The sequence below is a fragment of the Paenibacillus sp. P4_E11 genome, assembly GCF_056401635.1.
This window is the reverse complement of sequence record NZ_JBFUIX010000009.1, coordinates 1-115,343: the sequence shown is the minus strand read 5'-3', so window position 1 is coordinate 115,343 and position 115,343 is coordinate 1. Positions and strand designations below refer to the sequence as shown.

Here is a 115,343-nt window from a genome sequence, read left to right as displayed (position 1 = left end):
CGGCTTGAAGGAATTCATGCTGGGAAGCGTCAGCCACGCGGTAGTACAAAAAGCGAAAATTCCGGTTTTGATCGTCAAAACGTGTTAGGGCCAGTCGTCCAAAACGGAGGGGTGCCGGTATGAACGAAACTAGGAACGGCAAGAAGAACGAAGCCGCGGCGAATCGCGAACGCAAGGAAAACGAGTTGGAGACATACAGTGCCGCTGTCTGCCAGAAATGCGGAGCGGAGCTCCCGCTGTTGGCGGAATGCTATCCGACAGAATGCGAAGCGTGCAGCGGGCATACTTATTATCCGATCGGGCCGAAACCGAGAAAGCCCGATAAGGCAGCGTCCCTGCCGGATGTGGGCCTCATCGACGAGTACATGCTGTAGGACTATTTATTCTTGACATGAGGGGATGACCCATATGCATTTTCTATTCCATGGGAAACAAATGGAAGTTACGGATACGATGAAGCAATATGCGGAACAAAAGATCAGGCGCACAGAATCGATTGCGGAAATCGAAGAAGCGGTGGTGACGTTTATCGTAAGCGGCCACAAACAAGATACGCACAAGGTTGAGGTTATGCTCCGACTGGAGGGAGGCGTCGTCCGGGCGGAAGAACGTACGGACGATATGTACGCGTCGGTAGACGCGGTAGCCGACAAGCTGGAGCGGAAGCTGCGCAAGCTGAAGGAGAAGCTGCGCAGAAGACTGCGCCGCGGAGGCTTGCCGGAGCTTGCTTCGACTACACAAGCGGAAGAGGAAGAGAACCCTTTTGAGATCGCGCGTGTCAAGCAGGTTAGCTTAAAACCGGTCGATGTGGAGGAAGCGATTCTGGAGATGAATTTGTTGGATCACAACTTCCATGTATTCATCAATAGCGCGACGCGTTCGACGGATGTCGTGTACAAGCGGATCGACGGAACGTATGGATTGATTACCTCTTTTGTACGATAGGTGCAGGACGAGTACTGAAAATGATCCCGAACATCATCTTCATAAACTCTAGGGTCAAATCTCCATGCTGCCCGAGCAAGATGTCCAAATCCTACTGCTGGATGACTCCGACGACGCTGTTCTCTGCCGCTTCCGCATTAAACCCTTGCGTTAGGTTGTGGAAAGGGTCGACCTGACCGAACAGATCGCCTTCCTTGTACACGTAAAGGRCGAAATGCCGGCCGTCATCGGATGTTTTGGTGATACGAAAGCTGCCTTTTTGGATGTAGTACAGTTTATCGGCCTTATCGTACTGCCAGAAAAGGTGGGTCCCATGGGGGACGTTTATTTCATACATCATGCTCGTCAGCATGGCGAGGTTCGCTTCCGAGAAGCAGCTTGTGTTCGTGATGGAATTGTGTCGATCCGCAGTTGCTTCCTTCCAGTGTAGCTGTATAGGCGGGGCGTGAAGATGATGTTTATCACACCGCTCTACAGGATCGACGTGACATAGGTCACAGCGGCAGGAGCGAGATGGGTGTTTAATGGAGACAGGAACGAAACTGTTGCTTCGTTCGGCTTTAACTCGTGAAAAGGAGGCGATTGATCGTGATGACCGGCGTCATTTTGGCCGGCGGCTTCGATCGCAGAATGCATGGGCAGCCCAAAGCGCTGCTGCCGTTCGGCGACGAGAAGCTCATCGTACGTCAGCTTCGGCTGATGAAGCCGGTTTGTAGCGAGTTGATTGTCGTGACCAACGACCCCAACCCGTACTTGCGTTTCTTGGATAGGGAAGTTCGCATCATCACGGATTTCGTACCGAATCGAGGACAGCTGAGCGGCATGTATGCGGGGCTTAGCTTGGCCCGCAACCGGGACGTATGGATCGTCGGGTGCCATATGCCGTTCCTGTCTGCCAAAGCGGCGGAACTGCTTCAGGCCAAGAAGCATGAAAGCTTTAACGCGTCACTTCCTTGGGTCCAAGGAGGCTTATATCCGTTACACGGCGTGTATGACCGGTCCTGCGCAGAGGCGGTATGGCCTCTCTTGCACAGCGGGGACCCATCGGTATCCCATTTATTGAAGAAAATCAGTTGGGCGGAGTTTCGCGATACCGAATTCCAAGCGGAAGGAATCGATACGTCGTTCGTTGACTGCTTCAACACGCCGGAGGAGTACGAACGGCTGTTGCTGAGGCTCTCGAACTCGGCACCGCTTAAGGCCGTATTCGGTTCGTGACCAATTAGATTCGAATGGAGGAAGAGACGATGGCTGTAGAGGAAAGCAAATTGCCTGAACGGATTGTGCCGCGGGACGAGATCAACCAGCTGGCGGCAAAAGCGAGGAAAGCGCAGGAGGCTTATCTGAAGCTGGATCAGGAGCAGGTGAATCGGATCGTTCAAGCGATGGCGCTCGCCGGCCTCGACAAGCACATGCTGCTGGCCAAAATGGCGGTCGAAGAAACCGGGCGCGGCGTGTACGAGGACAAAATCACTAAGAATATTTTCGCCACGGAATATATTTACCATAGCATCAAGCACGACAAGACGGTCGGGGTCATCGAGGACAATCCTTACGACAATGTGGTAAAGGTAGCCGAACCCATCGGAATCATTGCCGGAGTCACGCCGGTGACGAACCCGACTTCGACCACGATGTTCAAATCGCTTATTGCCGCCAAGACGCGGAATTCGATCATCTTCGCGTTCCACCCTTCCGCGCAGCGGTCCAGCGCCGCGGCGGCACAGACGCTTCTCGAGGCGGCCGTCAAGGCGGGCGCGCCGGCCCACTGCATCCAATGGATCGAGCATCCGTCCGTCGAGGCGACGCAGCTGCTGATGAACCATCCGGACGTCGCTCTTGTTCTGGCGACAGGCGGCTCCTCAATGGTCAAGGCGGCTTACAGCACCGGCAAGCCGGCGCTCGGCGTCGGTCCCGGCAACGTGCCTTGCTTCATTGAGAAAACCGCCGATTTGCCGCAGGCGGTCACGGACCTCATCCTGTCCAAAACGTTCGACAACGGCATGATCTGCGCATCCGAGCAGTCCGTCATTCTCGAGGAGCCGATCTACGACCAAGCCAAGAAGCTCATGACTGAGCTTGGCTGTTATTTCTTGAACGTCGAAGAGACGGCAGCCGTATCCAAGCTGGTGATCAATTCCGAGAAATGCGCCGTCAACGCCGTCATCGTCGGCCAGCCAGCCGTGAAAATCGCCGAAATGGCCGGCATCTCGGTGCCGCCGTCAACGAAGGTGCTTGTCGCCGAGCTGAAAGGGGTCGGGGACCAGTATCCGTTATCCGCGGAGAAGCTGAGTCCAGTACTCGCCTGCTACAAGGTCAAGACACCGGAGCAGGGCATCGAGCGCGCGGCGGAAATCGTCCAGTTCGGCGGAATGGGGCACTCGTCCGTCATCCATTCGAAGGACTCCAAGGTAATCGATGCGTTCGCGGCCCATCTGAAAACAGGCCGCATCCTTGTCAATTCGCCTTCGACGCACGGAGCCATCGGTGACATCTATAATACGAATCTACCTTCGCTTACGCTCGGCTGCGGGTCATACGGCCACAATTCGACGACCGCGAACGTGACGGCCGTCAACCTGATCAATGTGAAGCGCGTCGCAAAACGAACCGTAAACATGCAGTGGTTCAAGGTGCCGCCGAAGGTGTATTTCGAACGGGGCGCCACGCAGTATCTGGAGAAAATGCCGGATATCTCGCGAATCCTCGTCGTCACCGACCCGATGATGGTCAAGCTCGGTTATGTCGAGAAGCTGGAATATTACCTCCGGAAACGGCAGCAGCCAGTTGCCGTCGAAGTATTCTCCGAGGTGGAGCCCGATCCGTCGGTCGATACGGTGCGCCGGGGAACGGCGCTTATGGAGTCGTTCCAGCCAGACTGCATTATCGCCCTGGGCGGCGGATCACCGATGGATGCGGCCAAAGCCATGTGGCTGTTCTACGAATATCCGGATACCAGCTTCGATTCGCTCAAGATGAAGTTCCTGGATATCCGTAAACGCGTCTACAAGTATCCGCGGCTCGGACGGAAATCGAAATTCGTCGCGATCCCGACGACATCGGGCACGGGCTCGGAAGTTACGTCGTTCGCCGTCATTACGGACAAAGAAAAGGGCAATACGAAGTACCCGTTGGCCGATTACGAGCTGACGCCGGATGTGGCGATCATCGATCCCGAATTCGTGTACAGCTTGCCGAAGACCGCCGTGGCCGACACAGGGATGGACGTGCTCACGCATGCGATTGAAGCGTACGTCTCCGTCATGGCCAACGACTATACGGATGGGCTCGCGCTGCAGGCGATCCGGCTGGTATTCCAGTATCTCGAGAAGTCGTATCACGAGGCCGACCCGCTGGCCAGAGAGAAGATGCACAACGCCTCGACAATAGCCGGAATGGCGTTCGCGAACGCGTTCCTGGGCATCAATCACAGCCTCGCGCATAAGTGGGGAGGCCAATATCACACCGCTCACGGGCGTACGAACGCGATCCTGTTGCCTCACGTCATTCGATATAACGCGCAGAAGCCGACGAAGTTCGCGTCGTTCCCGAAATACGATCATTTCATTGCGGACCTTCGGTATGCGGAGATTGCCCGCATGCTTGGCCTGCCGGCGAATACGACGGAGGAAGGGGTCGCCAGCCTGATCACGGCCGTACGTAAATTGAACCAGTCGCTGGGCATTCCTGAGAAGTTTGCGGATCTCGGCTTCGACCCGAAAGACTTCGAATCGAAGGTTGATGCATTGGCAGACCGCGCTTTCGAGGATCAGTGTACGACAGCGAATCCGCGCATGCCGCTCGTAACGGAGCTGGCCGATCTTTACCGCAATGCATTCTATGGAAGCTTTGAATAGATGAGAGATTAGGATAGGAGGAACCTACTATGTCTATAAATGAAATGGAAGTTCGTCAAGGCGTATCGGCGGCGCAGGCGGGGGCCGAGTCGGCGGTTCCGGCCGGCTGGAGCGGCTATCAGGGCGGCAAGTGGCAGCAGCGGATCGACGTCAAGGATTTTCTGGATCGAAACCTGATTCCGTATGAAGGCGACGATTCCTTCCTGGCGGGTCCGACGGCGGCTACATCCGAATTGTGGCGGCAAGTCAGTGAGCTGCAGAAGCGTGAGCGGGAGAATGGCGGCGTGCTCGATGTGGACGTGAACACGGTGTCGACCATCACGTCCTATGGGCCAGGCTACCTGAATCGCGATCTGGAGCGTATCGTAGGTCTGCAGACAGACGCTCCGTTAAAGCGGTCTGTGCAGCCGTTCGGCGGGATCAAAATGGCGGAGGACGCGTGTAAGGCTTACGGCTTCCAGCTGCCGGACGAAATGCTCCGTTTGTTTACGGACATTCGCAAGACGCATAATCAAGGCGTGTTCGACGCCTATACGAGCGAGATGCGCAAGGCCCGTAAAGCCGGCATCATAACGGGATTGCCGGACGCTTACGGCCGCGGCCGAATCATTGGCGACTATCGCAGGCTGGCGTTGTACGGTGCCGACCGACTGATCGAGGACAAGAAGCGGGACTTGCTGCAGCTCGAAGTCGATGAGATGACGGAGGACGCGATCCGCGCCCGCGAGGAATTGTCCGAGCAGTTGCGCGCGCTTGAGGAGCTCAAGCAGATGGCGGCTTCGTACGGCTACGACGTATCGGAGCCGGCGCGGGATGCGCGCGAGGCGGTACAATGGGTGTATTTCGCATATTTGGCGGCGATCAAGGAGCAGAATGGCGCCGCGATGAGCCTGGGCCGCGTCTCTTCGTTCCTGGACATTTATATCGAACGGGATCTTGAGGAAGGAAAGCTAAGCGAAGAGGCGGCGCAGGAGCTGATCGACCAATTCGTCATGAAGCTGCGCCTTGTCAAGTTTTTGCGGACTCCGGATTATAACGAGCTTTTCAGCGGCGACCCGACCTGGGTGACGGAATCGATCGGCGGCATGGCGCTGAACGGTTCGACCCGTGTGACCCGGACGTCGTTCCGTTTCCTCCACACCCTGTACAATCTGGGTCCCGGTCCTGAGCCGAACTTGACCGTGCTGTGGTCCGATAAGCTGCCGGAAGCGTTCAAGAAGTTCTGTGCCCAAGTATCGATCGAAACGAGCTCGATTCAGTACGAGAATGACGATCTGATGCGGCCGTTTTTCGGAGACGACTACGGGATCGCCTGCTGCGTGTCGGCGATGCGGATCGGCAAGCAAATGCAGTTTTTCGGGGCTCGGGCGAATTTGGCGAAGGCGCTGCTTTATGCCATCAACGGCGGCCTCGACGAGAAGCTATGTACGCAGATCGGGCCGGCGACGAAACCGATAACCACCGAGACCCTGGACTATGACGAGGTCATGAAGCGGTACGACGTCATGCTGGAATGGCTCGCCAAGCTGTACATGAACACGCTGAACGTGATTCACTACATGCACGATAAATATTGCTACGAGCGGATCGAAATGGCGCTGCACGACCGCGAGATTTTGCGTACGATGGCTTGCGGCATCGCCGGCTTGTCGGTCGTCGCCGACAGTTTGAGCGCCATCAAGCATGCGAAAGTAAGGCCGATTCGGGACGAGAGAGGAATCGCCGTCGATTTCGCCATTGAAGGCGAGTATCCGCAATACGGTAACAACGACGACCGTGTCGATCTAATCGCCGTGGAGCTCGTCGAGACGTTCATGAACAAGCTTCGCAAGCATAAGGCGTACCGCAACGCGCTACCTACGATGTCGGTGCTGACCATTACGTCGAACGTCGTGTACGGCAAGAAAACCGGCTCGACGCCGGATGGGCGAAAAGCCGGAGAGCCGTTCGCCCCGGGCGCCAATCCGATGCATGGCCGTGACCGCTTGGGGGCTCTCGCCTCGCTCGAGTCCGTGGCGAAGCTGCCTTATGAGCATAGCATCGACGGCATTTCGAACACCTTCTCGATTGTGCCGAAGGCACTCGGGAGGGAGCAGGAAATGCGCATCGTCAATCTGGTCGCGCTGATGGACGTGTATTTTTCCAAAGGAGCTCACCATTTGAACGTCAACGTGTTCGACCGCGAGCAGTTGCTGGATGCGATGGAGCACCCGGAGAACTATCCTCAGTTGACGATTCGCGTATCCGGCTATGCGGTCCACTTCATCAAACTGACCCGTGAGCAGCAGCTCGACGTCATTAACCGGACGTTCCACGGCCAAATATAGGGGATACCGCGCTTTCGTGGAAAGGGAAGGGGGAACAACATGTTCGGACGCATACATTCTATAGAGACATTCGGCACCGTTGACGGCCCGGGCATCCGTTTCGTCCTCTTCATGCAAGGTTGCGCGCTGCAATGCAAGTATTGCCATAATCCGGATACATGGAGCACGAATATAGGCAAGCTCATGTCCGTCGACGAAGTAGCGGACGCAATCGAGCCTTACGTCGATTACTATCGGCGCTCCGGTGGAGGCCTAACGGTTACTGGAGGCGAACCGACGCTGCAGGCTCCTTTCGTCGAAGCGCTGTTCCGGGAAGTGAAGCGGCGCTTCGGCCTCCACACCGCCCTGGATACATCGGGCTTCTGCGATCCGGACCACGCCATGGGGTTGCTTGATACGACGGATCTGGTCTTGCTCGATCTGAAGCAGATGAATGTCGCAAGGCATACTTGGCTGACGAGCCAGCCTAATGGACGCATTCTGCGCTTCGCGGAACGGTTGTCATCGTTAGGTAAGCCGATGTGGATCCGGCACGTGCTCGTCCCCGGTGTCACCGACGGGTACGAGGATCTGCTCGCGCTTGGCGAATTCGTCGGCGGGTTGCGGGGCGTCGAGAAACTGGAGTTGCTGGCTTATCACCGGATGGGGGTGTACAAATGGCTGGAGCTCGGCAAGGCGTACCCGCTGGACGGGGTACCGGAGCCCAGCCAGCGGCAGATGGATTATGCCCGTTCGATCGTCGATAAAGCCGCTACCGGCAGCGACAAAAGAGCCCCCCATACGGAAAGTTGAGGAAAAATACCGAACATTTCAAACAAGGCGGCCATAAAAACAAGCGTTGCCCCGGTCATTCCCAAGATTGGTATAAACCTGGGTACAAGCTTAGATTTTATGGCTAAGGCGTGAAGAAGAGATATCCAATCAAGCACCTGTTGAATAATTTTAACCAATGAAACCACTGATCATTATCAAGATCAGTGGTTTTTGTGGTACACCCAGCATGGGTGTCATCTCTTGGGTGAATGCATACCTATCACAGCTTCAGCGGGGAGGCGGGGGTGGTTTGATCCGCAGGCAAAGAATACAGTGATGAATACAGGAATACAAAATTTGTACAGTACCGAATATATTGCGTTTTGTGCAATGATGTAGTCCATAACGCTGCGAACGAGGCGATGACGTGATTATGCGAATTCGGCAGGAACTCCTCGTAAGTAACGGTCGATTACAAGCCATGGAGGACATGCAATGAATCATGTACAGGATCATGCACACAAACGTGAACAGCTTGCGAAAGTACTTGCCATCTGTATGGAAAAGACAGCGCGGCTTACTTGAAATGGATGAATACGCTTTATCCGCTATACGAACGCAAAGTTTTCGTTATTTGATCCGGAAACGGGGAAACCGGTAAGGGGCTGATCTCAGTTGGACGATAGCATAATTCTCGTCTGGGACTTTCAATACAGCCGGCCTATATAGCAAAAGGAAATATGTACAGTACAGGAATGGCAAAGGCTGTATCATAATGGAGTCAACTTTCATTCCAAGGATGAACAACGCTGCAGGAGAAAAGAGAGGAGGGAACAGCGTTTCATTCTCGCTGCATTAATATATAACATCAATCCGACTTATTAACGGGAGGTCACTATGATCAAAATGAACATGTACCGAACTGCGCTTTTATTTGGACTTTGCAGCGCGATTGCGGCAGGCTGCAGCTCGAATGGAACGAAGGAAAATGGACAATCGAACGATTCGCCTTCGTCTTCGCCGGCACCAACCCAGGCGCAGCTGAAGCAGGTCGAGCTTTCCTGGTACTATCCGGTGCCGGCGATGCAAGCGGATCAACAAAAAATCGAGGGTGAAGTGAATAAATATATTAAAGAAAAGATCAATGCGACCGTCAAGCTGATGCCGGTTCCGATCGGCGATTACAAGCAAAAGCTGAACACGGTGACGGCCGCCTCTGAAGCAGTCGACATTATTTGGACAGGTTATTTGTTCCCAGTGGAGGAGAATGCCCGCAAAGGGTCGCTTCTGCCCATCGACGATTTGATCGAGAAGTATGCGCCTAACCTGAAGAAGGATGTTCCGAAGGTTATGTGGGACGGACTTACGATCGATGGCAAAAAGTACGCCATCCCGAATCAGCAGACGAATACGTTCCAGTGGGGAGTCAGCGTGCAGAAGCGCTTTGCCGACAAATACAAACTGGATGTGAACAGCATCAAGAAGATGGGGGATCTCGAACCGTTCCTGGAAAAAATCAAGCAAAACGAGCCCGACATCATTCCGTATGGCAATTTCGGATCCCAATATTATCCCGTTAACACAACATTGTGGGGCCTTCCGGGGGTAGACGGATACTTCTTCGTCAAAAAAGGCGATCCCAATTACGAGCTTCTGCGATATCCGGAAGCAGCATTGATGAATTTCAAGCTGGCGAGCAAATGGTATAAAGCAGGGTACATTTACAAGGATGCGGCAACGGCGAAGGAAGCGGATTTCTATAGCAAAGGCAAGGTTGCCGCTCGCGGCATGAATACGCTGAATCCTGGCGTAGAAGCCGAAATTAAAGCCGCTAATGGCGGGTTCGATGTCATCGCCATTCCATTGTCTGACGCATTCACGAACGGATACAGCGCCACCACGAACCAATCGATCAGCCGAACGTCCAAAAATCCGGAGCGGGCAATGATGTTCCTCGATATGGTCAACTCAGATCACTATTTGTATAACTTGCTTAGCTACGGCATCTTGGGCGAGCATTACGAGAAGGTATCCGACAACGTCGTGAAGACGAAAGCGGAGTCGAAATACGCGCCGAACGTAAATTGGGTATTCGGAAGCGTGTTCAATTCCTATCTCAAAGAAGGGCAATCCGCCAATGTATGGGAAGAAACGAAGAAGCGCAACGCAACAGCGGAGCTGAATCCGATCGGGGGCTTCAAGTTCAATTCCGAGCCGGTCAATACGGAGAAAGCGAATATGAGCGCCGTGTGGGCGGAATATTCGAAAGGGATGGCGACGGGTACGATGGACTTCGACGCGACGTGGCCTACCGTTCTGGAGCGATTGAAGAAGGCGGGAGAAGACAAGTATGCAGCGGAAGTGAAGAAGCAATTTGAAGCGTATCTGAAAGAGATGGGACTCAAAAAATAGGCTTGCCGCACGGCAAGAGAAAACACCGCTGCAAACCGGGATTTACCGCGCAAATCCCGGTTTTGCCGGTTTGCAGAAAGTGATCGAAGGCGAGGCATGTATCCAATGACGAAGCATTATTACGTCGATGTAAACGAACAAACAACGTGGACATTGCCGGCTTTTGCAATCGACGGCCAAGAAGAACGCATATACGGTATCCGCTTTGAGGCCAAAGGCGCTGTCGGATTAACCGTTTACCCTGATTTTTACCGCACTTATACAGCGGAGGGAAGCGAACGGCAAACGGTCCGGGTAGAAGACAGAATGAACACGATGCGCACGGAATTGACGGAAGATTGGCAGACGGTCTATTTTGAAGCTTTTACGAAAAAGGATGCCGTCCTGCTTGAGACGGGAATCCGCATAGCAGGGAGCGGGAGGGTGGAATTCCGCAACCTTCGCATCGTCGAGGGAGGATTTGGCGAGCATGCGCCGTTATACGGTCCTCCCTATTTAACATGGATCAACTCGCTAAGCGGCAATGTGGAATGGGAACGACAGGTGTTCGAGCCTCTTGCTTCGGACGCCGATATTTTGCCGGAAGATGTCGTTCCATACATGAATATCCAAGTATCCAGGCTGATCGAATTGGTGCCGGAACGACGGCCCTTTCCGTTCGAAAGCGGGTTGTCCGGCGCGTACATGTACAAGTGGGATGTGCGTCAACCGGATGTTTTGTCGGACTTGGAGGGCAACGTTTTTGAGTATAGCGCCGTTTACCCGGTATCCGGCTGCGATGAAATTGCGGCACCGAGCGGCAAGGTCGTCTCCTATGCCTATCACAAGACGCCGGCGGGCAAGAAGATTTATCTCGACAAGCTGATGACAACGGCCAGAATTTATCATTTGTGGGACGCAGCAGATCGGTTGGCGACGTATTTTCGCGCCACGAGGGATGAGCAGGGGGGCGTACGGGCGGCAGCCATCCTGCATACGCTTGCCAAAGCGGTTCCGGATTGGCCGATCTATGGGCTGCCCGAATGGAACATCCCCGATGAGCAGTTTATGCCGGCTGACGGTTACGAGTATTGGTTCGCATGGATCGGGTTCAAATATTGGTACACGGTCGGAACCCGTTCTTTGATCGGGCGGCTGGTCCGTACGTACGACGATTTGCGTGAACCCCGAATATGGGAAGAAACGAGCCGGATTACCGGCAAGGATGCCCGGGCGGACGTAGTCGAAGCTATTCTTCACACGGCGCGTATGACTTTGAAATACGATGCCTATTATCGCAACGATCCATGGAAGTTTTACCATAATACGATCGGTTTGCAGGTAGAAGCGCTTGTGAAAGCCGGTCTTGCAGTCGGCTGTCCCGATCTGATTCACTATGCCGCCAACAAAGCAAGAGGGGCGTTCCGGTATAACTTCATGGCGGACGGAATGTTCCCCGAAAGCGTGTCGTATTTGCGCGATATGGCGCTTGGTTTAAGCGATGGGCTTAAAGCGATAGAAGGATATTCCGATCCGGCGGGATACAGTTATCAGCTGGACGGCTCGCGATTTGACCGGTATGCCCTCCGGGAACAAATCGGAAATTGCGGTCAAGCTTTCGAGCTGCTCGATCGTCTCCGGTTCCCGGACGGCAATTTGGTCACGTTCCATGATACCTGGGCAGGATCCGTCTATCCGAGCGGGGAATGGAGCGAAGCGGACGATTACATGAATACGCATCGACGCAATTGGACGAATGCGCTGCTGCTGCCCGAATTTGGGCATGCCGTACACGGCTTGGGGCAACATCCCTATACGATGGAGGCGCACTTGCACTATTCGGGCAAATACAATCACGGTCACTCGGATATGTTGAATTTTACGCTGTGGGCGAACGGCGACGAATTGGTTGCGGATCTCGGCTACACGCATCTCGGCGGATACGTGGTAACCGCAGCCGCACATAATCTGGTGCTGGTGAACGGCGAGGATCAGCATGCTACGGATGCCGGGAACTTGCTGGCATGGCATGCGAAGCAAGGCCGAACGCAAGTGAGTCAGGCTTGCGATAACGGGCAAGCGTATCCGGTCACCGATCTGTACCGCAGGACAGTCATTAGCGTTCCGGTTTCCGGGCGAACGAATGTAATTCTGGACATATTCGAGGTTAGCGGCGGCCAGCGTCATGAATGGATGGCGAACGGATGCGCCGATTACTCGCAAAATCTGGCGAGTTCGCTTGCTCCTTACCGGACGATCGACAATCTGGGTGAGAAGGGGAAAGCGTTTATTCCCGCACCGGCCAAAAAAATTCATCAATCGTCCATCGATCCGAAGCTTCCTTATGATCAACCGGGTTTGCAATCGAACTATTACGGAGCGTTCAGGAATGTGAAAGCTTGCCGTAACGATCGGCCGTGGACAGCTGCGATGTCGGCCGCATTTCCTGATGGCGAAACCGGGGCAGGGCTCGGGCAGCGGGCGAAATCGGCGGAAATCAAGCCGGGCTTGCGGCTTCATTGGCTTGCGCCGCATGACGGAGAGGTGTATTTGTCCGAGGCGCCGAGAAACCGATACTACCATGAGCTGCAGGAAATTGAGGAGGCCATGGCCGCATGGCCGCATCATGTGATGCCGAAAATCATCGTTCGGCGAGAAGGGCCGAACTTGCAGAGCACCTTTGCATCCTTATGGGAGCCTATGATCGATGCATCCGAGGTAACGTCGTGCCACCGGCTGGAAGAGATTGGCGAGCAGGATGGAATTGGGGCAGCGATCAACGTCGACGAAATAAGGGCGATTATTTTGTACCGCAAACCGGAGAGCGAAAACATGCTGGCTGCAGGGGGCGTCATGTCGAACGGAAGCTTCACGGTTGTCAAGCAGCGGGAGAACGGGCTGGAGCTGGATCTAATGGAAGGGAGCGCAATTGGCTGCTGCGGGATTCAGGCTGAGTTGGATGTATGGCCTTCCCTTCGCGTAAGCGAGGTCGTCGCGGAAGAAGACAGCCCCTGCTTGTTGGCAACCGGCGAATCGGGCCACGCCGCTTACCCTTCGACAATAGACAAACAGCCGCATGCGGGAACGTACATCCCTGTTTTGCAGCACGGGAACAGCAGCAGATGGCTCCCGCTGACCGGAATCAAGCGGTGGGAGGGCGATCTGTACAAGCTTTATCTCAACCGGGATCCCGGCTTCGTTTATGACGCTCATCGCGGGCAGCTGCAGGAAACGTTCAATCCGTATCGTTCGTTGCTTGGGGAATTGACCGTTCGTTTACCTGCATGGCTTCATGTCCAAATCGACAAATCGGCGGGTGCCGTTTCGGCTATTCGCGTGGAGTGCAGCGGAACGGTCCGACTGACTTTAGACAAAGAAATGTGGCCCATAGCGGGTCCATTTGAGCTCTTTGTGAATGGGGAACCTCGCAATTGCGAGGCTAAGGAAATCGAAAACAATCGGCGGGTGATCGTAATACCGATCGGGTAAGCGTTATATTTGGAAAGACGATTCGATACGTTCCCCGTTCATCTGCAGCTCGATACCTTACGTTCGTATAGTCGTAACATGCATACACAGCGGGGGATCGAAATCGATTTGTCGCTGGAAGGGGATGCCTACTATGTCGTAGGCAATAGAGTTTACAGGCAAATGCCCGGTCAGTTGATGCTTGTTCCCGGGCACTTGTCTCATCAAATATATGTCGATCCGAGCTGCAGCTATCGAAGGGCAGCTCTTTGTATCAATGAGGCGGGATTGAGCAGGAGTTCTCCTAGAATCCATTGTTTCACCGTTTTGTTGCAACTCAATTTGAGTGTACATCCGGAGTCTAGCAGAATCTTGCAGGGGACGTCTTGCCGATTATTGACGTAAATATCGAGCGCGTCAATAATGATCAAGACATCTTCCTACATGACGGTTATGCTGGAATCAGTTATTGTTGGATTTAACCATTACTCGAGATGAGGTAGCCTGAATGATGATGCAATGGTTGCGGTCCCGCATCTATTTATTGAGAATTTTGCTAAGCTTTATGCTTGTCGTCCTGATGCTTGTCGGTTCCTCCATCCTGTTCTACTACAATTCGCAATCCAAAGTATTGGCCATGCAAGCTGATTCCGACCGCAAGCTCCTCACCCAAATCAATTACAACATCGAGAATATGAACAACATTATCCAAACGTTGGCGATGTCGATCTATTACGACAATGACCTGGTTGCCTTGAAATCGGGGGGCGACTTTCTGCAAAGCTTGACCAAGCTGGAAAAGCTGAATCAATTGGTCACCTTTTCTCCGTTCCTGCATTCCATCGTGATCTACAACGGGAAACTGGACCGTTTCTTCTCGTCGATCAATCACAATTTGGACAACGAACAGATGATTCAGCAAGTGGGGCAGATGCTGAACGAAGGGGGGACGCTTCCCAAACTGCAGTTGTTTCCGGTCCGATACGGCTCGAAGCAGGAGGAACAATTATTAACCTTTGTCATGTATGACGGGGCGACAGCGAACGGTTTGCTACTCCTGAACATCAAGCCGGAATGGCTGTTGAATAATTTGAACACGCTTAACCGATTGGCGGAACGGCAAAATAACGCCATCTTTCTCATTAATCAAGAAGGAAATCTGCTCATCCGAAATCAACAGCTGCCGGATCAAGAAACGATAAAGAACGAACTTTTGCAGCACATATCGGATTCCGAACGTTCGCTCGATTATTTTACCTATACGCACGCGGGCAAAACCTATATGACCACCTATTTGTCCGGAGGAGTCAACGATTGGAAAATGTTCAGCTTGCAAGCTTACGAAGAAGTATTGAATAACGTCCGGGAGCTTCGCATGACGGCTTCGCTCTTGACGATCGCGGTAACACTCGTTACCGTCCTGCTTGTATGGTATAGTTCCCACCGGCTGTATCGCCCGATTAACAATTTGGTCAAACAGGTGAACCGGGATCATATGCACCCGTCCTCGGTAATAGGGGATGAGCTTTCCTTCCTGTCCAATATTTACGCGCAGCTGAACGAACGGGTGAAGGATGCCGAGAACGGGCAGGTGTCGCAGCAATATATGGCCAAAAGCCATCGGCTGCGGAGTTTGGTCGCGGATAGCCAAGAGCTGAAGCAAGACGAATATGCCGCGATGATTGAGCAGTATCAGCTTGATCTGGAACGTGACGGCTTCTTCGTAGCGGCTGTGGTAAAAATAGATAACGGCCATCAAATCGCCGCGCTCAAAGAGGGGGCCGCCATTTCTTTGTTCTATTCCGCCATTGCGAATATAGCCGAGGAATTGCTAAGAGCCGATTATGCATGCCAAGCGGTAGACATGAGAAGCGATCATATCGTGTTATTGATCAGCCGTCGCGAACCATTCCATTTCGCTGAGCTGCAAGCTTCTTTTCAGAAGATTCAGGGAACAGTGCAAAGCTATTATAAAATTACGTTCACCGCAACGCTCAGTGAGATGTTCGATCGTTATACGGAGATTACGGAATATTACGATCAAGCGCAGCGATTTTCGAATTATCGTCTCACCCTGGGCAAACAATCGGTCATTGTACCCGAAATTGTCAGAGAGAACGAACGCAACGAATCGTTTACCATTCCTCCGGAACTGGAGAAGCGAATTACGGAAGGCATCAAAAGCGGCGATTTGGCGCAAACCGATGAATCGCTTCAAAAATGGATGCAGCACATTTCGCAGTTTACGTTTGAAAATATGTTTTCAGCCCTGCTTCACATGGTCGTCATCTTGAATAATACGTTAAGTGAAATCAATCATCACAGCTTAAACCCGATTACGATTAATCTTCATAGCATAAGCCGGAGAATTTTCGAAAAGGAAACGTTGGAAGAGATCCGCACCGTGTTGATGGACGTCATTCGGGAATTAACGGACAAACGTCAGCACAAAAAAGAAGACCGAAACCGGTTAATTGTAGCTGCGATTAAAGAGATCATAGATGCCCAATTTCACGATCCGGATTTGAATGTCCAGAAAATCGCCGAATTGCTCAAGATGAGGCACGTCTACTTGGGGCAGCTATTCAAAGAATATGAGGCGATGTCGATCGTCGATTCCATCAACGATCGTAGACTTGAGCGAGCCAAACAATATTTGGAGCAGCATGACTGGAACGTGAACGAAATTATGTTGAGAGTCGGTTTCGGCAACGAAAGCTACTTCTACCGTCTGTTCAAACGAAAATACGGAACGACTCCCAAAGAATACCGGATTAAAAAAGGGATGGAACAATAGAATGGAACGGCGAAAGCTTTAGAATACAGGATATTAAAAATTGTACAGTACCCAAATGGGCAGGTTTGCGGCATGATAAGACCACGCAGCGGATAAGAAGATGTTGAATTGGAAAGGAGTCGTAGCATGCTGAAACGAGAGTGGACGTATTTCAAAAAGAACGGCGAATTATTTGCATTGTCCGTGCCGGGTCTGATCTACAAGCTGATTTTCGCCTATTTGCCCATGATAGGGATTGTAATCGCGTTCAAAAATTTCCGAAACGATAAAGGGATTTTTGGCAGCGAATGGGTAGGATTCAAAAATTTTGAGTATTTATTTACGAGCGATGTCGCATGGCGCATTACCCGCAATACGGTACTGTACAATCTGGCGTATATGACGTTGACTACGCTTGCTGCACTAGTCTTTGCCATTCTGCTGAACGAAGTCCGAAAAAAATGGCTGAAGGTGTTTCAAACGTCTATGTTTTTGCCCTATTTTCTTTCCTGGGTACTGGTTGGATATATTGTATATGCTTTCCTCAACCATTCGGACGGTTTCATGAATCGAACGCTCTCTTCGCTAGGCTGGGACGGCGTCCGTTGGTACCAGGATCCGGTTCCTTGGCCGTATATTCTGATCCTGGTTCATTTGTGGAAGGCCATCGGATTTTCAACGCTCGTTTATTTTGCTGGTATTCTAGGCATCGATACCGAATATTACGAGGCAGCCCGGATGGACGGAGCCTCAAAGCTGCAGATGACATTTTCCATTACGCTGCCCTTGTTGATGCCGCTTGTCATTATTCTGTTCATTCTTTCCATCGGTAGTATGTTCAGGGGGGACTTTGGTCTGCATTATTTTATACCGAACAACTCCGGGTTTATTTTCTCGACGACGGACATTATTGATACGTACGCGTACCGGGCGCTGCGGGAAATCGGCAATATCAGTATGTCGGCGGCAGTCGGGTTGTACCAATCGGTTGTGGGCTTTCTGCTGGTGCTGGTGGCGAACGGAATTGTGAGAAAAGTGAACTCGGAAAATTCATTATGGTGAGGGAAGGATCGTATGAAAAAGAAGTTTGCTTTTCACCGTGTGGCGATCAACGTGTTTTTTATATTAGTATCTGTAGCCATGATTCTCCCGTTTCTGTTGGTCGTGGCGGTGTCCGTCACTGACGAACCAACTCTGATCCAGAACGGATACCGCTTTATTCCGGAACGATTCAGTTTGGATGCGTACAATTATATTTTTCAAGCTCCTGGTATCTTGTTGAAGGCGTACGGGATCACGATGCTGATCACGGTCGTTGGAACCTTGGGTAGTTTGCTGATCACCTCCATGACCGCTTACACGATTGCAAGGCGCGATTACCGGTATAACCGCATTACGACATTCTATGTGTTTTTTACGATGCTGTTCAGCGGGGGGCTTGTTCCCTTCTACATTCTGATTACGCAATATTTGCATTTGAAAGATACGTTATGGGCGCTTATTTTGCCCGGGTTATTATCGCCGTTCAATATTATGATCATGAAAGGCTTTTTGGGGAAAATCCCCCACGAAATTATTGAATCCGCCAAAATCGATGGAGCCCGGGAGATTCGCATCTTCTTCACTATGGTGCTGCCGTTATCGACTCCGGCATTGGCGACGCTGGGCTTGTTTATTTCGTTTATGTATTGGAACGAATGGTTTAATGCGCTTCTGTTCATCGATAACCAGAATCTAATTCCGCTGCAGCTGCTGTTGATTCGAATTTTGAACACGATTGAATTTTTGACGAGCAATTCGGAATTCACGCAAGGGCAGCAGATCTCATTGACCCAATTCCCAAGCAACGCGGCGCGGATGGCTATGGCGGTATTGGCCGGTGGCCCGATGCTGTTCATTTTTCCATTCTTTCAGCGATATTTCGTAAGGGGTTTGACGGTGGGATCGCTGAAAGGGTAAACGTGCGTTTAAAAGAGTTTGAATACATCGCTTTGAGGGCAATTTGCTTCGGCGGTGTATTTTTTTATGCTTCGGGCATGAAGAAGGTAGTATACCAATCAACGGCTGTGTTTATGGTAAATCCGCGTAACTCGATTAGGGCGCGATAGGCGCGCCAGCCTATGGGGACAGGTGGAGAGTTTTTGTATGTAGGACACAGGGCAACTAAATGGGATTGTTGTCCTTCATAAAAAGGTTTTATACAAGCTTTCAGCATGCCGATCCCTTGTATGAGAATCCTCGTAATCTTCCAGAACATCGATAAGATACTCTTCTCCGGGTTTAAACGCTTTGAAAACGAACTGCTCTTTATTAATTTTAAAATGGACGATATGCTCTTGTTTCATTACTCTTTCCTCCTTTAAGCAGTCGACATACTTTTCTTCATTCCATTGTATAATAACAAGTGATTTGAAGTCAGTGACATTTGATACAGACTGAGTTCGGAACGGACGACCGGATTACGCGTGAGCAGATGGCTCTGATAATGAAGTGCGCAGTAGGCATTCGGCCGAGCTCCTCCGGAAGTACAACTGTTGTCGGACGACAAGAACATAGCCCTCTTCAAACCCGCATAACTTGCGGGTTTTTGTTTTCATTCGGACAAGTTCTTGTCGCGAACGAACGACCCCTTTTGTGGACGCGCGACAAGAACTTGATTTTACCGAAGTAAAGTGGTGGTAGCTAAGCTAGGCTAACTTATTTTGTTGGAGTGGTATGTTGATACAGGCTCACAAAATATTTTTTTAGTTCGGTATGGAAATCCATTGACTCTTTTCAGAGGTGATAATAATATGGTAATATGATATATCACTATGACATAAAAAATGAGTTGAGAGGAAATGGAGGGAATCAAGACATCTATGTACGAATTGATCGTTCTGGGCTTCTTTATGCGTTACCCCATGCATGGTTACCGGATATCAAAGATTGTTAACGATATTGTTGGACCTTATGCCAAGTTCAGTAGCGGCCGTCTTTATCCTTTGCTTGAAAAGCTGGAAAAGCAAGCTTTTATTGCGCATGCTGACACACCAATTGAAAGTCGTCAGCGAATGTATCAAATTACAGATTCCGGTCAGAAACACTTTTATGGTTTGATCATGGATATCACTTCCAATCTGGGTGAATACCAAAAAATATTCTGGTACAAAATGATTTTTTTGGATTTGCTGACGCAAGCGCAGCGTGCTTTTTTGCTGGACCACTATATCAACTACTGCCAAACTCATGTTTTCTATATACAAAGTGAGCTAGAAGATCTACAACAAAGACTTCAGGAAAGTGAAGGTCAGCTGCACTCGGTCATTTCTGTGATGAACCGTAATATTAACTTGTGGAAATCCGATCTTGAATATGTTCAAAGTATGCGAAATCAGTAAGGAGAATAGGATTATGACAAACGTGACCACCTTCAACTCACAAGGACAACCTAAGTTAAACTCCACGACCAACAAAGAAAATTCCGACTCAGCCGTACCGCTTCATGTCCTGATCATCGGCGGCGGGATCGGCGGACTCTGTCTGGCCCATGGGCTGAAGCAAGCCGGCATCAGCATAGCGGTGTACGAGAGGGACCTTACTCCCACCGCCCGTGAACAGGGCTATCGGATCCATATTGACCCGACCGGTAGCCGGGCTCTGCACAGCTGTCTTCCGACCGCACTATGGGATACATTCGTCGCCACTGCAGGCGATCCCGGTGCAGGTTTCGGGTTCCTCGACGAGAAGCTGAGGACGCTGGTGCTTGTCGAAGACGATATAGTCACCGGAGGAGCCACTGATCCAGCAAAGGGCCACCACGCTGTTAGTCGGCTTACCCTCCGCCAAATTCTTCTCGCCGGACTGGACGATGTGGTACATTTCGATAAGGAGTTTGTTCGTTACGAGCATTTACCCAACGGACGCGTCACCGCCGTCTTCGCAGACGGTACCACGGCGACCGGCGATCTGCTTATCGGTGTTGACGGCGCCAACTCCCGGGTACGTCGCCAGTATCTGCCAAAGGCCGAGCGGGTCGACACGGGTGCGGTCGGTATAGGCGGCAAGCTCGAACTGACCGAGAGTACTCGGGTCTGGCTGCCGAACCGGGTTACGAACGGGATGAACGTAATCCTGGGCCCACAGCACTTCCTGTTCACCGCCATCTTTAACCGGCGGCGCAAGCCCGAGGAAGCACTGAAGCTGTTCGGCGACAAGGTCCGAGCCGCAGGTCTGGACCCTGATCAGCTATTCCGCAGCCTTGAAAACAAAGACTATATTCTTTGGGCGTTCATCACCCGCCGCGATGACCGCACCATTAAAGCCACTAACGGGCAGGGTGAAGCCTTGAAAAAGCTAGTCAGTCAGATGATCGAAGGCTGGCACCCGGACCTACGCCGGATGGTTGTTGAGACGAGCGCCGACACGATCCAGGCATTCGAGTTTAGAACTTCCGTTCCGGTTACGCCATGGGAGAGTACGAATGTTACTCTGCTTGGAGACGCAATTCACAGCATGACCCCAGCGGGGGGCATTGGTGCCAATACCGCGCTGCGCGACGCAAGTTTGCTCTGCCGCATGTTGATAGATGTCAAGCAAGGAAAGCAATCCCTTATTCCGGCCATCCACAGTTATGAAGCACTGATGTTGGAGTATGGCTTCGCTGCCGTTAAGGATTCGATGCGTAACACAAAGCAGGCTTTGGCTGGCCGCATTGCCCGGATTACGGGAAAGGGCTTCTTGAGGCTCTGCGGAGCGGTGCCCCCGCTGCGGCGCGCGGTGTTCAGCGACAGATGGTCCGATCACACTCAGCAGCAAGCTGGGCAGTAGCATAGCAGAGTCCTAACCGGGACACGATTATTCAATAAGAAACCAGGACGAGGCTGCCGGCATGAATCGGCAGCCTCGTTGACGTAAAGGGCAGATTTGCTCAACAATCGATAATTTAAAGAAATTATCGATTGTAATTTTATTGCAACAAAAACCCAAATTTTTACGTTTGTTTCTTTGAGGTGCTTAAACATGAGGTTACTAATAATTGCTTTCGCTTTGCTTGGCTTAGTTGCATGTGGACAGCCTTCACAATCTGAAGAACAAATTGCAGTAAATCACCCTATTCCCAATAATCGAGCAGATAATACAACGACTGTCCCTACTCCTGAAAAAGTCCCTTTTACAGCAACAATATCAGTCCCTAATCAAATAAAATCAAATGAAGAGTTCGTGGTTGAGGCAACTTTAAAGAACTTATCTGATAATAATTTAACCATTCTACATGCGTCAGGTGTTTTTTACTTCTCTATTAAAGACAGTAATGGCAAGGGAGTTAATACATTTGCTATGGGTGACGTAGGAATATATCGTCCTTTTCAAGGGAAAGGGATGATAATTGAGCAATATATATATAAACTTGAAAAGCCAGGTTATTATGAAGTGTCCGCACTTGCAAAATTCTCGGTTCGCGAAGGGGACAATAAAAAAGATTTAATAGTTGAAACAGACAAGGCAAGTTTTGAGGTTTTACCTCTGAACTAACTAGCAGGATAGTTCAATCACTTCGTGAATTAATAAAACTAAAGAGCTTAAAATACATATTACGATTATAAGGAGTAATAAAATGAGTACACCGAAACATATCGTTTCTGCAGCGGCTATTGTTGTGAATGAAAAGAATGAATTATTACTTATTAAGGGACCAAGAAGAGGCTGGGAGATGCCTGGTGGTCAAGTAGAAGAAGGAGAATCCTTAAGTCAAGCTGCAATAAGAGAAACAAAAGAAGAATCYGGRATAGACATTGAAATTATCAAATTYTGCGGAATATTTCAAAACGTAGGAAATTCAATATGTAACACYCTWTTTTTAGCGAAGCCAATAGGTGGAGAATTAATACAATCATCAGAAAGTTTGGAGACGGGATACTTCCCGATAGATGAAGCACTAAAAAAGGTTGAATGGAAAGATTTCAGAAAAAGAATAGAGCACTGTTTAAGACCTGAAATCCAACCTTTTTGTATTGAGTTTACTGATGAGAAGAATATATGATGGTATTTCAAGAAGTCGCAGGCACCATCTAACAACGTATTTACGCTTCGGGGAATTAAGCGGGAACGTTAGTTCAATAATTAACTGGAACAAGGCTGCCGACATGGAGCGGCAGCCTCGCTGTGCTAGTGGGCAGGATAACGTGGAGTTATCATGAATAAGTAATGTACAAATATTCTCAGGTATTGGAGGAAATTCATGAAACTTAGAAGGTTCTTGTCCTCGGCTCACGACAAGAACATATATTCATATCCGCATTGGCTATAAACTCTGGCTCTAAGAAATACAACATAATTGAGGGGCAGCAAGCGGTCGCCGTCAACCTGCACATTTGCGGCTTTTTTGTCGTTGGCCTCTAAACTGCTATGGCTAAATTAGGTTTGAAGACATGCTTTAGTTCTATCCGAAAGTGTTTCGACCAGTAGATCTTATTGCGCTTATGATAATCGATATCTCATGTCACAAATCGTTCGCACCCGCGAATATCGATGTACGTAACGGCTGCCTGCTCCGCCGATTGGTCTCGGTCTTGCTCAGGTATCCTATCGTTATTTATTCTTGAACGCGGCGATCGCTTTGACCGCTTCTTCCTCGGCGGCGCGCAACGCGCTGTTCAGATCGGTCTGTCCGAGGGAGGCCGCTATGAAATGCTTCTGGTAAATCGCATTGAGCTGCGAGTAGTAAGCCGGTCTAAGGGCAAGCGGGGCAAACTTGTATTGGACGAGCGCACTCCAGTTGCGGTCCTTGTATACGGAATCTTTGCCCAGCTCCTTTTTGACCGCACCGGACGTGACGATCGGCGTGATGCCTTTGCGTGCCAACTCCTTCTGGTGTTCGTCGGACAGCAAATACTGGATGGCAATCATCGCTGCGTCCTTATCCTTGGCCATGGACGTAATCCCGAACAGCTTCGGCGTCGCCATACTGCCGACGCCCGGCTGTCCGGGCAATGGTGGAAGCGCGACTATATCCCAATTCAACGCTTTCAGCTGCTCCTCCCAAACGTTGATCAGCCCGGATTGGTAGGCGAACATCGCTACGGCCTGGTCTTTGACGAACATATCGAGTGTAGGGAAGCCTTTGATCGCCTGAATCGCATCCTGATAGCCCGGTATATTGTTCGGCTGCTCGTAGAAATAGTCATAGAACCGTTTCCACCGCTCATCCTTGTTGATCGTCGGCGTGTCCGTCTTCGGATCGGCGAGCGGGATGGAGAGCGGGTTCATGCCCTGTATCGTGCTGGAGTTGGTACCGAAGCCGAAATATTGCACCCCGCCCTCCGTACGCGTCAGCAGCTTCGCCTTGTCCCACATCTGCTCCCACGTCATCCCGTCGGAAGGGTAGGGGACGCCGAATTTGTCAAACAATGACTTATTGTAATAGAGCACCATGCCTTCCAACTGTATGGGCAAAAAATAAGCTTTGCCCTCCGAGCTTTGCTTGACGTACTCTACGGACGCTTGGTCCAGTCTGCTCAAATCGAGCTGATGCGTCTCGATCAGAGCCGACATATCGTACTGGATGCTGGCCGGATAAGCTTGCGATTCGAAGAAACCTGGACCTTGCATGAAGACGTCGAACCGGGTTTGGGTAGCGAGCAGCGTGTCCAATGACTGGCCCTTGGCGCCGCTCATAATGTATTTGATCGAGTATTTCGGAAACTTCTTGCGCAGCGCGTCGCCGTACAGGCGGTTGAAGTTTTCTTCGGTGTCACCGTTGGACGTGTAAAAGACGATCTCTGCGGGACCTTCTGCCGCTTTTTTTGCCGCTTCCCGTGCGGCGTAATCGGTTCCGGCGCTTGGTTGTGGGGCGATTTCACGGCCGCAGGCGGCCATTACCACGGCGAGCGCAAGGGATAAAGCAATTCCGGTCATTTTTTTGGCAAGCATCGTAATTCCTCCTTGATTGAATATGATCCTTATTCCGTCATCCACGCAAATCAGGCAAATCGCAATGCTGCAGCATGCCGGGCAACACATATTCGCCGATGCCGGTGTTGTCGTAATACTCCGAGCGCACCCATGAGGCGATGGATTCCCATTCCTGCGCGATCTCCAGCGTGACGGAATCGCCCTCGAGCAGCGCATGGGCCCATTCCGCGTATACGCCGAAGCGCCCCTCGGCATACAGGCGGACTCTCGTAACGTCTACGCCTTGCAGACTGCGGGCAAACTCGACGGCACGCAGCACGTCGTAGGCGCGCAAGGCGGCCAGACTGTCGCCAAGCCACAGCAAATCCATGTTCAGCTTGTGCAAGGTGCCGAATACGCCGCGAAGCGGCTTGCCGTTGATTGCATTCGGCGCGAGCGCCCCGCTGCCGACGACGTCCAATACGAGGACGACCTCCCCGGCGGCGCAGCGGCCGCTAAGCCAATCTGCGTGCGCTTGCAGCTGTGCCGTGCCATCCTCCCATAGCGCGATCGTCAGCGGACGTTTCGACAGGCCCGGGTTCGCCTCGGCGAACAGGAAGCCATGGCCGAACAAGCTGGACTGCGACCACCAGATACTGCTCTGCACGGTCAGCCCCTGCCACGAGCCGATCCGCTGATGACGGGGGTTCAGGTCGCAGACGGGGCGCGGATCGCGTATACGACCGCCAAGCCAGGATATCGCCTTCGCCTGCCGCTCCGCTTCGGGCAATGCTTCGCGGGCCCGCTCCAGTTGGGTCAGCCGGCAGCCGTTCTCGTGGAATACTTTCCGCGCATCCGGATAATCGTCAACAATTTGCCCGCTCGCCGTGCACCATACGTCGCTTCCTTCCTCCGTGACGAGTCCGTCGGTATTCACCTCGATCGGTTTGCCGAGCAGATGGAGAGAGAAGAACGAGGCCGCCGCCCGGGCCAGCGGTAGCGTGTACATGTGCGGCGATTCGTCCTCCACGAGCCGGAGCCGGTCGCCGCAGCCGTACATGTCCCAGAACCGTCTGCTTCGCTCTACCGTCCTGCGAGTGCCTTCGATCGGGAAGATGTCTCCGGTGACGGCGAGCACCATGACCGGGCGCGGGGCCATGGCCAGCAAAATATCTTCATGGTCGAAGCCGCAGGCCGACATGTTTGGCCATATTTGCTCCGCGTCCTGCGCCTGGCCGGCGAATAAATACGATTCCCGATTCATGATGAACGTCCCGGGAGCCGCGGCGGCGATTCGCGGCTCGCAGATCATCGCGAGCGCCGTTTGAGTCCCTCCCCCAGAGCTCCCTGTCATGCCGATTTTGGCAGGATCGACCTCAGGACGGGAGCTCAAATAATCGACGGCCCGCACGATATCGTGGATAAAATAGCGCGCCAGACCGTCTCCGAGCGGCCAGCACTGCACGCCCGCATGCTCGTGCTCCGCTACCCGCCGGGCGAACGGCTTGTCGGATCCGTGATCGAGATAGCCGAGCCGCTCGCCCTGTCCCATCGGGTCGATAGCCAGCACGACAAGCCCGGCGCGCACGAGGCATTGGCAGACCCGCTGGTAGCTCGGATACAGCTTGCCTTCCGGACCGTGACCGGAAACGAACAGTACCGCTCCGCCTGGCGATACGCGGTCGTCCGGGATATACAGGTGCGCGGTCACATACATGCCGGGCATGGATTGAAAAACAACTTTCTCGATGCGATAGCCGTCTCGTTTCACAATTCCGGTCGTGACCGGGAGCAGCGGTGTGTCCCGAGGCGGAAGGCCGCCGATTCCGGCCAGTAGCATCTCTCGCATATGCAGGCGGCGGGCTTCCAACTGCTCCGTATTTGCCACCGCATCGCGAGCTTGATCGCCGACAGAAAACGCTTTCAAAGAGTGGCCGTACACGTAGTCCCTCAACTGATCTTTTACATCATGAATGCCGATTCGAAATTGCTCCCAGTCCTGCAGCATTGCGTTCGCTCCCTTTTGCTTCCTTCTTTCATGACACGCTATGGTAATCGATATCTTTCTTCCGTGGTAAGCCAAGTATAGAAGATGCGGTGATGTCTCGTATATGGTATTTCATAACGTGATGATGTGAATCGATAACTGATTTGGCAGCGCTTTTTCGTGTGATCTGATAACATTTTTGGGGCAGAAATGTTATGATGGAAGCAATGGAAAGGGCCAAGGGGGGCGTGGAGATGGATACAGTGAAGGATGCCCGGATTTCGTTGGGGAACGGGGGATGGATCGTGGCGGAGGCGATAGCAAACGCCACCTTCCGGATTCGGATGAATGAAACGGGGCATTTCCCGGAATCGCCTTTGATACGGTACCGGATTGTAAACGCTAACATCGAAGCGGCGGTTGAAAGCCGCACTGTGGAGTACGGCGACGTCACGGTCGTCCGGGCCGGTAGCGCCACGCTGCGAATCGACGGAAATGATGGGCAGCTGCGTCTGTACGGTCCTGACGGAAAGGAGCGGCTGCACACCTGCTGTTCGCCCTGGTCCGACTCGGCGTCGGGTTTCGGTGCACGCTTCTCGCTGAATGCCGACGAATCCTTGTACGGGCTCGGCAATGTCGTTCCCGAACAGCTGGATCGACGCGGCCTGTGCGTATCGATGTGGGCAGAGCAGGACCTGTGGGCGAGCGCACCCATTCCTTTTCTAATGAGCTCCAGAGGATGGGCCGTCATGGTGAATACGACGTGGCGGCATACGTTCGACATCGGTGCAGCGACCGATGACATTCTGAGCATAGAAGGGCCGTCGGGCGAACTGGATCTGTTTCTTTTCGTCGGAACCGGATACGCCGAGCTGCTCGATGCGTATACGGACGTCTCGGGAAAGCCGCAGCTGCTGCCGATCTGGATGTATGGTCTGAATTTCTGCCCGCGGGTAAAGTCGAGCGCCAGGGATGTGCTCGACGACGCCATCAAATTTCGCCGGTCTGGTACGCCCTGCGACCTGATCGGACTGAGTGCGGATTGGATGGAGACGGTCAACGACTATTCAACCGCCAAGCGCTGGCATCCGGAACGGTTCCCGACTAGCACGAACGATCTTCTCCGTCAAGTCTCGTTTATCGGCATCCTGCAAAAGCAGGGCTTCAAGCTCAGCCTGACTCTGGGCTGCGATTACGATTTGACCCTGCTTGAGGAACGGTTGGCCGAGGGGAATGCGGACGGGGAGCGCAACGATTCGGAGGAGGTATGGTATGATCATTTGCGCAAGTTTGTCGATGACGGCATCTCCGGCTTCGTGCTGAGCTTGAAGAACCCGATGTTTAGCCATCCCATCAGGATATGGGGCAACGGCATGACGAGCGCGGAGCTTCACCATTTGTATCCGGTTCTGCTTGGCAAACAGATGCATGTCGGCTTCCGCCAGCAGACGAACACCCGACCGGTCATTCATATGGAGAAAGGCTATTTGGGCATGCAGCAGTTTGTGGCCAGTACGACGGGTACGTTTTATGACGCCAGGCATGCGATCGCGGCTGTATTGAATTACGGGCTATCCGGTCACGTCAATACGTCGACGAATATGCACCTGATTACCCGCGAAGGCATTCATGCCGATTTTTTGCTCGCATGGTCGCGGATCCACAGCCAAGATCATTTCCATCATCCGGATTTTCTGGAGCGGCCACTACAGGAGCTATTCCAGAGGTATGCCCGGCTGCGCTATCGCCTCCTTCCATACTTGTATGCCACTGCGCATGTCGCCGCCCGAACCGGCATGCCTATTACACGTGCCATGCCTCTGCTGTACCCCGATGACCGGAATTGCCGGGAGTTGAGCAGGCAATACATGCTGGGGGATTTCCTGCTCGTTGCCGTGTATACCGATCAAGTATACTTGCCTGAAGGGAACTGGTTCGATTACTGGACAGGGGAGCGTTACAGCGGTTCGCAGTGGATCAGCTATACCGTTCCTACGGGGGCGGGCGGCCCTCTATTCGTGCGCTCCGGGGCGATCGTTCCGATGTGGCCGTCGTTAGAATATATCGGCCAATTGCGGATAGAGACGCTAACACTAGATATTTACCCCGGCTCTCTCAGCGAGTTTATGTTATATGAGGACGACGGAACCACCTTCGACTATTTGGACGGATGTTTCGCCCGAACGAAAATGTTGTGTAAAGCCAATCGTGAGATGACGACCTTGTACATTACGCGGCGCGAGGGGGATTATTCCAGCATGGTCCGCAACCGCAGCTACGAGCTGATCGTCCATACGGACGGCAAGCCTGCGGCTGTCCGGGTGGACGGTCAGCGTCGTGAGGATCGGACGAGGAGAATCAAGACGGATCCGTTCCGCAGCTGGCGATACGACCGAGTGACGGGTACGGTGAGACTGCATGTGGAAGAGGCCGGGCCAGGGGAGCCGGATGTGTGCGTCGAAATCGTGCATCCGCCGAAGCGCATTCCCACCGCCGTAAATCGCTCCGGGACAGAGGCGGTCGACGACGGCCTCGGAGGAGGAGGGGAAGACGGAACAGATGAAGCGTTCGTCTCCGCCTTGGATACGGGCGAAGTACACACGGCGGAATCGGCGCTATCGGCATGGTGGAAGGCGAAAATGAAGGTCGTATCGTCGGGCGCGGTCTGGCAGCTGCACGTCATGAATGCCTGCCACCTGATCGTACGGCATACAGAGCGGCGCGGATGGACCGTCGAGAACGTATTCGGCGGAGCGGCGGATACGACAACTATGCTATCGCAGCTTCAATCGTCCGAGCAAGGCTATGAACTGTTGCAGCGGCTCGTTGGACGGCTCGTTCGGCTCACCAAGGAGCGCCGCCCCGCGGCAAAGCATCCGGTTGTCCGCGAGCTGATCGCTATCGTCGAGAGCGAGCCTGACAAAGACTTGTCGTTGAATACGATGGCCGAGCGATTCGCCCTGCACCCGTTTCACTTGAGCCGCCTGTTCAAGAAAGAAACAGGAGCCGCCTATTCCGACTACGTCATGGCGATTCGGATGACGCAGGCCAAGAAGCTGCTGAGCGTCGGTCATAAAGTATACGAGACCGCTTCCCGCTGCGGCTTCAAGGATGCCGGAAATTTCTCCAAGGCATTCAGCAAATATTGGGGCGTCCCTCCGGTCGGTTTCAAAGCGAAGCGCGAGTAAGGGACGGCGACCGTTTTCGTGTCGGGAAGGGCGTCGCGCGCGATCACTCGACGTGGCGCTGCTGTGCGATACGCTGCAGGAACACAGAGCTTTTTGGGCGAGTAAACGGCACATCACGATTGCCGTACACGGCACGGCCAGACATCGGAGAAAAAAACGGCATCGTGAAGAACAGCCTTTGGAATAATTCCGAAGGCTCGTTTGCATGCTCGAAAGTTCGACCGGCCCTACAACAGTAAATACAACCGGAGGCACAAAAGGTTAACTTCCCGCCTTGTTTGTCCATTGTGCGCTTTTGCACGGGAGGCTATTATTCGATTTGAAAGCGATCACAAGGGAAGAGGGGATTTACTCATGTTAAAAAAAACGACGAGAAGTTTGGTTGCGGTCACAATGTTATGTTTGTCTTTGGCTGCTTGCGGCGGCACTGCCGAGGAAGGGGCGTCACCCGCCCCGAATAACGAGGCGACGCCGCCCCCCAAGCAAGCGGAGCCGGTCAAGCTGGTCATGCTGCAGGACGGCGCAACGATTACGGACGACGAGTTCAAAAACTTGATCGCCGCGCCGATTCACGCCAAATATCCGAACATTACAGTCGAGATGAGGAGAAACACGACGGGCGATAAAGGAGTCCAGGACTTGATCGCGGGGGGAGATTTTCCGGATTTCATTTTTACGACCTACCCGAGAATTACGCTTCACCGGGATTTGGGAACGTCCTACGATTTGACAGAGCTGGTCAAGACGCACAAAATGGATCTCGGCAAATTCGATCCGGCGGCGATGGAAACGTCGAGGGTGTACGGCGGCGGCAAAGACAAGCTGTACGCAATTCCGTTCTCGCTCAATTTCTTTGCTTTGTTCTACAACAAAGATTTATTCGATACGTTCGGCGTCACTTACCCGACGGATGGGATGACCTGGGACGATGTGTACGAAATGGCCCGGAAATTTTCGCGCGTGGTGGACGGCGTCCAGTACAGGGGCGTGGTTCTTCCGGGGCTGCTGGACCTGAGCACGCAGCTTACGCTTCCCTACGTGAGCCAGACGACCGGCAAAGCGAACGTGGAAACGGACGGCTGGAAAAGACTGTTCGCCATGGTCAAAAAGTTCAACGACATTCCCGGCAGCAAGGGCGGCACGGTCAACAATTTCCTCAAGGACCAAACGGCGGCGATGTCTCCCGGCTACGACGTGCGGATCGCCTCGCTGGAGGCGTTAAACAATACGCCGCAGCAGTTCAATTGGGACCTCGTCCAGTTTCCAAGCTACCCGGATTTGCCGAATGTGGCGGGTGCCTCATCCGGCCATTTCCTGATGGTTTCGGCTTTGAGCAAGCATAAGGAAGAAGCATTTCAGGCGATCGAGCTGCTGACCGGCGCGGAAACGCAAAAATTAATTACGAACAACGGCAGGTTCACCTCGCTGAACGATCAGGCGCTGAAAGAGCTGTACGGCAACAACATCAAATCGCTGCAGGGGAAAAACACGAAAGGCGTATTCAAAAGCAAATTCGCTCCGCCGTATACGCCTTCGAAATACGACCCGCTGGTTCAGCCTTATTTGAATAGCGTGATGACCAAAGTGATCAACGACGAGACCGACATCAACAGCGCGCTTCGCGAAGTGGGAGAAGCGGCCAATCGGGATATCGCGGCCAAAAGCCAATAGGCAAAAACGCAAGACAGACCCGCTGCCGATTGGCGGGCCTGTCTGGTTCACTCTTGAACCATGCGTTGCGCCGGTCCGACGACGGTCGCGCCGGATGCGGCAAACCGGTCGATGAGATCGAGCGGCAAATGGTCGGTCGCCAGCCGGTCGTAGTGGGCGACTTGGATGACGCCCTGCGGATCGATCAAAAATTCGGCCGGGATGCGGTGGAAGTTGGTGCCATCCTCACGGGTCAAGGCAAATCCTTCGGACGCCGCTTCGGCCACAACCGTTTCCGTATGCGCGTCGCGCATCGTCTCCTGCACTTTTCCTCGGACACTTCGTTCACCGTATGCGAACAGGGAGGAACTATGCTTCATTCATCGTATCCCGCTATGCTGCAAACCAAAACGAATCCGCCCGCTTCATCGGAAAACGAAGTGCTGCGCGCTCATATTCTGGATGAACTCCCACACGTCCGCGACCGCATCCGGCTTCTGTCCGCCTGCGCACCGGCCGGCTTCGGCAAAACGGCGCTACTGCATCAATGGGCTAGCTTCCGTTAAAAACAAAAAAGCCGCGATCTGCGGCTTTTTGTACTAGGACGAGCTTTTAATTTATTTTTATAGTGCCGTGACCTTGATGTCTGTTCCCGTAGCTGCGGTCGGACGATTGCCGGCGGCCGTAATGCTGAGCCGGTCCAATTTCATACCTCCTTTGACTTCAGCTTGAAATACAGAGCGGCGGTCAAAAGGTTTCAAACCAAGGGAGACGTGGTATGCTTGGGCCGGAAGCGGCTCGGCGGCATCCCGGTCCAACGGTGAAATTGCCGCGAGAAATGATGGACCGAGCTGAACCCGAGCCGTCTGGCGATTTCTTCGACCGTCACATCGGTCTGCAAGAGCAGCTCCTTGGCCTGCTTCAGCTTCAGCTCGCTTACGTATTGGCGGGGAGAAATGCCGTACACCTGGGTGAAAATTTTCGTGCACCGGTTGCGGCTCATATGGAGATCCCTGGAAATTTCGCTGATGCATGTATCGGAATAGACGGTTGCGGACAGTTTCTGCTCGATTTTATGGGCAATATTCGTTTGGAACAAAGAAAGGGACCGGACATCCGTTTCCTGCCCGCAGGCGGCCTGCTGCTCGTCCAGGCGTAATTCGGCGATTTCTCGGATCAGCAAAAGGCTGTGTGCCTGAAGCGCAAGTTTGCCGGTAAGCTGGCGGATTTTTTGATGCGCGTCGGCTGCGGCTGCTGCCTGCTCCTGATTGTCGCGAACGGCTTGTTCAATTTCGCGATAGCGTTCCGTCAGCCGGGTGCCGTCTGCTTTTTCTTTGGCAATGTGATGGAAGGGGGTGGAATTGAGCATTTTGCGCAAATCCGGATCATCGATGTCGAAATGCATATTGAAAAAAGAAAAGTTTGTCTCGGAATCGTTTTCAAAACGGTGCCGCACGCCCGCCTTCAGAAACAGCCAGTCGCCGGAGCCGAACGCCAGCTTCCGGTTGCCAATCCATACGTGGACGCGCCCGTCCCGACAGTACATCAGCTCGCACAAATGATGATGGTGCTCCCGGAACGTCCATCCCGGCGGTTTGACGCCGAATTGAAAGCCCAACATCTGGAACGTATAGATCATCCTTTCCCAAAACATTTCCATGGCCGATCACCTCCGCCTAAAGTCCGAAACCATCCGCACATTTGTCCCCAGTATATCACGCCTGCTCCGATGTGGGGCACAAATGGTTAACTTCTCGTTTTGTTTGTCCCTTATATTCCCGGCTCCGGAAAGCTATCATCGGAACTGTAAGCGATTACGAATCATTGGAGGAGGGAATGGAATGAACGATTTAACGATCAGCAGAAGAAAACTGTTGGCTTCGATTGGAGCAGCTGGAGCGGTATTGGCGGCAAGTGGAATAGTAAACGCGGGTGCGTCGGTTGGTTTTGGGAACGTGACGGAAAGCGTATACGGTAATGGCAAAGATGACAAGGGTGACGGCAAGTTTCACTGGAAAGACTTGGAGCCGATCGATCTTTGCGTCAAGGTTACGCTTGCAGAGCTTAGGGGCGGGGCCGATTCCCGTCCGGAGGACGCTTACTTTGTGGTTGATGCGGGCCAAGAAGGCATTTTCCTATACGACGAGACAGACGTCTCTAGTTCGGACAATACCGGTACGATAGTCGTGACTACCGGCGGCAAACGGTTTAAACGGGTGCACGACGCCGGAACGGTCAACGTAAAATGGTTCGGGGCGAAGGGCGACGGGGTGACCGATGATACGCAGGCGATCAACGACGCGATCGGCGGCGGGAACGTCACGGCCTACATTCCGCAAGGCGTCTACCTGATCGATGCGGACGCATCGGGCCTCGGGGATTTGTCCGCCGGCATCGAGGCGAAGGATAATACGACGATCGTTATAAGCCCGCAAGCGGTGTTGAAAGCAAAACCGACGTCCGCCGGACGGTATTATGTCATCAACATTTTCGGCAAGCAAAATGTAACCGTCGAGGGCGGCGGAAAAATTATCGGCGAGCGGGACGAGCATACAGGGACGACCGGCGAGCATGGGTTCGCCATCGGCATCGGCGGCTCCACGCACGTGCGGATTCGCAACCTGTACCTGGCAAATTGCTGGGGCGACGGGGCGGTCGTCGGGCAGGACAAAGTAAAAACGGCCAGCAGGGATGTCGCTTTCTTCAATGTACGCTGCGACAACAACCGAAGGCAGGGCGTCAGCGTGACGTACTGCGAGAACGTGCTCTTCGACGGCTGCACATTCGAGAATACGAGAGGCACGCTGCCCCAATGCGGGATGGACATTGAGCCCGACACAGGCGGGATTTGCCGAAATGTGACGATCGTGAACTGCTTGTTCCAAAACAACGCCAATTACGGCTTGAGCTTGAACGGGAGAGTCGGTACGGTCGAAAACATCGTCGTCGATTCGAACCGGTTTGTCGGCACGGAAATGGGCGCGTTTAACTCGGTTTGGAACGTCAATAACGTTACCTTCAAGAACAACGTCGTTGACGTGCTGTATACGTATCAGGGGGCCGTTTACATGTCGATTATTAAAAATCATTTGGTGGAAGGGAATTTGATACACAACCCGAACGGGGTCGCCATGGACGTGAAAATGTCCTCGGGCGTGCAGGTGGCCAATAACCTGTTCACGAACGTGAAATCGACCAGCGTGCGTATGGCGACGGTTACCCATTGTCAGGTCTTTGGCAACTGCATTGACGAAAGCGGCAATACCGGCGGGACGGATATATCACTCGCGACGGCGTCGAGTTTCAACAGCATTCAGGGCAACATCATTCGCAATCGGCTGAAAAATGCGGGCACTGCCACGGCGGGCGGCGTCAATTCGATCACGCTGGCGGCGACGGCGTCCGCGGTATCGGGCGAATATAACGGGATGCTGCTCTTTGTTGTCGCGGGGACGGGGATCGGGCAGAAACGAAATGTTGCCTCGTATAACGGCACCACGAAAGTCGCTGTCGTGACTACGGCCTGGACGACCGTTCCGGACGCGACCTCGAAGTATGAAGTCCGCTACGGGTCGGACAATGCGATCAAAGTAAACGCGGCCGTAGACAGCTACAATCGGATTCACGGCAACCAACTGATCTTCGGGACGAGGTTGCAAAGCTCGACCGGCATCGTCGATTCGGGCACCGGCACGGTCGTAAACGACAATACGTATTTCGATCCCGTTTAAGCCTTAGATAACCGACTGTCGAGGCTTTGAAAACCTGAATCATTGGAAGGGGTTTGTTGGAGAATGGCTGACGGAGTTGGCACCAAATAAATTAGCAATGGAACATTCTTCTGACAGTCAACAAAATGAGCACGTAAAGTCTGCACGTGGTGAAGAAGAGATGCTTATGAAATTGATTTACGATGGCAGAAGACCCTTACATACTAAAAATAGCTACACATTTACTGTATATCGGAAGAAGGATATAATTTTCAGGTCGTCAAATTTCATTCAACGGGCAGAATTCTTTAAGAGCAATCGAAGTGAACCTTATCACAAGTAATGGCAAGTTTTTTTGGGTGAAACGTGCAGGAGCCTGTTAAAGCGTGTTGAGCAGCATGGGTTTGGGGTAGGTCACTCGTCCCCGAAACGTCGGCTCAAGAGTGTTTTAACGGGCTTTTTTGGATCAGATGACGATTGTGTACTTAGTCAATCGACTTCGACATAAGGGACATCTACGGCTTCGAACACTTCGAGTTCAGTGTTACGTTCCACGAAAACTACGAATTGGTGACAGTGACAGCCTAGCGTTCGTGCTGCAAAAGGGGTCTTGGTACTAGGTCACGAATATGATATATGTTCGAAAGTGTGCTTGAAACGATATTGATTGAGCCATAGAGGTGAAAATTATGAGTTTTGAAGAAAAAGATACAGTACCCCTTGAATTATTAAAGTTAGTTGGAGATGACCAAACTTCATTATGTTGGGAAAATACAGCGAAGACTTATTATATTCAGGGTAAAAGTGGAGTAAATAAATATTTGAAAATACAAGAACTAGGTAATGTTGAATCGTTGGAACGACAAGCCCAAAAGTTGTTGTGGTTATACAATAAGTTACCTGTTGCGAAGGTTATTGATTACGGTGTGATGGGGAATTATGAGTATTTATTAACACTTGAATTGCCAGGCATAGAAGCTTCCAATAAGCAGTTTTCTACAAATACTGAAAAGATGATCTCTTTATTGGCACAAGGTCTTCGGAGAATTCATGAAGTTTCAATTGAAGATTGTCCATTTGATAATTCATTTGAGCGGTTGATGAGTATTATTCAATACAAGTTTAAAAGAGGGATTGAATTTGATTCAACGGAGTTGCATAGGAAGTTTGGTGAGGACAATGTTGAAAAGTTGCTACTTGAAGTCGAAAATTACCCTCGGGAACTGAAAGAAGATTTAGTATTTACGCATGGTGACTACAGCCTGCCTAACATCATTATTGCTGATGATTCTATAAGTGGATTTATTGATCTAGGGAATTGTGGAATCGCGGACCGTTATTACGATTTGGCAGTAGCTGAGAAGAGCATTATCAGAAACTTCGGTAAGCAATGGGTCGAATTATTCTTTACACACTATGGAATTTCAGAAATTGATTATACAAAAATAAGATTCTATCAAATCGTAGAGCATTTAGTTTGGGCTTGATCAACAACGAAACTCATGTCATGTCCTATCTATAAAGGCTTTCCCCGTTAGGGATGGTTGTATAAAAATTGCCGTTACAGACAGCGCGGAGAACCGTATCACAAATAGAGCGGAATTTTGTGTATTTGGGCCAATAACCATTACGCTAACGGGCAGAAGAGTGTGGTGGAACGGCTATTTATTATCGCTCAATATTTTGCCAGAGTAACACATCCGACTCACCTACAATATGATGTGTATAGAAATCTAAAGAGGTGAGCCAATGGCAGTCGTAAAAGCTAGGAAACAGGATATTGATATGTTGGCAAGGTTGCTTCGAGCTGAAGCTGAGACCGAAGGCGAAATGGRCATGCTCCTTGTTGGAAATGTTGGCATTAACCGAATAAGAGCGAATTGCTCCGATTTTAAAGGAATCCGGACAATTCCCCAAATGATCAACCAGCCGCATGCGTTCGAAGCATTGCAACATGGTATGTACTATCAAAACGCAAGAGAGAGGGAACGCCGTCTGGCGCAACGGGCTGTGAATGGGGAGCGGAATTGGCCAGGAAAATTCTCCCTATGGTATTTCCGTCCAGGAACGTTCGAAAATCCCGGACCATGTCCGCCAACTTGGTATAATCAGCCGTTCGTAGGACGATGGAAGAAGCACTGTTTTTATGAACCGACCGCGAAAGAATGTGAAAATGTATATAATACTTTTTAATTTTATAAATATAAAGAGCTCAGGATCTCTTAACCTCAGCCATGTGTCGGTTGACAAGAACTTTATCTCATTAGAGTGCCGCGTAAATCGCGGCTTCTTTGGGTTTAGTGGAATAAAGTTGTTGTCACGGTCATTATTCGGAAACTATACCCACGTGACAGGCCGTCCGATGTCGGATGACAAGAACATTAGCCGAATGAAGTCTGCTTGAATTGCGGGCTTTATTTATTATCTGTTTAACGAACGGGAAAGAAAGTTAAAAAAAGGAAAGTCACGATGGGGGGAGAATAAGTAGAAACCCAAAGGACATTTGCGAATGGGTCGAAAAGGGAGCCGATTATAACGCATGGARTCTGACTCCCGGGACACGATTATTCAATAAGAAACCAGGACGAGGCTGCCGGCATAAATCGGCAGCCTTATTGAACGGGAGGGAACATGATATGACCAAAAAAATATTTATCGTGAGGACCTTTATTATTTCGCCTGTACTTGACTCTTCCGTGGCGGAAGACTTTATACTGCTGATAGGTCAAAACAAAGAAGGGAGGACGAGGGCGTTGTGGTTGTGGAGGGCTTGATCAGCATCGGGCAGCTGTCTTTGGATATGGGGATTTCTATTCGCACCATCAGGTACTATGAGGAAGTCGGCATTTTGAAGCCCGCCAAAACTTCGGACTCGAACTATCGGTATTATGGGCCGCCTGAGATCGAAAAGCTCGGCATCATAATGTTTTTGAAAAAGATCGGTTTTTCTCTTCAGGACATCAAGACCGTTCTGGCCGAAAATCGGAGATTGCCTGTATTGCATATGATCGGTGAGCTTCAAAAGAAAATGGATCAGGAAATCACACAAATTACGGAAAAAATAGAGATTCTTCACTCGTTAGCGGCAGCAATCAGTGACAACACTCAGGTTGACCGTTAGAAGTGGTAAGTGAAGTGATCCTTAACAAGAAGGAGCATATCCGTATGGTACTAAAGGACGATTTGCCGGTCAAAATCATCGGTGTAGGTAGCGGTAGTATGACCGCATTGAACAAGCTGACCGAAAACGGCGCGAAAATGGACATTATCCACGTGGATCAAGATAAAGGCATCTTAATGCAATCCAAAGCCTACTGCAAAATCCTGCTTTCTGATTCAGCGGCTGAAGAAGAATGGACTCAAATTTTGAGTGCGATGAAAGGCAGCGATATCTTATTACTGCTGGCCAGCCTGGATGGCGGATTTGTCTCTTCGACAGTACCGCTTATTGCGCGGGAAGCCCGGAAGATGGGCATCCTTACGGTCGGCGTAATCGCGGAAGCGGCTAGTGGGAACGCCGAAGCAGCGCTCGAAAATTTGAGGGAATACGTGGACATGCTGCTTGATCTGCCACTTGAAACAGCTGATGAATTTATGCAAAATGCCGTTAATTGTGTGTTGTCCCTCATCCGAGCAACAATTACCGTGGATATCGAAGACATTAAATTTTTGATTAGGGAAAAGGGGTATGCCCAGTTCGGCATAAGCAGGGCCGCCGGAGAAAACCGGGCACAGGCTGTTGTGGATCAACTCTTGAACAACCGCCAGTTAGTTGACGACATCAACAAAGCGGATAGCATTATCCTAAATATTTCAGGTTCTAATAGCATACATATCGACGAAGTCAATCTGATTGTGGAAACGGTACAGTCAAAAATCAAACCAGAAGCGAGCATGATATTTGGAACGGTCATCGATGAAGAAGCACAAGATAACTTGTTGCTCACCATTGTGGCTGCCGGATCGATTCACAGGAGAACAAAAAAGGTCACCCACACTATGGACAACCTCCGGCAAAAAACTCTAGATGGCGTCTATTTAGACGGGGAACGATAGTTTAATAAGAAACCAGGGCGAGGCTGTCGGCATGGATCGGCAGCCTCGTTGGGAAATTTGCATCGGGGGGATAATAACATTGAAATTAAAATCGAAGGTTGTGTCACTTGCTTTACTAGCATCATTGTCGTTGTCGTCAGTAGTACAGGCCAATTCTAACAGATATCAAAGTTCAGTTCCTGAAGTTTCCTTTACTGCTTCTGATTCGAGTGAGGGAACGGTAACAAGTGATACCTATTATGGTCAGAATGAATCGATAGAAAACATCATCGTTTACATCTATACTGAGGAATCATCCATTACTATGAATGTTGGAGAAACAAAGAATTTGTATGTCCAAGCCAAATATTTGACTGGAATACGTTCTGATATTACATCTTCTTGCAGGTACCAGGTACACAAGGTTCGAGTGTTCAAGTATCTAGTGATGGACTCATCACCACTACGGGAACTACTGGTAAATCAAAAGTAATCGTAAATTACCAAAATATGATTTTGTCGATAGAGGTGAATGTAAAGAATCAGGCAAAAATTGATGAGATTCTCTCCAGTTACAACGATGTAAATGGTCACTGGGCTGAGTCAGAGATTGCTTGGGCTATTACTAATAAGATCATACAAGGTTATGAAAACAAGACTTTCAGACCGGAAAGTGGAATAACGGAAGCTGAATTAATGACATTCATCTTTAGGGCTCTTAAATTCGATAATACCGATGTTAAGTCACAATCCCTTGGTCACTGGTCTGACGAGGTGTATGGTCTTAGTAATAAGTACAATATACCATTGGACGGTTATCAAGATGCAGCTAAGCGAGATTCGAGAATAACTCGTAAGAAAGCAGCGGAAATCATTGTTGCCGTTGATGGGTTGAAGTTGCAAGACACACGGGCAATCTCTTATATGCTGGCCAGAAGTTTTTCAGATGGAAAAACTGTAGAAGGTTATCGCGGAGAAGATTACTTAACCCGAGCTGAGGCGATTAAGTTGATCTTCAATTTAAGAGAAAAAGGTGTGCAAGAGGTCAAGAAAGCTATGTAGCAATTCTGCGATCAGCGCTACTATTATCAACATCCTATACCTAAGAGCTACACTATCGGGCACGTTAGTTCCATAAACAACAGGACGAGACTGCCAGCATAGAACGGCAGCCTCGTTGAACGGGCAGGATAGTTGAAAATGTAAAATCCGTGTCAGAGCAAACGCTATTGACAAACCATCTACTRCGTGWTACTTTATAGCTGTAGTAAGTAACACTTCATACCAGTGATACAGAATAGCAAGGGGTGATTGTGCTGGAAAATCTAACGGAAATGCTTAAAGGGGCGCTTGAGGGCTGTGTCCTTGAAATTATAAGCCGCAAAGAAACCTAYGGCTACGAAATCACGCGGCGGCTGAACGCCCTCGGCTTCACAGATGTTGTGGAGGGAACGGTGTACACCATCCTGATCCGGATTGAAAAAAACAAGTTAGTGGAGATCACCAAGAAGCCCTCCGACATGGGACCGCCGCGAAAGTTTTTCGCGATCAACGACGCGGGGCGCGAGGAGCTGCGGAGGTTCTGGGAAAAATGGGAGTTCGTATCATCAAAAATTAACGAGTTAAAGGAGAAAAAATRATGAATTTTTGGGAAAAAATCACCGGCAGCGACATGACTAAAGAATTTAAAGCTTTTGAATCGCGAGTCAAAAAACTGCCGGCTGATTATCAAGCGGCATGGGAAAAAATTAATGCCAATCTTTGGCCGCACTCCGATTTCACCGGTCGCAACCTCATGCCAATTCTTGACGGTGTGCTTGGCCTGCTCGAAGAAACGGCGGCGGACGGTCAGAGTGTCCAAGAGGTTTTGGGTGACGATATCAAAGGMTTCTGTTCAGCGCTGGCCGGCGAAGAAGGGGCAAAGTCTTTTCGCGACAAGTGGCGCGAGCAACTCAACAAGAATATCGCTAAAAAATTAGGTAAATAGGAGGGATAAAATGAGAATACGAGATATCATCGAAGGCAAAAAAGAGTGGCGAGCGCATGTGGCGCGTGTCAAAGCGCTCCCGCAAGATTATCAGATTGTTTATAAAGAGATTCAAAAATATCTTTTTAAGGTYGGCCCTGTTGAGCTAACCGACGGGACGGGTTTGCTCTCGGGGATTGTCGATCTTTTTGAAGAGGGCGCGGCCTTGGGGAAAGGCGTGCTCGAAGTGACGGGCAGTGACGTAGCGGCTTTCTGCGACGATCTAATCAAAGATTCAAAAACTTACGCTGACATCTATCAAGAATCTGTTAACCAAGAAGTTAACAAGGCCATGAAAAAAGTTACAGATAAAAGAAAGTAAAGGGGGGATATCAGGATGGAAAAAGCAATTGAAGTGAAAGGTCTGCGAAAGTCTTTCAAGGACACAAAAGTCCTAAAAGGCGTCGATTTTGAAGTGAAGCGAGGTGAGATTTTCGCCCTGCTTGGCTCCAACGGCGCGGGCAAGACGACGATTGTCAGAATCCTCACCACGCTGCTCAAACAGGACGGAGGCACCGCCACCGTAAACGGATTTGACGTCGCGTCAAAACCCGACAATGTGCGGCGTGCGATCAGTCTGACCGGGCAATTTGCCGCCGTGGACGAGATATTGACCGGGCGGGAAAATCTTATCATGATCGCCAAACTCCGACACCTTAAGAATCCGCGTCATGTCGCGGATGATTTACTGAATCGCTTCGGCTTGACCGACGCCGCCGACCGCAGGGTGTCCGCCTATTCGGGCGGTATGCGCCGCAGGCTCGACATTGCCATGAGCCTGATCGGAAAACCGCAGCTCATTTTCCTCGACGAGCCGACCACTGGGCTTGACCCCGAGGCACGCATTGAGGCTTGGAGGATTGTCAAGGAGCTTGCCGACGGTGGCACGACGGTATTCCTGACCACTCAGTATTTGGATGAGGCTGAACAACTTGCCGATAGAATTGCCATTTTGCATAGGGGCAGGATTATTGCCAATGGCACGCTTGAGGAACTGAAAAAGCTGTTCCCGCCCGCAAAGACGGAGTACGTGGAAAAACAACCTTCATTGGAGGAGATATTCCTCGCAATCATCGGTAAAAAGGAGGAAAAGTAACAATGAATGAACATTTTTTCAGCGACATGAGCGTGATGCTTGGACGTTCCATGCGCCATATTTTGCGAAGCATGGACACCATCTTCACAGTTTGCATCACTCCGATTGCGATGATGCTGCTGTTCGTCTATGTGTTTGGCGGCGCAATCCAAACCGGTACGGATAACTATGTGAACTACCTGTTGCCCGGCATACTGCTAATGGCTATTGCTAGTGGGGTGGCCTATGTGGCTTACCGCCTGTTTTTGGATAAGCAACGGGGCATCATTGAGCGGTTCCACTCCATGCCGATTGCGCGTTCCACCGTGCTGTGGGGGCACGTGCTGACCTCGGTGGTATCCAACGTCATTTCGGTTGTCGTCATCATTCTCGTAGCGCTTATTATGGGCTTTCGCTCGTCAGCGGGGGTACTGTCTTGGCTTGCCGTAGCCGGCATACTCGTACTGTTTACGCTGGCTTTGACTTGGGTCGCGGCGATTGCCGGACTGTCCGCGAAATCGGTGGAAGGTGCTAGTGTGTTTTCCTATCCGCTTATCTTCCTGCCTTTTATCAGTTCGGCCTTTGTGCCGACCGAAACGATGCCGTCAGTCGTACGCATCTTTGCCGAAAACCAGCCGGTGACCTCTATCGTAGAAACCATCCGTGCTCTATTGTCAAGTCAACCGGTAGGCAATGATATCTGGGTCGCTCTTGCGTGGTGCTTAGGGATACTGATCGTCGCATATCTATTTGCGGTGCGTGCATACAGACGGAAAGCAGCTTAATGTTTGCAGGTATAATCGCACGAGGCGCCAACTCAAGCGGAGTGGATCAATTGAATCTGGAAAAGCGAAGCGTTCGCCTTTAAAAAGGGATGCCTCCCTCGATGCTTCCCATACGGGTATCCCTTTATAACAGCAATTGGATCAGACGGCGCTGAATCCTGCCGCATCGACAATAAGAATCCGCGCAAGGTACCAGCTCAACCTATCAAAAATTACTGAAGCAGAAGCGATTGGGCTAATCTATATACAGACGCGGAAAATATTGGGCCAATGCCCCCAGAAATCCTTTTTCGGCCATAAGGGGATTAAAAAGGACAATGGGGGGAACTCCCTAACTGCTTCCTCCCCGCACGCCAAACTGAATGCATACGTCAAAAGACCGTCCGGTAATATTCCCGGACGGTCTTTACTTACACCTATTACAAACCTTTCGTACGGTCTTCGTTGTAAGAAGACGTCATCATGGCTACTATGAACAGAGCAAACGTAACGATGACCAGCCAAAAAGTTGTCGAAGTGAATATTGCCATGTGTTAGCACCTCTTTCCGTTGCGTTCTTATCACATTTATTATACCCAACTGTCCTGAAAAAGAAAATGTTCAAATGTGAACATTTCGTGTTCACCATTTCCCCGGTGCATTACTTGAAGAACAGGAAGTTCGTAGGCAGCGAGCGGAGGCGCCCATCGGACGGCTTGTTAATGACTTGTCCTTCCACGACAAGGGAGGATGAACCGCCTCCGTCCAGGTTGTAGGCATCGCGTACACGCAGCGACGCGAGCCGATCCTGCAGCTCGGCGAGCGTCGCGCCCGAGTTGCCGCGTTCATCGTAGCCCTCGGCGACGATGATGAGCAGCTGATCGTTGCCGAAGTTGCCGATTACGGTACGCGGGGCACGCTTCGGCGAATTCGCCCATTGTGCGGGAATCGCCTGCTTGACGCCCTTCTGCAGCAGCACCGGGACGAATGTTGCGCCGAACGACGGCTTCAGCTTGTCCAGCTCACTCTGGCTGGAGAAGCGCCCGCCGATTAGCTTACGGTCCGTACTTAAGCCAACGAACGCCAAGTTCTCGAACGAAGGCTCGAAGCCATATACATATTTGCCATTCTGCATCGTCGTGCTCAGCGGGAAACGTCTGCCGCCGTTATCATCGGCGAAGCCGCCCGCGTTCACACCTGCGACCGCACCGAGACGTTTGGTAGCTTCCAGAGTAGTTTCACTGTTGCCGATCTTGTCTTTGGCTAGCGCCATCTTCATGGCACTATCGGACTTCAAATTCACTTTCAGAGCATGTCCTTTGTAATTGGCATCTGAGAATTGATACAGCTTCAAGTCAATATTGCCCGATGTGATCGTCCGTACCGGCTTGCCCATCTGGGCAGACATCCGATTGTCGAATATTTGCTCCGGCCTGCTTGCCTGTGCTACGGCCAACTGCAGCATGACACTCATATCTGTCGCACTCTGTTGATATTGCTGGAACGTCTTCTCGATCGTCCCCCCAATAGCAACAGCATCGGTCTTTGCTTTGTCGAGTCCCTGACTAACTGGCGCTGCAGCTCCTGAGATTGAGAATAATTGCAACGATGCCTTATGCGGGAGCGAGAGCGAAATCGACCAGGAAGTGGCCATCATCCAGATCATGATGCCCATGAACGGGGCACACACGAGCAAGAAGAATCGATTCATTTCCCTGATTGTTATTGTCATTGCAGCACATCCAAGTTTTTCTTCAGCTCATCCAGCTTCTTCTTCACTTCTTGTAGTTGCGTATACAGTTGGTTGCTGTTGTCGGTCTTGCTGTTGGCGCTATCCTTGGAGAAGGCCAACAGTTCATTGAACGAATCGACCTTCGCTTGCAGTTTGGACATGTCCGAAGTGAAGCTGTCCTTCAGGGTGTCCAATTGCTTCTGATAGTCGGTTTGCAGAGTCTGGATCTGCAACTGAGTCTGATTCGATAGTTCGGCGGTGATCTGCTGCTTAATATGCTGCGTATACCAAACCGCTCCGAGAATCCCCGTAGCGATAAGCAAGAACCAGCTCATGAAGAAGAGTATGTACGATTTTCTGCGCGATGTGACGGCTTTAGTAGATTTGTTCGTACGCGCAGGAGCCATAGCAGGAGTGGCGACAGATTCCAATTGTGTATTCATGCGGTTTCACCTCTTCTACTATTCTATCAATTTGATTCGACAGTTTCTAGTAATTTCGTCGTTTTTCGATATTCGTTTGGCGAAACGCCCACCCGTTTTTTGAAAACTTTGCTGAAATATTTCTCATCCTGGTAGCCGACCGCCTGGGCCACATCTGCTATTTTCAACAAAGGATTATGCAGCAGCAGCTTGGATTTGTCGATCCGGACCCGGCTAAGATATTCAATCACATTTTCCCCGAACTGCTGTTTGAACTTGCGCGAAATGTATTCACGGCTTAGAAAAAAATGGTCGGCCAGATCTTGCAGAGTCAGATCCCGAGCATAGTGTTGATCGAGGTATCGGGCGATGTCGAATAGGATGTTGGCTCCCTGCAGATGATGAGCTTGCAGTCGCTTGGCGAGCCGCAGCATGCTTTCAGTAAGCTCTTGCTGCCATAACTCAATCGAGATTCTACCCTTGCTATCCATAGGTACGATGAATGGTGTCCCTTCCGAAGGCAATCTCAGTTCGGGAACCTCTTCCATGAATAGATCTTCAACCCACCTTGCTTTCAGCATATTATATTCGTGCCCCCACAACTCCAATTGCTCGATGGTGATCCGCTCCAGAGCCACGACGGCTGCAATCCACTGATTCACGGCTTCTTCGATCTGTTCCTGTCTCCCACTGCGGACGGCCATTCGAATGTGCTCTTCGAAATCAGTCAAGCGCAAGGCGCCGGGCCGCTCCTCCGAATGCTGTTCGTATATCGTGATTCGGCTCCCCTTCTCCAGCAGATTGCGGTTGCGGAGTGCAGAACGAGCTTCCTTATACGACTCATGCAGTTGCTCGGGAAAATGTTTCTGCCGACCGACTCCGAAGTCGAACTCGGCGCGAAGCGTCTCCCGCATGCTTCGGCTTACCTGGCTTATGATCGATTCCGTATCAGACAAGTGGTTCCATAAGAGAATAATGATCTCGCTGTCATTGGTCCAATTGCGAAAGGCGGTGCCGGCTTGTTTCCTCTCCAGAATTTCGTTGCAAATATTAATCAGCGAGAAATATAACAAATCCAGGCGGTAAGCAAATCGCTCCCGAATGGATTGCTCCATCGTATCCAGACTCAACACGGCAATCGTACAGACGGTTGCGTTCTTCATACTTGGAAATTCCTGATACAGATGTTCCTGGAGCATGTGAAACTCGGAATTGTCCTTCAATAGCGTAGACAGCAGCTTATCTCTGTACACGGGCTTGATCCGGTTCATCTCCATATTGTGCTGATGCTCCTGCACTCGCAGTTGCTCGTCCTGCTTCCAGCTCTTCACCGCATTGAGCAGCGCTTGTTGCAGCTGTACGGGATCAAGCGGCTTCAGCAAGTAGACGCTCCCTCCGTATTTCACCGCATGCCGCATGAACTCCATATCATACTGCCCGCTGATCACAATGATTTTACAAGGAATCGCCCGAAGTTGTATCCATTCCAGCATATCCATTCCGTTACAGAGCAGCATCATCATATCCGTGATCACAATCTCAGGACGCTCATGCTCCAGAATGGATTTGGCCAATAGGCAAGAATTAGCTTCTAGTACAGTATCAATCTCCAGAGTGTTCCAATCTGTCAACGAACGTATGGTATCTCGAACATGCAATTCTTCATCCACAATCAACGCCTTCATGCCGGTCCCTCCCGATTTGCACAGGCTTGTACGATTCGACCGTCACCTTGGCTTCCTGATTGTGTTGCAGCACGCAGGCAATGTACATAGACGCCTGTAACGACATAATGGTTGCGTCATGTGCTGCATTCGATCATGAATTTGAGGTCTTTGCAATCATTGTGAGCAATCGGAGTTCAAACTATTCCAACTTGGGAATCGAGGCCATACTGAAACCTTCGGATGGAATTGTTGTTTTTGGGCATAGTAGGTTGTAAAAAAAACCGAAGGAGCCATATGGAACCGAGAAACATTACTGAACAAGCTTATGATGCGGACGGGATTATTGTTGGCGGGGGAATTGCAGGACTGCAGGCCGCTCTGCAGCTTGGCAGGTACGGCTATCGCGTATTGGTTATTGATGCGGGTCGAGGTCGCTCCACGTTATGCCGCAGTTATCATAATGTGCTGGGGTGGCCTGATGGCATATCTGGGCCCGAACTTCGCCGTCTGGGGCGACAGCAGGCTGAGGCTGTGGGGGTTCGATTCGTGCTTGACGAGATCTTAGAGGCAGTGATGCTGCCCGTGAAGAAAGGCGGAGGGTTCAGACTGACCGGGAAGGTAGTCGAGGGTTCGAGAGATCCGGTAGGTCCGGGAGGTTCGCAATATGTAGGCCGTGTGCTGCTCTTGGCGACTGGCATCCTCGATCGGTTTCCGAATTTACCTGGATTGGAATGCTGCCTGGGCAAGTCGGTATATGTATGTCCCGATTGCGACGGCTATGAAATCAAGGGGCACAAGACGATCGTGCTGGGTGCTGGTGACGTAGGGGCGAACATGGCGCTAACCCTGACACATTGGAGCGAACGATTGGTGTATGTGAACCATGAGCAGAGTGATGTCAAGCTGGTCTCGCTTCAAGAGCTGGAGCGGCATGGAATCGAATATATCGCCGAGCCGATCGAACGCGTACTCGAGTCGGATGATGGTTGCTTCGAGGGCGTGCAGTTGAGCACTGGCAGAATTGTTGCCGGTGAACGTGGATTCATCGCCTTCGGGGGGAATCGCGTACATTCAGACTTGGCGCGGCAGTTGGGCGTCGAACGTCTCGAGAACCGCCACATTGTAACCGATCCCCGTACGAAGATGACGAATGTATCTGGTGTTTGGGCCGCAGGCGATGTCGCTGTTCATGCTGAGCAGGTGACGATTGCGATGGGTGAAGGAAGCCAAGCGGCTATTTGGATGAACAAACTTTTATCGGGCAAGCTCACCCTTTCGTCAACTTCTGGATGAACGTGTTCAAGCTGTCCGACCCTCCGATGAACAATCGTTTGAGCGCATAAGGGTTTTGAGATGTATCCGCAAACCCTTGATCAATTGTGAATGCCAGCTTGTATTTGTTTTCCTGTAATAGTTTGATCGTAGTTTTATTGAACAGGCCGTAAGGATAACAGAATACTTCCGACTTGATCCCGAGATGATCTTCGAGTTGTTTGGCCGATTCTTCAATTTCTACTCGCTGCTTCTCCTCCGTTAACTTGGTTAGTTGAGGGTGCGTCATCCCATGTGGCTGAATGTCCCAGCCTGCTTCTTGCAACTCCTTGGCTTGCTTCCAATCGATATACCAGCCATCGCCTACTGATCCAGGCGACATGAATAGGGTGGCGTGGAACCCGTACTTTTTCAATATCGGCAGTGCCTGTTCATGATTGTCTGCATAGCCGTCATCGAATGTGAGCAATACAGATTTCGGCGGAGCTTGCAGCTTGCCTTCCCATATGTCGATGAACTGTTGCAGCGTTAGAGGGGTATACTTTTCTTTGGCTAAGTAAGCCATCTGCTCTTCTAGCTTCTTAGGATCGAGCACGGCATTGTTGTCGGGTTCTGTACCTATACTATGATAATTTAATACCGGGATACGGGTAATATGGGCTGTTTCTATAGGTTTCTGCTGTTGTTGATGTTGCTGTGACGGCGTTGGCTCCGGGGAAATTAGCTTGGCATTTGGCTGTGCAGGTGCAGGTTGAATGGGTACGACAGACACTTCTGCTTTCGTGTCCGGGTGACCCGACGTTGAGAGGCTCATCGACATCGACTGTTCGTTAGGCGGATTGGATCGGGATGGCTCCCCTGTTCCATGTGCGGAAGACTGAGAACTCGATATAGAGACAGATGGAGATGAGGAAGCGGTTGCAGATTTGGAATCGGGTGATGCATGAGATGGTGATGATCCAGCCGACACTCCTGATGCTGGATTAGGTCCTGATCTTGATCCTACTTCAGATCCAGACCTTGATCCGGATCCTGATCTGGCTGCAGGTTCGGTGGCTGAACTCGCAGTCGATCCGAATGCAGACTCGGTTGAGTTCGCCGACTTCTGCGAAACAGACTGACTGCTTTCTTTTTTCGTGCAACCTGCAATTCCCACTGCAGTCACGATCATCCAAATCGTCATTACGCTGACCATCTTGTTTTTGCCCATCTATGACACCGCCACGATTCAATATCGTACCCCTAGCAGCTAGCAGGACTTTTCTACTATATACATATACGAGGAACACTAGATTCATTCCTTTTATTTTTTGTTGGGCCTCCTATTTTATTCTGTAAGCGGTTGCGGATTTGTCGGGAAAACGGCCGTTCCAAGTGAAAAATTTTTTGAACCTCCACGCAGGTGCTGTAAGACGAAAAATAGGCTGTCGATTCATTGTAGATAGAAGCTAAGACGGCCGTTCCAAGTGAAAAAGGACCCTTATGCTCAAACATCTTGTTTGATTGTATAAGGGATTTCGCGGTAAGGAGGTTCAAGCCAAAACTCGCCAGGGTCCTCTTTTTCACTTTCCACTCCTCTTGTTCACAATTAATCGACAGCCTCGAAATCGGTCTTGCAGCCCGAGAAACGCCAGCCGCAGGAGCTGTAAGACGAAAAAATCGTCTTACAGCTCGAGAAATGAATCGACAGCCTCGAAATCGGCCTAGCAGCAACGAAAAGGCGTCGCTACCCCGGCTGTAGGGCCGGAAATCGGCCTAGCAGCAACGAAAAGGCGTCGCCCCCCGCTGTAAGGCCGGAAATCGACTTTGCAGCAACGAAAAGGCGTCGCCCCCCGCTGTAAGGCCGGAAATCGGCTTTGCAGCAACGAAACGCCGCCGCCCCCCCCTGTAGGGCCGGAAATCGACCGTGCAGCATCAATCCCGCGCCACCGCCGCAGCAATGGCCTTGCCCGAGAGCATATGCGCGACGATGTCCGCGTACTGCTCCAGCGCCTGCTCGCCTGCGTCGGTCAGGCGATACACGCCACGCTCGACGCGGGCGAACCAGCCGTAGACGTTGTCCCGCAGCAGCGGCTGCACCTTCGCGTTCTCGGTTCGCTCTCGCAGCTGCCGAGGGCTCGAAGGTCCGCTCTGCTGCAGACAATACGCACAGTAGAGCGCCTTCTCGCGGTAGGCCGTGACGAGCTTGCGCTTCGTGCTGCCGCCCACGTTGTAGTCGCCGGAGCGCTCCTTGAACTCGTACAGCAAGCGAGTAGCCTTCACCTTACTGCGTCGCGGTGTGTAAGGCTCAGGATGACAGAGCAGCTCGACCTTCGGTTTGCGCCTCGAGTAGAATCGCACCGTGATGAGGCCTAGTCCGAGCATGCGGCACAGTCGGGATAGCTCGGACCACTTCAACTGGTGCGGCGCCCTTCCCGTGGCGGGCAGCTCCACAGCCAAATACACATTGTCGGCTTGCTGCAGCCGATCGATTCCCTGAATGACGAGAGGTAGATTAAACGTTTTCTTCAGCTCAATAATGATAGGCGGCTCATCCCCGCGGATTGCCACCATATCGCAATGCTTGACCTCGCCCTTCACCTCATAGCCTAGCGTTTCCCAATATGTTTTGACAGGAAGATAAAGCTCGGTTTCGCTTTGGATCGCCATCCTGTTCGTCCTTCCTTTACTTGTTCGATGTGTCATATTTCCTGACAATAACTCACGATCATTATACCATAATTGCAAAGTTGAGCTTTCTTCAAGCAAATTTTTGGGCAACTTCGCAGGGCTTGATGCATATGGATGTAATACACTGCTAATCTAAACCCCAGCGTCAAGAAATCCGCAGTCAACTGCGGTATCACTAAGAATACGGAGTTGTATCAGAATTGACACAGAGTTGGCTCGCACTCGGTACACAATCGGCTTGCATTGGTTTTCATGATGGTCTTCAGCATCGGCTTACAACTAGACATACAAAAGGGAATAGCTCAGAACAGGAAAGCGCGTTTAGCCGTGTACAGATGAGAGGAGGGCACCATGGACATTTTTAAACGGATATCGGAGCACCGTCGGGAGCAGGAACAAGCCGCCTGGAGCGGTACGTTTGCCGAGTATGTCGATCTTGTCAAAGCCAATCCCGGTGTAGCCAAAACCGCGCATTCGCGCGTGTACGATATGATTGCTTGGCACGGGATAACTGAGGAGAATGGGCGGAAACGATACAAGTTTTTTGAAGATGAAATATTCGGGCTCGATCGGACCGTTGAGAAGCTCGTCGAGGAGTATTTCCATTCCGCAGCCAGACGCCTCGATGTGAAAAAGCGGATCCTGCTCCTGATGGGGCCGGTCAGCGGCGGGAAATCCACGATTGTGACGATGCTGAAACGTGGGATGGAACGTTATTCCCGGACGCCGGATGGGGCGCTCTATGGGATCAAAGGCTGCCCGATGCATGAGGAACCGCTGCATCTGGTGCCAGCCCAGCTCCGTGCCGACATCGAACGCGAGTTAGGCGTCAAGATTGAAGGCAGCCTCTGTCCGTCTTGCGCGATGCGGCTCAAAACCGAATTTGGCAGCCGGATCGAAGAGGTCATGATCGAACGAATCTTCCTCTCGGAAGAAGAACGAGTTGGCATCGGGACGTTTAGTCCATCCGATCCGAAATCGCAGGACATCGCCGATCTCACGGGCAGCATCGACTTCTCCACCATTACGGAATTCGGTACGGAGTCCGATCCACGGGCTTATCGTTTCGATGGGGAACTGAACAAGGCCAATCGCGGGCTGATGGAGTTCCAGGAGATGCTGAAGTGTGACGAGAAGTTTCTGTGGAACTTGCTATCGCTCACCCAGGAGGGCAATTTCAAAGCAGGTCGGTTCGCGCTCATTTCTGCCGATGAGCTCATTGTGGCCCATACGAATGAATCCGAATACAAGTCGTTCATCTCCAATAAGAAAAACGAAGCGCTCCAGTCGCGAATGATCGTGATGCCTGTTCCTTACAACCTGAAGGTGTCGGAGGAGGAGAAGATCTACCGCAAGCTCATCCAACAGAGTGACATGAAGCACATCCACATCGCCCCTCACTCGCTAAAGGCTGCTGCGATCTTCTCTGTCATGACGAGGCTGAAGGAGTCCAAGAAGCAAGGGATGGATCTGGTCAAGAAAATGCGCCTGTACGATGGAGAAACGGTGGAAGGCTTCAAGGACGCCGACCTCAAGGAGATGCAGAACGAGTATATTGAAGAGGGCATGACCGGCATCGATCCACGATATGTAATCAATCGGATATCGAGCGCATTGATCCGGCAAAATCTTGAATTCATCAATGCCCTGGACGTGTTGCGTGCGCTCAAGGACGGGTTAGATCAACATCCTTCTATCACGAAGGAAGAGCGTGAGCGGTATTTGAACTTCATCTCCGTAGCCCGCAAGGAATACGATGAGCTGGCGAAGAAAGAAGTGCAGAAAGCGTTCGTCTATTCGTACGAGGAGTCGGCCAAGACGCTGTTCAACAATTACCTGGACAATATCGAGGCGTATTGCAACTGGCAGAAGATCAAGGATGCGTTGACCGGTGAAGAGATGGACCCGGATGAGCGACTCATGCGTTCGATTGAGGAGCAGATCGGGGTGTCAGAGAATGCGAAGAAAGCGTTCCGTGAAGAGATTCTCATCCGCATGTCGACATATTCCCGCAAGGGCAAGAAGTTCGAGCACGGCAGTCATGAACGGCTTCGTGAAGCAATCGAGAAGAAGCTATTCACGGACTTGAAGGATATTGTCAAGATTACGACGTCGACGAAAACGCCAGATGAGAACCAACTGAAGAAAATCAACGAAGTAATCAAACGACTCGTTGATGAGCATGGCTATACGACCGGTTCAGCCAATGAGCTGCTGCGCTATGTAGGAAGCCTCCTGAATCGCTAAAGAACCCCACCAAAATAAAAGTCCGGAGCTAGCTGAATGTCAGCAGGTTCCGGACTTTTTTGTATGCTATGAGGTCGTAATGCAGTTAAGGACGCTTCCTTGGCTTGGGCGTCTTAGCGAGCTTGGGTAGATGCTTGAAGCTGCGAACCATCTTCCCCTTACACAACGGACAATCTGGTGAAGGTGATGAAGCGAGCTCCTCGCGAATCCATGCTTTGCATTCCTTATTGTTGCACCTGAATATCGGCATTGGAGTTAATTCTGGTTTTGCTGTCTCTGTTAACAAATCAATATACCCTCCCGAATCAATAAACATTCCTATGGCACTGTAACAGATATCAAGTTTCATTACAAATAATTAATAATTCCAGCAAGTCCGACGAAATGAAATCGAGTGAGGTGCAGGAATTATTATGTCATCCTATTATAGGAATTACCTATTAATATTAAAGCTTCTATATATTAGACGTATAACTGGACTGGGATCATAATGAAACCAACAAGTAAAGAATTAGATCATTTAATCAAGGGAGCTGCTATTATGGAAAAGAAAGCAAGTGTGGATCAAGGAACAACGAGCATCAACATAAGTCAGGTATGGAACTCGAGGCTTTATGACAATCAGCTGGGCTTCGTCTCGGAGTACGGCAAGGGAGTCGTGAACTGGCTTGATCCCCAGTCCGGCATGAGGGTACTTGATCTGGGCTGCGGTACCGGTGATCTGACTGCTCTGATCGCCTCATCAGGCGCGGAAGTAGAAGGCATGGATGCATCGGCGGAGATGATTGCTGAGGCTAGGGCCAAGTACCCTGGCTTGCCATTCGAGGTCGCCGATGCACAAGACTTCCGCACATCACCGTCCTATGACGCCGTCTTCTCGAATGCGGCGCTGCACTGGATGAAGCGCCCGGCGGATGTGATCCGCGGCGTCTGGGATGCGCTGCGGCCCGGCGGCCGCTTCGTCGGCGAGTTCGGCGCGAAGGGCAACGTAGCGCACATTGCCACGGCGCTGGAACGGGCCGTCACGAGGCGCGGTATAGATGCCATAGCCTGCAATCCTTGGTATTTCCCGACCGCAGGGCAATATGCCACACTGCTGGAAGATCAGGGCTTCACGGTCGATCGTCTCGTGACTTTCCAACGTCCGACGGCATTGAATGACCGCGAACATGGGCTTCTCCATTGGATCGGGATGTTCGGTGGAGCCTTCACATCAGGGTTGACGAACGAACAGCTGGAGACGGTTTATCAGGAGATCGAACAGGAAGTTAGGCCAGCATTGTATGGAGAACAGGGCTGGATGGCGGACTATGTGAGACTGCGATTCGAGGCCAGGAAGCCGAAGTGACAACATGAATAACAAATAGTCCGATATGCCTATTAAACAAGGGCGGGAATCTATGATACTATAGTCTCTGGTTGGTAGTACATTAGCATGATTTGGCAAACCCGATCGAAAGACGGGGACGCAAAGCTACGGGTCTTCAGCGCAAGCTATGACAGCCGGGTTGCCCTCTAGCGGATCTTATGAACGCTGTCATATGGGCAGCGTTCTTTTAATTGTTTAGCAATGCGACAACATCAGTGTCAGGGGGTGCTAATTAATGGAAGAAGTGAAGCAGTTGAAGACCGATTTGCATCGATTAACTGTCGAATTGATTGGAAATTGCGCTTACAGCTCGATGATTTCTTCGAATATTGAATTCAAGACCCCGATTTACTGTACGAAGTTCACTGGCAAGATGAATCCGACTTGCGTCGATGTTTCAACTTGTCTCGCTTGTCAGGAATACAAAAATGGCTTGGCCCGATAACGAGCGAGAGTTGTGGAATACGCACCTTACATAATAGAAGCCCGGACTCCATTGTCCGGGCTTCTTATTCGTCTTCTTAGATTGTTAGCACAAGTACATCATTACTTGTTGACAGGCACGGCATCCTGGAAGTATACCTCTAGCGTTATACCACGTTCGGAAATTTCTTTGGCGATGTCAATCCCAACATAGCGGATGTGCCAGGGCTCGTAGTTGTAACCGGTAATACTCTCTTCCGCCGCAAGCAGTAACCAGAAGTGACAGGCCGAGTAAGGCTCGACAGCCGATGATTTACGAGTAAACAAGTGCGGGGCCTCCCATTACTCGGATGATGCAAGCATTATATCATGATTCGTAGGAGGCTTGATAACCGTACGATCCGCATCTTGTGCCGCGAATTCGGGATATGTAATATTTGATTCCAATTGTGTTAAGGTAGCATTATGTTAGCAATTGGTCGTATGATGAGAGAATGATTCACAATTAGGAGGTAATACATATGAGCATCGTCCGAATGCCGACTTGTTATTACCGACAGCATGATGCAGATTTCAGTCTCCAGATTCCTGCAGGAGGGTTTGGCGGCTGGGCCAAGACAGATTATGAATTCGATCTGAACCGTTCGGCAATCGTTGTGATGCACGCTGGTGCGTTCGGGACACCCGAAGAGTCTTCAGGCAGATACCGCTCTGTTGAATACTTGACATGATCGAATGAAATTGCCGCGATGGTGTTCCCCACTCTGCTGCAAGCGGTGCGGAAGGCAGGGATGAAGGTGTTCCATGTTCTCTTCCCAGGAGACTATTACCAGCAGCTTCCCGGCTACAGCCGCGCCATCTCAAACAACTGTTGAAAAGAGGGGCACCGAGCCGGATTCTTACCTCAGACGGATTCAGAAATTCAAGAGTGAACATGTGTTCCCTGGAATTCATCGGCAATATGACATCGATCATCACGTATATCGGCTTTGCCATTGATGGGTGTCTGTTGTCCTCTCCTGGTGGAATGCTGGACATGTCCAGACGAGGACTTGCCTGCTCCGCGATTAGAGAAGCCGTTACGGCCATTGAGACGAAAGAGTCGGCACCCTATGAAGGGGCGAAGGCCATTGCACTTTGGCGGATATCGATCCTATTCGGCTTCATCTATGAACTGGACGACTTCATAACCGCGATCCGAAGCGACTAACGAGATTTCTACATGAATGTGATTGAAGATTGGCTAGCTAGCCAGGAAGGGGACGACATGCAAAGGAAGACAAGTACAACCATCAGGTGGATACCAGCCGTCCTTATTATGGCTGTTATCTTTTATTTCTCCTCCCAGCCTTACCATCAGCAAGACCTCAGACCGAAGCTTCATAAGTTGCTTCCTGAGCAAATGATCTCCGAACAGTTCTCCAATATTGAGTTTAACTATGCCGGTGAGACCGTCAGCATAAATCGCCTTGGGGTACCCGGGTTTGTGGAGTTTTTTATTCGCAAGGGGGCGCACCTATTCATATACTTCTGTCTGGGAGGGACTGTGGCATTTGCACTAGGGCATATGAAACGGCGGGGACTGCTGTTTCTGTACAGCCTGCTGATTTGCTTCTTGTATGCGGGATCAGACGAGTTTCATCAGAGCCTTACCGGGGACCGTACGCCCTTATTGATAGATGTGGCGGTTGATACGCTCGGGGCCGCAATTGGAATCGGGTGTATGTTGCTCCTGTTGTTGTTACATGGGAAGATAGTCAAGAAGTAGAGACTGGTCGATTCATTGTTGATTGAAGCAAAAACAGCCGTTCCAAGTGAAGGACCCCCGTTGTTCAACCCAATAGGTAATTTAGGTTACGGCTTGATCCAGGTCTTCTACCCTGTTATATAGCGAACGTTCGGCATAAGAATCTCTAAGCTTAAGTTGCTTAATGAGTTCCACAAATGCCTCAGATGAAAGAGTGATCTACGGATAGCGTTGGGTTGATGTCGGGTTTATGGTTATTTTCGGATCACTCTTCCTCCTCCCCGAGATTATACAGCGGTTTAGGGATATCAAGTGACAATAAATAATATCTGTCCGAGAAACAGGCGGGGTTAGTCCCTGGCTGTTCTTTTTTCTTTGACAAGAATACTTATATATGTAAAAGGCATGCGTCTCAGTCATGTGGAATTTTATTGCCCTGCTTCATAATTTAGGGCCTCCTTTATTATTTCCACTAACCCCCAATACCTCTCAAAAGCCTATAGTGGTACGATTACACTGGTGATGATTATGTTTATTTCCCCTATGCTACTCGAAACAGCCAAAAACCCATTTACACATCCAGACTTTATATTCGAACCGAAAATCGATGGACATCGGCTGCTGCTCACCCGCCAGGACGGGAACTCGCGGTTGTATACTCGCCATAATAATGATTGTACTCTTCAATACCCAGAACTTTACGATCTAGCAGAGGACGACATCTTACTTGACGGAGAGGTCGCTTGCGTCGATCAGTCTACCGGCGTGATTGACTTTGAATCCGTGATGGAGCGATTCCAGGCGCGCAAGGCTGACAAGGTGCTCCGGCTATCGGCCACGCTGCCGGCCAACTACATTGTGTTCGACATCCTTCGGTACCGAGGGTGGGACGTGCGCGGTTGGTCGCTCATGGAACGAAAGGAGCTCCTTGCCAGCATCGACTTCGGGAACCCGCGGATCAGTGTCGTACCTTACATAGAGCGGGAAGGCGAGCAGTTGTTTAATGAGATGGTGGCACGGCAAATGGAAGGGATAGTGGGCAAGCGGAAGAAGTCGGTTTACTCGGTCGGACAGCGGAGCCCCAATTGGCAGAAGATCATCAACTGGTCCTATGCGGAAGTGACGATCAGTGGTTGGAAGAAAGCAGAGTTCGGCTGGTTAGCATCGGTTCAGAGGGATGGCCGGAATCGCCCCGCTGGGATAATTGAGCTTGGAGTTGCGCCGGCGCAGAAGCAGGCATTCTTCCAGGTGATCAAGCCATATATCACGGGGGAGGATCGCGATCACGTCTACGTGGAGCCGAGGATTCGGGCTAAGGTGAAAGTGAGAAATTGGACCAAAAAAGGACTCTTGAGGAGTCCTGTGTTTGTAGAGTTCATTGTTTAGGCATACTCCATTTGTTTCGGCTGTTGGGCTTTTATTTTTTTAAACGGAAGCCCGGTTTTGGCAAGGGACCAGCCGAATTCAACTCATCACTGGCGAATCAATGGATAAATAGAGGAGAACAGTCCCTTGGCAATGACCTCATGTCCTTGATCATTTGGATGTACCGCTGCGAAACCGCGTAAAGCATCTTCTGCATGCCCACCGCGGTATCCGTATATTAAACTGTGCTCGTTACCGGAAAACCACCGATCCACCCGGGCAACCAGACAACAATTTGTTTTCGCGGAGGCAGTAATTAGTTGATTCATAGTGCGAATGGCATCCACAGCAATTACGCTGTTTGGGAATGGATTGTATTGGGTGCAGCAGATGATGTGTTTCACTCCCATAATACGGACCAATCCAAGTATTATATCAAGTCTTCTTTTAAACCGGTTCATCATCTCTAGAATTGGTGTAGCGGGTTCTCGGAGCGAGGACAAGGCAAAATGAATCAGATCATTGCCGCCGATCCATACTGTAACCACTTTAGCACAACTAAGGCGCGAAGGATCTGCATAGATCTCTTCTGCAAGGTCAGCACTAGTCCAACTGGGTTGGGCAATCACGAATCGTTTTGCCTGAATTCCCTTTAATTTTAGCATCGAGGTAACTCTAGATGGATATGCTTTACAGCTAGAACTTGCTTGCTGACCAAAAGTGATCGAATCGCCTAAAGCTATATAACTAATCATACTCTCCCGCCTTATTACTCTTTTGTCTTTAATTTATGTATGGAAAGGATGATTTTCTTGTGTGATAGCCCCTTTACAAGGTGTGGTTATCGGTAGGTTACCAAGGGAATTTGTTGCACTGACAGGACACAATAGTTGTCATACTGGTAGGTAGTCTTCTTTCGTTAACCAATAGCACAACATTAAGATTAAAAGTGACATCACGGGTACCATTTTCGAACTGGGCGAATATCCTGCTTCTAATATTATATTAATGGAGGATTTCGAAGTGATACCAATGTATCCATATTACGGTTATGAGACACGCTGCCGGCAAGTGCCAATCACATTTCCATCGCAGCATCAGGACGTGCAGCCTGGTTTGGAGTATCTAATGAACCCGACTCCAATATCCGACAATCCCGAATACAAGGGAAGTGGCAAATTGGCAGGGAAAATCGCCATCATTACCGGAGGCGACAGCGGCATCGGACGCGCCGTCGCAATCGGCTTTGCCAAAGAAGGAGCGGATATGGCGATAGTCTATTTGTATGAGCGCAAGGACGCCGAGGCGACCAAACAGATGGTGAAGCGCTACGGGCGCCGTTGTCTACTGATCGAAGGCGATTTGCGCAAGCCCTCTTTTTCCACGGAAGTGGTCAGAAGGACGTTGGAATGCTATGGAAAGCTTGACGTGCTTATATTGAACCAAGGCGTCCAGTTCCCTCAGCAGAGCATATTGGACATTTCCGACGAACAGCTCGAGAATACGTACCGGACCAACATTTTTCCGCATTTCTACATGACGAGGGCAGCACTCCCTTACCTGAAGCCGGGCAGTTCTATTGTATCAACAGCATCAGTAACCGCTTATGCAGGCGCTCCTTTGCTTGTTGATTATTCCTCGACAAAAGGCGCGGTGGTATCGTTTACCCGTTCGCTGTCGCTCCAATTGGTCGACAAGAGAATCAGGGTCAACGCTGTAGCTCCAGGTCCGATTTGGACCCCTCTCATCGTATCCAGCTATTCGGCCGAATATGTTAAAACATTCGGTTTGGAAACGCCTATGAAACGCGCCGGACAGCCGTTCGAACTTGCGCCGACCTACATTTATTTGGCGTCCGACGATTCCTCCTACGTGACGGGACAGGTGCTACACGTCAACGGCGGCGTCATGACAGAAACATGAACTGAAAATTGATTTGCAATTTATAACAAAATCCGAAGTAAACCCCGATCCTAAATAACACGCGAAACTTTGGGAATGAAATAACAGCCCCTGTGATTGCAAGGGCTGTTATTTCATGATTTATGAATGCGCTGTTTACTTAGCTATGGGCACAGCTTCTATTACTGCGATTTCCGTACTTGGAGTAATGCAAGACTTTGAACGAATGGATGAATGGGATCCAACTGTACCGCCGAAGTTCAGCTGTGAAAGCTGTGGTGGTGAGATGTACCCGGAATACTACAAGGAGCCACTTGCCGGGTTTTTCTTAGTGGTATCATTTTGTGTCGTATAAAAATATGGCCGGTTCAAGGAACCGACCACAGTGAAAGAGGTACTTATCATGGGATAGTCCAAAGCGAGAAGTCAATGTATTGGAATTAGCGTCCTAAGAGCCGCATTAGATGAATACACCGCGCAATATTATGACTAACAAAATAAAGAGCACAAGGATGATCCCGATGCTAGAAAATCCTCCGCAAGAAAATCCAACCCCACCTATTCCTCCAACGCCACCGTCAAATCCCATTTGTCTTCCCCTCCTTTTAATAAAGATAAGGTAAGATATGAGGGGGGGACCGATTGTGTATGGGCGAACGGTACCCTTCAAATGCACAATTGTGACAAATACACTGGAATGACAATGTCACCCGATCGTTTTTTTACAAATGCAAGAACCGCTGGACAGCTCCAGCGGTTCTTGAAATCGTCTGCTATCTCGACTTCCACTTAATAATTTTTGCCATCATTCAATGATACGGAATTAGATGAATACACCGCGTAATATAATGACTAACAAAATAAAGAGTACAAGAATGATCCCGATGCTAGAAAATCCTCCGCAAGAAAATCCCATATTAAATCTCCTCCTCTTATCAAGATAATCCAATGTATGAGGGAAGAAAGCGATGCGGTAAGGGCAAATGGTACCCGGTAAATGCGCAAATATGGCAAATATATCGGAATGATAAATGTCACTCAACCGCAGCTCAAGGCTCAAGTCAACTGACCGAGCAGACGCTTTTGTTTTGACCTAAATTTTAGGTAAAATGGGCGCAATGTACAGAAGTTTATTCTAGTCCATGTTTGTCCCTTCCAATTCGCTATAGCATGAATAATATAATCTATAACCTCAAATATACGAAAAAGGTGACCTAAAGGATGTCCACGATTATATGTGCTACGATAATACTAACGAACGTCAGTGGAACGGTAGTTTTCGGGGACGTAAAGCAGATCGCGCCTCAGTCATCCAGCACAACCACCAGCGGCGCAGACGGCGGTGATTCCACGCAATCCAACACGAAAGCCAGCGCTAGCGCCTCCAATACAAAAGAAAAGAAGAAAAAATCAAGCCCCCCTCAACGTAAACGTTCCGCTAATAGGAGATAACGGCAATCACCATGTACGGGTGGACGATCGGTTTCCCGGTGCTTCAAGACGGGATTTTTTTGGTTGCACATAATCATGACACCAATGATAGGTAGTGTAGCCATAAAGAGAACATCATGGACTCAGATTGTAACGACATTGGTTTGCAGTAGGCAAGTTTATTTTGAAGTGCTTCTATTTTGCTCAATATGAATTGGCCAAGCTATTCGGCAAGGACGATCAATGGATTCACTTACATTTGTCGGTGCTATTGCTGGTGGCTTTCCACTGACACGAACAGTTGCCCTATCGATAACGTCAAGGCAAAAAAAATTTATTCAAAGAGCATTCGAATATATTACGGTCGACCCGATACCGTTAGGAAAGCGGAAAGTCAACGCAAGGATCACCGACTTAGTTGCCTCTGTCAGCTCTCTCATGTATAGCTGGTTCCGTCCCACTTATAATAGGCAAGCCTATCCCGATCAATCTCGATCCCGATTCCTGTTCCTTCTGGAATGGTAATTGCTCCATTCATGGGCTGGATCGGGATCAGCTTCGTAAAAGGATTATCCATGACATCCCACTCCACGGGTTCGATGGAGTCGCTTCCCATCTTGCTCCATGGTTCGAGAGTTGCTTGAGCGAAGATGGCATACAATCGTGATAACGCTCCGTCGTAAGCATGAGGCGTTACACGAATGCCGAAGCTTCGGGCCAACCCTAACGTCTCTCTATAGGCATCGATCCCCGTCAAGTGGAGAGGATCGGGTGTAATGAAATCAAGCGAATGTTGGGTCAAGAGGGGCAGATAGTCGGTCGCGGCTTCAATATTCTCGCCACCAGCGAGTGGTGCGCATAATCGGCTTCTCAGCAGTGTATATGCCGCAGCATGCTTCATTGCAAGCGGTTCTTCGACCCACAGAAGATTGGACCACGATTCCAGATTCGCTTGCCATTGCAGCATCGTTGAGACGTCATAGCTTTCATTCGCATCCAGAGCCAACTCGATCTCGTTATGCAACAAAGCTTGAACAGAATCAATATGCTGCTGATCCTCAGCGATTGATTTGCCACCTATCTTTACTTTGATCTTGGTGAATCCATCAGAGATCGCATGGTGGATCGCTCTCAACGATTGTTCGCTCCAGTCAGCCCCCTCTGAATACGATTGAAACGAGGCATACGCCGGAACCGTCTTCCGATACTTGCCTCCCCACAAGTCGCATACCGAAATATGGCTTGCCTGGGCCATCATTTCCGTTAAAGCCATGCTCACAGCAGAAGCAGCACGAGGATGCCATTTCTTAATCGTTCGAACCAAGTTGTTCCGGTCGGAGGCTGACTTGCCGATCAAGTAGGGCCCAATTCGATCTTGGAAACCTTTGTGCAGGGTCGGAAGCCAGTCGACGCATTCCCCCCAACCTTCGACACCGTCGTCACTCGTAATTCGAATTAAATAACAAGAGCGGTATGATTTGATGCCATTAGCGTCCCCGTAGGGCTGAGGAATGCGATACAGCAAGGGAAACGTATCGATTTTGTGAATATACAAAGCAAGTCGCCTCCATGTACAAGTTCCCAATCCTATTCGTCTCGGATCGTCTTATCATGCTAATGCTTCACGAGGATGATCGTACCGTTTTTCAAATCATGCGCAGCGGAATCCAAAATTTTTTCCAGAGAGAAAGCGAGTTGCTGCAGATCTTGTTTGTCCTTGGCGATGAATATGGGTGCTCCTCCTGCTACTTGATTCGGATCGATGACGACAATCGCAGCTATATGGGACATCATTAACCCTCCTTCGCGGAAGATTTCGTAGGCATCCGAACTGCATTTTCCAGAAGAGGTACGTAGTTAAGCACTTCAACAGCCTTTTGCTCGTCTTTCTCCTGTGGCAATATGAATACCGCCAAGTTCCCGTTGCTCATATCCAATTTGGCCATAGGAATCAAGGCGGGTTCCCCCGAATCCCGGTATACCCCCAGTATCGTGGACAAGTTATGTAGAATGGCTTGCCGCTGCCCTAGATTGGCTATGCTCACCTTAGCATTATCCGTCTTTGGCTGAACGATTAACCCAAGCCCTCGTTCTCTTATTATGTTCTGATTCTCCTCGAGGCCCACATTCATAATATAGACCGAGTCAACATAAAGATCAGGCCCGTCTACCACCACTTTTCCAATACGGATATCCGTAACCTCACCTATGTTTTTGCCCGATTGGAACATTTTCGTAACGAAAAGGGACAAGATTCCGGCCGCAATCCCCCAGTACCAGCTAAAGAGAATGCTGCACAACGAAGCCACCAGTGAACTGAAGATGACCAAGTAATTGCGTCCTTCGAACACCATGGCGATCCCTTCGATATAGGAAGTTCCCCGAGGAACAAGGTCCATCTTATCCACTTCCGTCAAACTCGAGCGTTCCATGTTGCGTACTTCGCGAAACTGTTGGGCAGCAAGCGACAGAAAGGTGACCGCCGTATAATTTTTGTCCAGTAAGGCTGGAATAGCCACGGCTCCCAAAGCTGCTGCGATCACGCCGAGTGATAAGTGAATGATCTTTCCGTGCGGGTAAGTTGGATACTGTCGATAATCGGTGCGCATCATCARCACTCTAGCCACAATCCCGAAGCAGATTCCAATGGCGATACCTATCGTTTCATGGGATAGAAACCATATATTCATGACTTACCCCCTTCAGTTTGAATGTGATGTGATTAAGCCATTATCCCCCATTCCGATACCCTTCATGCGAATAGCTAAATGTGAAAAACAGCCATGCTCGTACTGCGAACAAGGCTGTTTCTTCTATGTTTATTCCTTCTAGAAGCCCTTATATTGAGGCTCTTCGTTCTCCAATTGCTGTACGCGGCTTTCAACTTGATCCAGGATTTGTTGAGTTTGTTGGGATGCATTCGTGAAAAGAGTTTTGGCTTCCTGGTTTTGAGTCGCTAGTGCGAATTGTTCCAGACTGGCCTGAGCGCTTTTCAATGAAGCTACGCATGTTTTTACATCGGATGCTACGGTCATCGTGGTCACCTCCTCTAAATAGTGGAACGAAAATAATATATCCCATTTCATTGATAATAATCGGGTAAATGTATCCTGCAGTGGAAATAGCTTATTGCCCTTTGGTTTCATAACAATCATGGGTTCTACAAACAATCTAATTCATGATGAACGTAAAGGAGGTTTTGCTGTGCCTGATTCATTAGAAATTGCAGTACGCACATTGTCAGCTGTCGGCATTCTTTTCTTTATGACCAAACTGTTAGGCAAGAGGCAAATTACTCAGCTTTCCTTATTCGAATACATTACCGGCATAACAATCGGTAATATTACGGCATCCATTTCCTTGGATTTGGATTCCGCCTGGTACTTGGGCCTAATCTCCATTAGTGTTTGGGTACTGATTTCCTTAGGTATTGAATTTATGCAGATGAAAAGTAAACGAGCACGGGATTTCATTGATGGCACAGGCACGGTTCTCATTAAGGATGGCAAAGTATTGGAAGACAATTTGAAGAAAGAACGACTAACGAACGAAGAACTTATGGAGCAATTACGCAAGAAGTTTGTGTTCCGAGTGGCAGATGCCGAATTCGCGATAATGGAGCCGAGCGGGGATCTTAATGTCCTGTTGAAACGGGAAAATCAGCCGATTACCGCCAAGCACTTGGGCATTAAAGTCGGACCTGAACAGGAGCCGCAGGGAGTTATCCTCGACGGCAAAATCATGAACGAGCCTTTGGCCACGATAGGGTTAAGCCGGGAATGGTTGAATACGGAATTAGAGAAGATGGGTGTAGCCATCGAAAATGTGTTTATTGGACAGGTCGATTCGTACGGTCAATTGTATGTGGATTTGTTCGATGATCAGATCAAAGTCCCTTTCCCACAGAAAAAAGAAGCGTTATTCGCGTTGTTAAAAAAATGTGAAGCGGATCTGATGACATTCGGTCTGACCACGAAAAATAAAAAAGCCAAACAGATGTACGAACAGTGCAGTAAGCAGATGGAGGAAATCATCGCAGACTTGATGCCCCTATTACATCGGTAAAGGAGAATGGATATGGCTGACAGCCAAAAGAAAAAACTCACTCCGGTCCAACAGGAATATAAAGAACTCGCAAAACGCCGAGAACCGCCCCGGCCTGTGCTTCAAAACTGTATACGTGCCTTCATCTCGGGTGGAGCCATCTGCATACTCGGTCAGGCCATTCAGGAAATGTTCGTGCATTGGGCTGGATTCGAAGAGAAGCAGGCAAGTAATCCCACTGTAGCGGTATTGATTCTAATCTCGGTCATTCTGACTAGCTTGGGTGTGTACGATAAGATGGCACAATGGGCTGGCGCCGGATCGGCTGTACCGGTTACCGGATTTGCTAACTCAATGGCTTCCGCAGCCATCGAGCACCGCAGTGAAGGTCTTGTATTAGGTGTCGGAGGGAAGATGTTCAAGCTGGCCGGGCCGGTTATTGTATTCGGAACGGTGGCTGCCTTTATCGTAGGTATCTGCTATCTCATTTTTAATCCAGACGCTGTAGGAGGGCATTAATTATGCTAATCGGACACCAAAGCTGGCAGTTTGAGAATCGGCCGGTCATTCAAGCTGCAGCAACGGTCGTCGGACCTTTCGAGGGGCAAGGCCCGTTGGCCAACGATTTTGACATTATTCATGGGGACTTAACCTTAGGGCAGGACAGTTGGGAAAAATCGGAGCGTACGTTGTTGGAAGAAGCCGTCAAGCTCGCAGTTGAAAATGCCGGGTTGACCAAAGAACAGATCAACTTCTACATCGGCGGTGATCTGATGAATCAGATCATTAGTACGAGCTTCGCTGCTCGAACGTTAACGATGCCGTATATCGGGGTGTTCGGAGCTTGCTCCACTTCGATGGAGAGTTTGGCGCTCGCATCCTTGATTGTGAATACCAGGTCCGCTCACTATGCGGTGGCCGGCACGTGCAGCCATAACTCCTCCGTCGAGAAGCAATTCCGCTACCCCACCGAGTACGGCTCGCAGAAGCCGCCAACCGCGCAATTCACGGTGACTGGAGCGGGAGCTTCGGTTGTTGCCCAGAAGGGCAAGGGTCCTGTAGTAACATCGGCAACGATCGGGCGAATTGTCGATATGGGGATCAAAGACCCGTTCAATATGGGGGCCGCGATGGCGCCTGCAGCAGTCGATACGATTCAGGCTCATTTGCGTGACTTTCGCATTGAACCAGGCCATTACGATCTTATTGCTACGGGAGACTTGGGCAAGATTGGGCACCAAATCTCCTGTGATTTGTTCGCCAAGCATAAAGTTCACATTCAACAAACGGATTATGTCGACTGCGGGATGATGATCTATAACTATGACAAGCAGATGGTGCAATCCGGCGCTAGCGGTTGTGGCTGTTCCGCCGTCGTCACATACGGGCACTTGTTGAAGCGGCTGCGTCAAGGAGAATTGAAACGCATTCTCGTCGTAGCTACCGGGGCGTTATTATCGCCCATTTCATTCCAGCAAGGGGAGAGTATTCCTTGCATCGCGCATGCAGTTAGTATTGAGAACGGAAGTGAGTCATCATGATCTTTTTATGGGCTTTTCTTGTCGGTGGGGCAATATGCGTAATAGGTCAAATCTGCTTCGACTTGTTCAAGCTGACTCCTGCACATACGATGACATTGCTAGTGGTGACGGGTGCAATATTGGACGGAATCGGGGTGTATGATCCGTTCATCAAATTCGCCGGTGCCGGTGCAACGGTACCGATCACAAGCTTCGGGAATGCTCTTGTGCATGGTGCACTAGAGGAATTGCAGAAGGACGGATGGATCGGTATCATAACGGGAATATTCAAAGTTACAAGTGCGGGTATTTCGGCGGCCATTATATTCTCGTTCCTCGCTGCAACCTTCGTGAAACCGAAGGGGTGAATCCGGACTCGCCGCCCTTTATGTAGCCTGCTTCAAGCCCTTAATGCTCCGGTCAGGAGTTGTTGAGGGCTTTAGTTGTGTATAGCAAATAATCGCATCATGCATGCTTCGGCACTATTTTCGACAAAATAATGGAACGACTAACATTTCTAGCGTGGATACGAACTATAGGAGAACATATGACTTTGATTGATGAGACCTTACGCCAAAAAGCACATGAGCTTGCCCTGACCGATGACTCCCATGTAAGCCGGAGACCGTCCAAGCAGTTTCTGCGGGAATTTCAGGAGGACGCCGAGCGAATAAACCGTTTCATCTATGCTTTGCAGGAACGCGGCACCCTATGTACCCAGCCGGCAGAAGAGTGGCTGCTGGATCATGCTGGCTTCCTACAGGAGCAATCGCTTGTTGTAAAGGACCAGTTGGGGAAGCATCTGCTCAGAAGATTGCCGCAGCTCCGTAAAACGCAACTCCCTCGCGTACTGTTCCTCTGTAAGGAGTATCTCGCGCAGACGGACGGCTTGGTCGAGGAAGATTCTCTGGTCGACTTTCTGAACAGCTATCAGGACGTTTCGGTGTTGACGCTTGCGGAGGTATGGACGCTGCCTCTGTTTTGTCGCATCGCCTTGCTATGCCGGCTGGCCGACATCGTAGAACATGTGCGCGAGCGTCGCGAGGTTTGTTTGTCCGTCGACCGGTTGTTGTCGCAGCTCAAGCCGTTCCAGTCCGATCCTTCCGCGCTGAGTGCCGCACTGGACCGTGCCGGAGAGGATATGCCGTTGTCCGGACCGCTGATCGTCCACTTGGTCAGTCATCTTCGCGAATGGGAGGACGACTCCGCCGCCGTCCGCGAATGGCTGAAGTGCAAGCTGGACAACGGAACCGACAGCCTGGAGCACATCCAGTCGTACGAATATCAACTGCAGGCCGCCTATCAAGTGCAAACCGGGAATTTGATCGTCAGCTTGCGCAACATGGAGCGGTTGAATTGGCACGGCCTGTTCGGCCGTACGAGCGTGGTCGAACGTGTCTTAAGCGAGGAGCGCTCCGGTCTGTATCCGCAGATGGATGATGTGAGCCGTGATTTGCTGCGCAAGCGCGTGGAGCAATTGGCCCGCCGCTACCATGTATCGGAGCGCCGGGTGGCGGAGCAGGCGGTGGAGCTTGCGGCGCACCAAGCGGAGCAAGCGATCGAGGCGAATGGGGCAGAGCAACGGACGCGGCGTGAATATGCCGCGTATTACTTGCTGGAAGCGGCGGGGCTGAACCGATTGCAGCAAGCGCTGGCGATGTGCAGGGAGGCTCGGCGTTATCCGCTGCCCAGCTTGGGAACGCGAGGGTCGGCCGCCTACTTTGTTCCGCTGCTCGGCTGCTTCGTATTAGCTCTATTCGTCTTCGCCTGGTGGATAGGAAGCGGCACCGTCCATATGCCGCTTGAGTGGCTGGCGCTAGTCGCGGCTTTGTTGCTGCCTGCCAGCGAATGGGCGGTGACAGCTTCGCATTGGTGGATCGAATGCCGCAAGAAGCCTATACCCTTGCTGCGATACGAATTTAGCAGCGGCATTCCTGACGATGCCGCTACAATGGTCATCGTTCCCGTCATATGGTCAACGGCCGAAGAAGTGCACGAGCTGGCAGACCGACTGGAGCTGCATTACTTGGCGAACCGCGATGCGAACCTTCAATTCGCCTTGCTCGGGGATTTCACCGATGCCTCGGAGGAGCATCACACCGGGGATGAAGCCGTGGCTGCAGAGGCGAAGAGGAGCATCCAGGCGCTGAACGACAAGTATTCCCGTTCAGGAGTCAACTTGTTTTATTGCTTCCAGCGCCGGAGGCAGTGGAATCCGTCCGAAGGGGTATGGATGGGCTGGGAACGCAAGCGCGGGAAATTGGTCGAGTTCGTGGAGCTGCTGCGCGGCCGGGAGGATACGACTTTCGCTGAGATGATCGGGGACGTCGAAGGATTACAGCGGATCCGGTATCTCATCACGCTGGACGCCGACACGCAGCTTCCGATCGGAAGCGCCCGACGGATGGTTGCCGCCCTGCATTTGCCTTACAACCGGCCGAGACTGAACGAGAAGAGAACCCGGGTCGTCGAAGGTTACGGGGTGCTTCAGCCGCGTATCGCCTCCAGCTACGAGAGCGTTTGTAACACGCGTCTGACGGATCTTTGGTCCGGCGCACCAGGGATCGATCCGTACGCTTATGCGGTATCCGACTGTTACCAGGACGGATTGGGGGAAGGCATCTTCACAGGTAAAGGCATTTTTGATGTCGATGTGTTCGCCCAGGTGCTATGCGATCGGATCCCTGACAATCGTGTCCTGAGCCATGACTTGCTGGAAGGTGGTTTTATGCGCGCGGGGCTGCTGACCGACGTCGTGCTGCTGGACGATCAGCCGGCGGTGTTCAGCGCATTCCAGAAAAGATTACACCGCTGGGTGCGGGGGGATTGGCAGCTGCTGTATTGGCTGCTCCCCGGCACTCGGGATCGGAACGGAGCAGCGGTCCCGGTCGACCTGTCCGCTCTAACTCGCTGGCAGGTGGTAGACAACTTGCGCAGAAGTATATTGCCGCCTTGGCTATTCGCTCTGTTGTGCCTTGGCATGGCGATCCTCCCGGGACATCCCGGGCGCTGGCTACTGTTGGTACTCGCCACCCTTCTGCTGCCGGTCATTCGGCAATGCCTGAACTTCCGGCAGCTCTGGATGAATCCATCGAGCATTGGGATCACCGCCGCGCAGTGCCTGGTCATGCTGGCCGTGCTGCCATTCCAAAGCGTGCTGCTGCTTGACGCGATCGGCCGCACGTTGTACCGCTTATTCGTGTCCAAGCGGCAATTGCTTGAATGGGTCCCTTCCCGAGAAGTAGAGCTCCGCAACCGGGGCAGACGGCCGCAGATTTTGCTCGGGATCAAGGCGGGCTACCTATTGACGGCGCTCGCGCTATGGGCTGCCGCTGCGCAGAGTGCTCCAGGTCCGAGATGGACAGGATTCATCCTTGTCCTCGTGTGGGCGCTGGCTCCGTGTCTCATTGTCTGGCTGAACAAGCCTCAGAGGGTGCAGGAAGAGGCGCTGTCCGAGTCCGAGACGGGCGAGCTGCGGAAGCTGGCGGAGCAAATCTGGCGGTTCTTCGAGGACTTTGTTACTGAGCAGGATCATTGGCTGCCCCCGGACAACGTGCAGCTTGACCCACCGAACGGAACGGCGCACCGCACTTCGCCTACCAATATCGGTCTGTACTTGGCATCTGCGATCGCCGCGCGAGACTTCGGCTTTATCGACACGCCGGGTCTTGTCGTCCGATTGGAGCGGACAATCGATACGGTGGACCGGCTGGAGAAGTGGAACGGACACCTGTTCAATTGGATCGAGACGACCACACTCGAAACGTTGCCTCCCAAGTATGTGTCGACCGTGGATTCCGGCAATTACATAGGCAGTCTGATTGCCGTGAAGGAAGGTTTGGCGGAATGGCTGATCGATGAACCCGTGGACAGCGATATAAAGTCTCGCGGGAATCGGTTAATTGCGCGCATCGAAGCAATGGTGGATCAGACGGATTTCGCACCGCTGTTCGATACAAGAGCGAAGCTGTTCTCCTTAGGCTACGATGCGACGCTCAACCGGCTGGACCCGATTGTGTACGACCTGATGGCTTCGGAGTCCAGGCAGACGAGCTTTATTGCCATCGCCCTGGGCCAAGTTCCAGCGGAGCATTGGTTCAAGCTCGGGCGAACGATGACCAGAATTGGTCGTACGATCGCATTGCTCTCGTGGTCGGGTACGATGTTCGAATACTTAATGCCTTGTCTGTTCATGCGGACGTACCCGAGAACGGTGTGGAGCAATACCTGTCAAGGGATCGTGAACAGGCAGATCGACTATGCCGGACAGCGGGGAGTGCCTTACGGCATCTCGGAATCCGGGTACTATGCGTTCGATTACATGCTGAATTACCAGTATCGGGCATTCGGGGTTCCGGGGCTCGGATTCCAGCGGGGGCTTGAACAGCATTTGGTCATTGCGCCGTATGCGGCGATTATGTCCTTGCCTTTGGCCAAGCGGTCAGGCTTGGACAACTTGCGAAGGCTGGAGGAGCTTGGTGCGCGCGGCGCGTACGGCTTTTTTGAGGCTGTTGACTTTACGTCAGAGCGTCTGCCGGAGGGAGATCGGTACAAAGTAATTCGCAGTTTCATGGCCCATCATCAAGGAATGAGTATGCTCACCTTGTCCAATATGCTGCTTAAGCGCACGATGACGGATCGTTTCCATCAGGACAAGCGGATCCAGTCTGTCGAGCTGCTGCTTCAGGAGCGCATTCCGACTCGACCTAGAATCATTAGGCATCCTGCCTTGAACCGGACGTATCCGCCTAGTCAAGACGTTGCACAGATCGCAGCGCCCTTACGCGAATACGTCTATGCCGACGGCCCGAAGCCGATGCCTGAGATTGGCGTCTTCTCCAACGGGACGCTCACCACAGTGGTAACCGACAGCGGTGGCGGGTTCATCCGCTATGGAGATACGGCGGTTACGCGGTGGAGAGCGGATGCGGTGCAGGATGACGGGGGGACCTTTATATACATTCACGATACCGCTCGGGGTACGGTGTGGTCTCCCGGGTTTCAACCTTGCCGGGTTCCTGCCTCCGGACTGAAGGTGCAGTTCGGGCTGGACCGTGCAACCTTCCTGCGCGAAGACGGCGACATTCGGACGGCTCTCGAGGTCAGCGTGTCTCCAGAATGGAATGCGGACATCCGCAGGCTGACTTTAACGAATACGGGTCATGAGACGAAAATCATGGAGATCACGACGTACGCCGAACTCGTACTGGCCCCGCCTGGCGTCGATCAGGCGCATCCATCCTTCAACAAGCTGTTCGTCGAGACCGCCTATGCAGAAGAGGAGAACATCTTGTTGGCTCGCCGGAGGCCGCGCCATGACGAAGAGAGAGCGCTCTGGGCGGCGCATACGCTCCTTGCGGGAGGCCCGACGATGGGGCCGGCGGAAGTAGAGACGGACAGGGCCGAGTTCATCGGCCGGGGTTTCACGCGCTCCCAGCCTCAGGGAATGCGTTCCCGCCTGCGCGGAACGGTGGGGGCGGTGGCCGATCCGGTGTTCGTCATGCGGCAGCGGGTAGCGATCGAGCCCGGGGGCGAAGCGCAATTGTTCGCCGTTACGTGCATCGGAGATTCAAGAGACGCGGTGCTGGACATGACGAAGCGCGTATCCGCGAGTACGTCGATCGAGCGAGGGTTCCAGCTTAGTTGGACCCGCAGCCAGATCGAGCTGCGGCACCTTCATCTGACTGCAGAGGAAGCCGCTCAATTCCAGCGGCTGGCCGGCCGGCTGCTGTACCGCTCTCCGCTCGGGGATGAGCAGCAGCGGGCCGTCACGGACAACTGCAAAGGCCAATCCGGCCTTTGGTCGTATGGGATTTCTGGCGATCGCCCGATTCTGGTCGTTCGCATTGCAAGCCTGGAGCATATGGCCTTTGTCGTTAAGTTGCTCATAGGATACGAATATTTACGCCGCCTGGGAATTGTGTTGGACCTTGTGCTGCTTAATGAGTCGGAGGGAGGCTACCTGCAGGACTTGCAGGATGCGTTGCAGCGGTCGGTGGATGACGGCGTGCTGCGGCGTGGTGGAGCGGGAGGCGTGTTCGTGCTGGGCAGCCGGACGATGCCCGAGGAAGACCAGTCGCTGCTTCTCGCGGCTGCCCACTTGGTGATGCGAGCGAATGGAAGAAGCATGGAAGCGCAAATCCGGGTGCCCCGTTCACGCAAGGTCTTGCCGAAGCCCCTGGATGCCCGGAGGAAACCGGCAGTTCCGGCGAAATCCAAGTCTATCCAACCGTTGGCCGATAGCGGAGAGCATCTTCTTTACTTCAACGGCTGGGGCGGATTCACGCCGGACGGGAGTCAATACGTCATTCAAGCCAAGAAGACTCATCCTCTGCCTGGGCCATGGATCAATGTACTGGCCAACCCGAAGTTCGGCACTCTCGTTTCCGAACAAGGTACAGGCTACACTTGGTGGCGCAACAGCCGGGAATGCAAGCTGACGCCGTGGTCCAACGACCCCGTGCTTGATCCTCCCGGAGAGATAGGATATTTCCGTGATGAGGAGAGCGGGGAAGTATGGACACTCTTTCCTTGGGGCACGTCCACGAATCAAGCTTATACAGTCAGTCATGCCCGTGGATATACACGGTTTCGCCATGAGAGGAACGGTGTGGTGCATGAGGCGACGGTGTTCGTCCCGACCGAGGATTCAGTCAAGCTTGTCGAGATCCGGGTGAGAAACGATTCGCCTGACCGAAGGCACCTATCCTTTACCTATTATGCAGAATGGGTGATGGGGGTACAACGCGATGCGAATGCGTCTTTTATCGTCACGGAATGGGATGAATCGACGCAAACTTTGCAAGCACGTAACACGTATGAGGAGCATTTCCGGGGAGCGACTTCCTTCTTGGGCTTATATACGAAGCCGGGTTCAGCCGCAGGTACGGATGGGTCGCCTTCCGGCGCAAGCTCGTGGACAGGGGATCGCCGGGAATTTATCGGTCGCGGCGGCACGCTGGAACGCCCTGCCGCCATGTACCGGGAGAGACTGTCGGGGACTACCGGTTCCTGTTCCGACTCCTGCGGGGCGGTTCAGATCGAGGTGCCGGTCGAAGCCGGTGGCGAGCAGACGATCTATGTCATGCTTGGCTGCGAGGAGTCGCGGGAGTCGGCCACACAATTGGCCAAGCAATATCGGAATCCCGGCTTATGCCAGGAGGCGTTCAAGCGGGTTACCCGGCAATGGGAACAAATCTCGGAGCAGATCACGGTATCCACGCCGTGCCCAGAGATGGACGTGCTGCTGAATGGCTGGCTGCTGTACCAGTCGCTCGGCTGCCGAATGTGGGCCCGGACTGCGTTCTACCAAGCGGGAGGGGCGTACGGCTTCCGCGATCAGCTGCAGGATTCGCTCGCGTTGCTGCACACGCGGCCGGATCTGACGTATGCACAAATTCTGCTGCATGCCGCGCATCAATATGAGGAAGGCGATGTGCAGCATTGGTGGCATGAGGAGACCGGCCGCGGGATCCGGACGCAATTCTCCGACGACTACTTATGGCTACCTTATTCCGTGGCCCGCTATATCGAGCATACCGGGGACGACCGCATTCTGGATGAACAGGTTCCTTATCTGTACAGCGAGCCGCTAAGCGCCGAGGAGCATGAAAGATACGAGACAACCGTGCTGTCTGAGCAGTCCGGTACCGTGTATGAGCATTGTCTTCGCGCGATGGACCGATCCTTGCTCAAGCTTGGGGAGCATGGGCTGCCGCTGATCGGAATCGGCGACTGGAACGACGGTATGAGCCGCATCGGGGCCGACGGCCGGGGAGAGAGCGTATGGATGGCCTGGTTTCTGTGCGACGTGCTCGGCCGGTTCACGGAGTATGTTCGCGCTCGCGGCGATCTGGAGCGGACGGAGCAATACCGTAAGGGCTGGGAAGGATTGTCATCCGCTGCGAACGAGCACGGCTGGGACGGGCAGTGGTACAGGCGGGCTTTCACGGATCATGCGGAATGGTTCGGCTCCATCCGCAGCACGGAGTGCCGCATCGACGCGATTGCCCAATCGTGGTCGGTCATCTCCGGAGCGGCGCCTACGGAGAAGGCAGAGCAGGCGATGCAGGCATTCGACCGGGAGCTAGTCGACCGCAAGCTATCGGTAGCGCGGCTCTTGGACCCGCCCTTCGACCGGTCATCCCCTAGCCCAGGCTACATTCAAGGATACCCGCCGGGCATTCGCGAGAACGGGGGGCAGTACACGCACGGCGTCATATGGAGCATTATCGCCTGGTGTCTTCTTGGACGCGGGGACAAAGCCGTCGAGCTGTTTCATATCCTGAACCCTGTAGCGCATACGAAGACGCCAAACGAAGTGCTTCGCTACGTTGGCGAGCCCTATGCGATGGCGGCTGACGTGTATACGGCAGTGCCGCACGAAGGGCGAGCCGGTTGGACGTGGTATACCGGCGCTGCAGGATGGATGTACCAGGCGGGGATCGAATGGATTGTCGGTCTTCGCCGTCAAGGCGATCGATTATTCATCCGTCCATGCATACCTGAGGATTGGCCAGGCTTTAAAGTCCGGTACCGATTCGGAGGCGCATGTTATGCCATCACCGTCCGAAACGCTAAGTACAGCGGAACGCATTCCGAAGCTGCTCGGGACTCCGACTCCGTGCATCGGGATACGGAAGGCAGCGCCTATATCGATTTGTTCGATGACGGACAACAGCACGAGGTAGAGCTCACCGTCCATTGAATAATGATTGGATTAGTAAGCATACTAAGGGTGAAAAATCAAATAATCGGGAGTGAAATCAATGCGTTATCCATGGACAAAAACCAAAATGGTTTTGTTGCTCACAGCAGTTGTTGCGTTGCTTCTTGCTGAAGGCTGTACGAACAGAGGTCAAGTAAGACAACAGAATGTAGTACCGACTCCACAACATAGCCCTCACGTTCTGATGAACCAGGCGCAAACGCCAACGCCAACGCCAACGCAAGGAAACAAAGTCGATATTGCCAACAAAGCAGCCGAGAAAATGGTTGGGATCCCTGGCGTCCGAACAGCTAATGTTCTTGTTACCCAAAGAAATGCCTATGTTGCAGCCGTATTAACCGATGCTCACGCTCAGCTAACCCCTGATATTGAAAGCAAAATAGCGGAGCAAGTTCGATCAACGGATTCGAATATTCAAAATGTGTATGTTTCGACTAATCCGGATTTCGTCAGTCGCGTTAATAATTATGTCGCAGACGTGCAACACGGAAGGCCTGTTACTGGGTTTATTGAACAGTTTAGCGAAATGGTCAGAAGAGTATTTCCGAGTGCAAAGTAATTGGTGACACTTGATCAGTTAAAAAGGACTGTCACATGGCAGTCCTTTTTAACGTTATGGAGTAACATTAGGCAGACTCAGATTTTAGATAACAGGCTTATTGCAATCATTCACCTGAACGGGGAGTACCCTTTTCTTTCTTACCCACCTATGCGCGTTAACGGAAACCTATTGGCCTCTTCCATCCCGGAAATCCAACGAATACGTTTATGGTATAATGGAGCCGTTACCCAATCATACACACTGGAGGGATTCAAATGGACAACCCTACATACACTGTGCTTCAGAACGGAGTGAAGATGCCCCGGCTAGGACTGGGCGTCTGGAAAGTGACGGACGAGAATCAGCTGATCAAGGCCGTACATGCGGCGGTTGAGACAGGCTACCGCAGCATCGACACTGCAGCCATCTACGGCAACGAAGCCGCCGTCGGCGAAGCGATCCGAACTTGCGGTGTGAACCGCAGCGAGCTGTTCATCACTTCCAAGGTATGGAACAGCGAACAGGGGTACGACACGACGCTGCGCGCCTTCGAGACAAGCATGGACAAGCTTGGTCTGGATGTCCTCGACCTATATCTGATTCATTGGCCTGTGAAAGGCAAGTATAAAGACACATGGAAGGCACTTGAGAAGCTGTATGCGGATGGACGTGTACGCGCGATTGGCGTGAGCAACTTCCACGTGCATCATTTGGAGGATTTGCTGCAGGAAGCTAAAGTCGTACCTATGGTCGATCAAGTTGAGCTTCATCCAAGGTTATCGCAACAACCTTTGCGCCAGTTCTGCGCTGCGAATGGCATTCAGATCGAAGCTTGGAGTCCACTTATGCAAGGTGGTGAGCTGCTGGATCATGCCTTACTCTCGCAGATCGGGACCAAGTATGGGAAGTCTGCTGCACAAGTCGTACTGCGTTGGGACATTCAGCATGGTATCGTGACGATACCGAAGTCGGTCACACCTGCTAGAATTGCCGAGAATGCGGCGATCTTCGACTTCGAACTGACGGCGGCTGAGATGGCAGCAATCGACGAATTGAACGAGAACCGTCGTGTCGGGGCCGATCCGGACAATTTTAACTTCTAACCTCACATCTTTCGACTAAGCTCCTGACTCATGAACTATCGGTCAGGAGCTTGGTTTGTTTTGAGGTGCCTGCGAGGCAAGCAGGAGTGAATAGCGCGGACATTCCGCGTTGCAGCGCCTCTATTTTGTTTGACTTCCTTCCCGTATATTCGCTATGCTTCTAACAACAGAAGAAGAGCGGGATACCCGCAATTAAATACTTTTAGTAGGGAAGGAGACGGCTATGTTGGTTACCAGATTCAGTCTGCGCAATCCGGTTGCGATCATCATTCTGGCGCTGCTGATTGCGGGAGGAGGCGTCTATTCGGCGACACAATTCAAGCAGGAGTCTATGCCGGACATCGCCATTCCGTATTTATTCGTCACCGCGCTATACCCAGGAGCCACGCCGCAGGAGGTGCAGAATGAGGTCGCGATTCCACTTGAGCAGGCACTGAAGCAAGTCGAAGGCGTGCAGGTGCTCGAGTCAACTTCGGCGAGTTCTGTGGCCACGGTGAACATGCAATTCTCGTTCGGTGCGAATCTGGAGGAGAAGATTGCGAAGGTAGAAGGAATTATGAATGGCTTGAAACTACCTCAAGGCGTGGAGAAGCCGATTCTGAATAAAATATCGCTCGAGAGCGGTCCGATGATGTACGCATCGATTACGGCCAAGAAAGGGACCTCGACCCAGGAACTTCAGGATTTCGTCCAGAACCGAGTGCTTCCTTCTCTGCACGGTATCGATGGTATTGGCAAGGTACAGACGGCTGGTCTTGCTTCAGAGAACTTGTACATACGGTTAAAAGCAGATAAGATGGCCGAGCGCAACGTATCGTTTCAGCAAATCAACCAGGTGCTGCAAGCGGTCAACGTCGCACTCCCTGTGGGAACGGCCACGTTCAATAAGATCAACGAGAGTATTATTATTACTGGCCGGGTACAAACACTCGAAGATCTTCAGAACTTGATCGTCTCACCGGAACCGGAAGTGAAGCTACAGGAAGTAGCGGATGTGAGGAAGGGGTCGACGGTCCCCGAGACCATCACCCGCGTGCAAGGCGAACCGAGTGTGGCTGTCCATATTATTAAGAATAGCGACGCGAATACGGTCGATGTATCCAAGCATGTGATGGAGAAGTTGGAGTTGGCGGTCCAATCGAGCGACAAAGTCAAGCTGGATGTCGTGTATGATTCGGCTAGCGATATTACACGATCTGTGAATAGCATGGCCCGCGAAGGGCTGTTGGGTGCGCTGTTCGCGGCGATTCTGATTCTGGTGTTTTTGCGCAACGTGCGAGCTACGATAATAGCCGTCGTATCCATTCCATTATCGATTGCGGCGTCTATGTCGCTTTTGCATTATTTTACCAATATCACGTTAAACATCATGACGCTCGGGGGTATGGCAGTTGCAGTGGGGCGTGTTGTGGACGATAGCATCGTAGTGATCGAGAATATCGTGCGCAGACTTCAGATGGAGACGAGGGGCTCACAGGAGATTGGGACGGCCCCGATACGAAGCTCCTACTCCACGGTGCGGGGGGCTGAGAAGAATGAATTACTGCTGGAGGCAACGCGGGAAGTGGCTGCTGCCATCACCTCATCGACATTGACGACAATTGCAGTATTCGCTCCACTTGGCTTGGTTAGTGGGATTATCGGGAAAATATTCGCACCCTTCGCCTTAACGGTCGTCTTCTCCTTACTAGCGTCCTTACTGATTGCGGTAACGGTGGTGCCGATGCTAGCTTACTTGCTCATACGCCGCTCCAACTCGGGATATGCGGAACGTGAGCCAGCGCTAAGCAGACAATATAAGAAAGTGTTGAAATGGTCACTGAATCACAAGACGATCGTCGTATTGCTGTCGCTGCTCGTGCTGGTTGGTTCGTTCTTCCTGGCCCCGCTGGCGGGTATGACGTTCATTCCGGAGCAGAAGGAGAAGTATGTCATGATGACGCTCACGCTGCCCAAGGGTACGGACGTTGTGGCTGTCGACGACAAGGTGCAAGTGATGGATCGCAAGCTGCGCGAGTTAGGGTCGGTTAAGCTGGCTCAAGTGACCTCGGGTAGTGCGAAGGGAGAATTCGATCCACTAACCTTTACGGCAGGTGCTTCGAACAAGGCCACGTGGCTCGTCAGTCTGGAAGAAACGACGGATGTGACAGCCTTTATCCAAAGTCGTAAGAAGGAGCTGGACCCGAATGTAGAAGGGGCAACACTGGATATCCAGCAGTTGACTGGCGGACCGGGCGGACAAGGCATCTATATTATTGTCACTGGTCAGTCCATGGAGGATATTCGTAAAGCGACGACGAGCATTACCGAAGCGGTGAAGCAGATAGAAGGAACCGATGGTGTGCGCAATACGCTGCTTGATGATTTGAAGTCTGTGGAGATTAGAGTACGTCCGGGTGATGCCTTGAAGGCAGGACTGACTACGGTACAGGCGTGGAGCTTGCTTCGACCGCTGCTGAATGAGGACAAAGTCGGTAAGATGGGAGACGGGAAGCGTTCGCGCGATATATACATGAGCGTCGAAGGGGTGTCCAAGCAGTCCGTTGAGGATATAGCCCGGCTGCCACTGCACTCCCCATTTGGCATGACGGTCATGGTGAAGGATATCGCTGATGTCCAGGAAGTGAGTCAGCAGAGTGTGCTGCAGTTGCGCAACGGTGGAGAATTCGCGACGGTACTCGGGAATATTACCGATAAAGATGCGGGAAAAGTCAACAAGGCCTTGGAGGATAAGCTGAAGGCGCTCGATCTGCCGGCTGGGACACAGTACGTGATCGATGGTGCGAACAAGCAGATTCAGGATATGATGAGTGATATGTTCATGGCCATGGCGGTCGCGGTTGGCATGGTGTACATTGTGATGGTCGTCGCATTCGGGGGAGGGAAAGCGCCATTCGCGATTTTGTTCTCCTTACCATTCGCGGTAACTGGAGCGTTAGCCGGAACGTTACTAGCAGGTGAACCGATCTCAATTGCGAGCTTGATCGGCATTCTGATGCTCATCGGCATCGTAGTTACCAACGCGATTGTGCTGGTAGACCGCGTGCAGCAGCAAGTCCGACAGGGAGCGACGATCCGCGACTCGCTGCTTGAAGCCGGTGGTACGCGGTTGCGCCCGATTCTCATGACGGCGATTGCCACCATATGTGCGCTGCTGCCACTTGCTCTGGAGCTAGGGGAAGGCGGAGCGCTCATCTCCAAGGGCCTTGCCGTTGTCGTGATCGGGGGTCTTGTCACCTCGACACTGCTGACGCTGCTAATTGTGCCGATTATGTATGAGGCGCTGCACTACAGCCAGGCGCGGCGAGAAAAACGGCGAAGACCGACAATTGAGATGTAGCGGAGAGGAAAAAGGGCGCTCCCTTGGCAGATGATCTGCTAGGGAGCGCCCTTCTTCTGTTATTTAGTCGCTTTCTTCTCGCAGGAGACGGATGACTGCGTTCGTTTGCTGTGCGGCATTCAACAGCCGCTCGTCCGCCGTCCAATACTCGATGCCGTCACTGACCGCCAAATAAACGGCGTCATATAAATGCACAAGCCGGTTGATGTCGGCGATCTGCCACGCCGCATCATAATGCTCCGTCTGTTCGACATAGGATATGGGCAGCGAAATGAACTTGCGCCATAACTCCTGCAGCAGTTCATCGCTAAGTAGCTTCCGGCTCCACTTCTTGCGTAAAATGCTGCCTACTTCCATTTTCATAATCAAAGGAGCGACGATTTGAACACGTTCTCGAAGCAGCCGTAAGACCAACTGTTGCGCTGCCGCCGAGTCTGTTTCCTCCGTGAGCACTTTGATCCATATGCTCGCATCTAGACAAACCCGGTTCATCGATCGCCGTCCCGCAAACGTCGAATATCGTCCGTCGAGTCGGGCTGGACACCCGTCTCGTTCTTCGCCCGTTCACGGAGTAGTGCAATTTCTCCCAGTACCTTCTCTCCCTCGTGCGACTTCATGTAGGCTTCCGTTATATCTAGCATAATATCGTTCAGCGATTTGTTCTCGCTTTCTGCTCGAAGCGTCAAATAATCGAATGTCGTCTGCGGGAGGCGTACCGTCAATTGTTTTTTGTCTAGCATTTGTATTTCCCTCTTTCGTTTCTCTTTCTCATATGATGAATCATATCATGAATCAGTTAGTGATTCAAACTGAATGACGAGCGAATATGAAAACGAATTGAAGTCGATGATTAGATTATCGGAAGCTCTAAGACACCATAACTACAAGAGCGCTCCCTTGGCAGATGATCTGCTAGGGAGCGCCCTTCTTCTGTTAGCTGATTGAATTACCTCGATGTTTCCATTTCCAACTGCACTTCACCGCTGTGCACCTCGCGAGGGGCTTTGGCGGGGTGACGTTCACGCTCCGCTGCTGCGGCTTGCCGACGGCGGCCCACAAACGGCCACCAGTTGGCTTCGCCGAACAGCATGGCGATGGCTGGTACGACGAGCCCCATGAACAACGTCGTGTACAGCCCAAGGCCGATCACGATACCGGCACCGATCTGCACGAGCGTGTTCACGCCCGAGTACATGAAGGCCGCGAACGTGCCACCCATAATGACCGCGGCGGAAATGATCACGCCACCGGTCGTCGTCATGGCCTTGGTCATCGCCGGAATAACGCCGCCCGGGCGGTATTCCTCCTTGAAGCGAGCCATGAGGAAGATACTGTAGTCGACCCCGAGCGCCACGACCATGAGGAAGACAAAGAACGAGACCGTCCAGGACAGGCCTGGGAATCCAAGCAGCTCGACGAAGATGAATTCGACCAAACCCATCGTAATGAGATAGTTGAACGCAAGCGATAGCAAGATGTACAGAGGTGCGAGTACGGAACGCAGCAGCAGCCCCAAGACGATATAGATGCCGATCAGCACGAGTATGCCGGTACGGATGAAATCGTCGTTCGAGATTCGATCCAATTCATGGTATTGCGCCGTAGTGCCGGCGAGCTTCACATCGGCATCGGTGATGGCTGAACCGGCGAAGCTTTGCTTGATCGTATTGCGCAGATCGTCCATTCCATCCATCGCTTCCTTGGAATAAGGGTGACTGCTCAGGACGATCTCCAGCTTCGTCGTCTTGCCATCCGGCGACATGTACACCTCAAGCGAGCGCTTGAAGTCGGCCGACTCGATGACGTCTGCCGGAATCTGCCACCCGGCGATCTGCTTGCCGGCTTGATCGGCAATCTGCTTCTGCGCGTCGCCGACTTGCTTCAAGCCGTCGGCGGCTTGGCTTAGTGCGGCGACGCCGTCGCCAAGCCCCTGGTCGAGCTTGCCCAGGCCCGCTTGCAGCTGGCCGATGCCGCTCGCCGCTTGCGTCTGGCCGTCGGCCAATTGGCCCAGGCCGGCGCCGATCTGCGTGACCGCAGGCGTCAACGCGCCTGCGCCCTGTGCGAGCGAGCCGAGCCCGCCGCTCAGCTGGGGCAGCGCCCCCGCCAAGCCCTGCTGCTTCGCAAGCAGCGCTTGGTAGGCGGGGTCTTGCGCCAGCTCGGGGTGCTGCTCGACGAGCTGAGCCAGGTCGCCGCCCATCGAGGCGGCGGCTTGCTCCGCTTGCGCGGCGCCCTGCTGCGAGCCGGCGAGTCCCTGGCGGATGTCCGCCAGACCTCCGCCGACCTGGCGCAGCCCTTGCTGCGCGTCGCGTGAGCTCTGCGCCATCTGCGCCAGGCCGCCGCTCAGCTCACCAAGCGGGGCCGCGCCTTGTATGAGCTCGGCGCGCGCCTGGCCGAAGCCGTCGGCGATCTGGGTCACGCCTCCGGCGACATCCCCGATCGCCTTCGTCGTCTTGCCGAGCTGATCGGGCACCGTCAGCTCGCCGATCTGCTGGCCGAGCGGCCGCGTAGCACTGCGCACCTCGGCGACGTGAGTCGCCTTGGAGACGATCGCGCTGCTCGCTTCGATGGCGGCCAGTGCCTCCGGCGTCCGCATCGACTTGCTCGAGGTAATAGTGACGGTGACGGGGAACACTTCACCGGCTCCGAACTTTTCCTTCACCGTATTGAAGCCGATGACCGAACCGGAGTTCGGATTGATCTCGGCGATGTCATCGAACGAGCGCTGACCGTGGAACAGGAACACGATCGGCACCGTCACGAGAACCGTGACGAGAAGAACGGTAATGGGACGCTTGGCAGACAACCGTGCCATCTTGCCCCAGATCTTCGACTCGCCGTGGCCTTGACCCGGCTTGATGCGAACCGGCCAGAACATCTTAGGGCCGAGAATCATCATAAGCGCTGGCGTTAACGTGAGGCCGGCAATCAAGGTAATGAGCATCCCGATCGACACGCCAACGGCGGACTGGTACATCCCGAACTTGGCGAAGCCGATCAGGAAGAAGGCGATTAGTACGGTGCTCGCGGAGAAGACGACGGTCTTCCCGACCGTACGCATCGTGATGATCAGAGCTTCTACGCGGTCGTGACCGTGGCTAAGCTCTTCCCGGAACCGTTGAATGAGCAGGATACAATAATCGGTTCCGGCTCCGAACAGCACGGCGATCAGGAACGACTCCGTGAACGAGGATACCGGCATGCCGATGTCGGCGGCTACTCCGACAAATGTTCTTGAGATCATGTACGACAACGCAATGGTGAACAAAGGAATGAGTGGAGCGATTGGCGATCGGAAGACGATCAGCAGAATCACCACCACGAGCACGACCGTGAGCAATTCTGTCTTCTTCAGGCCATCTTCACTCGATTTCTGAAAGTCCGTAGTGATCGGGGCGCTGCCCGTCAGTTCAGCCGATGCGCCTGTGGGTATGCCCGTCTTCAATGTCTCGCGGATCTTACCCAGATTCTCCTGAGTGGAAGGGGAGTTATCCGGCTTCGCGAAGTCGATCAAGGTGAGCAGGGTGGATTTGTCCTTGCTTTCGAACTTTTGCGCGAATTCCGGGATGTCGAACAAGGAGGTCACATTCACGATCTCCAGCGCGTCCCGATTGTCGTTCAGCTGCTTGACCGTGCTTTGTAACCATTGTCGGTCCGAATCAGTCAGCCCGCCTTCGCGATTCATCACGATAACCGCGTTGGAGCGGGACTTGTTGTTCGGGTTGATGCGATTCGCGATGGCCGACGCCTGCATCGACTCCGCATCAGCCGGGATGAACTTGGCTTCGGTTTCCCGAATGATCTGAGTGAGATTGGGCAGCCATCCGGCTTGGGCCGCGGCGAATAAGCCTACGGTCAGGGCGAGCCATACCAGAACGATGATCCACCTGGCTTTGGCTAATATACGAATCCATTTTTCTAACACACGACAGCCTCCTATCCGATTCATCTTTCTCGTCTATTACACTTATACTACAAAACATGACTGGTGGTCAATATTTATCAAGCGACAAAATTGTGTTACAATAAGGCCAAATATCGGTTTCATCTTGCTAAGATCAGCGGAGGTACAATGAATCGAGAAGAGAAGAAACGGGAGACCCGAAAACGGATTGTTGATGCGGCAATGCAGCTTTTTTCCGAACAAGGCTACGAATCGACTACAGTGGCTCAGATCACCGATAAGGCGGGTGTGGGCAAGGGGACGTTTTTTAATTATTTTCAATATAAAGAAGAAATCATGTGTGATTTACAAGGGTTCTGGGCGATTGATGAGATTCGGAAACTGCTGGAGCAGCCGGGGCCCTATGTACCAATGATGAAGCAGATGCTCATTGAGCTCGTGCGGCGAATGGACCTTAGACTGCCGCTCATGAAGGCGATGCTGCAAGGGACACTGTCCAGTCCGCTTAGCTTGGCGAACCAGAACGAGATCCTGGATACAGTCTATGATGCGGCGGTTCCAGTATTCCGTCTAGCACAGGAGCGAGGCGAGTTTAGCGCTAAGTATACGCCTGAGTTCCTTGTGAGGATGGCGGTTCAGTCTTTCTTCGGTTGTCTGCTGTTCTGGGCGATGGAGCAAGGGGATGAGCGGCTAGATGTACAGATGGAACGGACGATGGAAGTGTTTTTTGCCGGTGTGGCGGGGGAATAGTCGCTCGGTGCATGGTGTGCCTACAACTCGATTTCAAAGGCGGCCGTAAACTTTACGTACCATTCCCTTACCCCTCCATAATCCAATGAATAAATATTCACGAAATTCAAACCGTCGGACAGACTCCTTGTGAAGTGAAATTTACAGTGTCGAATCTCGGAAAATAATGGTATACTAGCTCTATTACTAGCACCCAGGGCCGGGTTAAACGGCAAGGAGGATTCCTATGGACATAACTTCACTTAGCTCTGCATTCAGCCAGTTTGAACAAAGCGTTCTACCTGTGCAGGTAGGGGTAGCCGTACTGGATCAAGCAAAGGGCTTGGCGGAAACACAAGGCGCACAGCTAGTTCAGATGCTTCAACAGAGCGTGCAGCCGCATCTTGGTAAGAGCTTGGATATCCGGATCTAATATAAACGAGTAACATCCCGTACCTTCTTCAATGAAGGGCGGGATGTTTTTTTATTAAAGGTGCCCTCTTATAACTACTTAGAAAGCAAAAGTTTTGAAGTTATGGGGGAGTCCGGAGGCTGTGCCGTTAATTGCTTTCCTTGAAGGATGCAGTATATGGGGTTCAGTCGAGATTCGGAAAGTTGGTACTATACAGAAGCTTTTTAGCTGTAGTTTGGGCGAAATCGAGATCTTGTCGATAAAATACTGCACATTTGCAGGAATTCATTAGCTTTGGACAGGGAGGGGTCGAAAATCCAGCACTTTTGCAGCTTTTCGGAATTAGAAGATGCCACTTGGAAGACGTAACGCCTAATACAAAAGAAGAACGAAGAGGGTGTGGGAGGGGGTGGAGAAGCGGAGCGTCCGTCTTTGAAATCTTGTTCACACGGCTAAACATACAATCATAGGAACAAAATTTCAACAACGGTCGGAATCTCCTCCCATACCCTCACCACGCACCAAACTGAACGCAACGACCAAGGACCTCACTGGCCGTAGGCCGGGTTTTTCTTATTGGGGCAAGCAGGTTACTTGAACCAGCCCTTCTCCTTAAAATGCATAATGGCCTCGATCCGGTTACTTACATTTAATTTGTCCAGAATGACGGAAATATAGTTGCGCACGGTTCCTGTTGTAATGTACAGTTCTCCGGCGATATCCTTCGTATTCCTGCCATTGGCCATCAAGCTGAGTACTGCATTCTCGCGTTCGGTCAACGGATTCTCTTCTCCATAGGCTTCATCCACTAGTTCTGGGGCGAAGATTCGTCTGCCGTTCATGACGTTGCGGATAGAGTCGGCGAGCTCTTCGATCGGACTGTCCTTTAGCAAATAACCTCGAACACCGGCCTTCAAAGCTTTTTCGAAATATCCCGATCGTGCGAACGTCGTCAAAATAATAATTTTGCAGTCCTGGTTCTTAAGTTCCTCGGCTGCTTCTAGACCACTCTTGATCGGCATCTCAATATCCATCATACATATATCCGGCTTATGCTGCTGAACGAGTGCCACAGCTTCTTCACCATTGCTAGCCTTGCCAACTATCTGCATATCCTCTTCGAGATTGAGTAGGGAAGCAAGAGCACCGAGCAGCATCCGCTGATCTTCGGCAATCACAATACGAATCATGGATTGACCTCCTCCAAAGGCTGTTTGACGATATTCGGCACTTTCATCATTAGGGTCGAACCGCTGTTACAACTGATTTCCAGGCTGCCATTCACAAACTCGAGTCGTTCTTTCATGCCACGAAGCCCGTTGCCTCTAGCATGCCCTCTATCCTTGAACATCCCGACACCATTGTCACTTACGGTTACGACAAGCTCCGCACGCGTAGCATCGATGCTTACCGAGCATATAGTCGCACTACTGTGCTTAACCACATTCGTGACAGCTTCCTTCAGGCACATACTTATCACATTTTCGTTCAGAAGGGAGATTTCAGTCAGCTTAGGATCACCCTCTAAGATGAACTCAATCTGAGCGGCTTTCAAAATTTGCTGAATGCGGAACATTTCGTCCTCGAGCCGCGTGCCACGCATCGTAGTGACCATCTCGCGAACTTCTTTGAGTGCACTTCTTGCTGTTCGCCGCACGTCATCAAGCTCAACCTGTGCTTTATCTGGGTGCAGACGCATTAGCTTCCCGGCCAAATCGCTCTTCAACCCGATCAGTGAAAGCTTTTGCCCTAGGGTGTCATGCAGATCGCGGGCAATCCGTTGACGTTCCTCAAGCTTGACTAAATCCGATATGCGCTTATTCGCATCCTCCAATTGCTCCTGCAGCTGTTCCTGCTTGTTCCGATTATAAGTGCTGACCGGAAGGAGGATGACGGCGATCAGGCTGATCAACACGAACGGGAATTGAGTCACGAGTAAAGGGTTTTTGGTCACGAAGCCATAATTGATCGTCCCAATGGAGCTGACCAAGTGAATCGTATATAAAGTGATAAAACCAGCTCGACTGCGAATGTTGCCAATAAAAAAAGCAAGAAACAAGGAAAAATACACATAGCCGTATACGACGGTCATGACCAGGGAAATGGCTATTTGTGCACTTGTCCAGAAGTACACCTGCCAGCCCCTGGAGATGAAGGATAGTAAATAACAGATAAAGAATACCAGAATCATTAAAATCCCGATCACGATTTGCGGTGTTGATGAAGACTGGGATATAAAGTAAAAAGGAAGGATACAGAAGACGACCCACACATACGGGCTAAGACCCGTATTTTTGTGAAACGTCTGATACCATTTTGTGATGGCTGCTCCCTCCTCTTGCTGCGATGTTACTTATTCAATTATTGTACCACATTTGACTCTATAGACGGCTACTTCTGGTTCAATGCTGGTTGGATAGTCGGCTTCACCTGACTCTTCTGCTTTTTGGCGAGCAGGGCTAGCTTGATCCCCCTGAAGCTGACAAACGTCTTGTTCTCCTCATCCCATAACCGGAAGTGGAGCGATTTCAGACTGGTACGAATGTCAATTGTCGTTGCCTTCTGAAGTGGCGGTGTCGCGTTATGAGCGGCTTCCAAGTTATAATTCGGCACTCTAGGGCTCAGGTGATGGACGTGATGAAAGCCAATGTTGCCCGTAATCCACTGGAGAACCTTCGGCAGCTTGTAGTAGGAGCTTCCATCGACAGCAGCTTTCACATAGCTCCATTCGTCTTCATTCTCGAAGTACGAATCCTCGAACTGATGCTGAACATAGAACAGCCATATACCGGCTAGTCCGGAGAAGAAGAATACCGTCCCCTGAACCATGAGAAACGCCTGCCAGCCAATCGCCCAGCACAACAGCGTGTATAGCCCGACTAGAGATACATTCGTCACATAAGTGTTGATGCGTTCCCGGCTTCTGGCGGCCTTCCGGTTGAAGCGATAATCGATCAGAAATATATAGAGGGGGCCGATCCCGAACATGACTACCGGATTGCGATAGATACGGTATGCGATGCGACGCCATATTGAAGCTGCGATGTATTCGTCCACCGTCATAATCCACATGTCGCCAACGCCGCGCTTGTCCAGGTTGCTGCTAGTGGCATGATGAATGGAATGGGTCGCTTTCCATTGATGGTAAGGAACGAGTGTAAGTACACCTGTAATGGTGCCTACGATTTCATTGGCTAACCGACCTTTGAAGAAGGACTGGTGGCAGCAGTCGTGGAATAGAATGAATGTCCGAATGACGAATCCAGCCGTAACGATGGCAATCGGCAGCGTGAGCCAATACGATATCGACAAGCTGTAATAAGCTGCGATCCACAGCAGCACCAAGGGTGCAAGCGTGTTAATTAACTGTCTGACACTGGATTTGAGGCTGTTATGTTCATATGGGGCCATTTCCTTCTTCAACTGGAGCTCTTTGGCTTTTGTCATAGGTGGGTTCCTCCTCTGATGCGACGCAGGACACAAAGCCGGAAGTCAAAGGGCTTGTATGTTACTCTTATTGTAGTAAAACCCGGAGCGGACGGTAAGTCATAAACGTCAGAACAAGCATATGACAAATGTCATGGGTGGTGCGTGTTGCTGCATGAAAATGCTGCCGGATAGCTTGCTCTTTGCAAGGAAATAGACGAACCGCCATTAAATGGAACACGATTCCAATAATGTTTGACATTGGTGTGAAAGCGTGAAATAATGAGGGTGCAACAACCCCAACTATTAACCTAGCTAGGCATTTCGCTCGTTATTCGAGCGAGGTGCCTTTCGTGCTATATTGGACTATTTTACATTTAATGGTTTCGCTTTGCAGGGCAAATTCGGGTAAGGAGGTGATGCTGTGTTCCGCTCTTATCGTTCCTCTGTAGGGTGTGTCCTTACGGGGGATACAAGATGATTGGACAACAATCCTAGAATCGAGGGGTTATGATGAGCATTGATTGGAAAAACGGGGCAAAGGAATATTTCATTGCACAGTTAACGGAGCTGGATGAGAGAAGACAGGAGCTGTTGGATGATTACTATCCATACTTGTCCAGAGCATACGAGCGGCGAGCCATGGAGCAATTGCTTGACCGATATATAGAACGACTCGAACAATTGATCCAGGTCGGTTCCGGGCAGAATGACGCGTTTGAGACGATCGTGTTGATTGGGAGTCAAGTTAAGGTATATTACACGGAGTTTCAGGTCCATGAGACGTACACGATTTGCTTCCCAGAACAGACGGATCCTGATAAAGGATGGATCTCCTTCACATCGCCAATTGGCAGTCAATTGCTGCTCTCCTCCGTATCGGATACGGTTAGGCTGTCCATTCCAGCAGGACACAGCGAAGTAATCATTCAGGAGATCACTGTGCAACCGACTGAAACCAATACGGCATAAGGAGCTTGGAGAAGAACGTCATGGCGAACAACAAACCTTACATCGGGTATTTCCCAAAAAAGCCCGATTCGACAACGGAGAAACTATATGCCACATCTGTGTGGGAGTGTGTGAAGCCCTTGTGCACTTGCTGGATGCGAGAGGAATATACATTTAAATCCGCGCCGCTGTGCACATTTTGCGGAACAAGTATGGTGCTCGGCACTCGTATGCTTTCCAAATAATTGGATAAATTAAGTGTAAGAGCTTTCATTATTGCAAGAAGGAGATGTTTCCATGGATGAGGAAGCCAAAGAGCCGATGGATGATTTCCTGCCTAAGCTATTCTTATGGCTATCCATTGGTGCCACTTGTGTGATTGTCTTAATCGTGCTGCTGTATAGCATTTCATACTTTACCTAGACGAAGACACAACGAACAAGGGATCCCCCTAAGTGAAGGATCCCTCTTTCGTTATGTCGTTATTCGAATTGCGTGCGTGTCAGCTTCGCTGCGACCCATAATACGATAGCGACGAGCATCATATCGAAGCATACGTTGAACAGGAACAGGTGCTTGGCCAGATCGGCTTCGCCGTCTCCAATGATCGGAATGAGGAAGGAGATGGCGCCGATACAGCCTACGAGAGCGAATAACTCGGCGAACACTTTGCGGCGCAAGGTGGTTGCCCGGATGTACTCCCAGATCAATACCCCGAAGTAGGCAGCAAACACGGCGAAGACGAACCAGAATCGGTTCGGCACCTTCGAATGCTTGAATTCGCTCCAATAGCTCATCTTGGTGTTGACGGCCCCTGATGGTTGATTCTCCGACTGCTCGTATGTACCGAGATAGTAGGGCCGGATCGTCATCCCATCACGCGCGGCTACTTCGAACTTGTCCAGCAGTCTACCAGGATGCTTCAAGTAGAAAGCGACAATTTTGCCATGGCTCATCTGGCTATAAAATTGCTCATACAACTGCGGGTCCCTCTGCGGGATCGGCGTATTCGGTGTGAAAAAGTTCGTGTTGGCCAGAACAGCCAATTCCGGGTTCAACCCAAGCTCCGCCAAGTCTTCCTTGGGGGTAGGGGAATCTTTCAACACGCCGTAGAATACGGTCTGGTATATATTAATTTCTTTGAACTGCTTGGGTGCTAGCAAGTACATGGCGACAGAACCGAGCGCTAATATCGCGGAACACCAAATGACTAGCTTCCTCCATCCCCGGTCCGGCCGGAAACGCATAAATCGCAAACCCATCAAGGCGGCTAGGATGCCGACAGGAGCATTCTGGATTTTGGAAAACACGAAGAAGAAGCAGACCACGAAGTAGAACGCCAACAACGTCTTGGAAGGGTGTTCTTGCTTGGTTAGAGCAATCCCTAGCGCTACAGTCAACAGTAAGAAGACGAGTGATACGGGTTCGCCGAATAAGGAATTGAAGTAGGCGATATAAGCGCCATCGGCGAATACGAATACGAGCAAGACGGCCATGATGACCGCGAATGAGAGCGACTTTGCTTTGTTATACCGGATCAGGTAATAGAATGCAATCATTAAGAGTACGGTATACACCAATACCATGAATCGCATATCGAAATGTTGATTGCTATACAGCAATCGGTTCAACAAGGTGGCGATGTAGACAACGAACGTCTGAGTCGTGATGTAAGCTCCTCGGAACGGGTCGGCGAACGCCCAGTCTTTGATAAAATAGTGAAAATACTTGTCTTCGTAGCTGAGGTCGTTAGACGCATAGTCCATCCCAACGGTGCTGAATACTCTCAGGAAGTCTCCGTTGTCGGCAATCCCTACGATTGGGTGTATGACCGTTACATAGACGACGACTGCGGCTACCGCCACCAAGGTCCACCATTCAACGCTGCGAAGCAGCTTACGGATCATAATCATGAAGATTTCCTTTCATCGCGCTGTTGTGCGCTCGGGGTGCGGAATGCGAAAAATCGCTGTCCAAAGTAATTGCTGATGGTATACAACCCGGCTCCGATAAGCACAGCCAAATTGTCCGCCCACGCGGCCTGATCGGCGTTCACCAGGTTAATTAGCTGACTGCTAATGACTAATCCAGCCCAATAAGACAAGGCGTAGCACGCCAGAATGACGGCCGTGAACTTCCAGATGCTGCTGCCGAAGCTGGCTTGGGACTGGAAGGTGAACCGCTTATTCAGGAAATAGCTGACGACCGCTCCGATACAGTTCCCGAGGAAAGTGGATACCCAGTAATGGAGACCCAATGCATTCAGAAGGAGATATGTCGCCGATAACCCGACGATCGTATTCATGACCCCGACGAGTAAAAATCGAAAGAAAGAATGATTCCAGAACCGCTCCAGCGTGGATCTTATGCTCATCCGACTACCCTCGAGTCGTTACTTCATGCTCCACGTTTGCAGGTGCGGAGGTAGAAGCAGAGGCAGAAGTAGATTCGGGTGCAGATACAAGCGGAACTAGTTCTTTCTCCACGATAAACAGGGGACGGTGCTTGACTTCTTTGTAGATCTTACCGATATATTCGCCGATTAAGCCAAGGCTGATCACTTGAATACCGCCAATGAACCACAAGGACACCATCAACGATGTCCAACCGGGAATCGTATTGCCTATCAATTTCTGAATAAGCGCGTATAAGCCTACAATGATGCTGACCAGGAACATCAGGAAGCCGGCTGTGGTCACGAGTCGGATTGGAGTCACGCTTAATGAGGTGATGCCGTCCCAGGCGAAGGCCAACATTTTTTTCAACGGATATTTGGATTCGCCCGCGAACCGTTCATGTCGGTCATAGTACACATTCGTCGATTTGAAGCCGACCATCGGTACGATTCCGCGCAGGAAGACGTTAACTTCCTTGAATCGGTGCAGCTGTTCCAGCGCCCGTCGGCTCATCAGCCGGTAATCAGCGTGGTTGTATGTGATGTTGACGCCCATAGCTTTCATCATCTTATAAAACGCTTGCGCGGTGAAGCGCTTGAACCACGTATCGGTCTCGCGGCTGTCGCGAACGCCGTATACGACTTCGTAGCCTTCGTGGAACTTGATGAGGAACTCGCGGATTACTTGTGGGTCGTCCTGCAGATCCGCGTCGATTGAGATAGCGCAGTCGGAACGGTCGGTTACTGATTTCAAGCCGGCGAGCAAGGCGCTTTGATGTCCGGCGTTACGTGCCAGCTTCAGTCCCGAAATATGTGGATGCGAACGGTGGTAGCTCTCGATCAGCTCCCAGGTTCGGTCTTTGCTTCCATCGTCGACGAACAGCACGAAGCTGGTCGGGGCAGCCAATCGTTCGGCAATGAGTCGTTCGAGTACGGCCGTTAACCGGATGACCGTTTCTGGAAGCACTTCCTCTTCGTTGTAGCAAGGTACAACAATACTTATAATGGGCAAATTACTTCGATTCATGGGGATACTGTTGACTCCTCTTTTTTGAGATCATCATACCTGTTTCGTGCACGCAAATCAAATGATCCTACTGCCAGCTTCGGGTTCATGGGGTCAAAATGCAGGCGGTTGGTTCTCCCCGGATTCCTTAATCGCAGTCGTAGTCGCAGTCGGCTGATCCTTGACGATCCGGCTGTACAACTTGGCTCCGAGCGACTCGAACGATCTGGTGAACGCGACGAACATGCGCGAACCGACGAGCCAATCTGCCAGCTTCACACAACCGTAAGCGAACAGCATGCCGGCGAACATATCGATTACCCAGTGGATCTTGAGATAAAGCGTAGATAGCATGATGGACACGCCGTAGATGCCGATTACCCAACGGTACCAACGACTCTTCTCTCGCATGGCGAGCAGGATGGCGGCAAAGGCAATAGAAGTATGCATACTTGGAAAGCAGTTCAATGCCGTGGAGTACTGCTGCTCCGGGGTCAAATCACGTTCCAGCAAATCCGGCGTTCCCTGCACGAACCATACTTCCTGGAGTAAGACGGTGTTGTAAAAGATCAAGATGAGCGGTACTTGAAGCAAGTAGCCTGCAAGCGCATAACGCCCGAACTTCTGCACATCCTTGGTGAAGAAGGCGCGGATCACGCAAATCCAATAGGATAATGCAAATCCGTATTGGTACACCCACTGGAAATATTTCGTCAGCCAGTCCGGCTGCCAGATGCGCATGAAACTGGCGTCGTTGAGCGGAATCGAGTTGAACCAATCGTTCCACTTGAAGATGTGATGCACATTCTCCGTCTGATAACCGACTACCCGATGCCACATCGGATTGGCGTACATATAGATGAGGTAGAACAAGAACAAGACGACTAGTCCGAGCGGCATGAACTGTCCCCAGGACATCGGTTTAGCATCTTTCCTCGTGCCGTATAACGCCATCGCCAGAACGACTATACAAAGAATTCCCCAATCCTCCACGCGGCTAATCGCATAAACCAATCCAAATGAAATAACGAGTAATAAAGGTATAAATATTTTTTTGGTCAACATGGTACAATGGTTCCCCTTTGTCTAATCTGCTTGCTCCGCAATCACATTCCTTCTTATCGCGGGGCTTTATAAACATAACCGAAGACTAAGAAGGGATGCAATCCCCAAAAAAACTCAATGCCGCCTTGGACTGCACAGAGACCGCCTCGCCCTGCCTTGCCCTGCTTGCCTGAATCCAGAAACATGGCTCCTTGCTCCGGCTGCCTGAGTTCAATCGGTTAGGTACCGTCCTGGGCAGTTCAGCATCATGATGCAGGATGTTGGGCCTATTCAGGAACCAGCAAATAGTCATATCATATGACCGGAAAGGTAACAACCTGATTTTGAACGTACCTTACTCCAACCCGACCATCCATTACCATGTCGATTCAGAAAGTAATAATGTAAGGTCCTTGTGCAGATATATATGCAGTTTCAATGTCAGATTGCTAATTGCAGGTATCCCAAGTTATGATTACGGTGACAGGTGTAACTCAGAAACCAGATCACGGAAGAGGAGTGAGGAATCGATGTCTATACAATACGGAATTATTGGATGCCGGCATGCTCATATTACTGCATTTATCGATGAAATGGTCGCACTAGGGCATACATGTGTGGGGATCTATGAACGTGATGACACCACAATGGCGGAACGGATTTCCCAGAAGTACGGTATACCGCTCGTGGATTCACGTGATGTGTTCCTCGACCCGGCGGTGTCTATTATCGGCTCATCGGCCATCAATAGCGAGAAGATCGCCTTGATCGAATGGTGCGAACAGCATGATAAGCACATCATGGTGGACAAGCCTGCTGTGACAGATCGGGACAAGCTGCATCGGCTCGAATCGGTCATGCAGCGCGGGCGCATCCAAGTGGGGATGCTGCTGACCGAGCGCTATCGTCCAGCCATCTATACGTTGAAGCGAGCGATTGAAGCTGGAGAGCTTGGACGTATCGTCAGCATTACGATGCGCAAGCCGCATCGGCTTAATCCGTCCTCGCGTGCCGAGTGGCACTTCTCGAAGAATCAGAACGGCGGTATCATCGTCGATCTGTTCGTGCACGACTTTGATCTGCTCCGCTGGTTGTCCGGCCAAGAGGCGGTGTCCGTACAGGCAGTCATGACGAAGAACGAACTGCCGGAGTATCCGGAGTTCTGGGATACCGCGTCCGCGCAGGTCGTCATGGACGGCGGTGTAATCGGACAGCTGTATGCCGATTGGCACAATCCGGACAAGAGCTGGACGTGGGGCGACTGCCGCCTCTTCGTCAACGGCACGGTCGGCTTCGCCGAGCTGCGACTGTGTGGCGATCCGGCTGTGTCGGATGCCGATGAACTGTACTTGCAAGTGAGCGACACCATACCGCTCACTCGGATGGAGTTGGCACAGCCGCCGATGACGTTGACGGCGGACTTTCTCCGGCGGGTAGCGGGTGAAGCTGGTTCGTCTGAAGGGCTGACTCACAGTGATGTGCTGGCCGCCAGTGCCTTGACGATTGCCGCCGATGAAGCGGCGGTCCGGTTGAACAACCTATAGGGTAAAGTTGTATAACTCGAACGCCAAAACCTGACCGATGAAACACTCGGTCAGGTTTTTCAATTCCATATTGCAGGTTTGCGCTATTCGTTCAAATACGTATTGGCCCGATTCTGAATCAGCTTGCTGACCTCTTCCGCCGATTTTTGTCCGCTCATGTATGATTCGAATTCCGCCATGACGATCGTAAGTACCTTCATGTCACTGTCGAGTTTCGTTCCAGTCCCTTCCAGAATCTTCTGCAGCGATTGTATACGCTCCTCTACCTCACTAGCGCTCGGTTTTCCCTTCGGAACGGGCAGTGTGCCGTTCACGATTTTTTGCCCGGCTTCCTTAAGTTTGTTGTCGGTTATACTTTTATTAAGCGGAAATCCTTTCAATTCGGGAGAGGCTTGCATTTCGTCGGAAAGCAGAAATTTTAGAAACTCCCAGGCTTCCTTCTGCACCTTTGATTTGCTGTTTAGGCCAAGCGTAAAGGATGTTTTGAATGAACCGCCTCTGGACGTTCCAGTTACCGAAGGACTGGCAAAAAAATGCGTGTTCGGCACAAGCGCGTTCACCAAAGCACTCTCCGGATCGTAGAAGCCACTTTTCGCAAACAAGCCTTTGCTGTAATCGTACGTAAACTCGGCTTGCAGCACGTCTTCGTCATACATCGATTTGATCTGCTTCATCATTGACCGGAACAGGTCGGAATCGAAATTTGGCTTACCGCCTTGTACAAGCGTTCCGTAATTGTCCTCGATATAATCCGCCAACAATTGAATCGGAAACATGTTGACGAAAGCATATCGATCCGGGCCCAGCTGATCCTTCAGCTTCTTGGAAATCTCCCTGAACTGGTCCCAAGTCCAAGTCTTATCGTCAATCGTAATATTCGCTTTCTTCAGCATATCGGTTTTGCCAGTTATCGTATCCAGGGTAAAGGAGAAGGGCATTGCATATAGACCGTCTCCATTCTGTGATGATTTGAGAATGTTCGAGTAAAACTTCGCTTTATCGAACGAAGTCTCCTTGGCCATTAGATCGTACAGGTTGACGAGTAATTTCTTGTCGACGAATTTGTCCTGGGGCAGATTCTGCATGGCGATCAAATCCGAGCCCTTCCCGGAAATGACTTGTGTCGTCACCGTTTGCACATATTTCTCCATATCCGCCATGGAGATAGCAGCACTCATTCCGCCTTCGGTTTTCGGCGTCGCCATATGCTCTCGGATTTCGATATGAATGTTCGGGTGCAGCTCTTCGAATTTCCGGACAGCGGTCTCAAGTAAACGATCCGATCTCATGACGGAAATCACGACCGTCTTGGAGCCTTCGGACGATTGATTTTGCGTATTGACAGTGGAGGGAACCTTGTCGCTGTCCGAGCACGCGGTTAGGAATGTGAATATGCTCAGCGTCAATAACAATAACCATTTCTTCTTCATCATGGATCACCCTTATCCGTTTAGTCGAACCTGATTGCCGTCCTGCAGTGGTTCGCTCGATTGTACAACAATGTCGTCTTTGGCGGTGAGCCCGGACAGAACGACGATCTCGTCGTCCGACGATTCCCCCGTAGTAACATAGGCTTTCTGTGCAAAGTACGCATTGCCCAGAGGACTTTTTTTCTCGCGAACGACGAATACGTAGCTTCCGGTTCCGTCTTTCTTGATCAACTCTTTGCGAATGACCAAGCCTTGTTCCCTGGACTTCTTGTCGATTCGCACGTTTGCCTGCTCACCTCCTCGAATGCCCTCGCCGGAAACTGCGATAACGATCGTTTTGTGCGGTTTGGAGGTGCCTGAGGAACCGTCCGAATCGCCACTAGGCTTGCCCATTTCATTTCCGCCGGTGTTTTCCGGAGGACCGTCTTTAATCTTAGCTATCGTTCCTTCGAGGCGTCTGGATGCGGAGCCGTCCAAGCTAACCGTAACGGTGTCCCCTTGCCGCAGGAGCACTGTCGAGTCGGCTGAGGCCTTGAATGAAAATTCGTACCCCTCGCGGTTATCCACGAGCGTTAGGAGGGGCTGCCCTCGAGGAACGGACATTCCTTCTTGAGCTTCGAGCTCCTCCACGATCCCGTCAATAGGAGCCGTTAGCGTGCGCTTTTCATGCAATGATTTACGCAAGCCGTTCAGTTTGCGCTGAGCGATATCCGCATCAAGTGTCTCGATCTCAATGTCGCGTCTCACCTTGCGAATCGCTTCCTCGTTACCGCTTCGCTGAGCTTCGATATATTGCTCCTCCAGCATATCTCGGTTCAACCGCTGCTTCTTCCAACGGATCTCCTCGTCGAGCAACTGCTCCTCCGCCTCCTGGGCATCGAATGTAACGAGCGGCTGCCCTTTCTTGACAGGATCGTGTTGGGCGACATGAATGTTGGAAACACGCCAGCCATTATCGCTAAGCAGAACCTTTGTATGCTTCGGGATTAACACGCCGCTGCCTGTCACCGAATGCTCCCATGCTTTCTTCACGGGCTTCTCCGTAACGGCTTTCGGCAGCATGGCGGTCTGGAATGTGTTGCTGAACAACGTAAGTACGGCCAAGATGACAAAGAATACAATAAAGAACGTGCTTGCAACTCGTTGTTTGCCTAACGTCATGGTCCATTTCCTTTCTTTGCCCCGCTCCGATTATTGCGGTATCCGGCTAGCCCTTGATACCCGAGAGCTGAATACCCTCAATGAAATACCGCTCCGTACATAAAAAAAGCAGCAGCATCGGCGTCATGTATAGAACGGAAGCGGCGAATGAGACGTCGAATGCTTCTTTCTGGATGCGCGATAAGAACACGGATAACGGCTGTAGCTCCGCATTTTGCAAAAAAATAAGCGGCTGCTCGACCATGTTCCAGTAATCAGCGAACAGCAGAACGACTAGCGCGGCGATCCCCGGCTTGACCATCGGCAGAACGATCGAGACGAAGGAGCGAAGGTAACCAGCGCCGTCCATAACAGCCGCCTCCATGTATGCAGAAGGGATGTGGAGCATGAATTGCCGCAGCAGAAACACGCCGAATGCCGCGAAGATGCCGGGCAATATAATCGCACTCGGGCTATCCAACAGCCCAAGCCAGTCCGCCATTATATAGTTCGGCACCAGCGTTACCTGGAACGGCATCAGCATCGTGATCAGATACACGAGGAATAGCGGCTCTCTGCCGGGAAATCGCAGTTTGGCAAAAGCGAAAGCGGCCAGCGAAGCAATGACGGCCTGCCCCGCGATAATAGGGACTACCATATAGACTGAGTTCCAAAACATGTGCAGATACTGCGGCGTAGCGATCAGCACTTTGTAATACTGGCTGAAGGAAACCCAGTCGGGAATCCATTTCAGGTTAACCAGATCGGTTGTGCTGCTGCTGCCCAGCATGCCGTAGTTCGACGTAATTTCCCGAGCGGACATGAAGGAATTAACGACCGTCAGCACGACAGGCACCAACACTGCGCTGGCCACTGCTAGCAGAAGAAGCGTGCGCAGAGCAGGAAAGACCGAATATTTGTTCAATAGAATCCCTCCTACAACCTTTTCGCGAGAAAGGTACTTCTTAAAGCATCGACTATTCCATAAAATTGCGGAACACCCGCTCGGCCCGGAACAGTACGGCTACGAGCACGAGTATACAGACCGCCATAATCGTCGACGCGGCAGAGAGCTTCTGAATATCGAGCGATAAGAACATGTTGTTCATGTAGTGCTGCAGGGTGTAGATGCTGTCATGCGGGTAATCGCCGGCGACCAAATACGTTTCGCGAAATACTTTGAACGAGTTCAAGACGGACATCAGTACGACCAGGAACGTCGTAGGCGTCAAGTAGGTCAGCGTAATGCCGAACAGCTTGCGTGAGGGGCTTGCCCCTTCCAAATCCGCGATTTCGTAATATTGCTCTGGGATGTTCTGCAGTCCAGCGAGAAACAGCACAACGTTGTACCCGATGTTCTTCCAGATATAAATCAGGATGATGACGAAACCGGCCCAATCCGATTTCATCCAGTCAATGCGGTCAATGCTGTAATAGCCAAGCATGGCGTTGAGTGCGCCGTTCCAGTCGAACAGGATTTGCCAGACGAGGACGATCGAGGCTACCGGAACGACTAGGGGCAGCACGTAGGCGGTTCGCAGCCAGTTGCGGAACCATACCCGCTGGTTCAGAAACATCGCCAAGACAAGCGACAAGACGACGAGTAGCGGTACGCCTATGGCGGTGAACCGGAACGTATTGGCTGCAGCCTTGTGGAAGGAAGAGCTGTGGAATAGCGCCGCATAGTTGGCGAAGGTCAACCCATGACCGCCGAGCCCATCCTGGAACGAGTATAGGATGCTTCGGCCGAATGGAATGATATAGAAGATGGCGAAGCCGACCAAGCTTGGAGCTAGAAAACAGAGAGCCGCCCACCGCTCGCGCCGCGTCAATCGTTCAAGCTTCATGGTTAACAACCCTCCGATGTCAGACGATGATTATCGCGCTGCAAGCTGCTAGTAGCGTTCATCTTGCATGCTCCAGTGTACATATAAGCTTAGGCAAAACTTAGGAAGAAGTGTGTAAAAAGTGTGGAATCGCCCATGGGTGAACCTTTTTTTGCTAGAATGGGTTGATTCATGAGTGTGTGGATGGGGAGGTAAGGAGCATGAGAGATTACCAAATCGCCGTTGTAGACGACGATGATCATATTCGCGAGATCGTAGAGGCTTACTTGCAAAAGGAAGGGTATCGAACCGTCGGACTGAGCTCGGCTGAGGCGGCTTGGGAGCTATGGCACAACGAACCACCGGATATGTGGATTCTCGACATCATGCTTCCCGGAATGAGCGGTTACGATCTATGCCGTCAGATCCGCAAGGAAGCAGAGGTGCCGATCATCATGATTTCCGCGAGGGATGAAGAGGTGGATAAAATATTAGGTTTGGAGCTCGGCAGCGACGACTACATGACGAAGCCGTTCAGCCCCCGGGAGTTGGTTGCGCGTGTGAAACGGCTGTTTCACCGGTTCAGGGCCGCTCGGTTCACTAGCGATGAGGGTTCATCTTCACCGCGCAAGTCGGCTGTCGAGATCGGCCATCTCCGGCTTGTTGTGGATGAGCGGCGCCTATTCTGGCGCGGTGAAGAGATGGAGATGACGCTGAAGGAGTTTTCTCTGCTCCAGGCGATGGCGGAACAGCCGAACCGGGCTTTCTCGCGAGACGAGCTACTGAGTCTGGTGTGGGGAGACGATTATTTCGGCAGCGACCGGGCGATTGACGACTTGGTCAAGAGGCTGCGCAGGAAGCTGAGCGATCTTCCGATCGAAACCGTATGGGGGTTCGGCTATCGGTTACGCGTGGAAGAAGGAGGCGAACAGGCATGAAATTGATGTACCGGCTTCAGCTATCATTTGCCCTCTTATTAGTCTGCATCCTGGTGGTCGCAGCTGTCGTCATTTATCCCTTGATGCTGGACACATTGGTAGAAGGGCAGCGCAAAGAGATGAAAGATCAGGCCGTCGCGATGATGCCGCTTACAGCAGCGTTGCCCATGACACCGGCCGTGAACGTGTCGGTGGAGCCGGAGAAGCTTCAGGGTGCCTTCCCGGTAGGCGGCAAAACGGATGCTGTCTGGATCGAGCCGAACGATCAAGTGCTATACAGCACGCTGTCTCCCGCCAAGACGCTGGAGTGGGTCGATCTATGGAAGCAGAACGCGGACTTACGCAACGTGTTGTGGCAAGGGAAAGACGATAAATATATCGTGGAGACGGTTTCCTTTCCGCTATCCGCCAACGTGTCAGCTACGGAAGCGGCGACGCTTATTATGGCTACGCCCTTCAGTAAAATCAAATCGATGCAGTTGGCATTGTTTAAGCGGATGATGATTATTTTATCCATTGGTGGTGCCGTGGCGTATGTACTCAGTATGTGGATTGCCAAATGGTTCGCAACGCCCTTAGCAAAGCTTAGGAATGAGTTGGAGAAGGTAGGGAATCTTCGGTTTTCTGAGGTTCGGCTGGTCAAGACGAGCGGAGAGCTCGGGGAAGTGGCGCAGGGCGTGTATCGAATGGCCAATGAGCTGAACACTTACCATATCACGCAAAAGCAGTTTTTCCAGAACGCTTCGCACGAGCTGAAAACGCCATTGATGGCCATTCAGGGCTACGCAGAGGGAATCCGGGACGGTATCTTCACAGGGGAGAGCGCAAATAATGGCTTGGACGTCATCGTGAGCGAATGCGATCGGTTGAAGAACATAGTAACCGAGATGATTCTACTAGCTAAGCTAGAGAGCGAGGAAGATATTTATAAACCGGAGTTCGTGCAGGTGGTTGACTTGATCAACGAGACCGTTAAACGAATCAGTCCGTTGTATGTCCAGAAAGGGCTTCGCATTCAAACGAGCATTCCTTCCGGGCAGGAGGACCGTTTGGTCATAAAGGCCGATCGCGAAAAGCTGCTGCAGGCTATGCTAAACGTAGCGGGCAACGCTGCGCGTTATGGCAAGGAAACCGTCCATATTCATGTTACGATTGATGAACGTAGTATCGGCATCGAGATTGCTGACGATGGGGAAGGGATTCCCGAATCGTTGCTGCCCCAGCTGTTCCACCGCTTCGTCAAAGGAAAGGGCGGCGAGACGGGGCTCGGCTTGGCCATCTCCCGCGCGATCGTCGAACGGTCGGGTGGTCGGATCTCTGCGCATAACCTGTTGTCAGGCGGAGCGGCGTTCGTAATGCGTTTCCCGAACACAGCCTGACCGTCCGGGTGTATTCCGGCTGCTGGATGATACCAGCAAGAAGGCAGGCATCGAACCGTTGCTGGCCGAGCTGCCGCCGGACATTGAGGTTGCTGCGCGTGCAAGCGGGCCCAATCTCAGCGAGCGCATCTTGTTCATTCTGAATCATTCGGCTGAGCCGCGGGAAGTGAGCGGACTGATCCGACTGAATATTTCGGTGCGGCAGAGCCACTTGGTTAATTAGTGAGAGCCATGATGTTAACGAAATAGAGCCAGCAAGTTAATAAGGAGGGCCATCAGAATATGAGGGCTCTCCCTTTTACAATTTTCAACTATCGTATCCGTTAACGCAATAACATGGGGTAATACCAGCGTAGCTGACACCACCCGTAAACACATGGATAAAAATGTAAGAACCCTCCGCGCCTGGAGAGTTCTTTTTATGAGTGATAAATGTACCAATTGCAGCCTGTTCGTTAAACTAACGTTCCCGTTTAGATTAGCGAACGAACCTCTACTATCTCCATCACAAAGTCCCCATATATACATCACTCAAGCTGCCGACTTGGTAGTAAGGATACTCTAACTTTTTCTGTACCTCTAAGGCTATGTCCGTATTCGTCAGCCATTCCACAATATACAGACCCAGATCAATGGATGCTGTTACGCCGCCTCCGGTTACGATATTGTCATCCCGTACTACGCGGGCTTTTACGACTTCCGCACAGTAAGGAGCCAGTAAGTCGTAAGCCGACGAGTTAGTTGTCGCTTTTTTTCCCTCAAGGAATCCAGCCGCCCCCAGAAGCAAGGCTCCTGTGCAAACGGATACCTTATATGGAACTTCCTCCGCAGTCCGAATCCATCCCATGAAGGCCTCATCGAAGCGAAGCTTCCTTGTCGGCATGCCCCCCGGGATAAAAACCAGATCAAATTTACCCAAATTCGGGAGTACCTCGTCGATCTTCATTTTTAACCCCCGGTCATCTGTTACTTCGGCTTTGTCAGCGCAAAAAGTCCACGATACATTCTCTTTCGCATTCAGGATCGCTAACCAGGTTATTGCTTCATAAAAACCAACAAAGTCCATACTTGTCACACCATCGAATAACACAAACGCCATCCTCATTGCCATCACCCATCCTTTTTCACTGTTCGCTTTATTTCCAATATGTTTATCATTATTTTTGCACAAAACTACTAGTTAGCACAGCGAAGCTGCCGATCCATGCCGGCAACCTCGTCTTAGTTGATTATTGAACTTCCGTGCTCCGTTAGTGCAATGTCCTAGCTTTTCACTGTGATACGGTTCCCCGCGGCAGGTTTTACTTTGAGCTGAAGTCTACCACAAGTAACGGCGTTAGTTTGGGGAATACTTTTTATTCAAGGTTCTCCATAACCTTCCGTCACCAGATGGTAACCAGTTGGAACTATCCAGCCCGTTTAGTCCCATACTGGCTCTGTACATTAACATCGTGGCTCTATTTTATTAACGAAGTGGCTCTCACTCATTAACTTAATGGCTCTATGGGACTGAAATATTCATCCAACTGGCCCGATATGATGTGAGGGTTGTGGTTACGCAAGTGCATTAGCAGCAAATCTGCCATAATAAAAGTCGGAGTAATGTTCATGGGGAACATAACTCCGACTTTTTCGATGCTTATTCACTTGTTTCTCCCTTGAACCCGTTAAACTTGGGGTTGTCTTGGTAACCGGATGAATGCCGTTCCAATCTCTTCGGTACATCTCCGGATTCGGTTTACCTTCACGCTCTTGTTTCTTACGCTGCCGTTGAGCTTGGCTCTGGGACATCTTGTTCGCCTCCTGATTGGTCGTCTTTCAGCGTATTATACGTTGGAAATGTCGAAGAGTTGCATATTGAAGGGCCTTCATTGAAGGAAGGCCCTTGTCGGCTTACAGAAACTTGCGGGCATGTTTTTTGCCGTCATATGTGAACAGCACGTTCTTGTCTTCGACGACTGTTTCCAAGTGAATCGTCTTTCCCCACAGCTTATGAACGTAAGGCAGCGTCTTCTCCAAGTACTTCAAATCCATCTCCACACCCTCGAAGGCGTGCTTCAGGTACATTTCTCCGATGTTAGCGTGGTTGCCGTCCATCACATGCAGGACCGGGAATCCGCCGTTCACGCGCGAATATACGAGCTGGTCGCGGATATGCTCCCAGGATTTGTCGGTAATTTTCCACTCTGGGCCTTTTTTCTCGAACACGTATAAGTCTAGATCCTCCACCAGTTGTTTCGTTAAATAATTCCGGACGAACGAAGTGTCGGAGTCGAACTCGCGGACCTCGAACATCTTCTCACGGTCCCAGCGTTTCTCAATATCTTCGAATATTTTCAGGCCTAGATAATAGGGGTTCAGGCTGTTGCGGGACGGTTGGACGACCCCCGAATTCAGCTTGGCGTACTCGATCGTATCCTCAGGAGTCAAGTCGAGCTCCCGTACGATTCGTTGATGCCAATAGGAAGCCCACCCTTCGTTCATGATCTTCGTCTCCATCTGAGGCCAGAAGTAGAGCATCTCATCGCGCATCATCGTCAGTATGTCCCGCTGCCATTCTTCGAGTACCGTGGAGTGCTGTTCCAAGAAATACAAGAGGTCCTTCTCAGGCTGCTGGGGGAAGCGGCGTAAAGCGGCCTCCTTCGCCTTCTCTTGTTGCTTCTCCGCCTGCTGTTGCTCTTCATCCAGTCCCCACATGTCCTCGTAGCCTGTCTTGGGCGATGGTGAGCTGTTGTTGTATGTTCCGCTCGGCTTGTGATCGTTCGAGGTCGTCCGCCGCTCGGAGCCTCCTGATGCGTATCGGCCTTTCGAGTCACGGCCCATTCCATACGTTCGGGAGCTAGTCTTAATCAGGCCGGGATCCACATGCTCTTGAATGGCTAATACAGAGTCGAGGAAAGTCTCGATCGCCTCAGTTCCGTACTCCAGCTCATACTGACGCACGCGTTCGGCTGTTGCCGACATGCTCTCTACCATATTACGGTTCGTGCGCGAGAAGCGGGCGTTGTTCTTGAAGAAGTCACAGTGGGCGAGTACGTGAGCGACGATCAGCTTATTCTGAATGAGCGAATTGCCATCGAGCAGAAACGCGTAGCAAGGATCGGAGTTGATGACAAGCTCGTAAATTTTGCTCAAACCCAGGTCGTATTGCGTCTTCATCCTGTGGAAAGACTTGCCGAAGCTCCAGTGTGAGAAGCGGGTCGGCATGCCGTAAGCTCCGAACGTGTAGATAATGTCAGCCGGACATATCTCATATCGCATGGGGTAGAAGTCAAGCCCGAAGCCTTGCGCAATCTCGGTAATCTCGTCAATGGAACGTTCCAGTTGTCTGATTTCGTCTTGCGTCATGCTTGCACACACCTCCGGGCGGGAAAAAGGGTTGCTACTAATATATTCCGAAGGGTTGTAGATATGTGATGCGATATAATCAATTGTTGGAATTTCGCTGAGAAATAGAATGCCAAGAAATCAGCTGCGGTTTGCATGATTTCTTGGCATTTATTCTTCGTCAGGATCAATTCCCCTCGTGACCTCAGTTAATAAACGAGCAAACTCTTCCTCATCATCGCTGTAGGTTGAAATATCATTTTGCCGGTCTAGTTCTGCTTGAGAAAGCTGCTTAATGACATCCGGATCATTGAAAATTACAGAAGTTAGCATCTTTTTTTGCTCCGTGGTTAATCCTTCTGCTTCATCTTTACGTGTTAATTGATCATGATATCCGAAGTGGTCTTCTATGAGAACAACGGACTTTTCCTTAAAGCTCTGTTCTAAAGTATGTTTTGATAATGACATGTTCATCACCATCCTCTTTTTACCATTTTATAGCAGAAGATTGTTTCTTAAAACGTGAAACCTGGATCAATAATATTGACCTTACATCCTGACCCCAGAACGAGCTAACGAACAAGATGGACGACTACAGAAGTGGAGCAGGAAGCCCATGCCGAGTCGGCCGTTAGTACAGGAAGCGATAACCGTTCCGCCGTGGCCAAGCAGGCTCGGTCACCTAGGGACAACCCGTAGGAGCGGGTTTCCGGTCGCATCCGACCAGCTCGAAGAGCATCCACACGTTCGAACGGGATGACCTCAATCAGCAAACGTTCGAATAGATGGGCGATTTCATTCTCAGGAACATCGGCTTCGCTAAGCTTGGCGGCAACCTCGGCAGCGTTGACGCTGCTCATCAAACACCGATTCTTCAAAATTGTCGCGACGAGTTCAGAGCCTGGTTCACCAGCTAACAGGGCAAGCACAGCCGAGGCATCCAAAATCATAGTCTGCCCGATCAACTCAGGTGGGATAATATCAGGATTCATACTTGGCTGACTCTCTCCGTTCCGCGATCAACTCGTCCTTAAGCGATCGATTACCTGCGTAGGTTCGGTACAACTGTTGAGCTTGATGGACGGCTTGATCCAATGTCAGCAGTCTTAACTCTCCATCCTCAATCCGAAGGATGAGTTCATCTCCCTCTTGAAGCTGAAGCGATTTGCGTATGTCGAGGGGGATCAAGATCCGGCCTTCTTTGCTAATTTTGACTTTCGCTTCATTCATTACCTACACTCCCTTACCAAATTGTCATTAAGCTGTTTCATTGTCATTATCATTATACAATGTATGTGATCCGATTGACAAATGAGTAGACGGAACAAATAATAGATTTATGGCTTCACTCAGAGTCAATCTAGGACAAAAATATCTTATTGGAAGAGAGTCAATCTTGTCGAAGCGGCAGAGAAAATCGAAGTCAAATACACCCAGAGCCAAGGGTATGAAGAGAGAAGCAAGGCTGCAGTCGGCAGTCCACTGGCTAAAAGAGATACAAACCACGCGCATCATACGCAGCTACCACAAACGCTTTGGTGTAGATATAGGAACGGCGATTGCCGAACTTCGCACGCTGGGCGTACAGTTGTCGGAGCAAGAGGTGATTAAGGCGAGGGAAGGGACCAAGAGCCGTCAAATAATGAAGCAAAAGCGAAAAGAGAAGCGATTGCTTCAGCATCAAACGGACATTCCAAACGCGTTGTTCCCAGATTCGGATGCGACGTATGCCTATATTGCCGGTTACACCGGTTGGGGATTCCCTTATGGAATTACTTGGGAAGAAATGGAGCGGTTCGCGGATGAGGAGAGTCTGGACGCAACATTGCCTCCAAGAAGCGAGACGCGGAAGCAATATGGTACAGATAAGTTGGATCATCCTCCCTTCGAATCAGACGGACCGGAGGAAGTGTCATTTGACCTGGAGCAGTTCATGAGTATGATCAGTTCTGAAATGGTAGAATGATAGAATGGACAAAATATATGTTGTACGAGGAGTCATATGATGAAGCCTACCACGCAGCAATGGAGCAACTTATTTGAAGCAGCGAAAGCTTTTAAACAGGCAGCCTGTTGGGATTGGATGGACAATATTCATCTGTTCGGTGTGAAGCATCCGGACACCAAGCAAGTCGGGTATTGCTGCATTATGGGAAGTGGGGGGGAGATGTTCGCATTAGCCGTTTACTTAGGCGCCCCTGGTCTAAGGACCGTTATGGAAATGTTAGCTGGACAATTGAAAGAGGATCCGATGTACGCTCAGCACTGCTTGATGTTATGTTTCGATGACCGTGAAGATTTGTACCCGGAGGAGAAGGCACGAATTAAGGAGCTGGGGCTTAAGTTTCGTGGTAGACAAGCATGGCCAACATTCCGGTTGTTCGAGCCCGGCTTCTACCCTTGGCCGTTACAAACGGGGAACGAGGTCATGTTCTTGACCGCAGCTATTGAACAGGCAATTGTAGTGTCGCAGGCTTCAAAGGCGGACCCGGATGCTCTCCTTGCTCCCCGATTCCTGACACGTGTGGGCACACGGCAGGCGGATGGGAGCTTAAGCTGGCATTCCGAATTGATGGATCCCGAGGAAGATGAGGACTCTGTCCTGCCGGAACTTCCGGTCGTGAATGAGCTTCATATGGTCAAATTGAAAAAGACGATCCAAAAGCGCGGAGGTACATGGGAACTGGGTTTAAGTTATATGCCTGCTCCTATTATGGATGGGGGACGACCGTATTACCCAATGATCTTCCTGGTCATCGATCAAGCTTCAGGCCAAATCCTCAGTATGGAATTGTGTGAGAAGTCAGAGATGACAGGCGCTGCCATGGAGAAGTTCATTAGCTTATTGGAACAAATCAAGTTTGCTCCAGCTGAGATGGTGGCGACTGACGACAAAGTTTATGAGTATCTGGATCCTGTCATTACGGCTCTGGATTTGAAGTGTTATTTGACTAAACGCTTGCCGATGCTGGAACAAGCTCAAGAAGAGTTGTTTGCTCATATGGGCATGGGCCGATAATCGTGACAACTTAGCAATAATTATTAACAATCAATAACCGTCCGAAGATTGACTCGGACGGTTATTGATTGTTCTTCTTCTAACAGGGCTCAAGCTTCCTTCGGCTTCGTGAAGAAAGTACGCAGCGCCTTGTACACCTCGCCCTTCTCGCGAATGATGCAGTGCTGGAACTTCGGAATCTGAATGTGCCGGTAAGCGGACATGAGAGTGCTGCTGCGGTTGTATTGATTCACTTCTCCGTAACCGAACATGTTGCACTTCTGCAGCAACTGCTCGATCAGCTTGACACAGCGCTCGTTGTCCGAGGTCAAGTTGTCGCCGTCGGAGAAATGGAACGGATAGATGTTGTAGTTCGCCGGCGGGTAGCGGCGGTCGATAATATCCAGTGCTTTCTGATATGCGGATGAGCAGATCGTGCCCCCGCTCTCCCCCTTCGTGAAAAACTCCTCTTCCGTTACTTCCTTTGCCTCAGTATGATGCGCGATAAATACGATCTCGACCTTCTCATACTTCGTTCGCAGGAATCGTGTCATCCAGAAGAAGAAGCTGCGCGCTATATATTTCTCGAAGCTGCCCATGCTGCCTGAAGTGTCCATCATGGCGATGATCAGTGCGTTGGAGCGAGGTACGACGATTTCCTCCCATGTCTTAAAGCGCAGATCATCGGGCGAGATGTGATGAATGCCCGGCTGTCCGTTGTTGGCATTTCGGCGCAAATTTTCAAGTATGGTTCGCTTTTTATCGATGTTGGACATGATCCCTTTTTTGCGAATATCCGTGAAACGGATTTCCTCGTCCTGGATGTTGTCCTTCTGCTTCTCCTCCAGATGGGGGAGCTCCAAGTCCTCGAACAGCATCGATTGCAGCTCTTCCATGCTGATTTCTGCCTCGTAGTAGTCATCCCCCGGTTGATCGCCCGCACCTTCGCCTTTACCTGGCCCTTGCTGTTGAGAAGGGTCTGTCCCCAGCACATCGCCGACCTGACTGTCGCCGTCGCCCTGTCCGACATGCTTGCTCTTGTTATGGTTGAAGCGGAACCGATATTCGTCCAGACTGCGGATCGGAACCTTAATAATTTGACGGTTGTGTTGGGTGATAATGTTCTCTTCGGTCACGAGATCAGGCAAGTTCTGTTTGATCGCTTCTCGTACCTTCTGCTGGTGCCGGGTTTGATCCTGGTAGCCTTTGCGATGCAGCGACCAATCTTCCCGGGAGACGATGAACAGCGGATTCGTCATACGGGCACCTCCTGAAAAATGGCTTGTAATCAATATATTCAACTCTAGAGAGGTTATGTGACCCTATATAAAATCCTATTATTTCCAGTGTGCCTGTGTTATGATTGGTATTGGAAAGTTTTGGGATATTATTGGGATGAGGATGGTAGAAAATGGCGTTGAAATCGAGTGGGAAGTTGTTAATCGTAGGGCTCGTGTTGTACATGTTGCAAGCTTTGGCAGGGGCGAATTTGCAGGCGGCGGAGTCGATTTCGATTAATGGACTGCCACCTAAAATTGAACAAGGTATTCAATATGTCGCATCCTCTGCTGACAAGCTCACTTATACGTTGCAGATTGATCGGGAGCAGCTCCCGGAATCGATGCGGAAGTTCAGCCAGCTCGGTCGAGACATTGCCTATGTTCTGACAGACCATTCTGAGCAATACCTGGAACCGCAGTTTAAGGGGATCAAGCCAGCTCCATATACGGGCATTACGGGAATAGGGTTCCCTGCCGTCCCAGGTGAAAGATTCATCATGACCGTCTTATTCGATGATTCTGGGAACCCTCTCGGCTACGCTACGCAGTGCATTAAGATTGGAGGCCCGTTCCCATTCTCCGATCTTGGAGCCGATCATTGGGCGTTCCTGTACATCAACGACTTGACGGAACGGGGGTGGCTGGAAGGCTACTCAGATGGGACGTTTCAGCCAGATCGGGTGGTGACGAGGGCGGAGTTCGCGAAGCTGATGGTAATAGCCGCAGGGTTGAAGACCGGTGAGGTCCAGGTACCTTCATTCGAAGATATATCTCCATCCGATTGGTATACTACATATGTAGAAGCAGCGATGCCCTACTTGACAACCTACCTCCAACCAAACGGGAACATCGCTTATCGACCGAATGAGCCTGTGTCACGGGAAACGGTTGCTCTAGGTTTGATGAAGCTGAAGGGAGACCGGGGTAGCAGCAAACCGACAACTCTCGAGGCAACATTCACGGATGCTGGCGTCATCTCGAGCGGAGCGAAGGCCTACGTGGCAGCTGCGGTGGAGCAGCAACTGATCTCGGGTTATCCTGACAATACATTCCGACCTGCAGAGTCGGTTACACGAGCCCAAGTAGCGAAGATGCTCTATCAGGCGTATCCGGTATTCCAGATGCAGAAGGTTGTCCCAGAGGAGAAAACGGGTGATCCTGCGGTTCCGAAAAAGAAGCAGATTCCCCTCACGAACCTGTTAGTCACATCGGCGAGTGATATCAAACGAATCAAAGAGGTACCCTATTACAACATGAAGGACATCGTGGTAGACATACAAGGGCAGAGTGAACCGTTTGAACTTACTTATTCGTTGAATGAGAATTTTGAACGGATTCAACTTTATTTTGCGGTTGCGCCGAGCCTGACAGGTGATTCGGATGGGGTGAAATTCGAGGTGCTGGGCGACGGGAAGACGCTCTTCGTCACGGGTGTGGTGCGCGTGGATAAAGAATGGAGTTCCAATGTAGAGCTGAAGGGTGTCCAGCAATTGAAGATTCGGATCTCTTCCGACTCGACTGGGAACAGCGGGGTGTCAGCGATTATTCGACGGGCACTGCTGAACCCGGTTGTGGCGAAATGATATTCAGGCCGCTGGTCGATGAATAGTGTGGTAAAGATAAGGACCTCTGGAGTGATTGACTCCAGAGGTCCTTGTCTGAGTAGGATGCTAATCTTAAACCTTAAATCGTGCCATCAGCTCCAACAGCTCCTGTACCATATGGCTCAGTGCGGCGGAGGAAGCCGAGATTTCCTCCATCGTGGCGAGCTGCTCCTCGGAGGCAGCGGCGACGCTCTGAGCGTTCTCCGACGCGTCGGTGGCTATATGCGACAACTGGTCGACGGTGGCTGTCACCTGCTCCGAGCTGGCCGAGATCTGCTCGGCGGCGGCGGACACTTCCTGGATCATCCCGCTCACCTTGTCCATCTCCTCGCGGATGACGGAGAAGGTCTCGCCGCTTACCTGAACGGCGGCTACGCCTTTGTTCACTTCAACCGAACCACGTCCCATCGTCTCGACGGCTTGGTGCGTGTCTGTGCGGATCTCCCCGATCAGCGTCGCTACCTGCGTGGCGGCGTCTTTCGTCTGTTCAGCGAGTTTGCGGATTTCGCTGGCTACAACGGCGAAGCCGCGGCCTTGCTCGCCCACTCGAGCAGCTTCAATGGAAGCGTTCAGCGCCAGCAAGTTCGTCTGTGCACTGATGTTCGTGATAATCCCGATAATGCTGCCGATCTCATCCGAGCGGTCGCCGAGACGGCGGATGATCGTTTCGGAATCACTTACGGCTCCCTGTACGACGTTCATTTGCCGAATGGCGTCTTGTATCTGATCGTAACCGGTCGACGTTTGCTTGGCGACACTTTGGGACGAATCTGCTACTGATGAGGAGGATTCTGCGATTCGTTCAATGCCGGCCGACATCTCGAACATAGCACGTGTACTTTCCTTGACATTCTGCTCCTGCACTTCCATGCTCGCAGCTACATCCTGGACTGCTACGGCGATCGTCTCAGCCGCTCGACTCGTCTGCTCGGCGCTTGCCGTCAATTCCTCGGATGTGGCACCGACAGACATCGAATGATCGGTTACTTTCTGTATAAGCTCACGCAAATTGCCAATCATCCCATTGAAGTGCTGCGCCATCCGCCCGAATTCATCTTGACTGGTCACGGGGAGTGTCCGTGTGAAATCACCACCAGCCAGCTGCTGGGATAGGTCGATGACCGAATTGATGGATCGAACGACCATCACTCTTACGATGTATATGATGACGAGGGCTAACACGACAAATGCACCTAGAGCAATCGACAAGGAAATCCACATACTCTTCTGGTAGCCGTCCAGAATGTAGCTTCGTTCCGTTACGGTCTCAATGTACCAGCGAATCGTGCTACCCTTCAGATTGATCGGCAAGAAGTCACGGAATACCGAGTTGGCATCCTCATTATTCGAATAACCCTGAAGGTTCCCTCCCTGGACGTTCTTCCATACTTGCTCCTTCTCGGGCCGATCCGCATAAGTCTGGTTGATCAGCTCGGGACGCTTTGAATGGGCAATATAGGAACCAACGGAAGATACGATCGTGATATAACCAGCCTCTACTTTCGTTTGTGAGGCCAGCTTTTGCAGCGTATCCAGCGACAGATCGACGCCTACAATGCCTAGAAACTGCTGTCCTGTAGAATCAAGGATGGGTAGTACGATCGAAGTCATCAAAGTGTCCTTACCGTTGATTTGATAGAGATAAGGATCCTTAAGCAAGGACTGCTTTGTTTTCTTAGGGATCAGGTAATAGTCGCCCGCCCCTTCCTTGTCGTAATCGGCAAGCGGCTCGACGTTGATCTTATCGCCTGTCCGAACCACATAGGGAAGGAACCTGCCAGTAACGTCATCGTATGCCGTCTTCTTCTGGTTGACGCGATCATTATTGTCGAAGGCATTAGGCTCCCACAGCGTATACAGTCCCAGATAGGAAGGATGCGTTTCCATCATATTCTTGAATATCCGAACAATCTCCTCGCGATTTAGAGACTGAGATGATCGTGCATCCAGCAAGGTGTCCCTAAGCGTAGACAAGGTAGACTCGATCCCGGTTAAGTCATTCTGGAACTGATTGGCTACTTGCTGTCCGGTATGGATGGCATCCAGTTCGCCTTCCGACATGCTGACAGATTTAAGCTGGCTTAAATTCAGCATAATGAGCATGCCGAACACGACAATTAGAACTAACCCTACCGCGATACTCAGCTTGATGGACAGACTGAGATCTTTTAATTTACGCATTCACAACGCCCCCTATAGGTATTCTAGTCTAGATATTAAGGGACAATCGTTAGAATGATTCTGGGGTAGTTGTGAGTTTTTTGTTTGGCGCGCTAACACTTTCTTAATTTTGGATGAAGATGACGAAAAGGTTATGCCCCCCAAACAACCCAAACAATTATTGTTGTTTTCTGGAATCGATGTTTTGTTCTATACTAATTTCATATTAGCTGAATGCGAGGTATTAAGGGGCCCCTATGAATCATAAGAAGTTTCGGTATTTGCACATTGCAGACGATATTAGGTCTCAGATTAGTGCCGGGTATTTGAACCCTGGGGACTACTTGAGCTCCGAGAAGGATTTATGCGTGAAGTACGATGCAAGTCGGAATACACTTAGACAAGCCTTGGATTTGCTTATGAAAGAAGGATTGTTAATTAAGATGGTGGGCAGAGGGACGATTGTAGCCGATCTGCCTGACCGTGTAATGGAGGATCAACAAACACTTCTCGTTCTTTGCCCGGGTTCCTCTATCTTCGCAGACCAGGTTATGCACAAGCTAATCAAGTCGTTCTCTCAAGCTTACCCGCGTATTACAGTGAATGTCTTGCGTACAGATGAGATGAACCGCATGGATCTTAAGCGCTGGCTGGAGCTGGGCATATGTCCTGACCTAATCTTCATTTGGGACCGGGACTATTACGAAGCGGACTTGAAGGACTATTTGCCGCTTACGGAGATTGCTGCTAATCAGTCGACAGATTATAGACGGTTAAGCGAAGCATTCGTAACAGATGGAGTGCCTTACGCGATCCCGATTACGTTCTCGCCTGTATTCCTGGTATGCAATCGCCAAGTATTCCAGGAACAAGGCAAGCCGCTGCCAGATCGATCTTGGACATTTGACAAGTTCGTTGAGGTTGCCAAGTCTTTGAATGGAGACGGTAATAATGACGGGATTATGGACCGATTCGGCTTCGGGATGTCGGACTCTTGGAGTAGATGGCCTGTGCTTGCTTTTGCAAACGGATTTCGTTTCGAGCGAATGGAAGACGGAAGGCTGAATGATCGAGGACTTGTGGATTCGCTTCGATTCCTGCAGCAGCTGTTGTACAAGGATGGAATCGCCCCTCTAACGGCAATTAGTGACACTCAGTTCATTCATGAGATGTTCGAAGAAGGACGAGTCGGGATGCAATTGTCCACGATATTCACTACACCAATTATTAAGAAAAGGGAACGATATCACGTCGCACCGCTACCTTCCAGCCCAAGCAATGCTGGAGATCAGGGAGGGAAGCTGCTGATCGCGAATGCGTTCATGGTTTCCAGATACAGCAAGAATGCGGCAATAGCGCAACATTTTATCCGGTTCGCGGTATCGTGGGACTTTCAGAAAAGGATGATTCAAGAATTCGGGTTTCTCTCTACATGGGACGACCTTAATCGGCATATGCTTTCTTCTGAGGAGGCGGAGGCACTTAGTGTTAGTGTAGGGGGCGTAC

General features: G+C 51.3%; 103 protein-coding genes and 1 riboswitch (1 of these 104 running past the window's edge). Of the genes, 60 read left to right on the top strand and 43 right to left on the bottom strand.

Annotation, left to right across the window (positions count from 1 at the left end; translation table 11 throughout):
• The 3 genes in view from AC1DWB_RS06290 to hpf are tightly spaced (at most 34 nt apart) and all read left to right on the top strand, a layout consistent with a single transcriptional unit that may run on beyond the window.
• Nucleotides 1–88: the end of a universal stress protein gene (locus AC1DWB_RS06290; RefSeq protein WP_477540183.1), read on the top strand. It extends 350 nt beyond the left edge of the window; the window shows 88 of its 438 coding nt (coding positions 351–438); its start codon lies off the left edge, out of view; the stop codon is at nucleotides 86–88.
• A gap of 31 nt (nucleotides 89–119) precedes the next feature.
• Entirely contained in the window at nucleotides 120–374 is a 255-nt protein-coding gene (locus AC1DWB_RS06285; RefSeq protein WP_477540182.1) for a hypothetical protein, read from the top strand.
• Between the two features lie 34 nt (nucleotides 375–408).
• Nucleotides 409–945 carry a ribosome hibernation-promoting factor, HPF/YfiA family gene (hpf, locus tag AC1DWB_RS06280; protein WP_477540181.1) on the top strand — a complete coding sequence of 179 codons (537 nt, stop codon included), beginning with the start codon at nucleotides 409–411 and terminating at the stop codon, nucleotides 943–945.
• A 91-nt stretch (nucleotides 946–1,036) separates the two neighbouring features.
• Here hpf and AC1DWB_RS06275 read toward each other — a convergent pair whose 3' ends face one another.
• Complete coding sequence (locus tag AC1DWB_RS06275; RefSeq protein WP_477540180.1) at nucleotides 1,037–1,297, bottom strand: cyclic nucleotide-binding domain-containing protein; 261 nt, start codon at nucleotides 1,295–1,297, stop codon at nucleotides 1,037–1,039.
• A gap of 239 nt (nucleotides 1,298–1,536) precedes the next feature.
• Here AC1DWB_RS06275 and mobA point away from each other — a divergent pair, with 239 nt between their 5' ends.
• From mobA to pflA, 4 genes are read left to right on the top strand one after another with little or no spacing between them, the layout of a single operon-like run.
• Nucleotides 1,537–2,163, top strand: a complete 627-nt coding sequence (gene mobA, locus AC1DWB_RS06270; protein WP_477540194.1) for a molybdenum cofactor guanylyltransferase — start codon at nucleotides 1,537–1,539, stop codon at nucleotides 2,161–2,163.
• Between the two features lie 29 nt (nucleotides 2,164–2,192).
• Nucleotides 2,193–4,802, top strand: coding sequence for a bifunctional acetaldehyde-CoA/alcohol dehydrogenase (adhE, locus tag AC1DWB_RS06265; protein WP_477540179.1), 2,610 nt, complete (start codon nucleotides 2,193–2,195; stop codon nucleotides 4,800–4,802).
• Nucleotides 4,803–4,831: 29 nt separating this feature from the next.
• Complete coding sequence (gene pflB, locus AC1DWB_RS06260; RefSeq protein ID WP_477540178.1) at nucleotides 4,832–7,129, top strand: formate C-acetyltransferase; 2,298 nt, start codon at nucleotides 4,832–4,834, stop codon at nucleotides 7,127–7,129.
• Between the two features lie 39 nt (nucleotides 7,130–7,168).
• Entirely contained in the window at nucleotides 7,169–7,921 is a 753-nt protein-coding gene (gene pflA, locus AC1DWB_RS06255; RefSeq protein ID WP_477540177.1) for a pyruvate formate-lyase-activating protein, read from the top strand.
• On the opposite strand, the gene AC1DWB_RS06250 is transcribed toward pflA, so the two are convergent.
• Complete coding sequence (locus AC1DWB_RS06250) at nucleotides 7,852–8,058, bottom strand: DUF4386 family protein (RefSeq protein WP_477540193.1); 207 nt, start codon at nucleotides 8,056–8,058, stop codon at nucleotides 7,852–7,854. The two genes, pflA and AC1DWB_RS06250, sit on opposite strands and share 70 nt — an antisense overlap.
• Before the next feature lie 721 nt (nucleotides 8,059–8,779).
• Between AC1DWB_RS06250 and AC1DWB_RS06245 the strand changes: the two genes are divergently transcribed.
• The 5 genes from AC1DWB_RS06245 (at nucleotide 8,780) to AC1DWB_RS06225 (ending at nucleotide 18,476) form a co-directional block, all read left to right on the top strand.
• The gene (locus AC1DWB_RS06245; RefSeq protein WP_477540176.1) at nucleotides 8,780–10,294 is read left to right on the top strand and encodes an ABC transporter substrate-binding protein; all 1,515 of its coding nucleotides are present in this window, start codon (nucleotides 8,780–8,782) and stop codon (nucleotides 10,292–10,294) included.
• Nucleotides 10,295–10,399: 105 nt separating this feature from the next.
• Nucleotides 10,400–13,762, top strand: a complete 3,363-nt coding sequence (locus AC1DWB_RS06240; protein ID WP_477540175.1) for a heparinase II/III domain-containing protein — start codon at nucleotides 10,400–10,402, stop codon at nucleotides 13,760–13,762.
• Nucleotides 13,763–14,249: 487 nt separating this feature from the next.
• Nucleotides 14,250–16,538: a helix-turn-helix domain-containing protein gene (locus tag AC1DWB_RS06235; RefSeq protein ID WP_477540174.1), complete on the top strand. Its 2,289-nt coding sequence runs from the start codon at nucleotides 14,250–14,252 to the stop codon at nucleotides 16,536–16,538.
• Nucleotides 16,539–16,664: 126 nt separating this feature from the next.
• Nucleotides 16,665–17,579 carry an ABC transporter permease gene (locus AC1DWB_RS06230; RefSeq protein WP_477540173.1) on the top strand — a complete coding sequence of 305 codons (915 nt, stop codon included), beginning with the start codon at nucleotides 16,665–16,667 and terminating at the stop codon, nucleotides 17,577–17,579.
• A 12-nt stretch (nucleotides 17,580–17,591) separates the two neighbouring features.
• Entirely contained in the window at nucleotides 17,592–18,476 is an 885-nt protein-coding gene (locus AC1DWB_RS06225) for a carbohydrate ABC transporter permease (protein ID WP_477540172.1), read from the top strand.
• A gap of 224 nt (nucleotides 18,477–18,700) precedes the next feature.
• Here AC1DWB_RS06225 and AC1DWB_RS06220 read toward each other — a convergent pair whose 3' ends face one another.
• On the bottom strand, nucleotides 18,701–18,862 hold the full coding sequence (locus AC1DWB_RS06220; RefSeq protein WP_477540171.1) for a hypothetical protein: 162 nt from the start codon (nucleotides 18,860–18,862) through the stop codon (nucleotides 18,701–18,703).
• 516 nt (nucleotides 18,863–19,378) lie between these two features.
• Here AC1DWB_RS06220 and AC1DWB_RS06215 point away from each other — a divergent pair.
• The 4 genes from AC1DWB_RS06215 (at nucleotide 19,379) to AC1DWB_RS06200 (ending at nucleotide 22,539) form a co-directional block, all read left to right on the top strand.
• A complete protein-coding gene (locus tag AC1DWB_RS06215) occupies nucleotides 19,379–19,897 on the top strand; it encodes a PadR family transcriptional regulator (RefSeq protein ID WP_477540170.1) in 519 nt (172 codons plus the stop codon).
• A gap of 13 nt (nucleotides 19,898–19,910) precedes the next feature.
• Nucleotides 19,911–21,326, top strand: a complete 1,416-nt coding sequence (locus tag AC1DWB_RS06210) for an FAD-dependent oxidoreductase (protein WP_477540169.1) — start codon at nucleotides 19,911–19,913, stop codon at nucleotides 21,324–21,326.
• Between the two features lie 192 nt (nucleotides 21,327–21,518).
• Nucleotides 21,519–22,031, top strand: coding sequence for a hypothetical protein (locus AC1DWB_RS06205; protein WP_477540168.1), 513 nt, complete (start codon nucleotides 21,519–21,521; stop codon nucleotides 22,029–22,031).
• Between the two features lie 82 nt (nucleotides 22,032–22,113).
• Nucleotides 22,114–22,539: an NUDIX hydrolase gene (locus tag AC1DWB_RS06200; protein ID WP_477540167.1), complete on the top strand. Its 426-nt coding sequence runs from the start codon at nucleotides 22,114–22,116 to the stop codon at nucleotides 22,537–22,539.
• A 548-nt stretch (nucleotides 22,540–23,087) separates the two neighbouring features.
• On the opposite strand, the gene AC1DWB_RS06195 is transcribed toward AC1DWB_RS06200, so the two are convergent.
• Together AC1DWB_RS06195 and AC1DWB_RS06190 are read right to left on the bottom strand one after the other, a co-directional pair.
• Nucleotides 23,088–24,428, bottom strand: a complete 1,341-nt coding sequence (locus tag AC1DWB_RS06195) for an ABC transporter substrate-binding protein (RefSeq protein WP_477540166.1) — start codon at nucleotides 24,426–24,428, stop codon at nucleotides 23,088–23,090.
• 37 nt (nucleotides 24,429–24,465) lie between these two features.
• Entirely contained in the window at nucleotides 24,466–26,397 is a 1,932-nt protein-coding gene (locus AC1DWB_RS06190; RefSeq protein ID WP_477540165.1) for an alpha/beta hydrolase, read from the bottom strand.
• 233 nt (nucleotides 26,398–26,630) lie between these two features.
• Here AC1DWB_RS06190 and AC1DWB_RS06185 point away from each other — a divergent pair, with 233 nt between their 5' ends.
• Both AC1DWB_RS06185 and AC1DWB_RS06180 read left to right on the top strand, forming a co-directional pair.
• Nucleotides 26,631–29,564, top strand: coding sequence for a TIM-barrel domain-containing protein (locus AC1DWB_RS06185; RefSeq protein WP_477540164.1), 2,934 nt, complete (start codon nucleotides 26,631–26,633; stop codon nucleotides 29,562–29,564).
• A 354-nt stretch (nucleotides 29,565–29,918) separates the two neighbouring features.
• Complete coding sequence (locus tag AC1DWB_RS06180) at nucleotides 29,919–31,235, top strand: ABC transporter substrate-binding protein (RefSeq protein WP_477540163.1); 1,317 nt, start codon at nucleotides 29,919–29,921, stop codon at nucleotides 31,233–31,235.
• Between the two features lie 47 nt (nucleotides 31,236–31,282).
• Here AC1DWB_RS06180 and AC1DWB_RS06175 read toward each other — a convergent pair whose 3' ends face one another.
• A complete protein-coding gene (locus AC1DWB_RS06175; protein ID WP_477540162.1) occupies nucleotides 31,283–31,528 on the bottom strand; it encodes a hypothetical protein in 246 nt (81 codons plus the stop codon).
• Nucleotides 31,529–31,585: 57 nt separating this feature from the next.
• Here AC1DWB_RS06175 and AC1DWB_RS06170 point away from each other — a divergent pair, with 57 nt between their 5' ends.
• Nucleotides 31,586–31,780 (top strand): hypothetical protein, encoded by a 195-nt coding sequence (locus tag AC1DWB_RS06170; RefSeq protein WP_477540161.1) that lies wholly within the window; start codon nucleotides 31,586–31,588, stop codon nucleotides 31,778–31,780.
• A 191-nt stretch (nucleotides 31,781–31,971) separates the two neighbouring features.
• On the opposite strand, the gene AC1DWB_RS06165 is transcribed toward AC1DWB_RS06170, so the two are convergent.
• Nucleotides 31,972–32,874, bottom strand: a complete 903-nt coding sequence (locus tag AC1DWB_RS06165; RefSeq protein ID WP_477540160.1) for a helix-turn-helix domain-containing protein — start codon at nucleotides 32,872–32,874, stop codon at nucleotides 31,972–31,974.
• A gap of 181 nt (nucleotides 32,875–33,055) precedes the next feature.
• On the opposite strand from AC1DWB_RS06165, the gene AC1DWB_RS06160 reads away from it, so the two are divergent.
• The 11 genes from AC1DWB_RS06160 (at nucleotide 33,056) to AC1DWB_RS06110 (ending at nucleotide 42,845) form a co-directional block, all read left to right on the top strand.
• The gene (locus AC1DWB_RS06160; RefSeq protein ID WP_477540159.1) at nucleotides 33,056–34,945 is read left to right on the top strand and encodes a right-handed parallel beta-helix repeat-containing protein; all 1,890 of its coding nucleotides are present in this window, start codon (nucleotides 33,056–33,058) and stop codon (nucleotides 34,943–34,945) included.
• Between the two features lie 668 nt (nucleotides 34,946–35,613).
• Nucleotides 35,614–36,411, top strand: coding sequence for an APH(3') family aminoglycoside O-phosphotransferase (locus AC1DWB_RS06155; protein ID WP_477540158.1), 798 nt, complete (start codon nucleotides 35,614–35,616; stop codon nucleotides 36,409–36,411).
• Between the two features lie 262 nt (nucleotides 36,412–36,673).
• Complete coding sequence (locus AC1DWB_RS06150; protein ID WP_477540157.1) at nucleotides 36,674–37,117, top strand: cell wall hydrolase; 444 nt, start codon at nucleotides 36,674–36,676, stop codon at nucleotides 37,115–37,117.
• Nucleotides 37,118–37,679: 562 nt separating this feature from the next.
• Nucleotides 37,680–38,045: a MerR family transcriptional regulator gene (locus tag AC1DWB_RS06145; RefSeq protein ID WP_477540156.1), complete on the top strand. Its 366-nt coding sequence runs from the start codon at nucleotides 37,680–37,682 to the stop codon at nucleotides 38,043–38,045.
• A gap of 44 nt (nucleotides 38,046–38,089) precedes the next feature.
• The gene (locus AC1DWB_RS06140) at nucleotides 38,090–38,980 is read left to right on the top strand and encodes an FtsZ/tubulin family protein (RefSeq protein WP_477540155.1); all 891 of its coding nucleotides are present in this window, start codon (nucleotides 38,090–38,092) and stop codon (nucleotides 38,978–38,980) included.
• A 381-nt stretch (nucleotides 38,981–39,361) separates the two neighbouring features.
• Nucleotides 39,362–40,021: an S-layer homology domain-containing protein gene (locus AC1DWB_RS06135; RefSeq protein WP_477540154.1), complete on the top strand. Its 660-nt coding sequence runs from the start codon at nucleotides 39,362–39,364 to the stop codon at nucleotides 40,019–40,021.
• Between the two features lie 272 nt (nucleotides 40,022–40,293).
• The gene (locus AC1DWB_RS06130) at nucleotides 40,294–40,599 is read left to right on the top strand and encodes a PadR family transcriptional regulator (RefSeq protein ID WP_477540192.1); all 306 of its coding nucleotides are present in this window, start codon (nucleotides 40,294–40,296) and stop codon (nucleotides 40,597–40,599) included.
• On the top strand, nucleotides 40,599–40,946 hold the full coding sequence (locus AC1DWB_RS06125) for a DUF1048 domain-containing protein (protein WP_477540153.1): 348 nt from the start codon (nucleotides 40,599–40,601) through the stop codon (nucleotides 40,944–40,946). The genes AC1DWB_RS06130 and AC1DWB_RS06125 overlap by 1 nt, the downstream gene beginning before the upstream one ends.
• 10 nt (nucleotides 40,947–40,956) lie before the next feature.
• Nucleotides 40,957–41,307, top strand: coding sequence for a DUF1048 domain-containing protein (locus tag AC1DWB_RS06120; protein WP_477540152.1), 351 nt, complete (start codon nucleotides 40,957–40,959; stop codon nucleotides 41,305–41,307).
• Between the two features lie 15 nt (nucleotides 41,308–41,322).
• On the top strand, nucleotides 41,323–42,081 hold the full coding sequence (locus tag AC1DWB_RS06115) for an ABC transporter ATP-binding protein (protein WP_477540151.1): 759 nt from the start codon (nucleotides 41,323–41,325) through the stop codon (nucleotides 42,079–42,081).
• Nucleotides 42,082–42,083: 2 nt separating this feature from the next.
• Nucleotides 42,084–42,845, top strand: coding sequence for an ABC transporter permease (locus AC1DWB_RS06110; protein ID WP_477540150.1), 762 nt, complete (start codon nucleotides 42,084–42,086; stop codon nucleotides 42,843–42,845).
• Between the two features lie 640 nt (nucleotides 42,846–43,485).
• Here AC1DWB_RS06110 and AC1DWB_RS06105 read toward each other — a convergent pair.
• Genes AC1DWB_RS06105 through AC1DWB_RS06095 form a run of 3 tightly spaced genes read right to left on the bottom strand, consistent with a single transcriptional unit; the run spans nucleotide 43,486 to nucleotide 46,663 of the window.
• Nucleotides 43,486–44,556 (bottom strand): phosphodiester glycosidase family protein, encoded by a 1,071-nt coding sequence (locus AC1DWB_RS06105; RefSeq protein ID WP_477540149.1) that lies wholly within the window; start codon nucleotides 44,554–44,556, stop codon nucleotides 43,486–43,488.
• Nucleotides 44,553–44,999: a hypothetical protein gene (locus AC1DWB_RS06100; RefSeq protein ID WP_477540148.1), complete on the bottom strand. Its 447-nt coding sequence runs from the start codon at nucleotides 44,997–44,999 to the stop codon at nucleotides 44,553–44,555. Before AC1DWB_RS06100 ends, AC1DWB_RS06105 begins: the two co-directional genes overlap by 4 nt.
• 26 nt (nucleotides 45,000–45,025) lie before the next feature.
• On the bottom strand, nucleotides 45,026–46,663 hold the full coding sequence (locus tag AC1DWB_RS06095) for an AraC family transcriptional regulator (RefSeq protein ID WP_477540147.1): 1,638 nt from the start codon (nucleotides 46,661–46,663) through the stop codon (nucleotides 45,026–45,028).
• A gap of 276 nt (nucleotides 46,664–46,939) precedes the next feature.
• Between AC1DWB_RS06095 and AC1DWB_RS06090 the strand changes: the two genes are divergently transcribed.
• A complete protein-coding gene (locus AC1DWB_RS06090) occupies nucleotides 46,940–47,938 on the top strand; it encodes an NAD(P)/FAD-dependent oxidoreductase (protein ID WP_477540146.1) in 999 nt (332 codons plus the stop codon).
• On the opposite strand, the gene AC1DWB_RS06085 is transcribed toward AC1DWB_RS06090, so the two are convergent.
• Entirely contained in the window at nucleotides 47,913–49,127 is a 1,215-nt protein-coding gene (locus AC1DWB_RS06085) for a polysaccharide deacetylase family protein (protein ID WP_477540145.1), read from the bottom strand. The two genes, AC1DWB_RS06090 and AC1DWB_RS06085, sit on opposite strands and share 26 nt — an antisense overlap.
• Before the next feature lie 704 nt (nucleotides 49,128–49,831).
• Entirely contained in the window at nucleotides 49,832–50,566 is a 735-nt protein-coding gene (locus AC1DWB_RS06080) for a DUF2161 domain-containing phosphodiesterase (RefSeq protein WP_477540144.1), read from the bottom strand.
• Between the two features lie 372 nt (nucleotides 50,567–50,938).
• Here AC1DWB_RS06080 and AC1DWB_RS06075 point away from each other — a divergent pair, with 372 nt between their 5' ends.
• Nucleotides 50,939–52,834, top strand: a complete 1,896-nt coding sequence (locus AC1DWB_RS06075) for a PrkA family serine protein kinase (RefSeq protein WP_477540143.1) — start codon at nucleotides 50,939–50,941, stop codon at nucleotides 52,832–52,834.
• A gap of 85 nt (nucleotides 52,835–52,919) precedes the next feature.
• Here AC1DWB_RS06075 and AC1DWB_RS06070 read toward each other — a convergent pair whose 3' ends face one another.
• Nucleotides 52,920–53,084: a cold-inducible protein YdjO-related protein gene (locus AC1DWB_RS06070; protein ID WP_477540191.1), complete on the bottom strand. Its 165-nt coding sequence runs from the start codon at nucleotides 53,082–53,084 to the stop codon at nucleotides 52,920–52,922.
• Between the two features lie 291 nt (nucleotides 53,085–53,375).
• Here AC1DWB_RS06070 and AC1DWB_RS06065 point away from each other — a divergent pair, with 291 nt between their 5' ends.
• Nucleotides 53,376–54,182 carry a class I SAM-dependent methyltransferase gene (locus AC1DWB_RS06065; protein ID WP_477540142.1) on the top strand — a complete coding sequence of 269 codons (807 nt, stop codon included), beginning with the start codon at nucleotides 53,376–53,378 and terminating at the stop codon, nucleotides 54,180–54,182.
• 84 nt (nucleotides 54,183–54,266) lie between these two features.
• Nucleotides 54,267–54,350, top strand: a riboswitch (cyclic di-GMP riboswitch).
• 88 nt (nucleotides 54,351–54,438) lie between these two features.
• Nucleotides 54,439–54,648, top strand: coding sequence for a hypothetical protein (locus AC1DWB_RS06060; protein WP_477540141.1), 210 nt, complete (start codon nucleotides 54,439–54,441; stop codon nucleotides 54,646–54,648).
• Nucleotides 54,649–54,749: 101 nt separating this feature from the next.
• On the opposite strand, the gene AC1DWB_RS06055 is transcribed toward AC1DWB_RS06060, so the two are convergent.
• Nucleotides 54,750–54,953 carry a hypothetical protein gene (locus AC1DWB_RS06055; protein ID WP_477540140.1) on the bottom strand — a complete coding sequence of 68 codons (204 nt, stop codon included), beginning with the start codon at nucleotides 54,951–54,953 and terminating at the stop codon, nucleotides 54,750–54,752.
• Between the two features lie 194 nt (nucleotides 54,954–55,147).
• Between AC1DWB_RS06055 and AC1DWB_RS06050 the strand changes: the two genes are divergently transcribed.
• The 4 genes from AC1DWB_RS06050 to AC1DWB_RS06035 all read left to right on the top strand — a co-directional run bounded on the left by AC1DWB_RS06050 (nucleotide 55,148) and on the right by AC1DWB_RS06035 (nucleotide 57,759).
• Nucleotides 55,148–55,357, top strand: a complete 210-nt coding sequence (locus tag AC1DWB_RS06050) for a hypothetical protein (protein ID WP_477540139.1) — start codon at nucleotides 55,148–55,150, stop codon at nucleotides 55,355–55,357.
• Nucleotides 55,358–55,587: 230 nt separating this feature from the next.
• Nucleotides 55,588–55,836, top strand: a complete 249-nt coding sequence (locus AC1DWB_RS06045; protein ID WP_477540138.1) for a hypothetical protein — start codon at nucleotides 55,588–55,590, stop codon at nucleotides 55,834–55,836.
• A 12-nt stretch (nucleotides 55,837–55,848) separates the two neighbouring features.
• Nucleotides 55,849–56,394: a VanZ family protein gene (locus AC1DWB_RS06040; protein WP_477540137.1), complete on the top strand. Its 546-nt coding sequence runs from the start codon at nucleotides 55,849–55,851 to the stop codon at nucleotides 56,392–56,394.
• A gap of 507 nt (nucleotides 56,395–56,901) precedes the next feature.
• The gene (locus tag AC1DWB_RS06035) at nucleotides 56,902–57,759 is read left to right on the top strand and encodes an ATP-dependent DNA ligase (RefSeq protein ID WP_477540136.1); all 858 of its coding nucleotides are present in this window, start codon (nucleotides 56,902–56,904) and stop codon (nucleotides 57,757–57,759) included.
• An 86-nt stretch (nucleotides 57,760–57,845) separates the two neighbouring features.
• Here the strand turns inward: AC1DWB_RS06035 and AC1DWB_RS06030 are convergent, their stop codons facing one another.
• Nucleotides 57,846–58,493, bottom strand: a complete 648-nt coding sequence (locus AC1DWB_RS06030; RefSeq protein WP_477540135.1) for an SGNH/GDSL hydrolase family protein — start codon at nucleotides 58,491–58,493, stop codon at nucleotides 57,846–57,848.
• A gap of 268 nt (nucleotides 58,494–58,761) precedes the next feature.
• Between AC1DWB_RS06030 and AC1DWB_RS06025 the strand changes: the two genes are divergently transcribed.
• A complete protein-coding gene (locus tag AC1DWB_RS06025; RefSeq protein ID WP_477540134.1) occupies nucleotides 58,762–59,661 on the top strand; it encodes an SDR family oxidoreductase in 900 nt (299 codons plus the stop codon).
• A 439-nt stretch (nucleotides 59,662–60,100) separates the two neighbouring features.
• On the opposite strand, the gene AC1DWB_RS06020 is transcribed toward AC1DWB_RS06025, so the two are convergent.
• From AC1DWB_RS06020 to AC1DWB_RS05995, 6 genes are all read right to left on the bottom strand, one after another.
• On the bottom strand, nucleotides 60,101–60,229 hold the full coding sequence (locus tag AC1DWB_RS06020) for a sporulation protein YjcZ (protein ID WP_477539552.1): 129 nt from the start codon (nucleotides 60,227–60,229) through the stop codon (nucleotides 60,101–60,103).
• 234 nt (nucleotides 60,230–60,463) lie between these two features.
• Nucleotides 60,464–60,556 (bottom strand): sporulation protein YjcZ, encoded by a 93-nt coding sequence (locus tag AC1DWB_RS06015; RefSeq protein ID WP_477540133.1) that lies wholly within the window; start codon nucleotides 60,554–60,556, stop codon nucleotides 60,464–60,466.
• A 951-nt stretch (nucleotides 60,557–61,507) separates the two neighbouring features.
• Nucleotides 61,508–62,626: a mandelate racemase/muconate lactonizing enzyme family protein gene (locus tag AC1DWB_RS06010; RefSeq protein ID WP_477540132.1), complete on the bottom strand. Its 1,119-nt coding sequence runs from the start codon at nucleotides 62,624–62,626 to the stop codon at nucleotides 61,508–61,510.
• 59 nt (nucleotides 62,627–62,685) lie between these two features.
• Nucleotides 62,686–62,862, bottom strand: a complete 177-nt coding sequence (locus tag AC1DWB_RS06005; protein WP_477540190.1) for a capping complex subunit for YIEGIA — start codon at nucleotides 62,860–62,862, stop codon at nucleotides 62,686–62,688.
• 2 nt (nucleotides 62,863–62,864) lie between these two features.
• On the bottom strand, nucleotides 62,865–63,761 hold the full coding sequence (locus AC1DWB_RS06000; RefSeq protein ID WP_477540131.1) for a YIEGIA family protein: 897 nt from the start codon (nucleotides 63,759–63,761) through the stop codon (nucleotides 62,865–62,867).
• A gap of 138 nt (nucleotides 63,762–63,899) precedes the next feature.
• Nucleotides 63,900–64,106, bottom strand: a complete 207-nt coding sequence (locus AC1DWB_RS05995) for a DUF1657 domain-containing protein (RefSeq protein ID WP_477540130.1) — start codon at nucleotides 64,104–64,106, stop codon at nucleotides 63,900–63,902.
• A gap of 169 nt (nucleotides 64,107–64,275) precedes the next feature.
• On the opposite strand from AC1DWB_RS05995, the gene AC1DWB_RS05990 reads away from it, so the two are divergent.
• From AC1DWB_RS05990 to AC1DWB_RS05955, 8 genes are all read left to right on the top strand, one after another.
• On the top strand, nucleotides 64,276–65,136 hold the full coding sequence (locus AC1DWB_RS05990; RefSeq protein ID WP_477540129.1) for a DUF421 domain-containing protein: 861 nt from the start codon (nucleotides 64,276–64,278) through the stop codon (nucleotides 65,134–65,136).
• Between the two features lie 12 nt (nucleotides 65,137–65,148).
• A complete protein-coding gene (gene spoVAC / locus AC1DWB_RS05985; RefSeq protein ID WP_477540128.1) occupies nucleotides 65,149–65,634 on the top strand; it encodes a stage V sporulation protein AC in 486 nt (161 codons plus the stop codon).
• A gap of 2 nt (nucleotides 65,635–65,636) precedes the next feature.
• Nucleotides 65,637–66,656, top strand: coding sequence for a stage V sporulation protein AD (gene spoVAD, locus AC1DWB_RS05980; RefSeq protein ID WP_477540127.1), 1,020 nt, complete (start codon nucleotides 65,637–65,639; stop codon nucleotides 66,654–66,656).
• Entirely contained in the window at nucleotides 66,653–67,003 is a 351-nt protein-coding gene (gene spoVAE / locus AC1DWB_RS05975; protein ID WP_477540126.1) for a stage V sporulation protein AE, read from the top strand. The genes spoVAD and spoVAE overlap by 4 nt, the downstream gene beginning before the upstream one ends.
• A gap of 179 nt (nucleotides 67,004–67,182) precedes the next feature.
• Nucleotides 67,183–75,342, top strand: a complete 8,160-nt coding sequence (locus tag AC1DWB_RS05970; protein WP_477540125.1) for a glycoside hydrolase family 94 protein — start codon at nucleotides 67,183–67,185, stop codon at nucleotides 75,340–75,342.
• Between the two features lie 61 nt (nucleotides 75,343–75,403).
• Nucleotides 75,404–75,922 (top strand): YhcN/YlaJ family sporulation lipoprotein, encoded by a 519-nt coding sequence (locus tag AC1DWB_RS05965; RefSeq protein ID WP_477540124.1) that lies wholly within the window; start codon nucleotides 75,404–75,406, stop codon nucleotides 75,920–75,922.
• A 257-nt stretch (nucleotides 75,923–76,179) separates the two neighbouring features.
• A complete protein-coding gene (locus AC1DWB_RS05960; protein WP_477540123.1) occupies nucleotides 76,180–77,007 on the top strand; it encodes an aldo/keto reductase in 828 nt (275 codons plus the stop codon).
• Nucleotides 77,008–77,230: 223 nt separating this feature from the next.
• The gene (locus AC1DWB_RS05955) at nucleotides 77,231–80,347 is read left to right on the top strand and encodes an efflux RND transporter permease subunit (RefSeq protein ID WP_477540122.1); all 3,117 of its coding nucleotides are present in this window, start codon (nucleotides 77,231–77,233) and stop codon (nucleotides 80,345–80,347) included.
• A 63-nt stretch (nucleotides 80,348–80,410) separates the two neighbouring features.
• On the opposite strand, the gene AC1DWB_RS05950 is transcribed toward AC1DWB_RS05955, so the two are convergent.
• The 3 genes from AC1DWB_RS05950 to AC1DWB_RS05940 all read right to left on the bottom strand — a co-directional run bounded on the left by AC1DWB_RS05950 (nucleotide 80,411) and on the right by AC1DWB_RS05940 (nucleotide 84,269).
• Entirely contained in the window at nucleotides 80,411–80,839 is a 429-nt protein-coding gene (locus AC1DWB_RS05950; RefSeq protein WP_477540121.1) for a type II toxin-antitoxin system VapC family toxin, read from the bottom strand.
• Nucleotides 80,836–81,087 carry a hypothetical protein gene (locus tag AC1DWB_RS05945; RefSeq protein ID WP_477540120.1) on the bottom strand — a complete coding sequence of 84 codons (252 nt, stop codon included), beginning with the start codon at nucleotides 81,085–81,087 and terminating at the stop codon, nucleotides 80,836–80,838. The genes AC1DWB_RS05950 and AC1DWB_RS05945 overlap by 4 nt, the downstream gene beginning before the upstream one ends.
• Nucleotides 81,088–81,293: 206 nt before the next feature.
• Nucleotides 81,294–84,269, bottom strand: coding sequence for an efflux RND transporter permease subunit (locus AC1DWB_RS05940; protein WP_477540119.1), 2,976 nt, complete (start codon nucleotides 84,267–84,269; stop codon nucleotides 81,294–81,296).
• 147 nt (nucleotides 84,270–84,416) lie between these two features.
• Between AC1DWB_RS05940 and AC1DWB_RS05935 the strand changes: the two genes are divergently transcribed.
• Both AC1DWB_RS05935 and AC1DWB_RS05930 read left to right on the top strand, forming a co-directional pair.
• Complete coding sequence (locus AC1DWB_RS05935) at nucleotides 84,417–84,998, top strand: TetR/AcrR family transcriptional regulator (RefSeq protein ID WP_477540118.1); 582 nt, start codon at nucleotides 84,417–84,419, stop codon at nucleotides 84,996–84,998.
• Nucleotides 84,999–85,224: 226 nt separating this feature from the next.
• The gene (locus AC1DWB_RS05930) at nucleotides 85,225–85,410 is read left to right on the top strand and encodes a YjfB family protein (RefSeq protein WP_477540117.1); all 186 of its coding nucleotides are present in this window, start codon (nucleotides 85,225–85,227) and stop codon (nucleotides 85,408–85,410) included.
• Nucleotides 85,411–85,979: 569 nt separating this feature from the next.
• Here AC1DWB_RS05930 and AC1DWB_RS05925 read toward each other — a convergent pair.
• The 3 genes from AC1DWB_RS05925 to desA all read right to left on the bottom strand — a co-directional run bounded on the left by AC1DWB_RS05925 (nucleotide 85,980) and on the right by desA (nucleotide 88,836).
• Nucleotides 85,980–86,579 carry a response regulator gene (locus tag AC1DWB_RS05925; RefSeq protein ID WP_477540116.1) on the bottom strand — a complete coding sequence of 200 codons (600 nt, stop codon included), beginning with the start codon at nucleotides 86,577–86,579 and terminating at the stop codon, nucleotides 85,980–85,982.
• Nucleotides 86,576–87,712 carry a sensor histidine kinase gene (locus AC1DWB_RS05920; RefSeq protein ID WP_477540189.1) on the bottom strand — a complete coding sequence of 379 codons (1,137 nt, stop codon included), beginning with the start codon at nucleotides 87,710–87,712 and terminating at the stop codon, nucleotides 86,576–86,578. The genes AC1DWB_RS05925 and AC1DWB_RS05920 overlap by 4 nt, the downstream gene beginning before the upstream one ends.
• 68 nt (nucleotides 87,713–87,780) lie before the next feature.
• Complete coding sequence (desA, locus tag AC1DWB_RS05915; RefSeq protein WP_477540115.1) at nucleotides 87,781–88,836, bottom strand: Delta(5) desaturase DesA; 1,056 nt, start codon at nucleotides 88,834–88,836, stop codon at nucleotides 87,781–87,783.
• 489 nt (nucleotides 88,837–89,325) lie between these two features.
• Between desA and AC1DWB_RS05910 the strand changes: the two genes are divergently transcribed.
• From AC1DWB_RS05910 to AC1DWB_RS05900, 3 genes are read left to right on the top strand one after another with little or no spacing between them, the layout of a single operon-like run.
• Complete coding sequence (locus AC1DWB_RS05910; protein ID WP_477540114.1) at nucleotides 89,326–89,787, top strand: GreA/GreB family elongation factor; 462 nt, start codon at nucleotides 89,326–89,328, stop codon at nucleotides 89,785–89,787.
• Nucleotides 89,788–89,807: 20 nt separating this feature from the next.
• Nucleotides 89,808–90,011, top strand: coding sequence for a cold-inducible protein YdjO-related protein (locus tag AC1DWB_RS05905; RefSeq protein WP_477540113.1), 204 nt, complete (start codon nucleotides 89,808–89,810; stop codon nucleotides 90,009–90,011).
• A 52-nt stretch (nucleotides 90,012–90,063) separates the two neighbouring features.
• A complete protein-coding gene (locus AC1DWB_RS05900; protein ID WP_477540112.1) occupies nucleotides 90,064–90,189 on the top strand; it encodes a hypothetical protein in 126 nt (41 codons plus the stop codon).
• Between the two features lie 59 nt (nucleotides 90,190–90,248).
• Here AC1DWB_RS05900 and wsfD read toward each other — a convergent pair whose 3' ends face one another.
• The 4 genes from wsfD to AC1DWB_RS05880 form a co-directional block, all read right to left on the bottom strand.
• Nucleotides 90,249–91,679: a glycan biosynthesis hexose transferase WsfD gene (wsfD, locus tag AC1DWB_RS05895; RefSeq protein ID WP_477540111.1), complete on the bottom strand. Its 1,431-nt coding sequence runs from the start codon at nucleotides 91,677–91,679 to the stop codon at nucleotides 90,249–90,251.
• Nucleotides 91,676–92,140: a GtrA family protein gene (locus AC1DWB_RS05890; RefSeq protein ID WP_477540110.1), complete on the bottom strand. Its 465-nt coding sequence runs from the start codon at nucleotides 92,138–92,140 to the stop codon at nucleotides 91,676–91,678. Before AC1DWB_RS05890 ends, wsfD begins: the two co-directional genes overlap by 4 nt.
• 4 nt (nucleotides 92,141–92,144) lie before the next feature.
• Entirely contained in the window at nucleotides 92,145–93,188 is a 1,044-nt protein-coding gene (locus AC1DWB_RS05885; RefSeq protein WP_477540109.1) for a glycosyltransferase family 2 protein, read from the bottom strand.
• A 93-nt stretch (nucleotides 93,189–93,281) separates the two neighbouring features.
• A complete protein-coding gene (locus AC1DWB_RS05880) occupies nucleotides 93,282–94,232 on the bottom strand; it encodes a phosphatase PAP2 family protein (protein WP_477540108.1) in 951 nt (316 codons plus the stop codon).
• A gap of 509 nt (nucleotides 94,233–94,741) precedes the next feature.
• Between AC1DWB_RS05880 and AC1DWB_RS05875 the strand changes: the two genes are divergently transcribed.
• A complete protein-coding gene (locus tag AC1DWB_RS05875; RefSeq protein ID WP_477540107.1) occupies nucleotides 94,742–95,755 on the top strand; it encodes a Gfo/Idh/MocA family protein in 1,014 nt (337 codons plus the stop codon).
• An 83-nt stretch (nucleotides 95,756–95,838) separates the two neighbouring features.
• On the opposite strand, the gene AC1DWB_RS05870 is transcribed toward AC1DWB_RS05875, so the two are convergent.
• From AC1DWB_RS05870 to AC1DWB_RS05855, 4 genes are read right to left on the bottom strand one after another with little or no spacing between them, the layout of a single operon-like run.
• Nucleotides 95,839–97,188, bottom strand: coding sequence for an ABC transporter substrate-binding protein (locus tag AC1DWB_RS05870; protein WP_477540106.1), 1,350 nt, complete (start codon nucleotides 97,186–97,188; stop codon nucleotides 95,839–95,841).
• A 9-nt stretch (nucleotides 97,189–97,197) separates the two neighbouring features.
• Nucleotides 97,198–98,346 (bottom strand): efflux RND transporter periplasmic adaptor subunit, encoded by a 1,149-nt coding sequence (locus tag AC1DWB_RS05865; protein WP_477540105.1) that lies wholly within the window; start codon nucleotides 98,344–98,346, stop codon nucleotides 97,198–97,200.
• 46 nt (nucleotides 98,347–98,392) lie between these two features.
• Complete coding sequence (locus AC1DWB_RS05860; RefSeq protein WP_477540104.1) at nucleotides 98,393–99,250, bottom strand: carbohydrate ABC transporter permease; 858 nt, start codon at nucleotides 99,248–99,250, stop codon at nucleotides 98,393–98,395.
• A 52-nt stretch (nucleotides 99,251–99,302) separates the two neighbouring features.
• A complete protein-coding gene (locus AC1DWB_RS05855; RefSeq protein WP_477540103.1) occupies nucleotides 99,303–100,172 on the bottom strand; it encodes a carbohydrate ABC transporter permease in 870 nt (289 codons plus the stop codon).
• Between the two features lie 200 nt (nucleotides 100,173–100,372).
• Here AC1DWB_RS05855 and AC1DWB_RS05850 point away from each other — a divergent pair, with 200 nt between their 5' ends.
• From AC1DWB_RS05850 to AC1DWB_RS05840, 3 genes are read left to right on the top strand one after another with little or no spacing between them, the layout of a single operon-like run.
• On the top strand, nucleotides 100,373–101,089 hold the full coding sequence (locus AC1DWB_RS05850) for a response regulator transcription factor (RefSeq protein WP_477540102.1): 717 nt from the start codon (nucleotides 100,373–100,375) through the stop codon (nucleotides 101,087–101,089).
• Nucleotides 101,086–102,468 (top strand): sensor histidine kinase, encoded by a 1,383-nt coding sequence (locus AC1DWB_RS05845; RefSeq protein ID WP_477540101.1) that lies wholly within the window; start codon nucleotides 101,086–101,088, stop codon nucleotides 102,466–102,468. Before AC1DWB_RS05850 ends, AC1DWB_RS05845 begins: the two co-directional genes overlap by 4 nt.
• A gap of 58 nt (nucleotides 102,469–102,526) precedes the next feature.
• The gene (locus AC1DWB_RS05840) at nucleotides 102,527–102,691 is read left to right on the top strand and encodes a hypothetical protein (RefSeq protein ID WP_477540100.1); all 165 of its coding nucleotides are present in this window, start codon (nucleotides 102,527–102,529) and stop codon (nucleotides 102,689–102,691) included.
• Nucleotides 102,692–102,973: 282 nt separating this feature from the next.
• Here the strand turns inward: AC1DWB_RS05840 and AC1DWB_RS05835 are convergent, their stop codons facing one another.
• From AC1DWB_RS05835 to AC1DWB_RS05810, 6 genes are all read right to left on the bottom strand, one after another.
• Nucleotides 102,974–103,573, bottom strand: a complete 600-nt coding sequence (locus tag AC1DWB_RS05835) for a DJ-1/PfpI family protein (protein ID WP_477540099.1) — start codon at nucleotides 103,571–103,573, stop codon at nucleotides 102,974–102,976.
• 449 nt (nucleotides 103,574–104,022) lie between these two features.
• Complete coding sequence (locus AC1DWB_RS05830; protein ID WP_477540098.1) at nucleotides 104,023–104,259, bottom strand: hypothetical protein; 237 nt, start codon at nucleotides 104,257–104,259, stop codon at nucleotides 104,023–104,025.
• 102 nt (nucleotides 104,260–104,361) lie between these two features.
• Nucleotides 104,362–105,816, bottom strand: a complete 1,455-nt coding sequence (locus tag AC1DWB_RS05825; protein ID WP_477540097.1) for a SpoVR family protein — start codon at nucleotides 105,814–105,816, stop codon at nucleotides 104,362–104,364.
• A 150-nt stretch (nucleotides 105,817–105,966) separates the two neighbouring features.
• Entirely contained in the window at nucleotides 105,967–106,263 is a 297-nt protein-coding gene (locus tag AC1DWB_RS05820; RefSeq protein WP_477540096.1) for a hypothetical protein, read from the bottom strand.
• A gap of 104 nt (nucleotides 106,264–106,367) precedes the next feature.
• Nucleotides 106,368–106,787, bottom strand: coding sequence for a type II toxin-antitoxin system VapC family toxin (locus tag AC1DWB_RS05815; RefSeq protein WP_477540095.1), 420 nt, complete (start codon nucleotides 106,785–106,787; stop codon nucleotides 106,368–106,370).
• Nucleotides 106,777–107,025: an AbrB/MazE/SpoVT family DNA-binding domain-containing protein gene (locus AC1DWB_RS05810; protein ID WP_477540094.1), complete on the bottom strand. Its 249-nt coding sequence runs from the start codon at nucleotides 107,023–107,025 to the stop codon at nucleotides 106,777–106,779. Before AC1DWB_RS05810 ends, AC1DWB_RS05815 begins: the two co-directional genes overlap by 11 nt.
• A 217-nt stretch (nucleotides 107,026–107,242) precedes the next feature.
• Here AC1DWB_RS05810 and AC1DWB_RS05805 point away from each other — a divergent pair, with 217 nt between their 5' ends.
• Both AC1DWB_RS05805 and AC1DWB_RS05800 read left to right on the top strand, forming a co-directional pair.
• Nucleotides 107,243–107,761, top strand: coding sequence for a hypothetical protein (locus tag AC1DWB_RS05805; protein WP_477540093.1), 519 nt, complete (start codon nucleotides 107,243–107,245; stop codon nucleotides 107,759–107,761).
• 36 nt (nucleotides 107,762–107,797) lie between these two features.
• Entirely contained in the window at nucleotides 107,798–108,814 is a 1,017-nt protein-coding gene (locus AC1DWB_RS05800) for a DUF7309 domain-containing protein (protein ID WP_477540092.1), read from the top strand.
• Between the two features lie 89 nt (nucleotides 108,815–108,903).
• Here the strand turns inward: AC1DWB_RS05800 and yhbH are convergent, their stop codons facing one another.
• On the bottom strand, nucleotides 108,904–110,052 hold the full coding sequence (gene yhbH / locus AC1DWB_RS05795; RefSeq protein ID WP_477540091.1) for a sporulation protein YhbH: 1,149 nt from the start codon (nucleotides 110,050–110,052) through the stop codon (nucleotides 108,904–108,906).
• A 152-nt stretch (nucleotides 110,053–110,204) separates the two neighbouring features.
• On the opposite strand from yhbH, the gene AC1DWB_RS05790 reads away from it, so the two are divergent.
• Nucleotides 110,205–111,656, top strand: a complete 1,452-nt coding sequence (locus AC1DWB_RS05790) for an S-layer homology domain-containing protein (RefSeq protein WP_477540090.1) — start codon at nucleotides 110,205–110,207, stop codon at nucleotides 111,654–111,656.
• 93 nt (nucleotides 111,657–111,749) lie between these two features.
• Here AC1DWB_RS05790 and AC1DWB_RS05785 read toward each other — a convergent pair whose 3' ends face one another.
• A complete protein-coding gene (locus AC1DWB_RS05785; protein WP_477540089.1) occupies nucleotides 111,750–113,858 on the bottom strand; it encodes a methyl-accepting chemotaxis protein in 2,109 nt (702 codons plus the stop codon).
• A 236-nt stretch (nucleotides 113,859–114,094) separates the two neighbouring features.
• Here AC1DWB_RS05785 and AC1DWB_RS05780 point away from each other — a divergent pair.
• A partial coding sequence (locus tag AC1DWB_RS05780; RefSeq protein WP_477540088.1) for an ABC transporter substrate-binding protein occupies nucleotides 114,095–115,343 on the top strand: 1,249 nt, incomplete at its 3' end.

Coding starts and splice junctions, on each gene's coding strand:
- AC1DWB_RS06285 (WP_477540182.1), top strand. CDS start 120: ATGAACGAAACTAGGAACGGCAAGAAGAACGAAGCCGCGGCGAATCGC.
- hpf (WP_477540181.1), top strand. CDS start 409: ATGCATTTTCTATTCCATGGGAAACAAATGGAAGTTACGGATACGATG.
- mobA (WP_477540194.1), top strand. CDS start 1,537: ATGACCGGCGTCATTTTGGCCGGCGGCTTCGATCGCAGAATGCATGGG.
- adhE (WP_477540179.1), top strand. CDS start 2,193: ATGGCTGTAGAGGAAAGCAAATTGCCTGAACGGATTGTGCCGCGGGAC.
- pflB (WP_477540178.1), top strand. CDS start 4,832: ATGTCTATAAATGAAATGGAAGTTCGTCAAGGCGTATCGGCGGCGCAG.
- pflA (WP_477540177.1), top strand. CDS start 7,169: ATGTTCGGACGCATACATTCTATAGAGACATTCGGCACCGTTGACGGC.
- AC1DWB_RS06245 (WP_477540176.1), top strand. CDS start 8,780: ATGATCAAAATGAACATGTACCGAACTGCGCTTTTATTTGGACTTTGC.
- AC1DWB_RS06240 (WP_477540175.1), top strand. CDS start 10,400: ATGACGAAGCATTATTACGTCGATGTAAACGAACAAACAACGTGGACA.
- AC1DWB_RS06235 (WP_477540174.1), top strand. CDS start 14,250: ATGATGATGCAATGGTTGCGGTCCCGCATCTATTTATTGAGAATTTTG.
- AC1DWB_RS06230 (WP_477540173.1), top strand. CDS start 16,665: ATGCTGAAACGAGAGTGGACGTATTTCAAAAAGAACGGCGAATTATTT.
- AC1DWB_RS06225 (WP_477540172.1), top strand. CDS start 17,592: ATGAAAAAGAAGTTTGCTTTTCACCGTGTGGCGATCAACGTGTTTTTT.
- AC1DWB_RS06220 (WP_477540171.1), bottom strand. CDS start 18,862: ATGAAACAAGAGCATATCGTCCATTTTAAAATTAATAAAGAGCAGTTC.
- AC1DWB_RS06215 (WP_477540170.1), top strand. CDS start 19,379: ATGTACGAATTGATCGTTCTGGGCTTCTTTATGCGTTACCCCATGCAT.
- AC1DWB_RS06210 (WP_477540169.1), top strand. CDS start 19,911: ATGACAAACGTGACCACCTTCAACTCACAAGGACAACCTAAGTTAAAC.
- AC1DWB_RS06205 (WP_477540168.1), top strand. CDS start 21,519: ATGAGGTTACTAATAATTGCTTTCGCTTTGCTTGGCTTAGTTGCATGT.
- AC1DWB_RS06195 (WP_477540166.1), bottom strand. CDS start 24,428: ATGCTTGCCAAAAAAATGACCGGAATTGCTTTATCCCTTGCGCTCGCC.
- AC1DWB_RS06190 (WP_477540165.1), bottom strand. CDS start 26,397: ATGCTGCAGGACTGGGAGCAATTTCGAATCGGCATTCATGATGTAAAA.
- AC1DWB_RS06185 (WP_477540164.1), top strand. CDS start 26,631: ATGGATACAGTGAAGGATGCCCGGATTTCGTTGGGGAACGGGGGATGG.
- AC1DWB_RS06180 (WP_477540163.1), top strand. CDS start 29,919: ATGTTAAAAAAAACGACGAGAAGTTTGGTTGCGGTCACAATGTTATGT.
- AC1DWB_RS06175 (WP_477540162.1), bottom strand. CDS start 31,528: ATGCGCGACGCGCATACGGAAACGGTTGTGGCCGAAGCGGCGTCCGAA.
- AC1DWB_RS06170 (WP_477540161.1), top strand. CDS start 31,586: ATGCTTCATTCATCGTATCCCGCTATGCTGCAAACCAAAACGAATCCG.
- AC1DWB_RS06165 (WP_477540160.1), bottom strand. CDS start 32,874: ATGGAAATGTTTTGGGAAAGGATGATCTATACGTTCCAGATGTTGGGC.
- AC1DWB_RS06160 (WP_477540159.1), top strand. CDS start 33,056: ATGAACGATTTAACGATCAGCAGAAGAAAACTGTTGGCTTCGATTGGA.
- AC1DWB_RS06155 (WP_477540158.1), top strand. CDS start 35,614: ATGAGTTTTGAAGAAAAAGATACAGTACCCCTTGAATTATTAAAGTTA.
- AC1DWB_RS06140 (WP_477540155.1), top strand. CDS start 38,090: ATGGTACTAAAGGACGATTTGCCGGTCAAAATCATCGGTGTAGGTAGC.
- AC1DWB_RS06115 (WP_477540151.1), top strand. CDS start 41,323: ATGGAAAAAGCAATTGAAGTGAAAGGTCTGCGAAAGTCTTTCAAGGAC.
- AC1DWB_RS06110 (WP_477540150.1), top strand. CDS start 42,084: ATGAATGAACATTTTTTCAGCGACATGAGCGTGATGCTTGGACGTTCC.
- AC1DWB_RS06105 (WP_477540149.1), bottom strand. CDS start 44,556: ATGACAATAACAATCAGGGAAATGAATCGATTCTTCTTGCTCGTGTGT.
- AC1DWB_RS06100 (WP_477540148.1), bottom strand. CDS start 44,999: ATGAATACACAATTGGAATCTGTCGCCACTCCTGCTATGGCTCCTGCG.
- AC1DWB_RS06095 (WP_477540147.1), bottom strand. CDS start 46,663: ATGAAGGCGTTGATTGTGGATGAAGAATTGCATGTTCGAGATACCATA.
- AC1DWB_RS06090 (WP_477540146.1), top strand. CDS start 46,940: ATGGAACCGAGAAACATTACTGAACAAGCTTATGATGCGGACGGGATT.
- AC1DWB_RS06085 (WP_477540145.1), bottom strand. CDS start 49,127: ATGGGCAAAAACAAGATGGTCAGCGTAATGACGATTTGGATGATCGTG.
- AC1DWB_RS06080 (WP_477540144.1), bottom strand. CDS start 50,566: ATGGCGATCCAAAGCGAAACCGAGCTTTATCTTCCTGTCAAAACATAT.
- AC1DWB_RS06075 (WP_477540143.1), top strand. CDS start 50,939: ATGGACATTTTTAAACGGATATCGGAGCACCGTCGGGAGCAGGAACAA.
- AC1DWB_RS06070 (WP_477540191.1), bottom strand. CDS start 53,084: ATGCCGATATTCAGGTGCAACAATAAGGAATGCAAAGCATGGATTCGC.
- AC1DWB_RS06065 (WP_477540142.1), top strand. CDS start 53,376: ATGGAAAAGAAAGCAAGTGTGGATCAAGGAACAACGAGCATCAACATA.
- AC1DWB_RS06060 (WP_477540141.1), top strand. CDS start 54,439: ATGGAAGAAGTGAAGCAGTTGAAGACCGATTTGCATCGATTAACTGTC.
- AC1DWB_RS06050 (WP_477540139.1), top strand. CDS start 55,148: ATGAGCATCGTCCGAATGCCGACTTGTTATTACCGACAGCATGATGCA.
- AC1DWB_RS06045 (WP_477540138.1), top strand. CDS start 55,588: ATGACATCGATCATCACGTATATCGGCTTTGCCATTGATGGGTGTCTG.
- AC1DWB_RS06040 (WP_477540137.1), top strand. CDS start 55,849: ATGAATGTGATTGAAGATTGGCTAGCTAGCCAGGAAGGGGACGACATG.
- AC1DWB_RS06035 (WP_477540136.1), top strand. CDS start 56,902: ATGTTTATTTCCCCTATGCTACTCGAAACAGCCAAAAACCCATTTACA.
- AC1DWB_RS06030 (WP_477540135.1), bottom strand. CDS start 58,493: ATGATTAGTTATATAGCTTTAGGCGATTCGATCACTTTTGGTCAGCAA.
- AC1DWB_RS06020 (WP_477539552.1), bottom strand. CDS start 60,229: ATGGGATTTGACGGTGGCGTTGGAGGAATAGGTGGGGTTGGATTTTCT.
- AC1DWB_RS06015 (WP_477540133.1), bottom strand. CDS start 60,556: ATGGGATTTTCTTGCGGAGGATTTTCTAGCATCGGGATCATTCTTGTA.
- AC1DWB_RS06005 (WP_477540190.1), bottom strand. CDS start 62,862: ATGTCCCATATAGCTGCGATTGTCGTCATCGATCCGAATCAAGTAGCA.
- AC1DWB_RS05995 (WP_477540130.1), bottom strand. CDS start 64,106: ATGACCGTAGCATCCGATGTAAAAACATGCGTAGCTTCATTGAAAAGC.
- spoVAC (WP_477540128.1), top strand. CDS start 65,149: ATGGCTGACAGCCAAAAGAAAAAACTCACTCCGGTCCAACAGGAATAT.
- spoVAD (WP_477540127.1), top strand. CDS start 65,637: ATGCTAATCGGACACCAAAGCTGGCAGTTTGAGAATCGGCCGGTCATT.
- spoVAE (WP_477540126.1), top strand. CDS start 66,653: ATGATCTTTTTATGGGCTTTTCTTGTCGGTGGGGCAATATGCGTAATA.
- AC1DWB_RS05970 (WP_477540125.1), top strand. CDS start 67,183: ATGACTTTGATTGATGAGACCTTACGCCAAAAAGCACATGAGCTTGCC.
- AC1DWB_RS05965 (WP_477540124.1), top strand. CDS start 75,404: ATGCGTTATCCATGGACAAAAACCAAAATGGTTTTGTTGCTCACAGCA.
- AC1DWB_RS05960 (WP_477540123.1), top strand. CDS start 76,180: ATGGACAACCCTACATACACTGTGCTTCAGAACGGAGTGAAGATGCCC.
- AC1DWB_RS05955 (WP_477540122.1), top strand. CDS start 77,231: ATGTTGGTTACCAGATTCAGTCTGCGCAATCCGGTTGCGATCATCATT.
- AC1DWB_RS05950 (WP_477540121.1), bottom strand. CDS start 80,839: ATGAACCGGGTTTGTCTAGATGCGAGCATATGGATCAAAGTGCTCACG.
- AC1DWB_RS05945 (WP_477540120.1), bottom strand. CDS start 81,087: ATGCTAGACAAAAAACAATTGACGGTACGCCTCCCGCAGACGACATTC.
- AC1DWB_RS05935 (WP_477540118.1), top strand. CDS start 84,417: ATGAATCGAGAAGAGAAGAAACGGGAGACCCGAAAACGGATTGTTGAT.
- AC1DWB_RS05930 (WP_477540117.1), top strand. CDS start 85,225: ATGGACATAACTTCACTTAGCTCTGCATTCAGCCAGTTTGAACAAAGC.
- AC1DWB_RS05925 (WP_477540116.1), bottom strand. CDS start 86,579: ATGATTCGTATTGTGATTGCCGAAGATCAGCGGATGCTGCTCGGTGCT.
- desA (WP_477540115.1), bottom strand. CDS start 88,836: ATGACAAAAGCCAAAGAGCTCCAGTTGAAGAAGGAAATGGCCCCATAT.
- AC1DWB_RS05910 (WP_477540114.1), top strand. CDS start 89,326: ATGATGAGCATTGATTGGAAAAACGGGGCAAAGGAATATTTCATTGCA.
- AC1DWB_RS05905 (WP_477540113.1), top strand. CDS start 89,808: ATGGCGAACAACAAACCTTACATCGGGTATTTCCCAAAAAAGCCCGAT.
- AC1DWB_RS05900 (WP_477540112.1), top strand. CDS start 90,064: ATGGATGAGGAAGCCAAAGAGCCGATGGATGATTTCCTGCCTAAGCTA.
- wsfD (WP_477540111.1), bottom strand. CDS start 91,679: ATGATTATGATCCGTAAGCTGCTTCGCAGCGTTGAATGGTGGACCTTG.
- AC1DWB_RS05890 (WP_477540110.1), bottom strand. CDS start 92,140: ATGAGCATAAGATCCACGCTGGAGCGGTTCTGGAATCATTCTTTCTTT.
- AC1DWB_RS05885 (WP_477540109.1), bottom strand. CDS start 93,188: ATGAATCGAAGTAATTTGCCCATTATAAGTATTGTTGTACCTTGCTAC.
- AC1DWB_RS05880 (WP_477540108.1), bottom strand. CDS start 94,232: ATGTTGACCAAAAAAATATTTATACCTTTATTACTCGTTATTTCATTT.
- AC1DWB_RS05875 (WP_477540107.1), top strand. CDS start 94,742: ATGTCTATACAATACGGAATTATTGGATGCCGGCATGCTCATATTACT.
- AC1DWB_RS05870 (WP_477540106.1), bottom strand. CDS start 97,188: ATGATGAAGAAGAAATGGTTATTGTTATTGACGCTGAGCATATTCACA.
- AC1DWB_RS05865 (WP_477540105.1), bottom strand. CDS start 98,346: ATGACGTTAGGCAAACAACGAGTTGCAAGCACGTTCTTTATTGTATTC.
- AC1DWB_RS05855 (WP_477540103.1), bottom strand. CDS start 100,172: ATGAAGCTTGAACGATTGACGCGGCGCGAGCGGTGGGCGGCTCTCTGT.
- AC1DWB_RS05850 (WP_477540102.1), top strand. CDS start 100,373: ATGAGAGATTACCAAATCGCCGTTGTAGACGACGATGATCATATTCGC.
- AC1DWB_RS05845 (WP_477540101.1), top strand. CDS start 101,086: ATGAAATTGATGTACCGGCTTCAGCTATCATTTGCCCTCTTATTAGTC.
- AC1DWB_RS05835 (WP_477540099.1), bottom strand. CDS start 103,573: ATGAGGATGGCGTTTGTGTTATTCGATGGTGTGACAAGTATGGACTTT.
- AC1DWB_RS05830 (WP_477540098.1), bottom strand. CDS start 104,259: ATGTCCCAGAGCCAAGCTCAACGGCAGCGTAAGAAACAAGAGCGTGAA.
- AC1DWB_RS05825 (WP_477540097.1), bottom strand. CDS start 105,816: ATGACGCAAGACGAAATCAGACAACTGGAACGTTCCATTGACGAGATT.
- AC1DWB_RS05820 (WP_477540096.1), bottom strand. CDS start 106,263: ATGTCATTATCAAAACATACTTTAGAACAGAGCTTTAAGGAAAAGTCC.
- AC1DWB_RS05815 (WP_477540095.1), bottom strand. CDS start 106,787: ATGAATCCTGATATTATCCCACCTGAGTTGATCGGGCAGACTATGATT.
- AC1DWB_RS05810 (WP_477540094.1), bottom strand. CDS start 107,025: ATGAATGAAGCGAAAGTCAAAATTAGCAAAGAAGGCCGGATCTTGATC.
- AC1DWB_RS05805 (WP_477540093.1), top strand. CDS start 107,243: ATGAAGAGAGAAGCAAGGCTGCAGTCGGCAGTCCACTGGCTAAAAGAG.
- AC1DWB_RS05800 (WP_477540092.1), top strand. CDS start 107,798: ATGATGAAGCCTACCACGCAGCAATGGAGCAACTTATTTGAAGCAGCG.
- yhbH (WP_477540091.1), bottom strand. CDS start 110,052: ATGACGAATCCGCTGTTCATCGTCTCCCGGGAAGATTGGTCGCTGCAT.
- AC1DWB_RS05790 (WP_477540090.1), top strand. CDS start 110,205: ATGGCGTTGAAATCGAGTGGGAAGTTGTTAATCGTAGGGCTCGTGTTG.
- AC1DWB_RS05785 (WP_477540089.1), bottom strand. CDS start 113,858: ATGCGTAAATTAAAAGATCTCAGTCTGTCCATCAAGCTGAGTATCGCG.